The organism is Mesorhizobium shonense, from assembly GCF_040545255.1.
Lineage (GTDB): Bacteria > Pseudomonadota > Alphaproteobacteria > Rhizobiales > Rhizobiaceae > Mesorhizobium > Mesorhizobium shonense.
The window spans coordinates 1-108443 of sequence record NZ_JBEPLM010000015.1; the positions used below are offsets into that span (position 1 = coordinate 1).

Consider the following 108443-nt stretch of genomic DNA (forward strand, 5'->3'; position numbering starts at 1 on the left):
TCGACTTCGACGTAACGCAGCGCGCTTTCCACCATGGAAGGCACCAACGTGTCCTTCGGGTGCTGCACGATCGCGAGCCCGCCGACGGCCTTGATCGCCCTCAGGCCGGCTGTGCCGTCGGAAAGCGAGCCCGAAAGCAGCACGCCGATGACACTCGCGCCGTAGCTCAGCGCCGCCGAGCGGAACAGCGGGTCTATCGCCGGCCGGGCGAGGTTTTCGCGCGGTCCGCGCCGCAGCATCATGTGGTCGCCATGCAGGAGAAGATGGAAGCCGGGCGGCGCCACATAGATGTTGCCGGTTTTGAACTTCGCGCCGTTCTTGGCTACCGAGGTTTTGAGCGTGGCCACGCGGGCGAGGATTGCCGGCAGGTAGCTGACCTGGCCGACATGCAGCACGACGAACACGGCCGCCGGCAGGTCGGCGGGCAGGTCGCTCACGATCTGCTTCAGCGGCTCCACCCCGCCAGCCGATGCCCCGATGACGATGACGAAGCGGTTGCGTGCCTCTTGCCGCGCGCTTGTAGCGTTCTCGCTGCCAGGTGAGATTCGGTTTCGATCGTAGGCCATGGCACTCCGTCGGGTCGCGCCCCAGCCCTCAGTCATAAGTCGGCCAGGGGCGACTAGGTTCCATGGCGCGGCGCCGAAGCTGCCGATCTCCCCTTCGACATCATCGACTCGCATTACTGAAACCGCAGCCTAGATAGAGCGGGGCCAACCCACCGTGCAGAAGGAACCACACATGCCTGAACAGCTGACATTGAACGACGGCTCAAAAATCCCTCAGATCGGGCTCGGCGTGTGGCAGGTCGATCCGGATATCACGTCACAAGTCGTGCGCTGGGGGATCGAGGCCGGCTACCGCCTGATCGACACCGCCGAGGGCTACCGAAACGAGGAGGGCGTGGGCGAGGCGATCCGCGCCGCAGGCGTGCCGAGGGCTGAGCTGTTCATCACCTCGAAGCTGCGCAATGGCGGCCACCAGCGCGATGCGGCGCTTCGCTCCTTCGACGACACGATGCAAAAGCTCGGCATCGACCAGATCGACCTCTTCCTCATCCATTGGCCGGTGCCCAGCCAGAACAACTATGTCGAGGCGTGGAAGACGCTGGTCGAGCTCAAGCAGGCCGGCCGCATCAAGTCGGTCGGCGTGTCCAACTTCAACCAGGACCATCTGGAGCGCATCATCGGCGAAACCGGCGTCACGCCCGCCGTCAATCAGATCGAGCTGCATCCGCGCTTCCAGCAGCGCGACAAGCGCGAGTTCCATGCCAAGCACGGCATCAGGATCGAAAGCTGGAGCCCGTTGGGCAGCGGCCGGCTGCTCGCCGACCCGACGCTTGAGGGGATCGCGAAGAAGCATGGCAAGTCGGTGGCGCAGGTCATCATCCGCTGGCATCTGCAGCAAGGGCTGGTCGTGATCCCGAAGTCGATCCACCGGGACCGCATCGCCGCCAATTTCGACGTCTTCGATTTCGAGCTGGATGGGGGCGACATGGAGACCATCCGCGGCATGGACTCTGTCGACGGACGCACGGGGCCGAATCCGGTCACGGCGGCGTTCTTGTTCTGAAGGTTGAAGCTGCCGATCTCTCCTTGCGGGGAGATGCCCTGGACGGCAGAGGTGGGCGCTGTCCCGCCGATCCGTCCGTGCCAGGACGGTCACGCGCCAGCGCTTGTGGGCGTCGCTGTAACCGAAAAGAACTGAAGCGCCCCCGGCAGGCCACTCGCTTTCATCTCGCCATGTTCCTCGAATGTCAGGCCGGAGCCGGCGATCAGGTCGCGCACCGTCCGCGATGCGATGATATCGCCCGGCCGGGCAAGATCCAGCAGGCGCGACGAGACCTCGATGGCGATGCCGGAGAAATCCTCGCCGCGCGCCTCGCACTCGCCAATGTGAACCGCAGCGCGAAGATCGATGCCAGATGTCTTCAACCTGTCGCCGATCGCGATCCCGCACTGGATCGATCGCGTCGGCCTCTGGAAAACGGCAAGCAGCCTGCCGCCTGAACGCCTGATCTCCTTGCCGTCGAACAGCAGCAACTCGTCCCGGATCGCATCCGCGCATCGGTCGATTGCCCTTTCGTTGGCGGCTTCGATCCCGATTGCCAGAACCGTGAGCAGCAGGCGCTGACTTGGGACCGGGGGCAGGGCGGCGGTAACGAAGCTCCGGATCTCGTCGACCAGGCGGTCGCAGTCCTCGCCCCAGATTACGTGGTCTCTGCCTGCCAGCTCGAGATATTTGGCGCCCTCGATATGCGTTGCAAGATAGCGTCCTTCCTCTGGTTTTATCCAACGATCGCCTGTCCTGTGCACCACAAGCGTCGGAACATGGATGGCCGGCAGGATGTCGCGCACATCGATCTCAGTGGCCCAGCGCCAGAGGGCGACCGCGTCGGCCGGCGAGGCCGAATTTCTGAGATAGGCGGCGAACCACTCCCGCTCGACTACGTTCTCGGTCAGGCTGGGCGCTGCGTTGCTCATGTCGGCAGCCATCCCCCACTCTCTTTCGACGGTATCAACATCCTGCTGCACCTGCTCGACCGTTCTCGCCCAGGGATAATCCATGGCCCAGCCGCCCCTGGCATAGGTGCCGTTGAGAACCAGCGCGGCTGTTCGATCGGGATAGGTGGCGGCGAAAAGCATGCACATTGGGCCGCCCTCCGAACTGCCGAACAGCACCGTGCGTGTGGAGCCCACAGCGTCCAGCACAGCCCGGACGTCTTCCATGCGCATTTCCAGCGTCGGCAGGCCGACACCGCGGTCGGACAAACCGGTGCCGCGCTTGTCGATGCGGATCAGGCGCGAGAAGGTGCCGAGCCGGTTAAGCACATGCGCAAAGCGCGGTGATCCCCAAGCAAGATCGAGATTGGAGACCCAGCCCGGCACATAGACGAGGTCGATCGGCCCGTCGCCGGTGACCTGATAGGCGATGTTGATCCCGGCCGATTTGACATAATGGGTCGGCGGGCGCGCGGGCTCGGAACCGGAGGCCGATACCGGATGTGTAAGCCTGGAAGGCGATGCGCCGCGGCGCGCCCGCAGCTCGTCGTGCAAATTCCGTGTTCCCGGTTCAGGCATCAGCCGCAGATCGCGCTGCAGCGCGTCGCGGCAGAGCTCATATTGCTTCAGCGCGAGGTTGATCCGCCCCTGCGCGGCATAGCTTCGCATCAAGACGCGGTGGGCGTCCTCGCGCAGCGGTTCCATCGCCAGCAGGCGAGTGGCCGCGCGTATGGAAGAGGCGGGATCGTTCGCGGCCGTGTAATGGATGATGAGTCTGTCCAGCGCAGCGACGGCCATCGTCCTCAGGCGCTCGCGCTCGACCCGCAGCCAGTCCTCGAACGGCTCTTCCCTCAGGCCAAGCCCGTCAAGCAGGTCACCGCGGTAAACGGCCAAAGCCCGCTCCAGATCTTGGGGCGCGGAGCTTGTTGATAGCGCCTCGAACCGCGCGACGTCGAAGTCGAAATCGTCGAGATGGAGCGCAATGCTCGTGCCCTCGGTCACGAAGCGCCCGCCACCCGAGGCGCTCATCGCCTTCCTGATGGCCGACACGGCCTGCCGGAGGCTCATGCGGGCCTGCGCCTCGCCGGTCACGCCCCAGAGGAGCGCAGCGAGCTTCTCGCGGGACTGGGGATGCCCCGCCTGCAGCGCGAGATACGCTACCATTGCGCGCGCCTTGCGGCTGAACACGGGAGCTGCCGCCCCCACGCCCGCAAAGTCGAAACCACCCAGCAGATGAAGATGCGGCCCCGTCATCGGATTCCGCCCCAGCCACGCTTCCAGGCAATTCTTTCGCTTAGTCGGTGCCAATTCAACCGCGATCTGTCCGACGCAGTCTTTTTCACGATTTGATCACGCTGCCTTCTCGAGCCTCGTCACGGCCGTGGCGGACAGTTGCAGGGATGTAAAACGCGGGAGAACCCCATGCTGCCCCCAGGCCCGGCCGACTGGCCCTTCCGGCAAGACGACGACCCTTTCCGGCGCCAAGACACTGCACCTGCAACCCTTCGCCACGACATCTCCCTGGCGCAGTACCTAGAACGGCAGCGAGCATGCCGGGCGACCCCACCAATGCTCGACCCTATAGGAGGAATGCGCAGGCTCCTCGTGCTGGCCGTGTCGGCGCTGGCTGCGCTGTTTCGCCAGCGTGCTAGAAGATCGGCGTCGCCGCTCCGACCTTAAAAGCCTGGCCTTTCTGCTCTACGGCGCCCCCTCTGTCCTCCTAGACAGGGGGCGCGAAAGGACGCGAACCTCGCCTTGGAAATCGAATAGCCCCTGGCTACTTTGTCCTCGCCGACACACCCCAGGGAGCCATCCATTCCAAAGCCAACCTTCCTCGAAATAGCCCGCCGCGCCGGCGTCGGCACGGCGACGGTCGAGCGCGTGCTGAACGGCAGGGGCGGGGTGCGGCCCGAGACCGTCGAGAAAGTGGTGGCGGCGGCGCGCTCGCTCGATTATCCGCGCCGGCTGCCGGAGGCGCATCGCGGCGTCATCCGCATCGAGGTGGTCCTGGTCAGGCCTGACGCGACCTTCTTCGCCAGGCTGTCCCGCGCCTTCGAACGCATCGCGGCGACGCTGGACCGCACGATTGCCGTCCACCGCACCTTCCTCGACGAGGCCAATCCGGCCGCGATCGCCAAGCGCATCCTCGAACCGGAGATGCGCCGCGCGGCCCTCATCCTCGCCGTGCCCGACCATCCGCTGGTCAGCGCCGCGCTCCGAAAGCTCGAAGCGAAAAACATCCCGACGGTGCAGATCGTCACCCAGATCTCCGGCACCAAAAGCACCTATGTCGGCATCGACAACTATGCCGCCGGACGCATGGCCGGGCTCTTAATGGCGCGCATGCAGCGCCAACCGGGCAAGGTTGTCGCCATCTGCCACAGCCAGATCTACCGCGTCCACCGCGACCGCGTGCGCGGCTTCTTCGACTACCTGATCGAACAGGGGCGAGACTTCGAGCCCGTCGCCACACTCTTCGGTTTCGACGACGGCGACCGCAATGCCGAGCAGCTGCATGAGGCGTTTGTGCGCTGGCCGGACCTTGCCGGCCTCTACAATGCCGGCGGGGCCAACACCGCGCTGAACGAGGTGCTGCGCCGTCACCCGCGCGGTCGCGACATCTTCTTCGTCGGCCACGAGCTCACCGAACGCAGCACGCGCGGCTTGCGCGAAGGCACGATGGATGTCGCGCTCGACCAGGCGCCGGAAGCGCAGGCGCGCCGCGCCATCGACCTGGTGCTGGCCGCGCTCAACCTGCACGACCTGCCGGTCGACAATCCGCCGATCCGCTTCATCACTTTCACCGCCGAGAACCTTTGATCTGATTTGATCAAGGTAGCGCAAGCCTTCGCGGCAATCACGGTGCTAACTCGACCGCGAACGGGAGACGATCGGACTCTCCCCTCATCCGGCCGCTGCGCGGCCACCTTCTCCTGAGGGGAGAAGAGGGCGGGCACCGACGCAATGCGGCTCCTCTCCCTGTGGGGAAAGGTCGGATTGCCCGAATTGCCCTTCGCAATTCGGATTGGCAAATCCGGGTGAGGGGGCTTTTCCACCTGCGATCCGCCCGCGAACGGGAGGATTATCGGTGACAAGACGGCTGACAGCCTACGACCTGCAAAGCGCCAAGGGCAGCCGCAAATGGCTTCAGCTGCATGTCGACACGCCTGCGGAGGCTGCCGCCGCGGTCGCCTGCGACATCGTCATCCTCTCCTGCGAGCCCGACCATAATCTCGAAGCCATCCGCCAGGCGGCGCCGCATGCGTTCCTCTCCGTCGGCATGCCGCATGGCGCGGTCGCTTCGCCCGATGAGGCGGTGCGGCTGGGCTTCGCCATGATGAAGCGCGGCGCCGATGCGGTCTATTCATCGCATTCGCCGCGCTTCATCGAGGCCATGGCGGCCGAGGGGATCCCCGTCACCGGCCATGTCGGCCTGGTGCCGAACCGCGCCACCTGGACGAATTTTCGCGCCGTCGGCCGCACGGCGGAGGAAGCCTTCAAGGTGCTGCGCGCTGCGAAGGATCTCGAGAATGCGGGCGCCGCCTGCATCGAAGTGGAAGTCGTGCCGGTGCGCCTCGCCGAGCATATCACGCGCTCGACGCCGCTGATCACCATGGGCATGGGCTGCGGCAGCGCCTGCGACACGCAATATCTCTTCTCCTGCGATGTGTTGGGCACCCACACCGGGCACTATCCGCGCCACGCCAAGCGCTACGCCGACTTCGTCACGCTGGAGGCCGAGCTGCAGGAAAAGCGCGTCAGTGCCTTCCGCGCCTTCGGCCGCGACGTCGCCGCTGGCGCCTATCCGGAAGCGAAGCATCAGGTGGACATGGACGATGCCGCCTATGACCGCTTCCTCACCCTCGCACAATCCTTGTGAGACCAGCCATGGACGACCTCAAATACGGCACGCGCAACAAAAGGGGCGACTGGGCGCCCAACGAACCGGCCGGCACGGCACCGCTCCTCACCTTCCCGCCGCGGCCGCTGGCGCTGCTGAAATGGCTGCCGCATTACCTCCTGCCCTACAATCTGCTGTTCGCCCTCTCGGCGGTGGCGTGGTGGCATTTCGTGCTGCCTGACGTCGAGACGATGAAGACACTCTCTGTCGGCTGGATCCTGCGGCTCTTCCTCGTCAACTGTGCGGCGCTGCTGGTCTTCTTCGGCGCCTTCGAGCTTCGACTCTACATTTTGAGAGCCCAGGGCAGCCGCTTCAAATACAACGGCAAATGGCCCTCGGAGCAGAAGAGCAAGGCCTTCTTCTTCGAGAACCAGAACATCGACAACATGCTGCGCACCTTCGGCACCGGCATGCCGATCTGGACTGCGATCGAGGTGGCGATCCTTTACGCCTATGCCAATGGTCATGTGCCTTGGCTGACCTTCGCCCAGCATCCGGTCTACCTGTTCTGCCTGGCGCTGGCGGTGCCGATCATCCACGAGACGCATTTCTTCCTGCTGCACCGGGCGATCCACTGGGGTCCGCTCTACAAATGGGTGCATTCGGTGCACCACAATTCGGTGAACCCGTCGCCCTGGTCGTCGCTGTCGATGCATCCGGCGGAGCAGCTCGGCTATCTCGGCGTGGCGCTCTGGCACCTGATCATCCCATCGAACCCGCTGCTCGCGCTCTACCAGCTACACTATGCCGGCTTCGGCGCCATTCCCGGCCATGTCGGCTTCGACAAGGTGGAACTGACCGAGGACACGGGCGTCGATAGCCACGCCTACATCCACTACCTGCACCACAAATATTTCGAGGTGAACTACGGCGACGGCTTGATCCCGTTCGACCGCTGGTTCGGCACCTTCCACGACGGCAGCAAAGAGGGCGAGGCTCGCATGCAGGCCCGCTACGAGAAGAAGAAGGCGCGCGCCAACGCTGCTGCCGCGAAATGACGCCCGAACAGACAGCAAGGTGGATGGCCTTGGCCATCCGCCTAGCCATCCCGCAAGGGCCGGAGACAAAAGCGGGGTGAACCGGCACCCATCTGCAAAGGGAGGAAACCCGTGAAGAAACTTCTCATCTCGGCGGCTTTAGCCACTCTGTGGTCGACGGCGTTTGCCGCGACTCTGTCGATGCCGGCAACTGCATTCGCCGCCAAGCTCGGCGTCTCGATCGTCAATTTCGACAATAATTTCCAGACGCTTCTGATGCACGGCATGCAGGACCGCGCCAAGGAGAAGGGCGCCGACATCCAGGTCGAAGATGCCCAGAACGACGTCGCCAAACAGCTCGACCAGGTGAAGAATTTTATCGCCAGCGGCGTCGACGCCATCATCGTCACGCTGGTCGACACCAATGCCTCGAAAACCATCAGCGAGGAGGCGGCCAAGGCAGGCATTCCGCTGGTCTTCGTCAATCTCGAGCCGGTCGACATGGCGAAGCTGCCGGCAAGCCAAGTCTATGTCGGCTCCAATGAAGTCGAGTCCGGCACGCTGGAAGCCTTCGAGGTCTGCAAGATGCTGCGCGCCAAGGGCAAGTCGGCCGGCGCCACCGCCTACATCGTCATGGGCAGCCTCGTGCACCAGGCAGCACTCCAGCGCACCAAGGATGTCGAGCAGATCTTTGCCACCGACATGTGCAACTTCATCAAGGTCACCGACAAGCAGTCGTCGGAATGGTCGCGCGACAACGCGCAGAACCTGATGACCAACTGGCTGACCGCCGGCCCGGCCCCGGACGCCGTGATCGCCAACAACGACGAATCCGCCATCGGCGCCATCCTGGCGCTGAAGGCCAACGGCGTCGACATGAAGAACGTCGTGGTCGGCGGCATCGACGCCACCCAGGATGGCCTGCAGTCGATGAAAGCGGGTGATCTTTCCGTCACCGTCTTCCAAAACGCCAAGGGGCAGGGCGGCGGCGGTGTCGACGCGGCACTCGCGCTCGCCAAGGGCGAGAAGGTCGACCGCGTCGTCTACGTGCCGTTCGAGTTGGTGACGCCGGAAAACGCGGCGGAGTACCTGGGCAAGAACTAGAGCTTGGGATTACGGCGGGACTCCCCCTCATCCGGCCGCTTCGCGGCCACCTTCTCCCCGAGGGGAGAAGAGGTTGGCGCCGGCGCTGACATGCTCCTCTCCCCTCGGGGAGAGGTCGGATTGCCCCGAATTGCCTTTGCAATTCGGTTGGCAATCCGGGTGAGGGGACGTTCGCCATGCAAAAAGGAAAAGAAATGACCGGCTGGATCAGGGCCTGCGGCCTCGACGACATCGAACAGGAAGGCGCCCGCCGCTTCGATCACGGCGGCAAGACCTACGCGGTCTTCCGCTCGCCCGACGACGAAGTGTTCTGCACCGACGGGCTCTGCACGCATGAGGCGGTGCACATCGCCGACGGGCTGGTCATGGACTACGAGGTCGAATGCCCAAAGCATTCCGGCGCCTTCGATTATCGCACGGGAGCGGCCAAGCGCCTGCCGCCCTGCATCAACCTCAGGACATATCCTGCCAAGGTGGAGGCGGGGGAGGTGCTGGTGGCGGTGGGGTAGGGCGCTGCTAATCTCCCCCCTTGAGGAGGAGATGTCGCCGAAGGCGACAGAGGGGGTGCCGCGCGTAAAGCGCCAACCTCTTCCGCGACGGAAATCACGTCGGCGCTCCATGCGCGGGTACCCCTTCTGGCCTGTCGGCCATCTCCCCCTCAAGGGGGGAGATCAGCCGTCGCGCCGGCTTTCGCCAATTGCCAAAGCGCCTCGCTAAATCCCTTCCCCATCGACCAGCGGTACGTCATCGCCCTCCCATGGGCTCGGCATCGACGCGCGCCCGGCGGTGGGCAGCGGCATCCAGCATCTGAGCTCCGGCTCGGCATATTCGACCACGCGGCCCGGCGAGGAGTCGGACGCCCGCCAGCCTTCCTCGCCGAACTGGTCGGCGCGCGACCAGTAGGCCATGTCGACCTCCGCCGGTCCCTGTTCGGACGAGCGCACCGTGACCAGGATGCGGCTGCCGTCCCTCGGCGCGCTCGCCATGTTGCGCCAGTGGTCGGTCTCGTCCATGTGAATTCCTCCTCAGTCTATCGCCGCAATAGTCGCCGCCCGCCGGGGAGGGGTCAACCCGAACTTGGCGCAAGACAGAAATATCGTTCAGAGCTAATATGTTCCCGACCGCAATCGGATAGACGACGATGGGCGAAGGATTGCTGTCTCAAGCCACTCGCCTCGGGCCGGTCCACCTCAAGGTGACCGATATCCCGGCGGCTTTGACCGTCTGGCGCGACACGCTTGGACTCGAACCGATTGGCGAGAACGACGCGACCGCAGCGCTCGGCGCCGGCGGCAGGACGCTGATCGTGCTCCATGCCGGAGCGCAGACACCCCTGCCGCAGAAATCGCGCGATCTTTTCCACGTCGCCATCCATGTGACGACCCGCCGCGATCTCGCTCATGCCGCCGCCCGCCTCAAGGCGTCGGGCCTGAGATACAGCGCCCAGGACCATCTGGTTTCGGAATCGCTCTACGTCTCCGATCCATCCGGAAACGGCATCGAGATCTGTTTCGACACGCCGGAACGCTTCCTGCGCCGGGAAGTGTCGGCCGAGGGCCGCGTGGCGCTGATCGCCACCGACGGCAGCGCGCATTCCGGGCTCGAGCCGTTGGACGTCCCGGGCCTGCTGCGCGATCTCGGCAATTCCGGCCATGTCGAGCCGAGGATGGCTGCGGACGCCTTCATCGGCCACATCCACATGCGTGCCCGCACGCCGGAGGCGCTGATGCAATTCTATGTCGGCGTGCTCGGCTTCAAGCCGCATATCCAGTCCAGGACCTTCGGCATGTTCGACTGCGGCACCGAACGTCGCGCCCATATGATCGCCTTCAACATCTGGGCGCGCGACGAACTGCGCGAGCCGCCGCCGAATGCCGCCGGCCTCGATCATTTCACGGTCGAGCTTGCGTCGGCCGAGCAGCTTGATGCGGTGGGTTCCAGGCTCAATGTCGCCGACGTGTCGGTGAAAAAGATCGAGGGCGCCATCGAGGCCGCAGATCCAGAGGGCAATAGCTTGCGGCTCGTTGTCCAGGGAGAGTGATTTTCGCGGGCTGACTTGCTTCAGGGAGGAGGGGAAGAATGTCGATCGAGGTGATTGGAACCGGCTTTGGCCGGACCGGTACCGATTCGATGCGCGAGGCGCTGACGATGCTCGGCTTCGGGCCGTGCCACCACATGTTCGAGGTCATGACGCATGACGAGCAGAAGCGGCTCTGGCGCGCCTTGGCCAAGGGCGCCGCGCCGGGCTGGAACAGGCTCTTTGCCGGCTATAAATCATGCGTCGACTGGCCGTCGGCGCATTACTGGCGCGAACTGATCGAAGCCTATCCGCGGGCGCGCGTCATCCTCACCTGGCGCTCGCCCGAAAGCTGGTGGGAGAGTTTCCAAAAGACCATACTGCCGGCCATCGCCGACAGCCGGGACCAGGATTCGCTGGGCATTTCGCTCGTCTCGAAGCAGGTCTTCGGCGGCCGCCCGCAGGACCGGGCGCATGCGATCGCCGTCTACGAGGCCAATGTCGCGGCGGTGCTCAACACCGTGCCGGCCGGGCGCCTGCTGGTCCACAAACTCGGCGACGGCTGGGAGCCGCTCTGCGCCCATCTCGGCGTCCCGGTGCCGGCCGAGCCCTATCCCAACCGCAACACCACGAAGGAGTTCCGTGTGGCGCGTTCGTTGCAGTGAAGGAAGTAGTGAATAGTGAATAGTGAACAGGGCGCGTCCACGCAGGCTGATTTCCTGCTCACTATTCACTGCCGACTACTGACTCCCTCCCTCACACATGCACGTCGCCGAACGACAGCTCGCCGTCGTCGGCCCTGATCAGGAAAGCCGCGGCGAGCATGCCGATATAGAACACCACCACGCCGCACACCACCGCGATGCCGGGGATAGGACCGAGCGTCGCCACCCGGAAGGTGTCGAGCAGCGAGGCGCCGAAGCCGATCGGCGAGCCTTCGCGCGACAGGCTGGGCGTGGTGATCTTCAAGACCCAGGCGAGCATCAGGATCGTGTACATGAAGACGTAGTTGCGGCGCAGCCGCCTGATCAGCGCCGAACGCTGCGAGATCAGGAAACGCGGCGAGCGCAGGCCTTCGCCGAGGATGGCCAGCCAGTTGGAGGCGTAGTCCGGCTGCGGGGAAAAAATCTGTGCGAAATAATAGCGCTCGAACTGGCGGACCCTTGCGCGATAGACGTCGAAGAAGCGGTAGCGGCGCGCCTCGATCCACAAAAGCAGCGTGATCAAAAGCATGGCAAAGAGCAGCACGCCGTGATGCGCGCTCGGCGTCGACAGCGACACCGACAGCATCGCGGCAACGACCGTGATCGACCAGTTGCTGGTGCGGTCGAGCCGGTCGCGCCAGCCGGCCATGCGTGCGATCTCGGCGCGGTGAAAATGCGACATCGTGGTCGCGAATTCGGACGAGGTCAGCTTCAGCGCGAACGCGTCGGACCCTCGCGGCGCGGCGGCCGCCTCGGCTGGTTTTATGGTCTGGACCTGAGACATCCCCGTGCCACGTGCCTCCCGCCGTGGCCGGCCGAATAAGCCGGCCACACCCCATATAACACAATGTGCGGCCGGGCTGAAATGTTCCCGCCCTTTCAGGCGGATAGGTCAGGATGCGATGGGGGGCATCGCCCGCTTTGAAGCCGCCGGAAACGGCACCACCTCGGCCTCGGGCCGGGCATATTGGGCGGTAGCGACCGCCTCGATCACAAGGTCGAGCGCGGCGAGCGCCGTGCGGCTGGTTTCGTCGTCGCCGCGCAGATAGTGACAGGCCCTGTCGAGGTGCAGGTGGGCGGCGGCAAAGTCGCTTTTCATTAGCTTCTCCTTATTGCCCGCCGTGTCTCGACCATGCGCGAGTCGCTTTACCCAAACGCAAACATCCACAACCGCATTTGAATTGAATTGTAGACGTGGCAGCTGCCAGTCTCCCCTCTCGTGGGGAGATGCCCGGCAGGGCAGAGGGGGCGCTGTCCAATCTGCCTCTCAGCTGTTGCAGCCACGTCTATGGCCTTTAGAATGAGGCGTAGCCGGGGGGTTTAAACCGTGAGTCAGCGCTCTAGGGCGCCCCTCCCTGTCCTGCCGAACATCTCCCCCACCAGGGAGAGATTACGCACTCCACCGCCGTGCAACCGAAGCACGCGCGAAACCGTTATGGCGAAGCATAATTGAGGGGTGCATGATTTTGTCCTTCCTACCCAATCGGCGCTGGACGATCGGGCTTGGCGGCGCAGCATTTGCGCTGATGCCGGTTGTCGCCTTCGCCGCCGAGAAGAGCGGCATGTCCAGCGAAGGCATCTTCGTTCTCGAAGTCATCCTGCTGCTCGTCGTCGGCCGCGGCATCGGCGAATTGCTGGAGCGCCTCGGCCAGCCGGCGGTGATGGGGCAGCTGATCGGCGGTATTCTGCTCGGGCCTTCGCTGCTCGGCTGGCTGTGGCCGGCGGCCGAGCGCGTGGTCTTTGCCGGCGATGCCGCGCAAAAGTCGATGATCAACGCCATCGCCCAGCTCGGCGTCTTGATGCTTCTCCTGCTCACCGGCATGGAGACGGATCTGCGGCTGGTGCGCCGCGTCGGCCGCGCCTGCTTTTCCATCTCCGCCGCCGGGGTCGCCGTGCCTTTCGTGCTCGGCTTCGTGGCGGCGCAGTTCATGCCGGCCTCGCTGCTCGCCACCGGCAGCGAGCGTGTCGTCGCCGGCCTCTTCCTCGGCACCGCGCTGTCGATCTCCTCGGTCAAGATCGTCGCCATGGTGGTGCGCGAGATGAACTTCATGCGCCGCGACCTCGGCCAGATCATCGTCTCCTCGGCCATCATCGAAGACACGATCGGCTGGGTGATCATCGCCATTACCATCGGCATCGCCACTCATGGCCGCATCGAGGCCGGCAGCCTGGCCTTCACGCTGGCCGGCGTCGCTCTCTTCATGGCGTTTTCCTTCACGCTCGGCCGCCGCATCGTCTTCGACGCCATCCGCTGGACCAACGACACTTTCCGTAGCGAATATGCAGTCGTCACCGTCATCCTCGCCATCATGGGCGCCATGGCGCTGATCACCGAGCTGATCGGCGTCCATACCGTGCTCGGCGCCTTCGTGGCCGGCATACTCGTCGGCGAGTCGCCGATCCTGTCGCGCCACATCGAGGGCCAGCTGCGCGGCGTCATCACCGCGCTTTTTATGCCGGTGTTCTTCGGCGTCGCGGGCTTGTCCGCCGACCTCACCGTGCTCATGGACTCCGAGCTCGCGCTGCTCACCGTGGCGCTGGTGGCCATCGCCAGCATCGGCAAGTTCGGTGGCGCCTTCATCGGCGCTGAACTTTCCAGCATGAGCCGCAGCGAGGGCATCGCGGTCGGCTGTGGCATGAACGCGCGCGGCTCGACCGAGGTCATCGTCGCCTCGATAGGCCTGTCGATGGGCGTGCTTTCGCACAACCTCTTCACCATGATCCTGACTATGGCCGTTATCACCACTCTGGCCATGCCCCCGACGCTGCGCTGGGCTCTCGGCCGGCTGCCGGTCGGCGAGGCGGAGAAGAAGAGGCTGGAGCGCGAGGAGGTCGACCAGCGGGGCTTCATCGCCAATCTGGAGCGGCTGCTGGTGGTGGTCGACGAGGGCGTGGTCGGCCGCTTCGCCGCCTACCTTGCCGGCGTGATCGGCGCCGGCAAACCGATGACGGCGCTGCATGCCAGCGGCGAAAGCGACGCCGAGCCCGGCGAAGCGGCGCATCTTGACGAGATCGAGAAGGGCGCCGAGGAGGGCCGCGAGGCGGCGAAGGAAGCCGACGAGGAGCCGGCGCGTGAAGCGCCGCTCATGCGCCGCCGGCACGAGGCGCCGCTCTCGGCCGAGGCGGTCGCCAAGGAAGCGCGCAAGGGCTATGGCATGCTGCTCATCGGTCTCGGCCGCGCGTTGACCTCGAAGGGCAGCTTCTCGCGGCGCCTGAACGAGGTTGCCGGCGCCTTCGACGGACCGCTCTGCCTGGTGCTGAAGCCGACGAGCGCCGGCCGGCATATGCCGAGGCTCAGCCCCCAGTCTGGCCGGATCCTGGTGCCGGTCAACGGTACGTCGGTCGCCCGCCGAGGCGCCGAGCTGGCGCTTGCCATTGCCGCCGTCACCGGTGCGCCGGTCAAGATGCTTTATGTCGCGCGGGTCAGCCGCGACGAGCCGCGCGATACCGTCTCGCATCGCCGCAGGGAGGCTGTGCTGAAGGACATCGTCGCGCTTGCCGACCGCTATGGCGTCGAGATCGAGACCGCCATCCGCTCAAGGGCCGCCGCCGCCGATGCCATTGCCCGCCAGGCCGGCAGGAACGTGGCGTTGATCGTCATGGGCGTGGCGCGCCGGCCGGGCACCGAGCTCATCTTCGGCGAGACGACGAGCGGCGTGCTGCAGCGCTGCCCGTGCCCGGTGGTGCTGATCTCCGACGCGCGCCTGCGCCGCGACGACGAGGGCAGGGAGGCGCTGAGGTCGGGGACGGGCACGGGGTGAGCCAATCTCCCTCTTGTGGGGAGGCCAGAGGGGGCGATGTCCCGGCAGGGACCGTTGAAGCAGTACGGGTGGAGAGGAGCGCAGGCGTTGCCCGCCTGCGAAAAGGTCTGGCTATTGTCGGTCGTAAAGGGCAGTGGCCGCGATGAGGCGCACCAGCTCCGCCTGTCGCCGCGTCTCCGTCTTTTCGAATATGTGCTGCAGGTGGGTGCGCGCTGTGGTCAGGCTGATATCGAGCTCATCTGCGACCGCCTGCAGCCCTTCGCCGCGTGCGATCGCCATAGCCACGACTGCCTCGGCCGGGGTCAGCCGATAGAGATTGCGCAACTGGTCCTGCGCGGTCCGCGGCGTGCTGTCCGGATCGGCCACGAACACGATCGCGGCAGGGCGACCTGCCACGAACCACGTCGACTCGATAGTCAGCGGCGCCACCAGCACGCTCAGCGGCCTGCGCGGCTCGGTTCGTGTGAGCGCCATCACGCCGCCGGCGGCATCCGATCGCTCGGCGGCCGCGGTGATCAACCGCTGAAATTGCGTGGTATCCGCCGATCTACTTGCGCGAAGCACGGATCTCTCGGTCCTGATCCCATCGGCCTCGGCGAGCAGTGACGCAGCCGCCCGGTTGGCGAACAGGATCTCGCCGTTCGCCGCCACGATCAGTACGCCCTGGGCGACACGGTCGAGCGCCGCGGCATTGGCATCCCTGGCGAGCTCGGAGCGCGAGAGCCGCAGCCTCACGCTTGCCGCGCGGACCAGGTGCGGCCCGACGCGGCGCAGGCGGTCGAGATGCTCGGGCTCGAAATCGCCGGCCGTCTTGGCGCGTCCACAGGTGAACACGACGCGCATGTCCGGCTCGTTGGCGAGCACGACCCCGATCGGGTGGCACATGTCGCCGGGCCGGCAAAAGTCGTTATAGAACTCGGAGCGCTGGTAGCTCTCGCGCGGCAGCAGGTTCCAAACCGGAATCAACGTGCCGGCGGGCAGCCTGGCGATACGCGGCAGGAATACATTGGTCTTGTAGTAGTACCGCGCATAGGTGAGGTCCGCCTCCGGCGGCATGCGTACCGAACTCGCTTCGCTGCGCGATGTCCTCGCGTTCTGGAATGTCAGCTTGGTGGCGGCGCCCTCGAGGAAATCCGACAGCATCTCGAGAACTTGCGGCCAGCGGCCGGGCTCAACCGCCGCATCGTAAATCTGCCCGACCAGTCGATCGAAGTCGTGGACGCGCGCTTCTGACATCTGTCCTGGCCGGAATTTACCGCTCCTCACCCGACGGACCCGCAGTTTGCCGGAAGCCGGTTTCACTGACAACCATTTCCCCGCCGGTCCCGCGCCGCATCTCATATGTTCATATGAGGCGACCGCCCGACGTTACGTGTAACTATTTGCCGGTGCAAAACCATTTCTATCGCGGGAGACTCGGATGCAAACGCGGGTAGCAGCTGGTACTCAGACCGATTGGAATGGCACGCACTACGAAGCGCTTCTGACGCCGCGCGAGACCGGCGGAAAGTTTGGAGCATTTGCATCCCATGCTGGTCCGGGCGATGGACCGCCGCGCCACCGTCATCCCAAGTCCGACGAAGTCTTCGTCATTCTGCAAGGGCGGCTGCGCTTCTGGCGTGCCGGGGAAGCTTCCGAACGCACCGCCGGAGACATATTCTACATTCCCGCTGGCGTTGAGCACGCGTTCGTCGTCGTTGAGCGTGCACGATGGATCGCCATTCTGTCTCCAGGTGGTCTCGAAAGCTTTTTCCCGACGGTTGCCGCGCAGGGGCTGGAGATTCCGCGCGATCTTGCGGAAATCAAAGCGATCGCGGCTCAATTCGATATGGAGATTACCGGGCCGCCCTTGGCCGTCGCTGGACCGTAGGCGATCGCCGATCTCCCCCTCGAGGGCCTGCAAGGGGGGAGATTGGCGCTTAGCCGCCGGCTCCTCCTCAGCCACGGTTGACACCGTCGCCCCGCCCTCGGATTGTCCTTCCTCCACCGATCATCGAAGGGCAAATCACTATGACATTGTCGGGTTTTGCCGCCTATTCCGGCGCGCTGGCGATCGCCGCCATCATCCCAGGGCCGCAGATCGTCGCCATCGTGGCGCAGGCGCTGCGGAGCGGCTACCGGCAGGCGGCCTGGATGACCGCCGGCATGGTGCTGGGCGACGTGCTCTACCTCGCCGCGGTGCTCGCCGGCCTGGCCTTCATCGCCGAGACCTTCAGCTTTCTCCTGATCGCCATCAAATGGGCGGGCGTTGCCTATCTCTGTTTTCTTGCCGTCCAGTTCTGGAGGGCGGGCGAGAGCTTCGAAGCGTCTGAAAGTGGCGTGGCGCGCAACGGCGGCAACGCCTTCCTCTCCGGCGTGCTGGTCACGCTCGGCAATCCGAAATCGGTGCTGTTCTACATCTCGATCCTGCCGACAGTGGTCGACATCGGCGCGCTGTCCGCTTTCGACGTGCCGATCCTTCTGGCTATCACCGCTATCATTCTGGCCGCGGTGCAATTTCCCTTCGCGGTCGCCGGCGCGAAGACCCGCCGCACGTTGCAATCGCCGCGCGCCACACGCCTGTTCAACCGCGGCGCCGCGGTCTGCATGGGCGGGGCGGCGGCGACGATCGCGTTGAGGAACTGAACACGGCGATCCGACGCCCACGCGAGGAAATCTGGCGCCGCCACGGCGGGCTTTCTTCTGTATGAGGAAATTCTAATATAAAATCCGCGTCGGCAGAGTTTCGACGAGAGGGGGGCGCGCCGGATCCCGGTCCTGATGATTTACAACGGGAGGAGAAACGTGATGGCCGCCTACCTGATTGCAGATGTCGATGTCACCGACATGGCCATGTTCGACGAATACAGGCGCGAGGTGCCGGCAACCGAGGCCCGCTACGGCGGGCATTATCTGGCGCGGGGCGGCGCTACGCGGCTGCTTGAAGGCGACTGGGAGCCGCACCGCCTGGTCATAATCGAGTTTCCCGACATGGCCGCGCTCACCGCGTGGTACGACTCGCCGGAGTATGAGAGGCTGAAGCAACTCCGCTTCCGCTGCGCCCATACACGCATCATAGCCCTCGAAGGGGTGGCGCCGGCCTGACGGTTCAAGAACTGACGGGCGCCGTTCACTTGCCTTCGAAGAAACAATGGATCGCGGCGTCCAGCTTGCCGATGAGCTCGGCGTTGCGCGTGCTGCCGGCCCAGATCAGGGCGTTGAGCCGCATGTCCTTATTGAGGAAGTTCACCTTCCGGGTGGCCAGCAGATATTGCGCGACCTCGAGGTGGCGTCCCTTGATCGCCTCGATGAGCGCGCTGTTGCGTCCCGTCTTGTCGGCGAGGTTGACGTCGGCGCCATGCTCGACGAGCAGCTTGACGACGCCCAGATGCCCGTTTCTTGCGGCTTCGATCAGCGGGGTCCTGCCGTAGTAGTCGGCGCGGGCATCGATATCGATCGATGAATGCCTCACCAGCGCCTGGATACAGGCGAGATGACCCTTAGCCGCGGCCAGGCTCAAGGGCGTGCTCTTCCATTTGTTTCTGGAGTTCACGTCGATCGCCGGGTGGCCGATCAAGGTTTCGAGCACCGCGATGCGGCCGTTGTGGGCAGCGAGATGAAGCGCCGACCAGCCGTCTTCGTCGGCCTGGTTGATGTCCGCGCCCGCCTTGAGTTCCGAGCCAAGCGCATCGGCATCGCCACTCTCCGCCGCGCTCAGCAGGCGGGACCAATTCCTGGCTTCTGCGGCTTCCACGCCTGCGGCCACTGCAATATCCCCGGGATCATGGATCGCGCCGGCCTGGCCGGCATTTCAGATGCAGCGTCTTGGCGCAGAGTTTCACACTCGCCGTCGTCGGGCAAATGGATTTCTCGCCGTTTGAACGCGTAATCTCCCCTCGAGGGGGAGATGCCCGGCAGGTCAGAGGGGGTCCTAGCGCGTAGATCGCCGGCGCCCCATGCGAAAGAGAAGGGCGTCGGCGCTTCACGCGCGGCGATCCCCTCTGTCGCCTTCGGCGACATCTCCCCCTCGAGGGGGGAGATTACTCGCGCTACGCCATCTGCAGCCGCTGCCTACTCGGCTGCGGCGGGAAGGCAATCGCGATGCCGGCCGCGCCGAGCCCCACCAGCGCCGAGCCGATGAACAGCCAGGAATAGCTGGCATAGGCGTCGTAGATCATGCCGCCGGCTAACGGGCCGAACGACATGCCGAGGCTGGAGAGCATGGTGGCCGCGCCGAAGACGGTGCCGATGATGCGCGGCCCGAAATATTCGCGCGCCAAGACCGCATAGAGCGGCATGACGCCGCCATAGGTGGCGCCGAAAATGACGGCCAAAACATAGAACTGCTCGAGTTGGCCGACCGCCAGATAAGCGGCGATCACCGCGGCCTGGATGGCAAGGCCGGTGATCAGCACCGGCTTGACGCCAAGCCGGTCGCCGAGCACGCCATAGAGCAGGCGCCCGCCGAGGCCCGCGAGGCCCTCGACACTGTAGATCGAGACGGCGGCCATCGGCGCCACGCCGCAGGCCATTGCATAGCTGACCATGTGGAAGATCGGGCCTGAATGCGCGGCGCAGCAGGCGAAGAAGGTCATGCCCAGCACCAGGAATTGCGGCGAACGCAGTGCCTGGCCGACGCTCATGCCGGGATCGTCGGTTGCGGGCGAGGGCATGCTGCCGTCGGATGCCGCGACCGTCGCCGGCGGCTGGCGCACCAGCAAGACCACGGGCAGCAGAAGCACCCATGCCATGACGCCGATGTCGAACATGGCGGTGCGCCAGTCATAGGCCGAGATCAGCCAGCGCGCGAAGGGCGAGATCGTCATTGGCGCCACCCCCATGCCGGCCGAGACCAGCGACACGGCCAGGCTGCGGTTGGTGTCGAACCAGGCGGTGGTGAGCGCGATCATCGGCGCGAAGAAGGCGCTGGCCGCGAGACCGACGATCACGCCGTAGCTGAGCTGGAAGACCAGCAGCGAGTTAGCGCGGCTCGCCACGACCAATGCCAGGCCGAGCAGCACCGCGCCGGCCAGAACGACCGGTCGGGCGCCGAGGCGGTCATAGATCGAGCCCCAGGCAAAGCCGCCGACGCCCATCACGAGGAAGTTCAAGGTCATGGCGCTGGAAATGCCGGCGCGCGACCAGCCGGTGTCGATCGACATCGGCTCGAGAAAGATCGCCAGCGAGAACATCGCGCCGAGCGCCACACAGGTCATCAGCGCGCCAGCCGCGACGATGACCCAACGATAGGAATGGTTCATGGTTTTCTCCCATGCCGTAAGGCATCCTGTTTGATGCGGCACGGTTTTTCCAGGCTCATCGTGCCGCTTGCGTCCGAAGGACGCCGGGGGAGAAGCCGATCCTACAATCCGGTTGCATTTTTTATCCGGATTTTTTGGGGGCACCGGCGGTGCAACACAGGGATTCACGCACAGACGCTGGCGTTCCTTCACACCCCCTCTGTCCTGCCGGACATCTCCCCCGCAAGGGGGAGATTGGCTGTCGTGCCGGCTTTCGCCAATCTTCAACGTCGGAAAGGGGGCGCCGGCGCCGGAGCTGCTGATCTCCCCCCTTGCGGGGGAGATGCCCGGCAGGGCAGAGGGGGGCGCTTGTCCCGCCAGCGTCTCAAACTGTCAGCAGCCTCCCACCCCCTCATTGACCGCGCACTGGCCCCATCTAGATTGAGCCGTAACAATCAGGAGGAGGCACCACCCCATGCAACTCTACCGCGGCCGGCTCATCGACCACATCCAGTTGGTGGTGCGCGACCTGAAAGCCAGCCGGCGCTTCTACGGCGCGGTGTTCGGGGTGCTGGGCATCCCGGTCGGCGGTGAGGCCGAGGATTACTTCTGGGCCGACGAGCTGTTCGTCTCCAGCGCCGACAGTCGCGCGGCGCTCGGGGTGCTCACCGGCCGCCACCATCTCGCCTTCCAGGCCAAGGACCGCGCCATGGTCGACGCCTTTTACAAGGCAGGGCTCGCCACCGGCGGCAAGGACAATGGCGCGCCGGGCGAGCGCCGCTACCACCCCGGCTACTATGCCTGCTTCCTGCTCGACCCGGACGGCAACAACATCGAGGCCGTGTTCCACGGCGAGGCGAAGCGGAGCGCTGCGGCGGTGGAGATCAGCTTTTAGAGCATTTTCCGCTCTCATTCCTTCACCGCGCCCGTCATCGAGGACACGTAGTGCTCGACGAAGAAGGAATACAGCACGACGACCGGCAGCGAGCCGATCAGCGCGCCGGCCATCAGCGCTCCCCATTCATAGACGTCGGAGCGGACGAGTTCGGTGAGCACGCCGACCGGCACCGTCTTCTTCTCTGACGACTGGATGAAGGTGAGCGCGTAGATGAACTCGTTCCAGGACAGCGTGAAGGCGAAGATGCCGGCCGAGATCAGGCCGGGCACCGACAGCGGCAGCACGATCTTGGTGAGGATCTGCCAGCGGCTCGCGCCGTCGATGAGCGCGCATTCCTCCAGTTCGAACGGGATCGAACGGAAATAGCCCATCAACAGCCACGTGCAGAACGGGATGAGAAAGGTCGGGTAGGTGAGGATCAGCGCAAACGGCGTGTCGTAAAGGCCGAGGTTGAACACCATCACCGACAGCGGGATGAACAGGATCGAAGGCGGCACGAGATAGGCGAGGAAGACGGCGAGGCCGACCTGGCGCGCGCCCGAGAACCGCAGCCTTTCGATCGCGTAGGCCGCAAGCACCGCGGCCGCCAGCGACAGGAAAGTGGCGGCGGTCGAGATGATCACCGTGTTGAGCAGCCAGCCGGGATAGGACGTCTCGAAGAGCAGGTAGCGAATATGCTCCCACGTCGGATGCACGACCCAGAACGGATTGTAGTTCACATAGTCGGTCATCTCGACATTGGGTTTAACCGCCGTGATCGTCATCCAGTAGAACGGAAACAGCAGCACGATCAGAAACACCAGCAGCGGCAGATAGACCGTCACCACCTTCCGCGGCAGGCTCTGCAGATAGCCCATGCCGCCTTCGTCGGTTTCCATGCGTTCGGCTTCCTTGATCGCGGCCATGTTAGTCTCCGCCGCCTTGCTGCCACCTGCGCCGTTGCAGGCCGAAATAGCTGAACAGGATCGCCGCCAGCAGGAAGGGGATCATGGCGACGGCGATCGCCGCGCCTTCTCCGAGCTGGCCGCCGGCAATGCCGCGCTGGAACGACAATGTCGCCATCAGATGGGTGGCGTTCACCGGTCCGCCGCGGGTCAGCACGTAGATCAGCTGGAAGTCGGTGAAGGTGAACAACACCGAAAACGTCATGGTGATGGCGATGATCGGCGTCAAAAGCGGCAGCGTCACATGGCGGAACAACTGCCAGCGACTGGCCCCGTCGAGCGTAGCAGCTTCATAGAGCGACTGCGGGATGGTCTGCAGGCCGGCGAGCAGCGTGATGGCGACGAACGGAATGCCGCGCCAGACATTGGCCGCGATGACGGAAGCGCGCGCATTGGTCGGGTCACCGAGGAAATTGATGCGATGGTCGATCAGTCCCATCTGCTGCAGCGCCCAGGACAGGATCGAGAATTGCGAATCGTAGATCCACCAGAAGGCGATGGCCGACAGCACCGTCGGCACCACCCAGGGCAGCAGCACCACCGCGCGGAAGAACGACTTGAAGGGCAGCTTCTCGTTCAGGATGAGAGCCAGCCACAGGCCGAGCACGAACTTCAGGATCGAAGCGCTGACCGTGTAGAGCAGCGTGTTGAAGACCGAGAGCCAGAATACGCCGTCGCTCCAGAGATATTCGTAATTCTCGATGCCGATATAGATGCCGGGCCGGCCGATGCGGGTGTCGGTGAAGCCGAGCCAGACGCCGAGCCCCAGCGGATAGGTGAGAAAAACCAGGAGCAGCGCCGCCGCCGGCAGCATGAAGCCGAGACCAAGCGTGTTCCGGCTCTCGGCGAGGCGCGACAGGAGCGACGGACGCCGCTGAACGGCAACGGACGGCACGGCCATGGCGCGGGCTCCTTTGGAGGTCTGGTGGAACGGTGGGTGACCGCGCTGTCGCGGCCACCCGTCTTAAGCTGTCCGACGCGATCAGACGCGGTAGTAGCGGTTGGCTCGCTTTTCGGCCTCTTCCATCGCCTCCTGCGGCGTCGCTTGGCCGGTCACTGCCTTGGCGAACATATCCACCAGAACATAGTCGGCCATGGTCGCGGCCGATGCATAGCCGAGCGGCCCGGCATAGCCGTTGGGGCGCAGCGTCGCCGAGGCCTTCGCGTAAGCGGCATTGTTCGGGTCGGCCTTCCAGACCGGATTGTTGTCGAAGGCCTTCAGCGTCTGGCAGCAATAGCCGGCCGACGACGTGACCCAGTCCGTCATCTGCGGGTCCTCGAACATGAATTGCAGGTAGGCTTTGGCGGCGTTGGGGTAGGGCGTGTAGTTGAAGATGACGGCGGTGGTCACCTGGTACAGCTCGACGGACTTCCCGACCGGACCGATCGGCATGTTGGTCGTGCGCATGTCCTTGGCGATCTCGGTCAGTTTCGGATCCTTGTCCTTGTTGACCTTGGCTGTGTTGTAGACGGAAATGCCGTTGGCGATCACGCTCACTTCGCCGGCCAGGAAGGCACGGTTGTTGTTGACGTCGAGCCAGCTTTCGGTGCCGGGAATGAAGGTCTTGTAGAGCTCTTGGGCATACTCGATCGCCTTGAGCGTCTCGGGGCTGTTGATCGTCACCTTGCCTTTCTCGTCGACCATCTGGCCGCCATGGCTCCACAGCAGCCAATGCGCGTAATTGTTGCCGTCGCCGACGCCGTGGCCATGGGTAAAGCCGGCCGGATGGCCCTTCGCCTTGAGTGCCTTGCAGAGCTCGAGGAAGCCGGCGGTGTCCTTCGGGAATTCGGCGAAGCCAGCCTCCTTCATCCAGCTTTCGCGATAGACGATGGCGTTGCCGATGGTGGCGAGCGGCAGGCCGAGGAACTTGCCCTCGCGCGTCGCATACTGCTTCGGGCCGTCGTGCCAGCCGCCATATTTCTTGCCGAGATAGTCGCCGAGTTCCGTCACGTCGAGCAGCTTGTCGGGATATTGGTGCGGGTCGTCGAACCAGACGAACATCAGGTCGGGGCCGGAGCCGACATTGGCGGCGACCGCGGCCTTCGGACGGATGTCTTCCCAGCTCTCCTTGTCGACGCGGACCTCCACGCCCGTCGCTTCGGTGAACCGCTTCGTATTTTTGAGCCACTGGTCCTCGTCGCCCTGCACGAAAGGCGACCAGCGCAGCAGCCGGAGCTTGGCGCCTTCCTCCGGCTTGTAGGTCAGGCCCTCTTGCGCGAAGGCGCTCGAGCCGACGAAACGGCTGCCCAAGGCTCCTGCGGCCGCGCCGGCGGTCGTGCGGATCACGTCGCGTCTGGTGAATTTCATGCTCGTCTCCTCCTGTTGCTTCCTCGTTGCATGGTCTATCGCGCCGCTTCGATCCGCTGGCCTGTTTCGCCGCGGAACAGATGGATGGGACCAGGCTCGACCGACAGCCGAATGGTTTCTCCCGGCGCGAAGGAATGGCGCTCGCGGAAATTAGCGACGATATCCTCGCCGCCGGCCGTCCGGCCGATAATCTGCACCTCTGAACCGGTCGGCTCGATCACCGCCACCGTGACTGGAATGCCGTCGTCGGCCAGCCGCAGATGCTCGGGCCGCACGCCGAGCACGATGGCTTCGCCGTTGCCGATCGAAGGTGGTTTCGGCAAAGGCACGGAGACGCCTCCCGCGCCCCGGAAGGACGGCGCGCCATCGTTTGCGAATGTGCCCTTGAGCAGATTCATGGCGGGCGAGCCGATGAAGCTCGCGACGAAAAGGTTGTTCGGCCGGTCGTAGAGCTCGAGCGGCGGTCCGATCTGCTCGACGACGCCGTCATGCATGACCACGATCTTGTCGGCCATGGTCATGGCCTCGATCTGGTCGTGCGTGACATAGACCGTCGTGGTCTTCAGCCGCTGGTGCAGTTCCTTGATCTCGGCCCGCATCTGAACCCTGAGCTTGGCGTCGAGGTTACTGAGCGGCTCGTCGAACAGGAACACCTGCGGATTGCGCACGATCGCCCGGCCCATGGCGACGCGCTGGCGCTGGCCGCCCGAAAGCTGGCGCGGATAGCGCGACAAAAGCGGCACCAGCCCGAGGATCTCGGCCGCCCGCTTCACGCCGGCATCGCTCTCCGCCTTGGCCACTCCCTTGAGCATGAGCGAAAACGCCATGTTCTCGGCAACCGTCATGTGCGGGTAGAGCGCGTAGTTCTGGAAGACCATGGCCACGTCGCGCTCCTTTGGCGCAACGTCGTTAACGATCCGGCTGCCGATCGAGATATGGCCGCGCGAGATTTTTTCCAGGCCGGCGATCATCCTGAGAAGGGTCGATTTCCCGCAGCCCGAGGGCCCGACCAGCGTGACGAACTCGCCGTCTTCTATGTCGACGCTGACGCCATGCAGAATCTGGGTGGCTCCGAACGATTTGTAAACATCGCCAATCGCGACAGACGCCATCGAATTCCTCCCGATGGTCCCTGCGAGGTCTCGCGGGGAGCCGTTTCCAATCAAGGTGTGGCTGAAACGGATGCCGGCAAGCATCCACCACTGGCGTCGGCGACGTTTGCCCCAGCTCCCCCCGGGTCACGCGACAGTGAAACGGTAGCGCTACCAAATCCGCCTGTAAAGCGGCGGCGCGCGCCCTTATACTTTCGTCGTTGAGGGCTCACTTGCCAATCAGGAACGCCGCGATCAGCCTCTGCAGGTTCCCGCCCGCGCCGAACTCGACCTTGTCGAAGTCGCGGCTGGCTAGGCGCTGGGCCTTGGAAAGCTGATCGAGATATTGCGTCAGCTCGGCCCTGATCTTGGTGCAGCCGGGGTCATCGGCGACAGTGAGGCCGACGCTGAAGGCGACGATCTTGTCCACCATGTCGACGATGCCGGCGCCATGCACCTTCTCATGCGCGGCGAGCCCGGAGGCGAACGCGTCCCAGCGCGCCTGCACGGCGGGCGCAAGTTTTGCGGCGGGTTTTGGCAAAGTGTAGGTGATGATGAGTTTTGGCCGCGCCGTCTTCAGCACGCAAGCGCCGGCCTGCGGTTGATAATCCCGCTGCCAGGTCAGCTTGAAGTTGGTGTGCGCGATGGCCCGCCGCTCATTGCCGGCCGAGTCCTTGCCGATCACCGGACCCTTTTCGCCGATCGAGACATAGAGCGCCTCCACTGTCTGGCCCGAGATGGCATAGTTCGCAATTTTCTCGACCGGCTTCCAGTCGGCGAGAGCGGGCGTGGTGAGGAGCAGGGCGGTGAGGAAGGGAATGGTTCGCTGCATGGGGACTCGGTGGGATTCCGGGCGAGGGCCTTGTGCATAGCGGCTAACAGCGGTGGGAGCAAAGAGGGGGTGCTGTCCCGCCGGCGCCCGACTTTGGTGCCCGCCCGGAACCGCCCGGCCCGCTATCCGTTTCTATGCCATCGTCCCGACCCTGGGGGAGGACAAGATGACCCGCAACGAGATCATTTCCGTGCTTGGTCCTGTTGACGAGGCCGTGATCGCCGACATCGCGCTCACCGGCGCCAGCCTCGAGGAACTGCGCGAGGCCTTCGCCTGGATCGGCGCGGACGAGGCGCTGATGAACGAGGGTCGTGCGATGCCCGGCGCGCGCGTGGCGCGGCTGATCGAGATTTTGGAGCCGCCCGAAGACGAGCCGGAGGCGCCGACGGAGTAGCGCCGCCCCTATCTCCCCACAAGGAGGGCGATAGGCGCCGGCGCCGAAGGATAGGTGTTTCTCCCCACTTGCTGCTCCCATACCTCCCGGCATAGCCTGATATGGCCTTGCGGGAGGAGGGGAGCATGGACACCAATGTCGTCATTGTCGGCGCGGGACCGGCCGGTCTGGCCGTCGGCGCCTGCCTGAAACAGGCTGGGCAGGACTTCGTCATCCTCGAAAAGGCCAGCGAGGTGGCGCCGACATGGCGGCGGCATTATCGCCGGCTGCATCTGCACACGGTGAAGTCGTTTTCCTCGCTGCCTTTCATGCCGTTCCCCAAAAGCCACCCCCGCTATGTGCCGCGCGAGAAGGTCGTCGCCTATCTCGATGCCTATGCCGAGCGGTTCGGCCTCGAGCCCCGTTTCGGCGTGACAGTGAAATCGATCCACCGCGAGGGCGGAAAATTCCTGGTCGACACCGATGCCGGCGAGATCCGCGCCCGCAAGATCGTGATCGCCACCGGCAACAATGCCGAGCCGATCATGCCGGGCCTTCCAGGCATCGAGGCGTTCAAGGGAGAGGTGCTGCACAGCGCCGCTTACACCGAAGCGGCACCCTATGTCGGCAAGAGCGTGCTGGTCGTGGGCATGGGCAACACGGGAGCGGAGATCGCGCTCGATCTTGCCGAGAGCGGCGCCCATCCGACGATCTCGGTGCGCAAGGGCGTCCACATCGTGCCGCGCCAGCTCTTCGGCGTGCCGATCCAGATGGTGGGCATAGCCAGCCGGCCGATGCCGCAGGCGCTGAATGACTGGATGTTTCCAAAAATCCTGGATCTCGCGCTGGGCAGGCTGGAGAAATACGGCATCGTGCGGCCGAAGACCGGCATCCTCAAGCAGATCGACGCCGGGCGCATTCCGGTGATCGATGTCGGCACCGTGGCGGCGATCAAAGCGGGCAAGATCGGCATCGCGCCTGACATCGTGAGCTTCACGGAAGACGGCGCGAAATTCGCCGGCGGGCGGGAGAAAAACTTCGACGCGGTGCTTTTCGCCACCGGTTATCGGCCAGGCTATGACGGCTTTGTGCCTGCGGAGCTGCGGCCGGGCAAGAGCGGGGTGAATGCCCGCGCCACGGAGTTGGGCGTCTATCTCGTCGGCTTCTACAATCCGGTCACCGGCCTGCTGCGCGAGATCGGCATCGAGGCGCAGGCGGTCGCGAAGGATATTGCGGGGTGAGGCGTGGCGGAACTGCGATCTCCCCCTTGAGCAGGGCTGTCCGGGGAAAATCTTTGCACAACGCAGACGAGTCTTTGCTCGCGCTTTCGCAACCTTCGATGGGCGCGACGTCCATTGTTTTTGCCGGCCAGCCGCAGCAGGTGCGGAAGAAAGAGCACCGATTGGGGTCCAAAGCTCGAAAAATGCAATCGATGCGAGTCCTCCATGGCCCTGTTCGCAACCGAAAAACTTTCCCCGGACAGCCCTGCCCTTGAGGGGGGAGATGGCCGGCAGGCCAGAGGGGGTCGCTTCGCGTGAAGCGCCAACGCGCTCCGCGACGAGACGACGCTGGCGATTTACGTGAGACGACCCCCTCTGTCGCCTTCGGCGACATCTCCCCCCTCGAGGGGGAGATTAATGGCGCATAAATCGGGTGGCGCCTGTGCAACGCCCATGCGAAGCAAGCCACCTGCACGATAGAGGGACCCGCCATGCTCACGCTCTACGATTACCTGCCATCGCAAAACGCCTGGAAGGTGCGCGTCCTGTTCGGCTTGCTCGGCATCGCTTACGAAACCCACCAGGTGTCGATCTTCGAGGGCGAGAGCCACACCGAGGCTTTCCTGAAGCTCAATCCGGCCGGCGCCGTTCCGGCGCTTGGCCTGGAAAATGGCGAGGCGATCGCCGAGTCCAATGCGATCCTCGTCTACCTCGCCGAGGGCTCGCCTTATCTGCCGGCGGATCGTTACCTCCGCGCCAAGGTCATGCAGTGGCTGTTCTTCGAGCAGTATCATGTCGAGCCGGTCATCGGCTCGCTGCGCTTCTGGACGCTGACCGGGCGGCTGCAGCGCAACAAGGCGCTTGCTTCCGGCAAGCGCGAGGCGGGCACCCGTGCGCTCGGCGCCCTCGAGCGCGGCTTAAAAGACACGCCCTTCCTCGTCGGCGACTCGTTCACCATCGCCGACATCGCCGTCTATGCTTATAGCCACCGCGCCGAGGATTGTGGCTTCTCGCTCGCCGACTATCCGGCGGTCAGCGCCTGGATCGATCGGGTGAGCGAGGCGATCGGCCCCGGCTATCCCGTGCACCCCTACAGCATCGACCCGCATTCGGGCGGCTGAGCCGTGCAACCGGGATCCGGCACGGTCAATGCTTGCTCTTGCCGGAACTCGGGGCGGCGCCGCTGACCGGGATGCGCTTGGCTTTCGCTTGGGCCCGCTGGGTCTTCGGCAGGATCACCGTGAGCACGCCGTTGTGGAAGGCCGCGTTGACCCTGTCTTCCTCGACCTCCGTGCCGACCGGAATGCGCCGCTCGAAGCGCCCGTAGAAGCGCTCCGAGAATTGCCTGTCCTTGTCCTCGCTTTCCGATCGCTTCTCGCCGCGCAGCGTCAGCACGCCCTCGTCGAGCATCACTTCGATGTCCTTCTCCTCCATGCCGGGAACTTCCGCCATGACGCGGATTTCGCTGCCGGTGTCGGAGATTTCGAGGCTCGGCCATCCGGGACGCCCGCCAAAGGCGCCGCCGATCGAGGGCAGCCCGGCGCCGAAGCCGCGGAACGCATCGTCGAGCAGGCGATTCATCTCGCGGTGCAGCGCCATGAACGGATCGCGATCGGCGTCGCGATAGAAGCCCGGAACCTGATTGCCTTCCCTGTTCCAGGGAATGAGATCACGAATTGCCATTTCAATGTCCTCCTTCTGGCACGCGCGATGCGGGTGCGACAGTGCCGGGCAACCTTGGCTGTGCGCTTCGCCGGACCGGTCGTTCAGCGCGCCGGCGGCGGCCGGGATGCAGCCTTGCATGTCCTGCGCTCGCACGGGATCGGCAAGTGTCGATCTGGAGGCCGGTCGGCCGAAGTCAAGACTCGCCTAGCGGGCGCGCAGGCGTTTTTTCTTCGGTGCTTTCGGGACGGCCGCCGCTTTGGAAGCCGCCCGCTCCCCCGGCATGCCGGTTTCACCGCCGCCGGATGCCTGGAACGGAAGCGCGGGGAGGGCGTTTTCGTCGGAGCAATCGCAGGAAAGTGCGCTGCGGTCTTCCGTGGAATTGGGGTCAATGACTGGAGCACCGGCACCGCTCCGGCCTGCTTTCCAGCAACATGAAGCAAGGAGACCGGGAAATGGTTCGCGCTCTCGCTTTCGCAATCCTCCTCACCGCCGGCTTCATCGGCCCGCCCGCCATGGCGGCGGAGGAATACTGGGTCGCCAGGGATGCCGTCTCGAAGCAATGCGAGATCGTGCCGAAGAAGCCGGACGGGACGCTCGTCGTCGATCTCGGCAAGAAGAAATACGCTAGCGAGGGGGAGGCGAGGAAGGCGATGGAGGCGTTGCCGGATTGCAACAAGAAGTGAGGTGCTGGCTGATCGGCGGGTGAGGGCGCTAGCGTTTAGACTGTGAGGTCGAGTTCCTTCGCGCCCCCCTCTGTCCCGCCAGCGTTTCAGTATTGTCCCGACCGCGGCAGCCCCTACCGATCCACCATCGACATGGTCCGCTCGTTATATCTCGGCCCCGACACCTTGTCCGGCGTCAGCGCCATGTCGAGTCCCAGCATCTCGGTGGCGTCGAGCTTGATATCCGCCGCCGCGACATTTTCCTCGAGATAAGTCCGCCGCTTGGTGCCGGGGATCGGCACGACGTCGATGCCGAACTCGGAGCCCTTGGCGATGAGCCAGGCGATCGCCACCTGGCCGGGTTTCACGCCCTTGGCGGCGGCGATGTCACGCACCGTGGCGGCCGCGGCGACATTGGCATCGAAATTCTCGCCCTGGTAGCGCGGGTCGCCGCGCCTGAAATCGCCTTCCGGATACTCTTCGGCGCGTTTGACGTCGCCGGCTAGGAAACCGCGGCCGAGTGGCGCGAACGGGACCAGGCCGATGCCGAGGTCCTTGAGCGCAGGGATGATCTCGGCTTCGAGGTTGCGTTCCCACAGCGAATATTCGCTTTGCAGCGCCGAGACCGGATACACGGCGTGCGCGCGGCGGATATTGGCGATGCCCGCCTCCGACAGGCCGAAGAAGCGCACCTTGCCTTCCTCCACCAGCTCGCCAACCGTACCCGCGACATCCTCCATCGGCACTTCGGGGTCGACGCGGTGCTGGTAGAGCAGATCGATACGGTCGGTGGCGAGCCGCGCGAGCGAGGCGTCAACCACCTCGCGGATATGCTCCGGCCGGCTGTCGCGCCCCGTGCCGTCCTGCTTGCCGTCGACGATGCGGAAGCCGAATTTTGTCGCGATCGTCACCTCATCGCGCTGGCCCTTCAGCGCGCGGCCGAGCAGTTCCTCGTTGAGGAAGGGCCCGTAGACTTCGGCCGTGTCGAGGAAGGTGCAGCCGAGCTCGATCGCCCGGTGCAAGGTGGCGATCGATTCCGCCTCGTCGGCCGGCCCGTAGGACTGGCTCATGCCCATGCAGCCGAGGCCGATGGCCGAGACGACGAGCCCCTGGTTGCCGAGTTTCCGCTTGCCCAGGCTCATCTGTCTGTCTCCGGTGAGAAATTAGCGCTTGCGAAATTATAGGGCCGGGGCGGAACACGTCCAGCGCCGCGCTTCAGGCCATCGGCAGCAGCCGGCGCATGATCAGCGAGGCGTGGCCGCCGACGCCATGCGCGGCCGGCCGGCGCTCGACCACCTCGAAGCCGTGCTTGCGGTAGAAGGCAACCGCCCGGTCGTTGCCCTCGATCACCTCCAGCGCGATGCTGGGAATGCCGGCATGGGCGGCAAGCACTGCATGCAAAAGGTCGACGGCAAGGCCCCTGCCGAATTCCTGCGGCTCGATATGCAGCCGGTCGAGCATGACATCACCCTTCTCGTCCATCGCCGCCATCGCATAGCCGGCGATCGAGCCGTCGGTCCGCTCGGCGACGAACGACATCTTGTTGTCGTCGGCAAGTTCGGCCGCGAGCTTGTCGGGCGCGTGCTTCTCGTCGGAGAGCCTGGCCGTGGCGTCTTCGCCCATGATCGGCGAATAGGTACGCCGCCAGGACTGGCCGAGCAGCCGCGAGACGGCGGCCATGTCGTTCTTCGTCATCGCCCTGATCTGAACCATCGCTATCTCCCTTGCTCGCCAGCGGCGGCACAGCCTGTTGTGCCGCTTGCGCGAAGGTCTGGCAAGGCCGGCGGCCGGGTCTCCTTGAACGGGCTGACGAGGCGAAGTGTTCCGATGCTGCGGCGCACAAGTTGCGGCAGCAGTGAGGGAGACATAGTCTCCGATTCGCTATCCCGAATAACCTCATGATTACAGCGCGTTGAAATCAAGACGGGTGCCAAAAAATTCCGGACCGGCGCACTTGAAACCCCTTTGCGCCAGACTAGTTGCGATAGGCACGCGAGGTCCGGCTGCAGATCCTCGCGGAGGGAGGGATTCATGGCTGCCAAGGAAGTGAAATTCCACACCGAAGCTCGCGACAAGATGCTGCGTGGCGTCGATATACTGGCCGACGCGGTTAAGGTGACGCTCGGCCCCAAGGGTCGCAACGTCGTCATCGAGAAGTCGTTTGGCGCGCCGCGCATTACCAAGGACGGCGTGACCGTGGCGAAGGAAATCGAACTGGTCGACAAATTCGAGAATATGGGCGCGCAGATGGTGCGCGAAGTGGCCTCGAAGACCAGCGACATTGCCGGTGACGGCACCACCACCGCCACGGTGCTCGCCCAGACGATCGTCAGGGAAGGGGCGAAGGCCGTTGCCGCCGGCATGAACCCGATGGATTTGAAGCGCGGCATCGACAGGGCCGTGGAAGTGATCGTCGCCGAGCTCAAGGCCAATGCCCGCAAGGTGACCCGCAACGACGAGATCGCCCAGGTCGGCACCATCTCGGCCAATGGCGACGCCGAGATCGGCCGCTTCCTGGCCGAAGCGATGCAGAGGGTTGGCAATGAAGGCGTAATCACTGTCGAGGAGGCCAAGACCGCCGAGACCGAGCTCGAGGTGGTCGAGGGCATGCAGTTCGACCGCGGCTATCTCAGCCCTTACTTCATTACCAACCAGGACAAGATGCGCGCCGATCTCGATGAGCCCTATCTGCTGATCCATGAGAAGAAGCTGTCCAACCTGCAGGCGCTGCTGCCGATCCTGGAGGCGGTGGTGCAGTCGGCGAAGCCGCTTCTGATCATCGCCGAGGACGTCGAAGGCGAAGCGCTGGCGACGCTGGTCGTCAACAAGCTGCGTGGCGGCCTTAGGGTCGCCGCCGTCAAGGCGCCGGGCTTCGGCGATCGCCGCAAGTCGATGCTGGAGGACATCGCCATCCTCACCGGCGGCCAGGTCATCTCCGAGGATCTCGGCATCAAGCTGGAGAATGTCACGCTGGACATGCTCGGCCGCGCCCGGCGGATCACTGTCGAGAAGGAGAGCACTACCATCGTCGACGGCGCCGGGGCCAAGCCCGAGATCGAGGGCCGCGTCGCCCAGATCAGGCAGCAAATCGACGAAACCACTTCCGACTACGATCGCGAGAAACTGCAGGAAAGGCTGGCCAAGCTCGCGGGCGGCGTCGCTGTCATCCGCGTCGGCGGCTCGACCGAGGTCGAGGTCCGGGAGCGCAAGGATCGTGTCGACGATGCGCTGCACGCCACCCGCGCCGCGGTAGAGGAGGGCATCCTGCCCGGCGGCGGCGTGGCGCTGCTGAGAGCCGCAAAGGCGCTCGACGCGGCAGCCGTCGACAACCCTGACCAGAAAACCGGCGTCGAGATCGTGCGCCGTGCGCTGGAAACGCCGGTACGCCAGATCGCCGAGAACGCGGGCGCCGAAGGCTCGATCATCGTCGGCAGGCTGCGCGAGAACGGGCAATTCTCTTTCGGCTGGAACGCACAGACCGGCGGCTATGGCGACCTCTACAGCCAAGGTGTGATCGACCCGGCCAAGGTGGTGCGCACCGCCCTGCAGGACGCCGCCTCCATCGCCGGGCTGTTGGTCACCACCGAGGCGATGGTGGCGGAAAAGCCGAGGAAGGAGGCCGGTCCCGCAACGCCTCCGGGGGCGGGAATGGACTATTAGAGCAGCGGTGACAGCTAATCTCCCCCTTGTGGGGGAGATCAGCGCTCCAGCTGCGCCAAATTGACTCACTCGCCGCTCTCCGCCATCCTAATAAGCGCCGCCCTTGAGCGGCAGCCTGTACAGAGTGAGGCCATGGCCAGTCCCGTCGCCAGAGAAAATTCCCGCCGCGCCGCGGTGAAGAAGGCGCTCGACCGCCACAAGATCTATGTCTCCGCGCAGAGCTTTTCCGGCGGCACCTATCAGGCGCGCGTGCTGGTTGACGGCGAGGCCTATTGGGTCGACGAGTTCCGGCTGAGCCAGCTGAGGCAAGGGTTGACGCCGGCCGAGCTGGAATTGACGCCGGCTACCGACGATTGAGCGTGATTTTCGTTCTTCCGCATCGCTGCTCCTTAGGAAAATCCGAAATGCTGGCGGGACAGTCCCCCCCTCTGTCCTGCCGGACATCTCCCCCTCAAGGGGGGAGATCAGATGCTGCCGCTGCTTTCGCCAACCTCGGACGTTTTAAGGGGAGTGTCGGCGTTCGAACTGCCAATCTCCCCCCTAGAGGGGGAGATGTCCGGCAGGACAGAGGGGGGCGCGAAGGAACGCAGCCTCTGCGATTGTCTGCTTTGCGCTTTGGCATCTAACCCATGCCCTCGAAACTCAAACCCTACCGCGCCAAGCGCGAATTCAGCCGCACGCCCGAGCCAGCGGGCGGATCGGCAGGTGAGGGCGGCAACCGCTTCGTCGTGCACAAGCATCACGCCACTGCCGACCACTACGACTTGCGCCTCGAAGTCGGCGGCGTGCTGAAAAGCTGGGCTGTCCCCCGCGGCCCCTCGCTCAACCCCGCCGACAAGCGCCTCGCCGTCGAGACCGAGGACCACCCCATCGAATACATCGACTTCGAGGGCGTCATTCCCGAGGGCGAGTATGGCGGCGGGCCGATGATCGTCTGGGACACCGGCACGTGGGCGCCGATGGAGGATGTCGAAAAGAGTCTCAGGACGGGCGCCTTCAAGTTCCGGCTGGCCGGCCAGAAGCTTAACGGCGGCTGGATGCTGACCAGGCTGAAGCCGAAACCCGGCGAGGACGAGAACAAGAAGAACTGGCTGCTCTTCAAGGAGCGCGACCTCGCTTCCGACACCAAGCTCGACATCCTCGAAGCGCGGCCGGAAAGCGTGAAGTCGGGCCGCCGCATCGAGGAACTGGTAGCGCCGCCGAGCAGGCCGGAGCGCCTGCCGCCCAAGCCAGGCTCTTTGAAGCCCGGCGCGCTGCCGGGCGCGGTGAAGGGCGAGCCGCCAAGCCGGATAGAGCCGCAGCTTGCAACGCAGGTGACGGAGCCGCCCGGTGGGCCGATCGAGAACACCGGCACGCTCTGGCTGCACGAGATAAAATTCGACGGCTATCGCACCATGGCGCATGTGGTGGACGGTGAGGTGCGGCTGATCACCCGCGGCGGCATCGACTGGACCAAGCGCTATGGCGATCTTCCGCAAGCTTTCGCGCGCTTGCCGGTCAGCCAGGCGATCATCGACGGCGAGATCATGGTGCTCGACGACAAGGGCATCTCCCGCTTCGCGCTGCTGCAGGACGCGCTCGCCGAAGGCGCCGGCTCGAAGCTGCATTTCTATGCCTTCGATCTTCTGCACCTCGACGGCTGGGACCTGCGCAAGGCGCCGCTGCAAAAGCGTAAGGCGCTGCTTGCCGAGCTGCTCGCCGGTCAGGCGGCCAATGCCGCCATCCAGTACAGCGACCATGTCGAGGGCGATGGGCGCGGCCTCTACGACCAGGCGACGGAACTGGGGCTCGAAGGCGTCGTCTCGAAGCGCGCCGACGCCATCTACCAGAGCGGCCCCACCAAGAGCTGGACCAAGGCAAAGGCGCTCAAGACGGACGATTTCGTCATCGCCGGCTACACCGTTTCCGACAGGGCGGAAGGGCTGGCGGCGCTCGGCATGGCCGAGTTCGAGAACGGCGAACTGCACTATCGCGGCAAGGTCGGCACCGGCTTCGATGCCGGGATGGCGGCGGACCTGCTCGCGAGGCTGGAGCGGATGACGGCGGGCGCCACGCCGCCCGAAGGCGTGCCGCGCGAGATCATGCGTGAGATGCACTGGGTGAAGCCTCTGCTCTCGGCCCGCATCCATTACTCGAACCGCACCGCCGACAATGCGATCCGCCATGGCGTCTTCCGCGGCCTGCGCGATGTTGGCGGACTCACCACGCCGGTGCCGGTCAAGCGCAAGCGGCTGATCGCCGAATCCGACCTCGCCACCATCTGGGTCACCAATCCGGAGCGGCGCCTGTTCGGCAAGACCGGGCCGACCAAGCTCGACATCGCCGTCTATTACGCGCTGGTCGGCGATTTCATGCTGCCGCATATCATCGGCCGCCCGGTGTCGCTGGTGCGCTGCCCGACGGGCAAGCCGCAGGACTGTTTCTTCCAGCGCCACGCCTTCACAGGCATGCCGCCTTCGGTCGTCACGTTCGAGGCCACCAACTCCGAAGGCGAAACCAAATCCTACCTCTCGGTCGAGGGAGCAAAAGGCTATCTGGCGCTGGCGCAATTCGGCGTCGTGGAATTCCACACCTGGGGCACGCATCGCACGAAACTCGACAAGCCGGACCAGGTGGTCTTCGACCTCGACCCCGGCGAGGGGATTTCGTGGCGCGAGGTGGTGGAGGCGGCCGTCCACATCAAGGGCGGGCTCGAAGGCCTCGGGCTGGTGCCGTTCGCGAAAACCTCCGGCGGCAAGGGCATCCACATCACGGTTCCGGTGACGCGCAAGCAGAACTGGAAGAAACTGCACCAGGCGAGCAGCGCCATTTCGACTTTCCTCGCTTCGACCGCGCCCGACACCTTCACCACGACGATGGGCAAGGAGAACCGCAAGAAGCGCATCTTCATCGACTTCCACCGCAACGCCCGCGGCCACACCTCCGCCGCGCCTTATTCGCTGCGCGCCCGCACCAACCTGCCGGCCTCGACCCCGGTGAGCTGGACGGATCTGGAGACGATCGACGCGCCGGAGGATCTGAACTACGCCTCGCTGCCGGGATTGCTGGAGACGTCGGGGGATCCCTGGGCGGAGATCGACGAGGCGGCGAGGGATTTGCCGGTGTTTGAGGGGAGCGGTAGCCCCTCGGCGTCGTCATTCTAGGGCGGAGCAAGGAGCGAAGCGACGCGCGCAGACCCTAGAATCCATGCCGTCACGCCCGAGCGCCGCAACGGTGCAGAACGTTCACCAGCCAATCCCGCGAAAGAGCTCGAACCATTCCGGATTGGTCTTCTCGATCAATTCAATCTTCCATTGGCGTGGCCAGCGCTTCAATGACGTCTCACGCTGGATGGCGTCGGTGATGTCGAAATACTCCTCGTACCAGACCAAGCGCTGTACGCCGTAGCGGCTGGTGAAGCTGGAGCCTTGGCCGGTCTTGTGCTCGGGCATTCGACGGGCAAGGTCGCTGGTGACGCCGATGTATATCGTGCCGCCTTTCTGGCTTGCGGTCATGTAGACGTAGCCTGTCATGCTGCGATCTTAGCTGGCACTGTCGCCAGCCGCTATTCTGAACCGTTGCATTCTTCGGCCGAGGTAACGGCATGGATTCTAAGGTCTGCGCGCGTCGCTTCGCTCCTTGCTCCGCCCTAGAATGACGAAGTGTCGAGGCCTCCTGCCAATCGCCGGCGTCTCGACCCACCTCCATCGACGCTCGCTACAATTTGAACTATCCTCCGGTCTGCCCCGAAAACACTTCGCTAGGGTTTTGCTCGTAAGCTCAGGGGTCGGTGTAGGATTTCCACGGCGCCAACCGTCCTTCGGACGAAGCGCTGCAGAGAGCATGATCCCACAAAGTGGGAACCGGTTTTTGGAGGAGATCATGCTCAAGCTAGAATGTCAGTGCATGGCCGCGTAGGAGTTCATCATGGCGCCCAGGGCAAGTTGGAAAGGTTACCTCAAGCTCAGCCTCGTCAGCTGTCCGGTCCGGCTTTATCCGGCCACCAGCGCGAGCGAACGCATCTCGTTCAACCAGTTGCACAAGAAGACCCACAACCGCATCAACATGAAGCCGGTCGACCCTGAGCTCGGCCTTGTCGAGCGCTCGGACCTGGTCAAAGGCTACGAATACGAGGACAAGCAGTACATCATCATCGATGACAGCGACCTCGAAGCGGTCCGGATCGAATCCAACCACACGATGAACATCGAGGCTTTCGTTGATGAGAGCGAGGTCGATGTCATCTATCAGGACTCGCCCTATTATCTCGCGCCCGACGGGGCCATGGCGGAGGAGACCTTCGTGGTGCTGCGCGAGGCGATGCGCAAGTCCGGCAAGCTGGCGATCGCGCGCCTTGTGCTCTCCAGCCGCGAGCGCGTGGTGACGATCGGCGCGCGCGAGAACGGCATGTTCGTCTGTACCTTGAGGAATCCCAACGAAGTGCGCGGCACGGCTGAATATTTCGGCAACATCCCGGCCGGCAAGCCGGACCCTGAAATGCTCGACCTCGCCCAGGCGCTGATCAAGCAGAAGGAAACCCACTTCGATCCGAAGAATTACGAGGATCGCTACGAAGTGGCGCTGATGGCGATGATCCGCGAGAAGCTCAAGGGCCACAAGCCGATCATTGCGGCGGCACCGGAGCGCGGCAACGTCATCAACCTGATGGATGCGCTGAAGGCCAGCCTGTCGCAGCAGGCGAAGCCCCCGGCCAAGTCGAAGAGCAAGGCCGACGAGGCGCCGGCCAAGCCCGCCAAGAAGGCGGCCGCCGGCGGCGGCGCGCCTGAGAACCCGCTGAAGGCGAACCTGCTGAAGGCCGTCGGCAAGAGCAAGAAGCGACCGGAGGGCCGGTGATCCTCCCCGGCGCTGTCTTCGGCGTCGTCGGCGCGCTGGCCGCCTTCCCATTGCGACTCGCCGCGCGCGAGGTCGAGCGCCGCCATGCGGAGCTGAGGCGCGGCGTCACGCGCCGCACCACGCATGTCGTGTTCGGCCGAACGCTTCTTACCAAGACGGCGCTGGCGAAAGCCGGCGACGTCGAGATCGAGCGCCGTGTGAAAGCTGAGCGCGACGCCGGTCGCCGCCTCATCAGCGAGAATGGTTTTCTCCGCCTGCTCGGTTTGATGAAGGCGCCCGACGCCTCGTCGCTCTCCAGGCAATCGCTGATCGACCAGTCGCGGCTTGCCGGCGACGATCTCGACATGTTGTCGCTGTTCGACGCTTTCGAGCACGACTCCGAACCCTATTCTTTTCGCGACCTGATCCTGGCCAGGAAATATGCCGGGCTGATCGCCAGCGGCGCCTCCTGGGGCGCAATCGCGCGCTCGGTGCATCGCTCCGGCCCGGTCGCCTCGCTCACAGCCAAGTCGCTCAACCTCGGCTCGCAGCACGGCCGGCCGGACGCGATCTATCTCGACGAGGGAAGGAGCGAGCTCGACGGCCAATTGCTGTTCGACCTCGGCTCGCCAAATTCAGGAATGTTTGGAGACGACACGCTGGAGGAGCTGTTCGCCGAGGCGGAAGGCGCGGAAGAAGAGGGGCGCCACGACGACGCGGCCGCGCTCTACCAGCGCTGCCTGGCGATCGACCCGAAAGACGCGATCGCCGCCTTCAACCGCGCCAACTGCCTGCGCGGCGCCGGCCGCGTGGCGGAAGCCGCGCATGATTATGCCCGTGCGATAAAGCTCGATCCGGGCTTCGTCGAAGCCTGGTTCAACCTCGCCGGGCTGATGAGCGACGAGGGCAAGGTTGCTTCGGCGCGCAGGCATCTGCAGAAGGCGACGGCGCTGGACAAGACCTATGCCGACCCGGTGTTCAACCTTGCGCGGCTGGAATTCGATGCGGGCAACCTGATGGAAGCGCGCCGGCTGTGGGTGCGCTATCTGGAGCTCGATGCTGAGTCCGAATGGTCGCGGATTGCACAGAAGGGGGTACAATTCGTGGATCTGCACATGGCAAGAGAGCGAGATGTTCGCGCTTGAACATCCCCCTCTGTCCGGGAGGACAGAGGGGGGTGTGACGGGACTCGGCCTCTGCAAGAAGGCCACCCCATGACCCGCTTCCTCTTCGACGGCCCCGACACCGCCCCCGTCACCATCCTTCTCGCCCACGGCGCGGGCGCGCCGATGGACTCGGCCTCGATGGCCGCCACGGCAAAAGCACTCGCCGCGGCCGGCTTCCGCGTCGCGCGCTTCGAGTTCCACTACATGGCCGCGCGCCGCTACGGCCACCGCAAGCCGCCGCCTCGTGCCGAGTCGGTGAACCCGGAATACATCAAGGCGATCGCCGATCTCCGGGCCAAGGGCGTGACCGGCAAGCTGATCATCGGCGGCAAGTCGATGGGCGGGCGCGTCGCCTCCATGGTCGCCGACGAGATGTTTGCGAAAGGCGAGATCGCCGGGCTGGTCTGCCTCGGCTATCCGTTCCATCCGCCGGCCAAGCCCGAGCAGCTCCGGACAAAACATCTCGCCGACTTGAAGACGCCGACGCTGATCTTCCAGGGCACGCGCGACGAGTTCGGCACCAAGGACGAGGTCGCGACCTACGGGCTTTCCGCGGCAATAGAGGTGGTCTGGCTGGAGGACGGCGACCACGATCTGAAACCGCGCAAGGCGATTTCGGGGTTTTCGACGGCGGATCATTTGAAGATGGTGGCGGAGACGATAAAGGCCAGGCTGGCGCCATCGACTTCGTCATCCTAGGGCGGAGCAAGGAGCGAAGCGACGCGCGCAGACCCTAGGATCCATTCCGTGAGATTAAGGCGTTGCAACGGAGCAGAATTCTGCCCCGCCGTGTACCACGACAAGCGTCACGGCATGGATCCTCGGGTCAAGCCGAGGATGACGAAGAGAAAGGCGTCTCCCCGCACTCCAGATGAAACTAGCCACCTTCAACATCAACAACATCAACAGCCGGCTGGAAAACCTGCTCGCCTGGCTTGCGCGCGCCAAGCCCGACGTCGTCTGCCTGCAGGAACTGAAGGCGCGCGACACGCAGTTTCCGCTGACCCGGCTCGCCAAGGCCGGGTACGGCGCGGTGTGGAAGGGCGAGGCGACCTGGAACGGCGTCGCAATCCTCGCGCGCGGCGCCGAGCCGGTGCTGACCCGCGACGCGCTGCCCGGTGACGATGCCGACCGCCAGGCGCGCTACATCGAGGCAGCGGTCGATGGCATCGTCATTGCCTGTCTCTATGCGCCGAACGGCAATCCGCAGCCGGGGCCGAAATTTGCCTACAAGCTCGCCTGGCACGAGCGCTTCGCGGCGCATGCGGGCGAGTTGCTTGACACCGGGCTGCCGGTGGTGCTGGCCGGCGACTACAACATCGTGCCCGAGCCGCGCGACATCTACCCCACCCGCTCCTATGACGAAAACGCTCTGGTGCAGCCTGAAAGCCGCGCCGCCTTCGCCGCGCTGATCGAGCAGGGCTGGACCGACGCGCTGCGAAAAGTCTTCCCGAAAGAGGAGAAGCTTTACACCTTCTGGGATTATCGCCGGAACCGCTGGCCGCGCGACGCGGGGTTACGACTCGACCACATCCTGTTGTCGAAGAAACTGGCGCGCAAGCTGAACGGAGCGGGCATCGACCGCGAGGTGCGGGGAGGGGACAATCCCAGCGACCACGCGCCGGTGTGGGTGGAGCTGGGGTGAGGGGCCTCTGGAAAACTCCAGGCTTTGTGTTCCTTCGCCCCCCTCTGTCCTGCCGGACATCTCCCCCTCGAGGGGGGAGATCGGATGTCACGCCGGCTTTCGCCAATCGCCAGCGTTGCAGAAAGGGCGCCGTCGCCGAAGCTGCCAATCTCCCCCCCAAAGTGGGGGAGGTGTCCGGCAGGACAGAGGGGGCGCTGTCCGCCGGCGTCTCCACGTTTGATGTCAGCATCTCGCAAGTAATGGCTGTGCAGCAACGACGTCTCACGCTAGCTTTTGCAGGACTTGGAGGGGGCTCGGACTTTATGCTTTTCATCTTGGATATTTTTCTCAAGCCATCGCTCGCCCATCATCATGGCTGACAACGCCCTCGTTCTCTTCATTTCCGCCCTCGTTCTCGCCGGCGCCGTCGCCCTCATCGTTCTGGCATTGCGCTGGCGGCGCAAGCGCCGCAGGGCGCGCGGCAACCCCGACCCAAGCCGCGACTATGCGCCTCACAGTGCCTGGGGCCCGACATCCGGCAAGCTGAATTTCTCGTCCTTCGTCTTCATGGATGTCGATCGCGACGGGACCTATGGCCAGGCTGACCGCCCGATGGCCGGCATCGCGGTGCGGCTGTTCGACGGAGAGGGCCGCTTCCTAGCCCTGTCGCGGACCAATCCTGCCGGCTTTGCCAATTTTCCGATGTCGTCGAAGCGGCGCAGCGCGGCGATCCGCGCGCCCGGCACCTACCGCTTTTCTGTCTCGGTGCCGCCGGGCTGGCGCGCCAGCGGCGCCAACGAGAACCAGCTTGTGCGTCTGGCGGACGCGCCCGGCTCGCTCGTCGGGCTGGCCGGGGAGGGCCTGCCAAGGCCGGTCGGCCTCGCGCCGTTGCGCACGGTGAACGGCAGGATGCCCGTTGGGGCGGTAGCTACGCTGTCGGTGATGGGCAGGGGCAAGGTGCTCGAAAGCCACGCGCTCGGTCCGGCAGCCGCTTTCCGCTTCCCTGTTTCCGGCGAGGCCGATCAAGTTGCGATAGCCGGCGGCGGGCTCGACCGGCGCCTCGCGCTGTCGGCCTATCCGGCCGAACTTGGCCTGCTTGCGCCCGGCGCGCTCGGGGCCGATGCGGCGCTCATCACCATCGGCTTCGACGATGTCACCACGCGCGGCCTGTGCAAGATCCCGTCGGGCCATGCCGGGCTCGACTGGTACAATCTCAACGCCATGGCGCGCGATCACACCAAGAACAGCGAGGGCTATGTCAACGGCAACGTCTCGGGCGCCTACATTGCCTATACCAGCAGCGGCCATCCGGCGGAGTTCGCTCGCGCCGCGCCCTTCGGCTTCGATTCGGTGATGCTGACTGCGGCCTGGCTGGGTTCAGAAGGTGAGACCGCACTGGTCGAAAGCTGGCTGGGGGACGAACCGGTCGCGCGCGATGAGATCACGCTGTCGGCGCTGGCGCCGGTTCACTACGCGCCGATGTTGAAGGCGGTGACGCGTGTGCGCCTGTCGACGAAGCATCACTGGCAGATGGTGCTGGACGATCTGGTGCTGGCGCTCTGATGCGTGTGGGCCACGCGCGGCCTTGCCTGAATGCAACGCGCTTTCGTGCTAAGGCGTGTTGAGATTCAGGTGATGCCGACCTGCAAATGCCGGTTTCCTGCGCTTCCGGCCTTCGCCGGCCGAAGCGCTCATGAGTGGCGTGGCAGTTAAATTAAGGCTACGGCCGGCGTAGGCCGGTGCTCACGTACTTCAAGTACGCTCCGCGCCGGTTCTCCGAAACCACCATTTTCGGCTCGGCCTGACCTGAATCTCAACACGCCCTAGAGCGTAACGAGGGAGCCGCCGCCATTGGCCGTGACCGCCGAAAGCCTGCCCTTCTTTACCAGCGCGGGCTTCTCATAGATTTTCTTCATGGCGCGTCTCCCGGATTCCCCGAATCGAGACAAGCCAACAAGCAGCCTAGACAATATAGGCCGTGTCGCTTGTCATCAAAACTATGGACCAGCCTTGGCGGCACTGCCACCAGACGGTTCTAACTGTTCCGATCAGCCCGGCGGCGGGAGGATGATAACGGAGCCGCCGTTAACGACCGCCGTTACCGCCGAGAGCTTGTCCTTCTTGACCAAGGCCGGCTTTTCATAGGCTTTCTTCATGATTGAGATTCCCCCGATAGAATCCTCTATGAACAACGTTTTCAAAATCTCCGCGGTTCGGCTCAGCCCGGAATCACGGGGCCAGAGGCGGCGCCGTTGTCTGCCGTGACAGCCGAAAGCTTGCCTTTGCGGACAAAAGTAGGCTTCTCGTAAATCTTCTTCATGCTATAGCCCTCCTGAAAAATCCCGCCGGATAATGTCATATGGGCGTTTGCTGTCAACTAACGCGGGTGGTCGAGCGTTTTATTCTTGGGGAGTGTGGCTTTCTGCTCACGGGTCGTCGCTTAATGGAGCGAGAGACGTCTGCGCGTCCGGCTTAGGCGGCGGGATATTTGTCCACTGGCCGAGTAAACCCGAAATCCGGCAGCCGGCTGGAACGAAGAAGACATACGCATTTATCTTTCCTCGTGTGATGTCTTGCACTTAGCCTTGGAAAGAAGCTCGGCTAGGATGGCTGATGCGCCTTCCGCCATTGTGTGGGGAAGGCGCGGGGGGGCGCCGACGGCAAGCTTCTCACCGGCGGCATCGACCGCACCATCCGCGACTGGCCGGCGGCGGGCGGCGATGGGGTGGTGCTGTTCGCGGGGGCGCCGGAGTAGCGTTGGAGATTGGCGAAAGCCCGTGTGACAGCCGATCTCCGCCCTTGTGGGGGAGATGCCCGGCAGGGCAGAGGGGGGCGCGAAGGAATGCGGCCGGACAAGAAGACCTGTACAAGTCTTGTCCGAGCAGCCATCGTCGCCCTGTGCGCAACACTGCCGAATCCACCTATTTTGTCCTGCAGGAGATCGATGCGGTCACCGGGTCGGCGATTGCCGAGGCTCGAATTCACATCGCTGACCTGGAAAAGCTTGGCGCGGTTCTGGGTTGCAGCACCACACAGCTATCAGGCTCATGGGAATTGGATCCCGGAGACCTCGAAAGGCTAGGCGCGATATGCATTCCACCTTGCGAGCCGGACCTAAAGCTCAATCACATCGAGTCCTGGCATCCGATCCGCGAGACACCGTATCTCGTTCACACGAATTTCGAGTTGCCGCTGATGCTGGAAGGCCGCAAACCGCTGGCAGTCTTTCATGACGCTTATCCGGCGGCATGGCTGACGGAAACGCTGGCTCGCTTCGATCCGTTTGTGCACTCGGGCCGGTTGGTGCGCCGTATCATCGATACCCCATTCACCGAAGCCGAGCGCGCCCGTTTCCCCGACTTCCAAGGATGGCGACGCGCCTTCTTCTCACTCCCCGGGCAGGAGTGGCGGATAGACGCGTTTCTGCTCGTGTTAAAAGTCTCCGCCAAAACCGGCTGGAACGAAGTTCTCGAACGGATGGAGGGCTCGCTTCTCGGCTATGAAGATTGGCAGAACGACTGGTGGATCGAGCGCAAGGCGCGGCGGCTGGAGGCTGCGGGCGCTCATCAGGGAAAATGAGTCTGTTGGATCACCTGATACGCCGGCGGGACAGCGCCTCCCTCTGGCCTGCCGGCCATCTCCCCCACAAGGGGGGAGATTGGCAGCTTCTGCGCCCCGCTCGCCCTGCAACGCCGGCGATTGGCGAAAGCCTGCGCGCCAGCCAATCTCCCCCCTTGCGGGGGAGATGCCCGGCAGGGCAGAGGGGGGTGTGACGGAACGCAACCTTTGCAAAGGAATTCGCTCGCCATCATGCTCCACCTCGTCGAAGCCTCGATCGCAGACCTGCGCCGCGCGCTGGAGGACGGCACCGTCACCAGCGTCGAGCTGGTCGGCGCTTACTTGAGGCGCATCGGCCACTACGACCGCCACGGCATCGCGCTCAACGCGGTGCCCATCCTCAACCCGAAAATGTTCGAGGAGGCCGAAGCTTCCGATCGGCGCCGGCGCGAGGGCAAAACCTTCGGCCCGCTCGACGGCATCCCTTATACCGCCAAGGACAGCTACAAGGCGAAGGGCCTGACGGTGGCCGCCGGTTCGCCGGCCTTCGAGCATCTCGTCGCCACCGAGGACGCCTTCACCATCGAACGGCTCAAAGCCGCCGGCGCGGTGCTGATCGGCCTCACCAACATGCCGCCGATGGCCAATGGCGGCATGCAGCGCGGCGTCTATGGCCGGGCCGAGAGCCCCTATAACAGGGATTATCTCACCGCTGCCTTCGCCTCCGGCTCGTCCAACGGCTCGGGCACGGCAACTGCCGCGAGTTTCGCCGCCTTCGGGCTTGGCGAAGAAACCTGGTCGTCGGGCCGCGCGCCGGCCTCCAATAATGCGCTCGTCGCCTACACGCCCTCGCGCGGCGTGATCTCGGTGCGCGGCAACTGGCCGTTGGTGCCGACCATGGATGTGGTGGTGCCGCATACGCGCACCGTCCCCGACATGCTGGAACTGCTCGACGTGATCGTCGCCGACGATGAAGAGACGCGCGGCGATTTCTGGCGCGTGCAGCCTTGGGTGTCGATCCCGAAAGCGTCCGAAATCAGGCCGGCAAGCTATACCGAGCTGGCGTTGCAAGGCGCGCTCAAGGGCAGGCGGCTCGGCGTGCCGAAAATGTATATCGGCAAGAATGAAGGCGTCGACCGTCCGATCGAGACGCGCGCCTCGGTGCTCGACCTTTGGCGGCAGGCGGCGCGCGACCTTGAAGCGCTCGGCGCCGAGGTGATCGAGCTCGATTTTCCTGTCGTCTCGAATTACGAGCGCGACCGTCCAGGCGCGCGCTCCATGGTCGATCGCGGCCTGGTGCCGCAAGAGTTTGCCCAACGCGAGCTCTGGGACCTCTCCATCTGGTCGTGGGACGATTTTCTGCGCGCGAACGCCGATCCGGCGCTCCCCGATCTCGCCTCGACCGACGGCCCGAAGATTTTCCCGCGGCCGCCGGGCGCACTGCCCGACCGCTATGGCGAGGACGGCTTCGACCTTGCCGAATATGTCGAGCGGGCCAGGCAAGGCGTGGCGCCGCTCGAGGACATCCCCACCATCGAGGCCGGGCTGAAGGGGCTTGAGGCAACGCGCCGCGTCGATTTCGAGGAGTGGCTTCAGGCGAACGGCCTCGACGCCGTGGTGCTGCCGGCCGCCGCCGATGTCGGCCCGGCCGATGCCGACGTCAACGAGGCCTCCGCCGAACTCGCCTGGCGCAACGGCACCTGGGTCGCCAACGGCAATCTGGTCTGGCGCCATCTCGGCATCCCGACGGTGACGGTGCCGATGGGCACCATGGCCGATATCGGCATGCCGGTGGGCCTGACCTTCGCCGGCAAGGCCTATGATGACACGGCGCTGGTGCGCTTCGCCGGCGACTACGAGCGTGCCACCCAGCGTCGCACCGTCCCGCCGCGCACGCCGGCGCTGGCGGATGATGTGTTTGCGGAGGGCAGGGGCTCGGCGGGTGGTGCTGGCGATGCGCCGCTTGCGCTTTCGCTGGGTGCCGAGACGATCGACGCCGGCGACACCGACGAGATCGCGATCACGCTGCAGATCGATGCGGGCGAGATCGGACCGGTGGTCGTCAAAGTCCACGTCAACGGCGAGCCTGTCATCATGCAGGTGGACGGCAATCGCTACACAGGCCGCCTAGTCGTACCGGCCGCGATGCATCAAGGCTTCCACAGCGTCTGGCGCGGCTCCTATGGCTCGATCGCCACTGCCATCGTGCGCCTGCCGGATGGGCGTGCGGCGGGGGCGTATACCGTGACGGGCGGGATTGGCTAGCGCGACGCGAATCTCCCCCTCAAGGGGGGAGATTATGCGCGCTCCTGCGCCGCGCTACCCCACCCAATCCACCACCAGCGCCGCGATCCCAAACACCGCCCCCGCCGCGCAGACCGCATTCCATCCGCCCCACGCCCAGGCAATCCCCGCCAGCAGCGAGCCAACCGCGCCGCCGATGAAGAATATCCCGACGAACAGCCCATTGAGCCTCCCGCGCGCCTTCGGCCGCAAAAGGTTGACGGCGCGGCGGCCCAACGTCTGGTCGCCGATGACGCCGATGTCGAGCAGCACAGCGCTGGCGCCCATCAGCAGCAGCGGCAGCCATGCGCCGGCTGCGGCCGCACCCGCCCAGTCAGCGAGCCCGAGCGCCGCGATCAGGCCGAGATGGCAGAGAACCGTCGCCGGTCGGGTGAAGCCGCGGTCGCCGGCGCGGCCGAAGATCGGTGTCACCGCCGCTCCGCCGGCGCCGGCCAGCGCGAACGACGCGATGCCCCTCTGGCCAAGCTCGAAGGGAGGCGCCGCAAGCCTGAGCGCCACCGCCGTCCAGAACACGCTGAAGGCGGCCATCACCAAGCTAGCCGTCAGCGCGCGGCGACGCAGCACCGGCTCCTGGCGCAACAGATCGAACAGCGAGACGAGCAGCGCCGCATAGCTGGAATGCGCCAGCGGACGCCGCCTCGGCAGCGTGAGTCCGAGCAGGATGGCGAGCAGCGCCAGTGCCGCGGCGCTGATGCCATAGAAGGCGCGCCAGCCGAAGGCGTCAGCGACCAGGCTCGCCAGCGGTCGCGACAACAGGATGCCGATCATCAGCCCGCTCATCACGTCGCCGATGACGCGCCCGTCCTGTCTGGGCGGCGCCATCGAGGCCGCGACGGGCACCAGTACCTGGATGCAAGAACAGGCGGCGCCGAGCACGAACAGCACGACGAGCAGCGAGGCGGCCGAGGGCGCGAACGAAGCGACGGCGGCGGCAAGCGCCGCCGCGCTTAGCATGCGCAGCACCAGCGCCCGGTTCTCGACTAGGTCGGAGAGCGGCACCAGGAAGAACAGGCCGGCGGCATAGCCAAGCAGCGTCGCCATCGAGACGATGCCGCTTTCCGACGCCGCTGCACCCAGCGACGGGCCGATCAGCCCGACCAGCGTCTGCGGCGCGAACAGGTTGGTGACGATGATGCCGACCGCGGCGGCGAACAGCAGCGTCTGCGATCGGGTGATCGTGCCGGCGGTTTCACTTGGCCGCTCCGCCAGTTGCGTGTTGTGTGTGCCGTGCATGAGACTTCCTGTTGTTCGCATATCCAGCGAGGACTTTATTGCAAACGATCATAATGCTACAATTGAATTGACCTGATAATGATTATGCGAGATGCGCATGAACATTCACGACCTCGAAGCTTTCGTCGCCGTCGTCGAGACCGGCTCCATCGTCGGCGCCTCGGCGAGGCTGAACCTCACCCAGCCAGGTGTGACGCGCCGCATCCAGAATCTCGAGGAGCGGTTGGCCACACCTTTGCTCGACCGCCAGTCGAAGCCGCTGAAGCCGACCGCCTCGGGCCGCGAGGCCTATGAGCATGGCCGCCGCGTGCTGCGCTCGCTGGAGGATCTGAAGGCGGGCGTGTCGCCGGCCGGCGAGGTGAGGGGCGAATTCCGCCTCGGTATCATGCCCTATCTTTCGACCAGCGCGCTCTCCGAGCCGCTCGACAGCCTGCGCGCAGCTTTCCCGCAACTGACGCTGAAGATCACCTCCAGCCTGTCGCCGCGTCTGGTCGAGCAGGTGCTGCACAGCGAGATCGACGCCGTCGCGGTCTGCCTCGCCGATGGGGTGGCGCCGCCGCCGGAGCTCGTCGGCGACGATCTCGGCGTGCAGGCGGTGCTGCTGATCGCCTCGCCAAGCCTCGGCGTGTCGAAGCCGGCCGAGCACACCGACCTTGCGCGTTACCCCTGGGTGCTGAACGAGACCGGCTGCGGTTTTCGCGCCTTCATCCGCCACCGCTTCGAGGTGGCGCGGCTGCCTTTCCACGTCGGCGTCGAGGCGCAGGGCGCCGATCTCAGGATGTCGCTGGTGGCGCGCGGCCACGGCATCGGCGTCGTCACGCCCGGCGCGCTGTCCGGCAGCCCGTGGCGCGACGCGGTCGAGGTGGTCGACTGCCCCGGCTTCAAGCCGCAAGTGCGTTGCTGGCTGCTCCACCGCCCGCCGGCGGGAAGGCTCGCGCGGCCGATCGCGGTCTTCCGAGACGCGCTGGCGGAGGCGCTGAAAGGGCCAATGCCGCTGATGTCGTAGGGGCGGGGCGTTGAAGCTGCCAATCTCCCCCTTTGTGGGGGAGATGGCCGACAGGCCAGAGGGGGGCGCTGTCCCGCCAGCGTCTCAATCGATCTCGCTGCCTAGACGAGACCTCGCAAGAGGCAAGTGGGGAGAGGCCGCGTTCCTTCGCCCCCCTCTGCCCTGCCGGGCATCCCCCACAAGGGGGAGATCACGCGCTCCGTCGCCGGCACCTTAGCCCGTCTCCTGTTCCATCTCTGCCCTGTGCCAAGGTTGGCCCTTACCCTCGCGCCATGCAAACCAGCCATAGGGCAGATCCCAGAGCTCGCGAAGCGAGCTGTCGCGCTTTACCATCTCGGACAGGCCGACAAGCATGGCATTGGCAATGTCGAAATCGACAGCCCGGTTCAGAAACTGCCACGCGCCGTCGTCGTCATCATGGACGACATAGTCGATGATGTGTTCGCCCTTCATGACTTGACGTGTCGTGAAGACCGCAACATTGGGCGGATCGTCAAACGGCCAATCGGGATCCATTATCATTCCCTAAAAACAGTACAGACGATACTGGCCTCATGGCGGCAACGAAGCGAGCCAGGCGTCCCAGCATTCCTGTTGTATTCGAGCGAACGTGGGCGCCACATCATGGCCGTCGCCGAAAATGTTGACCAAGTCGGTCTTTTGCGGTGGCTGCCCCATCGTCACTTTGCAGGCGATCAGTCCGCGACTCATCTCGACTACTGTCCCCTCAGGAAAGACGTTGCCGCTGGCGCCGTAACAGAAGGGCAACAGCCCATCGACTTCAAGTTCTTGGCGAATCTGAAACAGCGCTTCGAAGTAGTCGTCCTCTTCAGCTTCGATCACCTTGTCCCGGTATTTGCAGGTGAGGCGGCATTTTGCGCCTGCATTGCGAAGCTCGAATATCGCTTGCTCGTCCCCGCCTGTGCCCCCCCGATCAGGAACGCGGTGTATTGTTCATTCATCGTCGCTCCCCCAATGGCTCGATCGATTGTAGTTGTAGCAACGTCATATTTCAACTATGGATTGTCTAATCTTGACTCGACGGTGGCACTTGCCAGCTCTTCTCCGTCCTTGACCCACCGCTCACCCACGCTATCCTCGCGCCATGCCAGACACCGCCCCCTCCGCCACCGCGCCGCTCATCGTCATCGACCTCCAAACCGGCATGTTCGACGGCCGTTTCGATCCGCCGATCCATGACGCCGACGCAATTGCCGAGCGCGCTCGAAAACTGATCGACTGGGCGCGGCACACCGGCCGCAAGGTGGCCTTCATCCGTCATGACGGGCCGGAGGGCGATCCGCTGGCGCCGGGCGCTTCCGGCTGGCCGGTATGGCCGTTGCTCGGCCAGGCCGCCGACGAGCCGACCTTCGGCAAGACAGTTGGCAACGCTTTCTCCAACGCCGAGCTTGGGCAGTGGGTCGCGGGGCAGGGCGCGAGCGATGTGATGCTCATCGGCGCCCAGACAGATTTCTGCGTTGCCGCAACGGTGAAAGGGGCCTTTGCCGAAGGGCTTGGCGTCACCGTGGTTTCGGATGCGCATTCGACGCTGGATTCTCAGGAGGAGAAGGCGCCTGACATCATCGCGCGGCACAACGAGGCTTTCGTGAAGCAGGGCGTGCGGCTGACGACGACGAAGGCGTTGGTTGAGGGTGAACACTGAGAGGCCGCGTTCCTTCGCGACCCCACTAAGGAGTCCCACCATGCCAACCCTTACCCTTCCCGCCGAAGGAGGCTGCCGCTGCGGCCGCGTGCGCCTGAAGATTTCGGCAAAGCCGCTGCTCACCATGGCCTGCCACTGCACCGGCTGCCAGCTTATGTCATCCAGCACCTATTCGCTGAGTGCCGCCATTCCTGCGGATGGCTTCGAGATCATCAAGGGCGAGCCGGTGATCGGCGGCCTGCATGGCGCCTCGAGACACTATTTCTGTGGCTACTGCATGACCTGGATGTTCACCCGGCCGGAAGGGCTCGACTGGTTCGTCAACCTGCGCCCGACCATGCTCGACGACCCCGCCTGGTTCAGGCCCTTCATCGAGACCTGGACCAGCGAGAAATTGCCCTGGGCGACGACGCCTGCCGTGCATAGCTACGCGGCCCCGCCGGCCATCGAGGAATATGATGGATTGGTCGCGGAATACGCCAAGACACAGGCCTGATCGGCGCAAAACAAAACGGCGACCCGGGTCAGATCGCCGTTCAGTTCATGGTCGACGCGGCCGTTGGGGGCGACATTGTTGGGGATGTGCTTGGGCGTCCGCGTCGACCACGGCGGCCTCGTACCGCAGATATAGCATTGCATATCTTCAAGGCGCGCGCACTTCCGCGATAGCGGAATAGGCAGGGCGTAATCTCCCCCTGAGGGGGAGATGGCCGCGAAGCGGCCAGAGGGGCCGTCTCACATCGAGCGCCGGCGCCTGGCGGAAGCAAGAAGCGGCCGGCGCTCCGCGCAACGACCCCTCTGTCGCCTCCGGCGACATCTCCCCCTCGAGGGGGGAGATCAGCTTGCGCGAAACACTTTCAACCTCTCGCCGCATTGACCGCGGCCTCCACAGCGGCGACGAATAATGCTTTCGCTCCCAATGGATTGCATCTTGCGCCAAACCCATTTCCTCAACGCCAGGCTCGCCGACGGCACGCTGGCCGACCTTGCCGTCACCGGCGGCCGCTTCAGTGCCATAGCGCCCGCCGCCAATGCCGCCGCTCCGCCGGCCGGCGCCGTCGACCTCGCCGGTCAGCTCGTGCTGCCGGCCTTCGTCGAGGGCCACATCCACCTCGACACCTCCTTCTATGGCGATGCCTGGCGTCCGCACATTCCCTGCACCGACGGTTTTGACGTGCGCGAGCGTGTCGCCTTCCAGATGCGGAGCCTTGAGCAGGCCGCGCCGATGGATGAGCGCGCGAAGAACCAGCTCGAGCTTTGCGTCGGCCATGGCAGTCTCGCCATGCGCAGCCATGTCATGGTCGATGCCGCTGTCGGGCTGAAGCATGTCGAGACGATCCTCGGCGTGCGTGAGAAATATCGCGAGCTGATCGACATCCAGCTCGTCGCCTTCCCGCAGAGCGGCATTCTGTCTTCCCCGGGCACGGCGGAGCTCCTGGACGAGGCCCTGAAACTCGGCTGCGACCTGATCGGCGGGCTCGACCCGGCGAGCTTCGACCGCGATGTGAACGGCCACCTCGACGTTGTCTTCGGCCTTGCCGAAAGGCGCGGCGTCGGCGTCGACATCCATCTGCATGACGGCGGCACACTTGGCCTGTTCGAGATCGAGGAGATATGCGCCCGGACCGCGGCGATGAGCATGCAAGGCAAGGTCGCCGTCAGCCACGCCTATGCACTGGGCGACATTTCCGCCGACACTCTGGCCAGGGCCGGCGAGATGCTTGCAGCCTCCGGCGTTGCCATCATGACCAATGCCCCCGGCAACCATCCTTTTCCGCCGGTGGCCGCGCTCCGCAAGGCGGGCGTCACGGTCTTTGCCGGTTCCGACAATATCCGCGATTCCTGGTGGCCCTATGGCGATGGCGACATGCTGAACCGCGCCAACATGATCGGCTACCGTTCCGCCTTCTACGAGGATCGGGAACTGGAAGCGGCCTGTGACTTGGTGAGCCATGCCGGCGCCAAGGCGCTGGGCCTCGAAGGCTATGGCATTGCGGTCGGCGCCAAGGCCGATTTCGTCGCGCTGAAGGCCGAGCACGTGCCGGAAGCGGTGGTGGCGGTGCCGAGGGAGCGCACGGTCTTTCGCCGAGGCATGCTGGTCGCGAGGGACAGCAGGATGACGAGCTGACCGCATCGCCGCGGTCCGGCCTGCGCCCGGTCTGTCGAGCCGCAGATTGCCAAGGATCGCGAAATGGTTGGTTGAGGGGGCCTGAGAAAATCGGCTGCCGCCAGGCCTTCGCATGGATCGTTTCGCTGGCGCCGACGTTCCTTCCGGTGAAACAGAGACCGGGAGGTTTTCATGGCTGACCAGACCAGGGAAGAACGCATCCGCCAGCGTGCCTATGAGCTTTGGGAAAAAGAAGGAAAGCCCGAGGGCGCCGACTTGCGCTTTTGGGAACAGGCGATGGACGAGATCGACCAAGAGGATCAACGGAAGAGTCCGTCGGACAAACGCCAACGCGCCGCCGGCGCATAGTCGCCCGAGCGCGTGAACGCGCGGCTTTGAATAGGCCCCGCAACGGCGGGTTTATTAGCCCGTCTATGATGGTCGTGTGGCAATGGATGTTCGCGACGCCATCAGCCGAGCGCTGGCCTGGTCCAGCGAATGGTTCAACTACGCCACCTCGCTGTGGCTCTTCTACCAGCTCGCCATCATCCTCACGCTGTTCCTCGCGGCCAGGTTTGCCGGACGGCGCGTCGAGCTTCTCGTTGAGGACCGGGCAAGACAGATCAAGGGTCATCCCGGACTGCTGAGGGTCGTCATCGCCCTGTTGCGACGCACGGACTGGATCCTCTTCACACTCTTCCTGCTTGCCGCGCTCAACCTCATGCGCCCTTTCGTGTGGCCGAGCCACCTCTACCTCATCCATGTCGCCCTTTCGCTGTCGCTCGCGTGGCTTTTCGCGTCTGTGCTGTCACGCATGGTTCACAACCGCCTCGTCGCCCGCCTTCTCGGCTGGCTGATCTGGACCTACGCGGCGCTTGTCATCCTGGGCGTCAGCGACGAGACCGCGACGTTGCTGGACAGCCTCGCAATCCCCATGGGCGCGGTCCGCCTTTCGGCCCTGCTGCTACTCAAGGCGGTGCTGCTGCTGGCCGCCACGGTCTGGTTCGCCGTGGTCATCGGCAATTATGTCGACGAGCGCGTCCGCATCTCCGAGGAGCTGACGCCCTCGATCCGCGTCCTCATCGGCAAGGTGGCGAAGATCGGCCTGGTCCTGGTTGCCGGCGCCTTCGCCCTTTCCGCCGTCGGCGTCGACCTGACGGCGCTGACGGTCTTTTCCGGCGCGATCGGCGTCGGTCTCGCCTTCGGGCTGCAGAAGGTCGTTTCGAATTTCGTCTCCGGCATGATCATCCTGCTCGACAAGTCTATCAAGCCGGGCGACACCATCTCGCTCGAAGGCACATTCGGCTGGATACGGGAATTGCGGGCGCGCTTCGTCTCGGTGGTGACGCGCGACGGCCGCGAATATCTGATCCCGAATGAAGACTTCATCACCCAAAGGGTCATCAATTGGTCGTTCAGCGACAACCTCGTGCGGCTCGATGTGGATTTTGGCGTCTCCTACGACGCCGATCCGCACAAGGTCAGCGAACTGGCGATCGAGGCCGCGATCAGCGTCGGGCGGGTCGAAGCCGATCGGCGGCCGGTCTGCTGGCTGACGGGGTTCGGCGACTCCTCGCTCAACTTCGTCCTGCGCTTCTGGATCCACGATCCGCAGCAGGGCCTGACCAATGTGCGTGGCAAGGTGCTGCTGGCGCTGTGGGATACGTTCAAAAAGAATGGCATAGGCATCCCCTATCCGCACCGCGAAATCATCGTGAGGGACGGGGCTGGGCAGAAAGGCAATTGGGCGGCACGCTGAACGGTGGCGAGCGCGACCATGCGCCTCCGTCGTTTAAATTAATTTGCATGCATATGTTTCAGGGCGCTCCGGCTTCGTGAAGCATTTCACCGTTCGCGCGCAATCGGCCGGTTACAGACGCACCTCAAAAGCGGCGCCCGGTGAGCGGGCAGACTTTCTGCCGCTGCTTGTGGAGGTCCCGATGTTCAAAAGCCTTAACCGCATCCGCGCCGCCTTTGCGCGGGCAAGCAAGCGCCGCAGGACGATGCGCGAGCTGAACGAACTGCCGCCGGAGATCCGTAAGGACATCGGCTGGCGGCAGACCGCTCATGACGATGAGATTCGGTTGCCGTTTTAAGCAATTCCAGGAAAGGCACGCGGCGGTTTCCGTCCGGAATTGCGTAAAACCAAAAACCTAATGCATGTCGCCCAGAAGTGTTTAGCGGTTCTGGGACAACGACATGCATCAAAACAAAGGCTTAAAGCGCGTCGCTCGAATCCGTTCGACGCCACGCGCTTTCGAGCATGTCTCCCGAAAGTGGGAAACCGGTTTCGGGACAAAGACATGCGTAAGATCAAAAACCTAAAGCGCACAGAGCGAATCTGAAAGATCGCGACGCGCTTTAGGTGGACGCCAGGCAGCACCGGCACGCTTGTCCGTCCTGGCTGGCCAAGACGGTCAGCCGGCGGGCTTGTAGACGCCGGCAGCCTTGTTGGCGGCTGCGAGCACCCCCTTCATGTCGAGCTCTTCGAGGACGACGAGGTCGCTCACCGAGCCACTTGCCCGCACCGCAAGCGCCATGCCCATCCCGGCGGTCTGGTCCGGCACCTCGCCATTGACGACGACGTCATACTTGCCGCGCGTGAACATCAGGCTGCTCATCTTGCCGCCGACGCTTTCAAAAAGCGCCTTGACCGCAGCTTCCCGGTCCGATCCCTGCATAAGCCCCTTGGCGGCCTGGGGTTCGTAATTCGCCAATATGGTGACCTTCATGGCTGTCTCCTCCAAATATCACGTCTCGGGCTGCCCGATGGTGTGAGCAGCACGGACTTTCCTGGTTTTCCCTGACATTTGACCTGGTCCGTGGACCACCTGGGCAAACATGGCCAATGGCGGTTCAGCCGGAGCATGGCTTCGGCTTGCGATAACATGCGCCTATTCTAATATATCGGCAATTCCGCCATTCGACGGAACCCCGGGCCGCGTCGCCGGCCCTACCGACCGCTGGGGATGGCTATAGCTACCCCAGCCACCACCAGAGCCCGCCGACCGCCAGTGCGATCGCCAGCGCCACGCCGGCCAGCATCACATAGGAGCCGACGATCATGTCGCGGATGATCTTCTTGATGCTGGCGCGGTCGTTGAGGTTGGGGAAGGGCTCGTTCGGAAGCGGAACGCCGAGGAAATCGCAAAGCGGGCCCCAACCGTCGGTCACCTTGAAGACCAGGAGCCTTTCCGGCGACACCGCCGCCTTCACTTCGTCGATATAGGCGTTGTAGCGCGCCACCGCCTTGTCGCGATCGTCCATGACGCCTTTCAGGGCGCGGCCCCAGACCAGCTTGTTCGACATGTCGCCGAATTTGCGGCCGAACGGAGTCAGCCATTCCAGCACCTTGAACTGCCAGACATTTTCGGTGAAGTAGATCGTGTCGATGGTGCTGTCATACCAGGCTTCGGCTCCGCGCGGATGCAGCGTCAAAAGCACCTTGGCGCGTGGGTAGGCGGCCATCAGTTCGCGCCACACGCAGCAGCCCGGATTGTCGACGGTGGCGCGATAATTGGCGAACACGCGGTTCCAGTCATGCTGGCTGCCGGGCGGGCTGTTGGCCACCTTGCGCCAGAAGTCGAGATGGCCCTTGTTGGCCTTGTTTAAGATGACTTCCTGCATGTGGTAGCTCGGAAAGCCGAGCCTGTTCAGCGCGGCGAAAGTGGACCACGTGCCGGTGCGGCCGAATCCGGCCCCGATAAGTTCGAGTGTCATTGCCCCCATCCCCGTTCGGCCGGATTGATTTTCCCGCTCTATCCGGCTCCTGGTATTTCATGCTGCGCCGAAGCCGTTCGGCCCGCAACATTTTTCCATTAGCATTTGTGAAAATATGTGGGCCAACGGAAAATATGTGGGCCAGCGCAGGGCGCCCAAAAGTGTTGCGGCGATTTTGACAAGTGTGAACAACAATGTCGCCTGGACGATGGGCTATGACCGTTTGGGCTATTCACGCCGGGCGCGGAGGCTGATAATAGGTCAGCCTGGTTGACCTAAAATACGAAACGCCCCGCGGGAGGTGCGCCTTGACCCTGTTGAACCTTCTGGCCTCGCGCTCGTCGCGCATGAAGGCCTCGGAAATCCGCGAGCTGTTGAAGCTGCTCGACCAGCCCGACATCATCTCCTTTGCCGGCGGCATTCCGGATCCCTCGCTGTTTCCGGCTGAAGCCATCGGCGACGCTTACCAGGCCGTGCTCGGCGGCGCGGAGGCGGGGACCGCGCTGCAGTACCAGGTCAGCGAGGGTTTTCTGCCGCTGCGCAAATGGCTGGCCGGCTACATGGGCAAGCTCGGCATCGAGTGCGACGAGGCAAACATCTTCATCTCCTCCGGCTCGCAGCAGGCGCTCGATTATCTCGGCAAGCTGTTCCTGTCGCCCGGCGACACCGCCCTGGTCACCTGGCCGACCTATCTCGGCGCGTTGCAGGCCTTCAATGCCTACGAGCCGCGCTATGACCGGCTGAACACGGCCGGCGGCAACATGACGCCGGAGGCTTACCGCGCGGCCGCGAATGGCGGCAAGGTGAAATTCGCCTATCTGGTGCCGGACTTCGCCAACCCGACCGGCAACACGCTCGATGCCGCGCAGCGCAAGGCGGTGCTCGACCTCGCCGGCGAGCTCGACATCGCCGTCATCGAGGACGCCGCCTACCGCGCGTTGCGCTATGACGGCGAGGCGGTGCCGCCGATCCTGGCGCTGGACTGCGCGCGCTCCGGCGGCATCGACAACGCCCGCACGCTCTATTGCGGTTCCTTCTCCAAGATACTGTCGCCCGGCATGCGTGTCGGCTGGGTCTGCGCGCCGCGCCATGTGGTGGAAAAGCTGGTGCTGATGAAGCAGGCCTCCGACCTGCATAGCCCTTCGATCAACCAGATGGTCATGCACCGCGTCGCCGAGGCCATTTTCGATGGCCAGGTGGACAGGCTGATCGGCGCCTACCGCAAGCGGCGTGACGCGCTGCTCGGCGCGCTCGAGGCCGAGATGCCCGACGGCATTTCGTGGAGCCGGCCGGATGGCGGCATGTTCGTCTGGCTGACGCTGCCGGAAGGCGCGGATGCCACCGAACTCCTGGCGCGTTCGGTGAAGGAGGCGCGTGTCGCCTTCGTGCCCGGCAACGCGTTCTACGCCGACGGCACCGGCCGCAACACGCTGCGCATGTCCTTTACGCTGGCCAACGACCGCGCGGTGAATGAGGGCGTGCCAAGGCTGGCGAAGTTGTTGAGGGGGTAATCTCCCCCCTCGAGGGGGAGATGTCGCCGAAGGCGACAGAGGGGGTCGTCGCGCGTGGAGCGCCAACCTCTTCTCGATCGCGCCGACGCGTCGGCGTTGTGAGACGACCCCCTCTGGCCTGCCGGCCATCTCCCCCTCGAGGGGGGAGATCAACCGTTTCTTCACCGGGTATCACCTCCTTCTCGCACAACCGTGATCGGTAGTGCGCAGGCGTGATTATCGGCGCGCCCGTTCTTCGGCTAGGGTCCCGGCCGATCCAACACCCCCTGGATCGACCGGCCGCGATGTCCCACCTTCACGGCCCGAACGAAAGAGCCCCGACGGCCTCCACCGGCGGGGCTTTTTCATTGACCTTCCCGCGTCGGGAACCGACGCCGCGAAGCGAACAGGTCAACCGGCGCTACTTGTTGCAGTTCTGCATGTCGGAGGTCATGGCGCCGCTTGGGGTGTTGTTGTCGGTATCGTAGCCGCCGCTGTCTTTACAGCGATCCTCCATGCCGTTCGACTGTGACTGCGTCGTGGAACTGGTCGTGGTGGAGTCCGTCGGATTTGGCGTGGTGCCTGTCACCGTTCCGCTACCGGTCGTGCCACCGGACATGTCGCCGCTCGTGCCGCCAGACACGCCACCGGAAACGCCGCCCGACGCACCAGTCGACTGCGCCATCGCGGCCGAGGTGGCAAGCGCGACGGATAGCACGGAAGCTGCAAAAATTTTCTTCATCATTGGAAGCCTCCAAACTGTTTCATCGTTGATTGCCTCAGATTTCCAACGGAGGATTGCGGGGGGATGTTCCGGCTGAAAGAATTCGTGAAGATCCGCATCGCCGCGCCTTTTCGAAGCCTGGCGGGCAGATCGCGCGACGGCCGGCACTTGTAGGGAGGGCCGGCAAAGTCAAATGCGTCGGGCCAATTTGCGAAAGAGGATTGCATGAATGCATCGCCCCGCGTGACGCTGCTGCTCGGCAGTGCGCCTGACGTCATGCGCTGCTCCGCGTGGCCGAAGGATGCCTTCGCCAGCATCGTTGCCATCAACAATGCCTGGCGCGTGCGCCCCGATTGGGACATCCTTGTCCATGCCGGCGATTTTCCACCCGAGCGAATGCCGCAGCCTGACCCGATGCGGCAAATCTTCAGCGCGGCCCATTATGTGCCGGCGCAGAACAGTTTTGGCGGTTTCGTCTATGCCGGCGCCACCATGTCGCTGACGGCGGCCTACTGGAGCATCCACAACCAGAGGCCCGACGCGCTAGCCTTCCTCGGCTGCGACATGGTCTACGACCATGCCGGCGACACCCATTTTTATGGCACCGGCAGCGCCGATCCGCTGCGCGACGACGTCACGCTGCAAAGCCTCGAGGCGAAGTCCGCGCGGCTGCTGATCCATGCGCTCAGGCGCGGCACGCTCTGCGTCAACCTGTCGGACCTGCCGCGCAGCCGGCTGGTTTTCCCAAAACTCTCCTTCGAGGCGGTGCGGGAGCTGTCGCCATCGCGTCTTGCCGCAATGCAGTCAGAATTGCGCGCCGGCATCGACCTCGAGATGGTGGAGGTGGCCGAGGCGATGGAGCGGGCACTCGGCTATTTCTACGAGGACGGCATGTACTGGAACCATCTCGACCAGATCGATGGGGCCAAGCTCGCCCGCATCGACAGGCTGTGGATTGCGGCTGTCGCGGATCTGGTGGCGCCGCCGCTGGAGGAATGCAACGCGGCGGAGTAGGGGCGCCAATCTCCCCCCTTGAGGGGGAGATGTCGCCGAAGGCGACAGAGGGGGTCGCCGCGCGTGAAGCGCCGGCGCGCCTTTTTCGCGACGAGAGACGAGGCTGGCGATCTACGTGAGGCGACCCCCTCTGGCCGCTTCGCGGCCATCTCCCCCTCAAGGGGGGAGATTAAACGCAAGTCGTCACGCAAAGTTGCTGGGTGTTGCGCGGCCTTTCGGCTAAACTCAAAGATCTTAGCCCAGGAGGACGGCCATGATCCCACGCCTCGGCCTCATCGCACTTGCCTTCGCTGCCTTCGCCACCCAGGCATCCGCCTTCGAGCTCTCCAGCCCGTCCGTCTCCAACGACAAATGGGACGCAAAATATCTCGGCGACAAGGCCGGCTGCGGGGGCAAGAGCGTCTCCATCGCGCTTGCCTGGAAAGATCCGCCGGCCGGCACCAGGAGCTACGCGCTCACCATGTTCGATCCCGATGCCAATGGCGGCAAGGGGTTCTGGCATTGGCTGGCCTGGAACATCCCGGCAAGCGCCAAGGGCCTCGCCGAAGGCGCCGGCTCTAAAAGCGGCAAGCGTCTGCCCAAAGGCACGGTGTCCGGCACAGGCGGCGTCGGCCGAGCCGGCTATTTCGGTCCGTGCCCGCCGCCCGGCAGCGGCAAGCACCACTATGTCTTCACGCTCTACGCGCTGGGCGAGGCCAAGCTGCGCACGCCGGAAAATCCGTCGCCGGAGATGGTGTCGGTGGCTGCCAAGAGCCAGGCGCTGGGCGAGGCGACGGCGACGTATACCTATGGGAGGTAGGTGATCTCCCCCTTGAGGCGGAGATGGCCGGCAGGCCAGAGGGGGTCGTCTCACATAGAGTGCCGACACTTGGCGAACACAACGAGGAGGTGGTGCTTCACGCGCGGCGACCCCTCTGTCGCCTTCGGCGACATCTCCCCCTCGAGGGGAGATCAGCAGCTCACTCCGCCGCTTGCAGCTTGTCCTGCGTCTTCGTCTCGAAGTCGCTGGCGTCGTGGCGCTCGTGCAGCTGGTAGGCGGGATCGCCAGAGAGGCGGTTGACCATACGGCCGCGCTTGACCGCCGGCCGGGCGTCGATCGCGTCTGCCCAGCGCTGCACGTGCTCGTATTCATGCACGGCGAGGAACTGAGCGGCATCGTTGTAGCTGCGGCCCTTGGCGAGCCCGCCATACCAGGGCCACACCGCCATGTCGGCGATGGTGTAGTCCGGGCCGGCAAGGTATTCGCTTTCCGCCAGCCTGCGGTCGAGCACGTCCATCTGCCGCTTGGTTTCCATGGCGAAGCGGTCGATGGCGTATTCGATCTTTTCCGGCGCATAGGCGTAGAAATGGCCGAAGCCGCCGCCGAGATAGGGGGCGGAGCCCATCTGCCAGAACAGCCACGAGAAGGTTTCCGCCCGCGCCGCACGCTCCGTCGGCAGGAACGCGCCGAATTTTTCGGCGAGATAGGTCAGGATCGAGCCGGATTCGAACACGCGCACCGGCTTCGGCTCGCTGCGGTCCATCAGCGCCGGGATCTTGGAATTCGGATTGACCTCGACGAAGCCCGAGCCGAACTGGTCGCCGTCATTGATGCGGATCAGCCAGGCGTCGTATTCGGCGCCCTTGTGGCCGCGCGCCAGAAGCTCCTCCAGCATGATCGTCACCTTTTGGCCGTTGGGCGTGGCCAGCGAATAGAGCTGCAGCGGATGCTTGCCGACAGGCAGTTCCTTCTCATGCGTCGGCCCGGCGATCGGGCGGTTGATCGAGGCGAAGGCGCCGCCATTCGGCTTGTTCCAGGTCCAGACTTTCGGCGGGGAGTATTGGTTCATCGGGGTGGCCTTGTTCCTGGGGCGGATTCGGGTTGGTTGGAGCAAGATTTAGGTGCGGTTGCGCGGGCGTCAAAGAAAAAAGTTCAAATTTCGTTGAACTAATGTTTGGGCCAGCAGCGCCCCGCCTTCTCCCCTTGTGGGAGAAGGTGTCGCCGAAGGCGACGGATGAGGGGTGTTGGACGGAGTGAGGCACTGGTGATTTGGCACGATGAGCGCTCGGTGACGAAAGTGCCGCCAAGCTGGAACACCCCTCATCCGTCTCGGCGCTGCGCGCCGATCCACCTTCTCCCACAAGGGGCCCACAAGGGGAGAAGGGAAAGACGTCAACCCTTGCACCGCGCCCCTTTGGCCATACGTATAGAAAAAGACCCGCAATTCAGGATCGACCGATGACAATCGAAAAAGTCTCGCGCTCCGTCGTGGCCGTGCGCGCCACGGTTCCGGACGACGCATTTACCGCCAATGCGCTGGGCACGCGCCGCGAGGGCAGCGGCGTGGTGATCCGCGACAACGGGCTGGTGCTCACCATCGGCTACCTCATCACCGAGGCCGAGGAGGTGTGGCTGACCGACCAGAACGGCCGCGTGGTAGCCGCGCATGCGCTGGCCTACGACCAGGAGACCGGCTTCGGCCTGGTGCAGGCGCTGTCTCCGCTCGGCCTGCCGGCGGTCAAGTTCGGCAATGCCAGGAAGGCCAATATCGGCGACGCCGTGACGCTCGCCGACGGCATCGGCCAGCAGGTCGACGCCCACATCGTCACCAAGCAGGAATTCGCCGGCTATTGGGAATATCTCATCGACGAGGCGATCTTCACCGCGCCGGCGCACCCGTCCTGGGGTGGTGCCGCACTGTTCGACGGCGACGGCAAGCTGCTCGGCGTCGGCTCGCTGCGCCTGCAGATGAGCCGCGCCGGCGAGGTCGCCGACATCAACATGATCGTGCCGATCGACCTTCTGACGCCGATCCTCGAAGACCTTGTGAAGCGCGGCCAGGTGGCCAAGCCCGCGCGCCCATGGCTCGGCGCCTTTTCGGCCGAGTCGAACGGCATGGTGGTGGTGATGAGCGTCGCCGAGGGCGGTCCGGCCGCCAAGGCGGGCCTCCGCCAGGGTGACATCATCTCCGACGTGCGCGACGGCGAGGTCGACGGTCTCGCCGACTTCTACCGCAAGCTCTGGCAGAATCCGGCCGGCGCGGAGATCCCGCTGCGCGTGGTGCGCGACGGCCGCGAGACCTGGCTCAGGGTAAAGTCCGCCGACCGCAACTCCTTCCTCAAGAAGCCGCAGCTGCAGTAACGCCGCCCGATGAATCCAAGGCTGCTGAAGACATTTCTCGCGGTCGCGCAGACGCGCAACGTCACGCGCGCGGCGGCCGAAGTGCATCTCGCGCAGTCGAGCGTCAGCGACCAGATCCAGGCGCTGGAGGCAGAGCTTGGCGCCAGTCTCTTCACGCGCTCGCGGCAGGGGCTGGAGCTGACGCCGGCCGGCGAGGCGCTGAAACCCTATGCCGAGCAATTGCTGGCGCTCGCCGACGACGCGCGGGCGGCAATCGATGTCGCTAAGGGTGAGGCGGCCGGCCGGCTTGCGATCGGCGCTCTTGAGACGATTGCTTCCGCAAAACTTCCCGGCTGGCTCGCCGATTTCCAGGCCGCCCACCCTGACATCGACATCAAGTTGAAGACCGCCGGCAGCGGCGAATTGCTGCGCAGGCTTGGCGACGGCGAGATCGACGTCGCCTTCTGCTTCGACCGATCCGGCGCGAGTGCGGCGGATGAACGCTTCGCCAGGCGCGTCGTCGGGGCCGAGCCGCTGGTGCTGATCGCGCCGCCCGGCGAGAACCGGACGCAGCTCGATCTGGCGGAGCTTGCCGAAAAACGCTTCGTCGCCACCGAGACCGGATGCGTTTACCGCGCCATGGTCGACAAGGCTTTTGCAGAGGCTGGTCTCGGCGGGCCGAAGCTGGCAGCGGAAGCCGGCAGCATCGACGCCATTGCCGGCCTGGTGGCGGCCGGCGCCGGCTTCGGCATCGTGCCGCGCCTGGCGGTCGCGGCGGCACTCGACCGCGGCGAGGTCGCCGAGATCACATGGCCGGGTCCGGTCCGGTCAGCGGACCTGGTCATGATCTGGCGGCGCCGGCGCGTCCAGCCGCCGCCGCTGAAGGCACTGCTTGCTGCTGCGGGCGAGGGCTTTTCATCCGTCACACCAGCCGATGCCCGCCCTCGACATGCAGTGTCGTTCCCGTCGTAAAGCCGTTGCCGATCAGGAAGCGGATTGCGTCGGCAATGTCTTCCGGCCGCCCGACCCGCCCCACAGGCAGCCGTTCGGCCATCGCGGCGAGCGTCTCATTCTTCGCGTCGCCGGCGACGAACTGCCAGATCGGCGTGTCGACCCAGCCGGGCGAGACGGCGTTGACGCGGATCGGCGCCAACTCGATGGCCAGAGCCCGCACCAGCCCTTCGAGCGCGGCGTTGACGGCGGCGACCACCGAGCCGCGCGCTGCCGGCCGGTAGGCGGCGATGCCGGAAACGAAGGTGAGCGAGCCGTTGGCCGAAAGCTTTGGTGTGCCATGCTTGGCCAAAAGCAGCGGCCCGTAGAACTTGCTCTCCACCACCCTTTGCGCTGCCTCCAGCTCGATCTCGGGCAGCAGCCGGTAGGCGCCTTCGATCGCAGCGGCTGTGCTGACGATATGGTCGAGCCCGCCGATGCGCGCGAACAGCGCCGCGACCTCATCCTCGCGGCTGATGTCGACCACCGCCGTTTCGAGCGCGGCCGGATGGCCGAGTTCCTCCCGCGCCGCGTTCAGCTTCGCTTCGCCGCGCCCGGCGATGGTGACGCCGGCGCCTTCCTCGAGGCAGCGCCTGGCGAGCGCCAACCCCATCCCGGAACTGCCGCCGACGATCAGGATTCTTGTCTGGTCCATGTCCATGCCTTTCCTTTGCATGGACGATGATGTGGCAGGCCGGAGTGTGGAGCGGAAACGGAAGAAACCGATAGTGTCATCGGAGAGTCCGATGGTGATTCAGCCGATCTCCCCCCTCGTGGGGGAGATGCCCGGCAGGGCAGAGGGGGGCGCGAAGGAACGTGGCCTTTCAGTTTGATCTCGATCGGTTATAGACGAACGCCTCGACAGGTTGGCGGGACAGCGCCCCTCTGGCCTGCCGGCCATCTCCCCCACAAGGGGGGAGATCAGCAGCTTTTGGCGCCGCGCAAAGGGAAATGATGATGGCCCCGATCAAGGTCGATCCGGACAAGGTCCACGAATTCCCCGATGCCGAAAGCTTCTACGCCTGGCTGGCGGACAACCACGCCAGCGAAGACGAGGTTTGGATCAAGATCCACAAGGCCGGCTCCGCCCTGGCATCGATCGCGCCGAAGGAAGCGATCGATGTGGTGCTCTGCTTCGGCTGGATCGACGCGGTGCGCAAGTCCCTCGACGAGAAGAGTTTCCTGCAGCGCTACACACCTCGCGGCAAGAAGAGCATCTGGAGCAGGATCAACATCGACAATGTCGCCCGCCTGATCGAGGAGGGCCGCATGACCAAGCATGGCCTCAGGCAGGTCGAGGCGGCGAAGGCCGACGGCCGCTGGGACCGCGCCTATGGCGGTTCGAAGGAGATGACGATCCCGCCCGACCTGCAGGCGGCGATCGATGCCGAGCCGAAAGCGAAGGCGATGCTGGCAAATCTCTCAGCCCAGAACCGCTTCGCGCTCGCCTTCCGCACCCACAACATGAAGACCGAGGCCGGCCGCAAGAAGAAGATAGAGAGCTTCGTCGAGATGCTGAAGCGCGGCGAGACGATCCACCCGCAGAAGAAGTAGCAAAAACGCCGCCCCGAGCGGGACGGCGTTTCAGGGAAGCGATGATCCCGAACCCTGTTGAAGCGGTTCGAGATCACCCGGTCATGAAGGTCGGGAGGCTAACCTTATGCGGCCTGCTTCTTGGCGGGCTTCTTGTGCACGCGCTTCTTGGTGTGGTGCTTCTTGACGTGATGCTTGTGGTGCTTGGCCACGTGATGCTTGCGCACATGAGGGCGGCGATGCTTCTTGTGATGCGCGACCTTGGCGGCCGGTTTGGCCGTCTCGGTGGCCGCAGCCGGAGCAGCGGTCGTGGTCGTCGTCGTGGTGGTTGCGGCGGTTGTCGCAGCGGCATTGGCCGCGGTGGTGCCAAGCGCCGGCACCGCGAAAGCGAGCGCGACGGCCAGGCCGAGAACGGAGAGAAGGGTCTTTTTCACAATCGGCATTCCTTGATTTAAAGATCGATGTCTTTTGTCGCGCGCCGCAATCGTTCGGCTGCTCCGGTGCCGCTTATGACAGCCGGTCTTTTCGCCAGTTTTTCCCGATTGTTGAATCTTGTTTCCGGAATGTGTCCGGCATTTCCTCGCCCCGCGGAACGGGGGCTGCCTAGTGGTCGAAATCTGACGCTTCATACCCGATGCGGAGCGCGGCTTTCGACCAACCCCCAGGCGACCGACCTCAACGGACTATCGGACACGACGATGGCATCCAAGCGATTGCTGGGCTAATGTCGCCCGAACGAGGCTAAAACGGTGTCCGGCTGATAGACCGTTATTAACTACCGGCGTCTGGCGCCACCCGCACTGGAAGATCAGGTCCGATGCCTACGTTGCTATCGCTGCCCGACGACATATCGATCAAATCGGCGCTCGGGGAATCTGTCCTTGAAGCCGCTCGCCGGGCGGATGTCCCGATCGCCTGCGCTTGCGGCGGCAAGGCCAAGTGCTCGACCTGCCGGATCTGGATTCTCGACGGTGCGGAGGGTTGCCCGGAGCGCACCGCGCTGGAGCGCACGCTCGTGGAGCGGTTGGGGCTTGGCAACAACGTACGCCTGGCATGCCAGCTCAGACCTGCCTCCGACATCACCTTCCGCAGGCTCGTGCTCGACGAGACCGACCTGCGAATGACCAGTCAGTTGCTGCCGCACAGGTCCACCAGTGCGGGCGAGCTGAAGTCGGTCGTCATTTTCTTCAGCGACGTGGCCGGGTTCACCCACTTCTCCGAAACGTTGACGCCTTACGACGTCATGTATCTGCTCAATCGCTATTTCACTCAGGTCGCCGAAGTCATCGAGCTCAACGACGGCTACATCGACAAGTTCGTCGGCGACGGGCTTATGGCGATATTTGGCGTGAAGGGCCAGGATGATGCACCGGTGCGCGCCGTCAATGCGGCCCTACAGACCCTTGCCACGGTCGATCGGCTAAAACCCTTTTTTGCCTCGATGTACGGCATCGACTTCGATATTCGCGTCGGTTTGCATCTGGGCGAAGCGGTGATCGGCTCGGTCGGATCACCCGGCAACGAGCGCCTGACGGCTATCGGCGATGCGGTCAATGTTGCGAGCCGCGTCGAAGCAGCCAACAAGGAGGCCGGAACCCGCCTCCTGATTACCGAGACGCTCCATGAACGGGTAAAGGATGAGGTTGAAGTATCCGATTTCATTCGGGTGCGTTTGCGCGGTACCTCCGACCGAATTTCGCTGTATGAGATAAAGAAACTGAAGGTTGAAGCCGAGCGCCGGCTGAACGAAAAAGGCGCGCGGGAGACTATACAGCTGGGCGGCAAGACGTGGCAGCGGACCGTCGCGACGAGCGAACTCAAGGATGGCGACCACAAAGTCATCGAGTTCCAAGCGCTCTATGTCGTGATTTTGCGCAGGGGCGGGCGCGTCTATGCCTTTAACAATGCCTGCCCGCATTTGAAGTTGCCATTCTTCGAGAGTACCTCGAGGGCCAACGGCCACGCCGGACAGGCCAGTACTTTCGACCAGGACGGCACGCTGGTGTGTCGCTGGCATCACAGCGGATTCGATCTGGATACAGGCGAAATCGTAAAGTGGTGCGAGGCGCTCAATGCAGACGGAACTTCGGCGGGCATGGAGATGCTCGGCGATATCTCAAAGAACCGGGCTCCGCTGCATCTCATTCCGTGCCGCGAGGAGGACGGCTACATCTGGGTCGGTTTCGATTGAACGTGCCGGCCGGATCGTCCAAAAACTCCCGCTAATCTGCTGTCGGTCCGACCAGCATTGGGTCCTCCAACCGCGTCAGGACCATTCCCGCGCTGAGCGGGCTTATGACTCCGGTACCAAGCGTCAGATTTGACCGCTAGCGCAGGAGAGGAGGGGCAGCGCTCCCGGATGCGCTTACGTCCTCTCGCGACGGCGAATCCGGTTTGCTCGAGGTCGCGCCCATTCATGAGCTGCATCGCGCAATGAGCGCCAATTCTGGGCTCTAATCGGTCGGCGCGATCGATGCCATTTTTGCTGTCGACAAGAGGAATTGAAGGAGCAGGAACAATGACCAAAAATCATTCCGGCAAGGTGGCGCTGATCACCGGCGGCAATCGCGGCATCGGCCTGGAGACGGCTCGGCAACTCGCCGGACTCGGCTTCACCGTGCTCATCGGCGTGCGCGATCTCGCCAAGGGCGAGGCGGCGGCAAGCAAGCTTGGCGGCACCGTCGTGGCCATCGCGCTGGACGTTGCCGCGCCCGAGGCGGCTGCCGGCGCCGCGGAAGAGGTGCAACGCCGCTTCGGCCGGCTCGATGTTCTGGTCAACAACGCCGCCATCCACTACGACCCGTCGGCGCGGGCGCTGCGGCCCGACTGGACAACGATCCGCGAGGCCTTCGAGACCAACGTCGTCGGCGCCTGGCGCGTCGCGGTCGCCTTCGCGCCGCTGCTTAGCGCATCCGGTCACGGCCGGCTGGTCAACGTCTCGTCCGAAGGCGGCTCGCTCGCCTCGATGGGCGCCGGCGCGCCGGCCTATTCGACCAGCAAGGCCACGCTCAACGCGCTGACCCGTATCCTCGCGGCCGAGCTGCGCGGCTCGGGCGTGCTGGTCAACTCGATCTGCCCCGGCTGGGTTGCGACTGACATGGGCGGCCCCGGCGGTCGTCCGGTCGCGCTAGGCGCGGCCGGCATCGTCTGGGCGGCGACCCTGCCGGACGACGGCCCGACCGGCGGCTTTTTTCGCGACGGCAAGCGGCTGCCCTGGTGAGCGCATTGTCTTGATTTTGATGAGGTTGGACTACTATCGCTCGGTTTGATGACGGGCGAAACTCTTCGGCACCCACGCCGAGTACGATAAGATAGACGCGGAGAAAGTGTGATGGACAACATCCGACCCATTAAGACCGAAGCCGATTACGATTGGGCGATTGCGGAGGTCACTCGCTATTTTGACAAGGAGCCCGTTCCCGGCACGCCTGACGCTGATCGTTTCGATGTTCTTGCTGAACTCATCGAAGCATACGAGGCAAAACACTACCCTATCGCGGAAACCGACCCGGTGGACGCGATCACTGCTCATATGGAGATGGCCAATCTCAGCAGGCGCGCGCTGGTAAAGCTGCTCGGGTCAGCGTCGCGCGCATCTGAGATTCTAGCCCGCAAGCGAGCGCTGACGATGGACATGGCTTTCAAGCTCAATCGTGAGTGGCATATCCCCGCAGAGGTCCTGCTCGTTCCTTACCACTTGGCCGACCAGGGCAACAAAAAGGATAAGGAAGCCGCCGCTCGCGCTTAACCTTCCCAGGGCGTTTCATCACCACATGACCGCCTCTTGATCGTCTCCGGCAACTGGTCATCTCATCCATCCGCCATGCTACGAAAATAGCATTCTCGGCCCGTGAAATGTGATGCTAGGCTCGCTTTCGCGCACCCAAGGCACGCGGTGGCGTGGTCTCGCGAGAAGAGGAGTTGCAGGCGGGATCGAGGCCCCAATCCAAAATCAGGACGAAACTGTTGAACCATTGCGAGGCCCGCCGCGTTTGACGTGGTTGGCCACAAGGGAGGAACCACCAGTGAAAGCATCCTATCTCGTCTCGGCCGCGCTCATTGCGGCATCCGCAATGCCGGCGGCGGCTGGCGAAATTTCCGACGGCAAGGTCAAGATCGGCATCTTGAACGACCAGTCCGGCGTCTATGCCGACTTCGGCGGCAAGTGGTCGGTCGAGGCTGCCAAGATGGCGGTCGAGGATTTCGGCGGCAAGGTGCAGGGCGCGCCGATCGAGATCGTCAGCGCCGACCACCAGAACAAGCCGGACATCGCCTCCAACATCGCGCGCCAATGGTATGATACCGAGCAGGTCGACGCGATCATGGAGCTTACGACGTCTTCCGTGGCGCTCGCCGTCCAGGGGCTTTCCAAGGAAAAGAAGAAGATCGACATCGTCACTGGCGCCGCCTCGACCGACCTCACCGGCAAGCAGTGCTCGCCCTATGGTTTCCACTGGGCTTACGACACCCACTCCCAGGCCGTCGGCACCGGCGGCGCGCTGGTCGAGCAGGGCGGCGACAGCTGGTATTTCATCACCGTCGACTACGCCTTCGGCTATTCGCTGAAGGACCAGACCGCCAAGCTGGTGGAAGCCAGCGGGGGCAAGGTGCTGGGCGAAGTGCGCTATCCGCTGGGCTCCACCGACTATTCCTCCTTCCTGCTCCAGGCGCAGTCCTCCGGCGCCAAGATCATCGGCCTGGCCAATGCCGGTCTCGACACCTCCAACTCGATCAAGCAGGCGGCGGAATTCGGCATCGTCGCCGGCGGCCAGCGGCTGGCCGCGCTCCTCTTCACGCTGGCCGAAGTGCACGGCCTCGGCCTGCAAGCGGCGCAGGGCGTCGTGCTCACCGAAGGCTATTACTGGGATCGCGATGACGTCAGCCGCGATTTTGCGCAAAAATTCTTCAAGCGCACCAACCGCATGCCGAACATGATCCAGGCCGGTACCTATTCGGCGGTGACGCAATATCTGAAGGCCATCGACAAGGCCGGCACCGACGAGACAGAGGCGGTTGCCAAGCAGCTGCACGAGATGCCGGTCAACGACGTGTTCACTGTCAACGGCAAGGTGCAGGCCGATGGCTCGATGGTGCACGACATGTATCTCTACCAGGTCAAGAAGCCGGAAGAGTCGAAGAAGGACTGGGACTACTACACCTATCTGGCGACGATTCCCGGCGACAAGGCCTTCATGAAGGCCGAGGACAGCGGCTGCCCGCTCGTCAGCAAGTGACGCTCGAAACCGCCACCGCCGTCCGGTCGGACGGCACGGAACAGATGCCGCGGGTGGTGCTTTCCGCCCGCGGCTTGCGGCGCGACTTCGCCGGTTTCGTCGCGGTGAAGGATGTCGATCTCGACGTCCATCACGGCAAGATCCATGCCTTGATCGGCCCGAACGGCGCCGGCAAGACCACTATCTTCAATCTCTTGACCAAGTTCCTGCAGCCGACCAGCGGCACGATCGAATTGCTCGGCATAGACATCACCCGCACGCCGCCGGCGAAGGTGGCGCGCATGGGGCTGGTCCGCTCCTTCCAGATCTCGGCGATCTTCCCGCATCTGAGCGTCCTCGACAACGTGCGCGTCGCACTGCAGCGACCAGGCGGGTTGGGCTACCAGTTCTGGCGCCCAGTCTCGGCGCTGGACCAGCTAACCCCAAGGGCGCGCGAGCTGCTCGCCATCGTCGGATTGGACGATGCTGCGCATCGGCTCGCCGGCGATCTCTCCTATGGCCGCAAGCGCGTTCTGGAGATCGCCACCACGCTGGCGCTCGACCCCAAGGTGCTTTTGCTCGACGAGCCGATGGCCGGCATGGGACATGAGGATGTCGGCACGATCTCCGGCATCATCCGATCGCTGGCAAAAGACCGCGCCGTGCTGATGGTCGAGCACAACCTCACCGTTGTCGCCGATCTCTGCGACTGGATCACCGTCATGCAGCGCGGCCAGGTGCTCGCCGCCGGCGACTACGCCACCGTCAGCCAGGACGAGCGCGTGCGCGTCGCTTACATGGGGACCGAGCATGAGTGAGCCGCTGCTTGCCGTGCGCGACCTCCACGCCTGGTATGGCGAGGGCCACGCGCTGCATGGCGTCAACCTCGAAGTCCTGCGCGGCGAGACCGTGACCCTGCTCGGCCGCAACGGCGTCGGCAAGACGACGACGCTGCGCGCCATCATGGGGCTGATCCGCAAGCGAACCGGCTCCGTCACCTTCAACGGCAAGGATCTTCTGCGCCTACCGCTGCACCGCGTCGCGCATCAGGGCATCGGCTTCGTGCCGGAGGAGCGCGGCATCTTCGCCACGCTCACCGTCGACGAGAACCTGATCCTGCCGCCGGTGGTGGCCAAGGGCGGCATGAGCGTGGAGGAGATCTTCGAGCTTTTTCCGAACCTCAAGGAGCGCCGCAACAGCCAGGGCACAAAACTGTCAGGCGGCGAACAGCAGATGCTGGCGATCGCGCGCATTCTTCGCACTGGCGTCGAGATGCTTTTGCTCGACGAGCCGACGGAAGGGCTGGCGCCCGTCATCGTCCAGCGCATCGGCGAGTTGCTGGCGACGCTGAAGAAGCGCGGCATGACGATCCTTCTGGTCGAGCAGAATTTCCGCTTCGCCGCCCGCATTGCCGACCGTTTTTACCTGATGGACCACGGCAAGGTGGTGGAAGGCTTCCCGGTCGGGCAGCTTTCCGCGCACACCGAGAAACTGCACGAGGTGCTGGGGGTATGATCACGCCATGACGATGATCTTCGGCATCCCCATCCAGGCCTTGCTCGGGCAGCTCCTGGTCGGCCTCATCAACGGCTCCTTCTACGCCATGCTCAGCCTCGGCCTTGCGGTCATCTTCGGCCTGCTGCGCATCATCAACTTCGCCCATGGTGCGCTCTATATGCTGGGCGCCTTCATCGGCTATCTGCTGCTTGTGCATCTCGGCATCGGCTACTGGCCGGCGCTGGTCATCGTGCCTTTGGCCGTCGGCCTGTTTGGCATCGTGGTCGAGCGTCTCGCGCTGTCGCGGCTCTACCGCCTCGACCCGCTTTACGGCCTGCTCTTCACCTTCGGGCTCGCCTTGGTCATCGAAGGCGTGTTCCGCTTCTACTACGGCGTTTCCGGCAACCCATACGCCGTGCCGGCGCTGCTCGCCGGCGGCACCAATCTCGGCTTCATGTTCCTGCCCAACTACCGCGGCTGGGTGGTGGTGGCCTCGCTCATCGTCTGCATCGGCACCTGGCTCTTGATCGAGAAGACCAGGCTCGGCTCGTATCTCCGCGCCGCCACCGAGAACCCGGAACTCGTCCAGGCTTTCGGCGTCAACGTGCCGCTGCTGTTGACGCTCAGTTACGGGCTGGGGGCGGCGCTTGCCGGGCTCGCCGGCATCCTCGCCGCGCCTGTCTACCAGGTCAGCCCGCTGATGGGCTCGGACCTGATCATCGTCGTCTTCGCCGTCGTCGTGGTCGGCGGCATGGGCTCGATCCTCGGCGCCATCGTCACCGGCTACATGCTCGGCCTCGCCGAGGGCCTGACCAAGGTGTTTTATCCGGAAGCCTCGAACCTCGTCGTCTTCGTCATTATGGCGATCGTGCTGCTGCTCAGGCCCGCCGGCCTGTTCGGAAGGGACGCCTGAGATGAGCGAGGCGACCCTTCACCATGAGCGCGCTGCAGCCTCGGTGCGGCTGGAAAGGGGCCTGGTAGTGCTGGGCATAGCGGCGCTGGTCGCAGCCCCTTTCCTCATCTACCCGATCTTCGTCATGAAGATGCTGTGCTTCGCGCTGTTCGCCTGCGCCTTCAACCTGCTGCTCGGCTATACCGGGCTGCTTTCCTTCGGCCACGCCGCCTTCTTCGGCGGCGCCGCCTATTTCTGTGCCTACGCGGTGAAGGCCTGGGGCTGGCCGCCGGAGGCCGGCATCCTGCTCGGCACCGCGGGCGCGGCGGCAATGGGCCTTGTCGTCGGCTTCCTCGCCATCCGCCGGCAGGGCATCTATTTTGCGATGATCACGCTCGCGATGGCGCAGATGTTCTATTTCTTCTGCGTGCAGGCGCCCTTCACCGAAGGCGAGGACGGCATCCAGGGCGTCGAGCGCGGCCATCTCTTCGGCGTCCTCGACCTCAACGTGCCGATGAACATGTACTTCTTCGTGCTGGCAATCTTCCTGATCGGCGTCTTCGCCATCTGGCGCATCGTCAACTCGCCCTTCGGCATGATCCTGCGCTCAATAAGAGAGAACGAGAACCGCGCCATTTCGCTCGGCTACTCGGTCGGCCGCTACAAGCTCGCCGCCTTCGTCATGTCGGCAGCCCTTGCCGGCCTCGCCGGCGCGCTGAAGGCGATCGTCTTCCAGTTCGCCACGCTCACCGACGTCACCTGGCAGATGTCGGGCGAGGTCATCCTGATGACGCTCCTCGGCGGCATCGGCACCATGGTCGGCCCGGTGGCCGGCGCCGGCCTTGTCGTCGGCCTGGAAAACACGCTTGCGACGTCCGGCTTCCCGGTGACGATCGCAACAGGGCTGATCTTCATGGTCTGCGTGCTGATCTTCCGGCGCGGCATTGTGGGGGAGGTTTATGCAAGGTGGCTGGGGCGGGGAGGTTGAGCGCCGGGACTCTCCCCCCTTGAGGGGGAAATGGCCGGCGGGCCAGAGGGGGTCGCCTCGCGTAGAGCGCCGACGCCCTTGCTCGACGTGCGACGACGTCGAGCTCTACGTGAGACGACCCCCTCTGTCGCCTTCGGCGACATCTCCCCCTTGCGGGACCCTCAAGGGGGGAGATCAGCAGCTCACCCCACCGGCACCTCCATCCCCACCTTCACCCGGTCCATCGCGACGAAGGTGCGGAACCTTTTGACGTTGTTGTTCTCGAAGAACAGTCGCCTGGTCAGCGCCTCGTAGTCGGCCATCGTCGCCACGGTGACGACGAGGATGAAATCGGCCTCGCCGGTCACGTAGTAGCACTGCTGCACTTCCGGCACCGCGGCGAAGCCGCGCTTGGCGGCGTCGATCAGTTCGGCCCGTTCGCTCTCGACCTCCACCTCGACGAAGATGGTGATCGGGTGGCCGACCTTGGCCGGATCGACCAGCGCCACATTGGCGCGGATGACGCCACGCTCCTCCATGCGCCTGATGCGCCGCTGCACGGCCGGCGCCGACAGGTTCACCGCTTCGCCGATCGCGCGCTGCGGCGTGGTGTTGTCCCTCTGCAGGATGGCAAGGATTGCGCGGTCGAAGGCGTCGAGGTCAGGAAATTTTGGCATGGCGGCATCCAAATGAAACAAACTTGCAATCAGATGGCCGAAACAGAGCGCAATTCTCGATCGCTCCGCAATAGAGTTCAGCGCCCTAGAGTTCAGCGCCCCCCAGAGTTCAGCGCTTCGGAGAGAAAAGCCATGATGCTGCTCAACCAACGTCCCGAACACAACCAGCCGCTGGTGGCGGCCGATACCGCCGCCCTCGGCATAGCCGGCGCCGACCAGGCCGAGCATTATCTCAAGGCGCGCGACAGCCATGCCGAGACGCCGCAGCATGCCCTGCCGGCGCTGGCGGGCGAGCTCGGTATCGGCTCGCTGCACATCAAGGACGAGGGCACGCGCCTCGGCCTCGGCAGCTTCAAGGCGCTGGGCGGCGCCTATGCCGTCATGCGGCTGGTGCTGGAAGAGGCCGGCAAGCGGCTCGGCCGCGCCGTCGATGTCGGCGAGATCGGCGACGCAAGCGTGCGCGCGATCGCGGCGCAAATGACCTTCTGCTGCGCCACCGACGGCAATCACGGCCGCTCGGTGGCGCAGGGTGCCGGCCTCGTCGGCGCGCGCTCGGTAGTCTTCGTCCACGCCGGTGTAAGCCGCGAGCGCGTGGCGGCGATAGCCAGCTTCGGCGCCGAGATGGTGCGCGTCGAGGGCGGCTACGATCATTCGGTGCGCGAGGCCGCCCGCATCGCCGCCGAGCGCGGCTGGACGGTCGTCTCCGACACCTCCTGGCCTGGCTATGAGCGCATCCCCGGCCTGGTCATGCAGGGCTATACGGTGATCGTGCGCGAGGCGTTGAAGCGCAGGCCCGAGCCGCCCACCCATGTCTTCCTGCAGGCCGGCGTCGGCGGCTTTGCCGCGGCGATTGCCGGCCATCTGGCGATCCTGTTCGGCGCGCAGCGGCCGAAGGTCATTGTGGTCGAGCCCGCGCGGGCGGCGTGCATCTACGCCACCGCCGAGGCCGGGCGTCCGGTAAAGATTCCGCATGAGCAACCGACCGTGATGGCGATGCTCGAATGCCATGAGCCATCGCTGATTGCCTGGCGCGTGCTGTCGCGCCTCGGCGATGCCTTCATGACGGTGGACGAGCAGGACGCGGTCGCGGTGATGAACCGGCTGGCGCGCCCTGCCGGCAACGATCCGGCGATCGTCTCCGGCGAGAGCGGCGGCGCAGGGCTTGCCGGATTGATCCGCGCCGCCGGAGACAAGGAGATGCGGGGAGCCCTTGGCCTCGGCTCCAGCTCCCGCGTGCTCATCATCAACTCCGAGGGCGCCACCGACCCCGGCCGCTATGCCGAGCTGGTCGGGATGGCGCCTGAAGACGTCGCGCGGGCACGGCAGCCGGCATGAGCAATCTGACGATCAACGCCGACCGCCTCATCGGCCACATCGAGGAACTCGGCCGCCTCGGCCGCGATGAACAAGGCCGCCTGGTCCGCGTCGCGGCTTCGGACATGGACAGGCTCGGCCGCGACCGTCTCGTCGCCTGGCTGCAGGAAGCAGGGCTCGACGTCGCCGTCGACCGCATCGGCAACATCTTCGGCATCTGGCAGGACGATACCAATGCCGGCCAGGCGCCGGTCATGCTCGGCTCGCATATCGACACGGTGATCGATGCCGGCATCTATGACGGCTGCTATGGCGTGCTTGCCGGTCTCGAGGCGATCGAGAGCCTGAAGGAGGCCGGCTTCGCTCCGGCCCGGCCGATCGTGGTCGCCGCCTTCACCAATGAGGAAGGGGTGCGCTATGCGCCCGACATGATGGGCTCGCTGGTCTATGCCGGCGGCTTGGACGTCGAGGAAGCGCTCGCCACCGTCGGCACCGACGGCTCGGTGCTGGGCAAGGAGCTGGAGCGCATCGGCTATGCCGGTCCTCACGAGCCGGGCTTCCTCGATCCGCATGCCTATGTCGAACTGCATGTCGAGCAGGGGCCGGTGCTCGAACGCGAGGGTATCGCCCTCGGCGCGGTCGAAAACCTGCAGGGCATTTCGTGGCAGCGCATCGTGATCGACGGCGTCGCCAACCATGCCGGCACCACGCCGATGGCGATGCGCAGCGATGCCGGCGTCGCCGCCGCCCGCGCCATCGTCTTCCTCGCGGACCGCGCCGCCGCCTCGCCGACACCGACGGTCGCGACCGTCGGCACGATCGCCTTCGAGCCGAACGCCATCAATGTCATCCCATCGCGGGCGACCTTCACCGTCGACCTGCGCGATTCCGACGAGGCGCGCTTGGGAGAAGAGGAGGCGGCGCTCGCCGCTTTCCTCGGCGGGCTCGCCACCAGCGCGAACGTCTCGATCCGCACCGAGCGCCTGGCGCGCTTCGCGCCGGTGACCTTCGATCCCCGCATCGTTTCGCTGATCGAGGATTGCGCCTTGGCCAACGGCTTCTCCTGCCGCCGCATGACCTCGGGCGCCGGGCATGATGCGCAGATGATTGCGCGCGTCGCGCCGTCCGCGATGATCTTCGTGCCGAGCCGCGGCGGCATCAGCCACAACCCGGCCGAGTTCACTGCCGCCGGCCACGTCGCCGCCGGCGCCAACATTCTGCTCGGTGTCGCCGCCAGGCTGGCGGCCGACTGATTGGAAGAGGGGGAATGCAGATGACCGACCTCGAAGAGCTTCATCGCGAGATGACGGCGTGGCGGCATGATCTCCACGCCCATCCCGAATTCGGCTTCGAGGAAAAGCGCACCGCCGCTTTCGTGGCGGAAAAACTGCGCGCCTTCGGGGTAGAGGTGGCGGATGGCATCGGCGGCACCGGCGTCGTCGGCACGCTGACCAGGGGCAGCGGCAACCGCGCGATCGCGTTGCGCGCCGACATGGATGCGCTGCGCATCGCCGAGCAGGGGACGGCTGCCTACCGCTCGCAAACGCCTGGCACCATGCATGCCTGCGGCCATGACGGCCACACCGCGATGCTGCTCGGCGCGGCCAAGCTGCTTGCCGATGAAGGCGGTTTCGACGGCACCGTGCGCTTCATCTTCCAGCCGGCCGAGGAATGGGGCAGGGGCGCGCTGGCGATGCTGGAAGACGGCCTCATCGAGCGCTTCCCCTTCGAGGAAATCTTCGGGCTGCACAACATGCCGGGCCTTCCCATCGGCCATTTCGAGACCCGGAGCGGTCCGGTCATGTCGGCCGAGGACAATTTCGAGATCGTGGTGAAAGGCCTTGGCGGCCACGCGGCGCGGCCGCATGCCGGGCGGGAGACGTTGGTTGCCGCCTGCGCGCTGGTCCTCAACCTGCAGACCATCGTCTCGCGGCGCTTGAGCCCGGCCGATATCGGCGTCGTGTCGGTCACCGAGCTCATCACCGACGGCACCCGCAACGCGCTGCCCGGGCTCGCCCGCATCCTCGGCGACTGCCGCAGCTTCCGGCCCGAGGTGAGCGCGGCGATCGAGAAGGAAATGCGCCGCATCGCCGAGGGCACGGCGCAGGCCTATAACGTAGCAGCCGAAGTCACTTACACGCGCGAGTTCGTGCCCTTGATCAACGACGCGGCGCTTGTCGACGAGGCGCTTGCGGCGGCCCGAGACCTGCTGGCCGACGACGCCGTTGGCGTCGCGGCGGAGCCGATGACGGCTTCGGAGGATTTCGCCCGCTTCCTGAACGAGGTGCCCGGCTGCTTCGTCTTCATGGGCAACGGCAACTCCGCGCCGCTGCACAACCCGTCCTATGACTTCAACGACGAAGGCCTGCTCCACGGCGCGCGCTTCCATGCGGCGATCGTGAGGCGGCGGCTGCCTTTGGGTTGAAGGCTGCCGCGATTGGCTAGAGCAATTCCAGGAAAAGTGTGTAACGGTTTTCCGTCCGGAATTGCTTAGAAACAAATAGTTAGAGCAGTTCGGCGTTTCCGTGAAACGGTGAACTGCTCTAAGGCCTCAGCGCGCGATCTCACCCGATACTCGGGATGCTAGGCAGGATCTCTGGCCCGCCGGCCATTCAGTTGTTCTGCAGTCATGGCCAAACCGGGCTGGCGACCAATGCCACACGAGGGCGGAGACTCCTCAACCTCGGCCATAGCCTGATTGGCACGAAAGGGATCAAGGCAAGGTTAGTCGCGGCCCGGCGCCGTTGCATTAGCATATACTAAATTGCCGCTTTGGGTTAAATTGAAACAATCTTGTCGAGTGTCCGGGACGAGGCTGCGGGCTGCCTCAGGGAGGATAGGATGATCGAGCGGGGATGCGCGTGGGCGAGACGGGCTACCTGGGCCTTTTGGCTTCTTGCCCTGCCCGCCCAGGCCAGCAGCTTGGGTGATCTGGTCAAGAAGGGCGACGTCGCGGCCGTGGCTTCCGCCTTGGACAAAGGCGCCGCTGTTAACGAAATTGACGGAGTTACGGCGCTCTACATCGCCTGCGAAGGCGGAAATGTCGAGCTGGCAGGACTTCTGATCAAGCATGGGGCGGACGTCAACCTGCCCGTCAGCTGGCAAAGAACGCCACTCTACGCAGCCAACAAGGGGGGGCACGCTGAAATCGTCAAGCTGCTGCTCGATAGTGGAGCCAATCCAAATCAGGTGGCGAAAGCGCAGACGCCGCTGCACGTGGCTGCCGAAAATGGCTGCCTTCAGTGCGTCATCCACCTTGTCGACGCCGGAGCGGACGTCAACGCGCTGACGTCGAATGGAAGTCCGCCCATACATCTGGCCAAGCTCAGTGGTCACAACGACGTCGCGGCCTACTTGCACGGTCATGGTGCCGGACGACCGGCCATTGCGCCGATTTCGGCACGCCTTGCATCGGCAAACGCCCAATCGGGCAAGGAAATTTACGACAGGACCTGCGGGGCCTGTCATCTTTCGCCGGGGGTCAGGGTTCCCAAAAAGGTCAGTCTGTGGGGCATCGTGGGGCGCCAGAAGGGTTCACAAAACGATGTCCAGTATTCGTCAGCCCTAAAGGACGCTGGTGGCAATTGGACCTTTGAGGAGCTCAATTTTTTCATCTCGAACCCCGCCATGACTTTGCCTGGAACAGATATGTCTTTCCCGGGTCTGAAGGACGAGAACCAGCGAGCAGACCTGATCGCTTACCTACGGACGTTGAGCGAGACACCGGTGCCGCTTCCCGACAATTGATTGCTCCTGTTGGCGGATACTGTGATACGCAAATTAGCTCGAAGCGCCGACGCACGCTGACTTGCGTTGCGATCCCTTCGCGCCCCCCTCTGTCCTGCCGGACATCTCCCGCACAAGGGGGAGATTGGCAGCTTCACCCTAGTAACCCTTTCTTCTCAGCTTTCGTGCAGAATTGCACGACGGGGCGAAAGAAAAACAGGGCATGGCGGACGGCAATAAACGCAACGGCAAGTTCTGGGCGCTGGCGCTCGATCGCGCCCAGCTCGGCCTTTGGGACTGGAACCTCGCGACCGGCGATTGCTATTATTCGCCGACCTGGTCGAGGATGCTTGGCTACGCCGAGGGCGAGCTCGCCAACACCTCCGATCTCTGGCTGAAGCTCACCCATCCCGACGACCGCGAAAGGGCGCAGCAAAGCGGCGACCGCCACATCGCCGGCCTGACCCCATCCATCGAGACGGAGCTGCGCCTGAAACACAAGGACGGCCACTGGGTCTGGGTGCTCGACCGCGGCGGCATCGTCGAGCGCGACGCCGAGGGCAGGCCGCTGCGCCTGATGGGCGTGCAGACCGACATTACCAGGCAGAAAGAGGCCGAGACCGCGCTGGATGAGGTCAATGTCCGCTTCCGGCTCGCGCTCGCCGCCAGCGGCACCGGCATCTGGCACTACGACATAGCTACCAATAAAAGCTTTTGGGATGCGCGCACCCGAGAAATCTTCGGCCTAGTGAGCGACACCGATGAGGTAACGGCCGATCTCTGGCACACCTATCTCCACCCGGACGACAAGGAGGCCACAGAGAGGGCGCACCTGCCGCCACCGGGCTCGCAGAGCGTCACGGCCACCCAATATCGCATCATCCGGCGTGACGGCGTGGTCCGCCACGTCGAGTCGCTGGTGCGCTTCATCGCCGCCGGTTCGGCCGGCCAGATCCTCGGTACCGTGCGCGACATCACCGACGAGAAGAAGCGCGCCGAGGAGCTCGCCCACGCCGCACACCACGATGCCTTGACCGGACTGTTGAATCGTTCCGCCTTCGACCGGCTGCTGGCCGAAAATATCGGCGCGGCCGCGCGGCTGCCGCTCGCCGTGTTCTATGTCGACCTCGACTACTTCAAGGCGCTGAACGACTATGCCGGCCATGCCGCGGGCGATGTCGCGTTAAGGAGCGTCGCCGCGGGCATTCGCGCCAGCCTGCCGTCCTCGGCGCATGCGGCGCGTCTCGGCGGCGACGAGTTCGCTCTGCTGGTGCCCAACTGCAACGACGCTTGCGCCCAGCGGCTCGCGCGCGCCGTGCTCGCCGCCGTGCGCGACGCCGATCTTGGTCCCGCCGTGACCTCCCGCAGGTTGGCGGCCAGCATCGGCATCGCCTTCGTGCGCGATCCCAAGATGACGGTGGCCGACGCGTTGGCCTGCGCCGACGATGCCTGCTACGCGGCCAAGGCCGGCGGACGCGACCGCTTCGCGGTGTTCGCGGCCGAAACGGCTTCCGGGGTCGGCGGCCTCAATGCCGCGCGGCTCGCCGCCAAGCTGGTCGACGCGATGGAGGATGGCAAGCTGAAGCTGTTCGGCCAGGAGATCCATCGCCTGGGCAGGCCCTGGGAAGAGAGCCGCCATGTCGAGGTGCTGGCGAGGCTCGAAGGCCGCGACGGCAAGCTGATCCCGCCAGGTGAGTTCATACCGGTGGCCGAACGCTTCGGCCTTGCCGCCCGGCTCGACCGCTGGATCATCCGCACGGCGCTGTCGCGCCATGGCCAGGCGATGCTTTCCGGCGCCATCTCGCTCGGCTTCAACCTGTCGGCACAGACGCTCTCCGATCCACAACTCTGGGATTTCGTCGATACGGCCATGGCCGAAAGCGGCGCGCCGCCGTCGGCCATCGGCTTCGAGATCACCGAGACCGCCGCCGTCACCAATTTCGACGCGGCGGAAGAATTCGTGCGCAAGGCCAGGCTGCGCCATTGCCGTGTCAGCCTCGACGATTTCGGCGCCGGCATGAGCTCCTTCGAATATCTCAGGCGCTTCCCCATCGACGCCATCAAGATCGACGGCTCCTTCGTCGAGCACATCGCCGACAGCCGCTTCGACCGCGAGATCGTCTCGGCGATCACCGGCATCGCCCGCTCGATGGGCTGCGCGGTCGTCGCCGAGAAGATCGAGGAAAAGAGCGCGCTGGAGATACTCATCGGCATGGGCGTCGCCTATGGCCAAGGTTATTTCCTGCACCGGCCGGAGCCGCTGGAGGCGATCGTGGCAAGGGCGGCCGGCCAGCCGGTGCCGCTTGAAAGGCCGCAGTTCCGGCTGAGCGGTATAAAATAAGCAACTGCTAAAATTGAATCCGCTGATTTAAGGGCGCCGTAATCCGGCAGGGCAATGGTGCTCCATCGACAATAGGATCGGGGCGACCATGAAGAAACTTCCCTTGCTGGCGGCAACGGCGATCGGCCTGTTCGGCATCCTGGCGACAGGGCAAAGCTTTGCGGGCTCGGACCATGGCGGCCAGGTGACGGCGGCCCTGCCGGACGACAATGACGACAAGGGCGCCGCCGCCGGCGATGACGGCGACCGCGATGTCGCCGAAAATGACGAGACCGGCCACAAGGGCGAGGGTGTCGGTTCCGGCCCGCATCAGGACGACCAGGGCGATGACGAGGACGGCGAGGGCGGCGATCACGATCACGACGGCGGGGACAGCGCAGGCCATGACGGTGGCGACAGCGGCAGCCATGATGGCGGAGACGGCGGCAGCCATGATGGCGGGGACGGCGGAGACGGCGGCAGCCACGACGGTGGCGACGACTGATCGGCGGCGCCTGAACAGCGATCTCTCTTCGGCGGGCTGGGCGCCGCCCACCGGCCCGTCGGTCGAGCGCATAGCGGCCGCGCTGCTGTCCTAGGGGATTCTTAAGATATAAGCGGCTATCACCTTGCCGAACCGATTTCGTTCCGCTCGAGACATGATGTCTTGGCTCGACTATCCGGCGCCCATCCGATGGTGGACGGGTTCCGTTGAGGCCAGCAATGTCTCCACTGTCCGCGCTGAACAACGCCGCCCTCCTGATCCTGCAGCCGCAGCGCTCGACGTCTGTGTCCGCATCGGTTGGAGACAGTCTTGTCGCGAGCATCAATCGCGCCCACGCCGGTACCGGCGCGGCCTCGCCGCTGACGCAGGCGCAGGCCAGGATCACCGAGTCCATGTTCAGCGTGAACAACCTCGACGCCACGCAAATGAAGGCTCGGCTGTTCGAACGCGTCGGCAAGGAATTCGGCATCGATCAGGACGATTACGATTCCCTGTTCTCCTACGGCTCGGCCATCAAGACCGCGCTCGACGACCTGAAGCAGAAATCTCCCTCCAGCATTGCCGAGATCGAGAAGAAGCTGGGACTGGATGAGCTCGGCATTTCGCTCGATACGCTGGTCAACGCGATCGTCGATCCAAATGGCAGCGATGGCGACAGGCTGGATGCCGCGCTGGAGAAGAAAGCCGGCGACCGCGGCAGGGGCGAGGGGAAGGCCGCTTCGCATACCCCGACGCAGCCGGACGAGATCGGTCTTTACGGCGGCTGAGTGAGACCGGCGATGTCTTCACCTCCCGTGCTGAACAACACCGCTTTGCTGATGCTGCAGCAGCACCCGCCGGCGACGGCCAGATCGGCCGCGGACAGCCCCGCCGGGTCCGGCGCCGGCTCGCCCCCGGTGCAGGCCGGGAACTCTCAATCCATGTTCAGCGTGAGCAACCTCAACGTCACGGCAACGAAAGTCCGGTTGATGGAGCGCGCGGGCAAGGAGTTTGGCATCGACCAGGCCGACTATGAATCCGTGTTTTCCTACGGTTCGGCGGTCAAGAACGCGGTCGAGGCGTTGAAACGGCAATCTCCCTCGGCGATCGCCGGGATCGAAAGGCAGCTTGGCCTGGACCAACTCGGCATTTCGCTCGATACGCTGGCCAATGCGATCATCGATCCGCAAGGCAGCGACGGCGACCGGCTCGACGCCGCGCTGGAGAAGCAGGTGGGCGATGATGGCAAGGATGAGGGGAATGCCGCCTCGATCCGGCCGGACGAGATCGGGCTTTACGGCCGATGAGAGCCAATCTCTCCCTTGTGGGCCCACAAGAGGGAAGAACAGCAGTTCCAACGCCTGTCAATGATGCGCGTGGCTGTCATTGCGCTTGCGGGTAGCCGCAGCCTTCTTCGCCGAGGCCGAACGCGCCGCCGCAGAGCGCTCGCCCGACGCATTGCCGCCCATCCGGCCGCCCTTGTGCGCCGCCGGATTGCCGGTGTGCTTGCCACGGCCGGAGCCGCCTTCCTTCTTGCCGCCGGCATCGTCCTTGTTGACGGTCGCCCAGGCGCGCCGCTCGGCTTCCTTCTCCGAGATGCCGCGCTTCTCGTAGCCTTCGGCGATGTGGTCGGCCTTGCGTTCCTGCTTGTCGGTGTATTTCGATTTGTCTCCGCGTGGCATTTTTCTTCTCCTTGTTGCACTGAGTGAAGTTCTACGACCGGCCTCAGTTACCCTTCTTCTTGCCGGCGTCGCCGAGGTTGGACCGCTCAGGGTCCTCGTTGGTCTCGCCGGCCGCATCGCGGTTCTTGTCGGGATCGTCCTTTGGCGGCAGATAACCGGGAGGGCGGTTCCCCTTCGGTCCCTCCCAGCGCGGCCATTGCTCGGTTGTTCCGGGGCGTCCCGGGCGTGGTGAGTTGCTCATTGTCTGCCTCGCTTTTCAGAGGGGCGCTCAGCCCTCGGCCTTCATGGTGCGTGCGATTTCGAGCAGCTTGTCGCGGTCGTGCCCGTGCTCGCGGATCAACTCGCGCGCCTGCTTCGGCGAGAGGTCGGTATTCTCGGCCAGGAACCGCACGTCCGGGTCGTCGCCACCCTTGGTCGGCAAGGTGTCCGAAGGCGGTGCGTGGGCGGCACCGGGGCGGTGCGGGATTTTGCTGTTCATCTCAGGTCTCCTTTGGTGAGCTGCCACTAGCCTGCCGTCTCCGATTGCTTGCGGCGTGCCGCCTTCTTGCGGCGCAGCACCTCATCGGTTCCGACGATGTTCTTCGAGCCGCCGGTGATGGCGGTCGAAACGACCGCCGGCGGATCGCTCGCCGGGAAACTGTCCTCCAGACCGGACTGCAGCTGCTCCTCCAGCGTCTCCGGAATCTCCGAGCGCCCTGCCGTGCGGCGGTCGTCGATCTCTTCCAGATCGTGCTTGGCATCGGGATGTTCGCGCACATTGCGCAGCGTCGACACAATGAGCTCGACCGCGAACTCCTTCATCGCCTCGCCATCCGGCGCGGCGATGACGGTTTCCTCGACAAGGCGCACGAGCGACGTCTCGAGCTTGTCCAGTTCCCGCATGCCCTGGCGGCCCGCCAGCCTTTGGATCAGCGAATGGATCAGCAGCGGAGCAAAGATCGAATAGGCATGCATGCGTGCCTCGTCGACGCGCTCGGGGTGAAGTGTGTGCACGGACATCGCTGCCTCCGTTGAACCTCCTGCTGGCGGCGGCCGGCCACCGCGTGCTTTTTGAGGAACCGGAAGAAGGGGAAGAAGTTCCAATTGCAGGAGGAGCAGCGCCGGAGCCGTTACGCAATTTCGGACAGAGATGACTGTTGCGCATTTTTCCAGGCATTGCTCCAGGGGCGACGCCCGCAAAGCTCTCGGGTGTGGCGCCGAACCGCTTGGGCGCCTCATGCCCGGGGCCACCGGTCCGAAAGGCCCCTGCGACTGAAGTCCGAGCGGCCCGCGCATTGGGCCGGCGGCGGCAACCAAAGCAGAAGCTTCGAGTTAGTGGGCGGTCGTCGGTGGAACCCCCCTCCGTCGTCGGCACATTTTGGGTGCCCGCTATTTCCGCGCAAAAGGCGGGCACCCAATACCGTCGGAACCCAAGAACCATCCGAATAGGAAGCCGCGTTGCCGGTTTCGGAAGCGAGACGACGTTTTGACCTTTATTTCTGCCAAGTCCAAATCGCGAGAAGCTGAAAGCCATCCCGCAAACGACAACCATCTCTCCGCTCTGGCCGATATCTCGATCCTCGAATTCATTGTCGACGATGACGACGTCGCCGACATTGCCAGGCGCGCCGAGCGCCTGGGCAATGCCGTGGTGATCGTGATGGCGCTCTGCCTGATCGTTGCGCCGGCGATCTATCTCACCCTGGCCTACGGCTTATAGCGGCCGGTCGCCCGTTCAGGCATCGCAACTATTTCGCCTGGAAAAAGGCGCGCAGCGCCGCTGCCGTCTCGGCCGACGCCTCCTCGGGGAAGAAATGCCCGCCGGGCATCGCTCCGCCGCTGACATTGCCGGCCCACTTCTGCCACAGCGCCAGCGGCCCGCCTTCTTGCGCGTACCATTCGGCCAGCGCGCCATGCCCGCTCCATAGCGCCAGCACCGGGCAGGCGATGCGCCGGCCCGCTGCCCGGTCCGCATGGTCATGCTCGCGGTCGAGCGTCGCTGCCGCACGATATTCCTCGCAGATGGCGTGCGCATGAGCCGGATCGCGCAAGGCATCGGCATAAGCCTGCCGGACCTCGGCGGGAAAGGCGGCAGGCGAGGAGCCCCAGCTTTCCAGCGCATTGTCGACGATCGCATCCGCGGCCGCCGCCATGATCGCCTCCGGCAGCGGCTCGGGCTGCGCCAGCAGCGACCATGGCCAGTAGCCCAGCGCCAGCCTGGCATCGGTTCGGTCCCAGGCATCGGCGGTGGCGATGATGTCGAGCACAGCAAGTTTCTCGACGCGGTCGGGATGGTCGAGCGCCAGCCGATAGGCAACGCGGCCACCACGATCGTGCCCGGCAACCATGAACCGGGAAAAGCCGAGCTTCGTCATTAGCGCCGCAAGGTCGGCAGCCATGGCGCGCTTTGCGTAGGGAGCATGATCCGGGCTGGACGGCGGACAGGAGCTTTTCCCGTAGCCGCGCAGGTCGGCACAGACGACGCTAAGGCGGTCGGCGAGCTTCGGCGCCACGTCGCGCCACATCAGATGCATTTCCGGAAAGCCATGCAGCAGGAGCAGCCCCGGACCGCTCCCGGCGCGGCGGATGAATAACCGTGCCTCGCCCGTATCGACCTCGGCGATTTCGAAATCGTCGAACATGTTTTTTGCCTCCGGCAGGCGGAACGGCGGAGGCCGAGTATGGTTGCTATGACCGCTCGCGGAAAGGGTTTCGCTCGGCCGACGCCTTGCGATGTTCGAACCGGGCGGAATCGAGTGTAGGGACGCCTCGAACATCTGGTCTCTTTTTTCGTTCCGCGCTTTGACGGCGATCTTGAGACGATCGCCCCGGTATTTCGTCGGGCGCGACATCCTGCAGGATCCGCAACCCTTCCACCCCGGCCCGCTCGGGGTGGGAAGAAGTTGTCCTTCGGCGTCGATCTGGGTGTTCGGTGTTGTACAAGTCGAAGCAGAAGCGTTCCATCGGTACTACGATCCCCGGCAGTTTTGACGTCCAGTTCACGGCCGCGATCATTGTCCAAGAGGCTGGTTCTGAAGGGAAATCCGCCTGCGTCGGCTCAGTTATGGCTACTGTCATGACCGGTCGTCTGCAACCGGCCCGACCCTCCAACGTTAGCTTTTGCGAATGGAGGACAGAAGAGCCAGAATGCTGGAATCCCTGTTTCTCAACCTTGGCCAGCACGATGCCCTTTCGGACGAAGAGAAGAGCTTGTTGAGCGGCGCAATGTCGGTCGAGAAATATTTCGTCACCGGCGAGGATATCGTCCAGGAAGGGTCGAGGCCCACCTCCAGCACGCTCATCGTGGACGGGCTCGCCGCACGCTACAAGGTACTCGAGGACGGCGGGCGGCAGTTCACCTCACTGCAAGTGGCAGGCGATTTCGTCGACCTCCATGCCTTTCTTCTGAAGACCATGGACCATGGCATCATCGCGCTCTCGCCCTGTCATGTGGTGGCAGCCGATCACGGCAAGCTGCGTGCAATAACCGAGCAGGCGCCGCATCTGACCAGGCTGTTGTGGCTGGACACGCTTGTCGACGGCGCCATCCACCGCGAGTGGATCGTGGCCATGGGGCGCCGCTCCAAGACCTCGCATCTGGCGCATCTCATCTGCGAGTTGTTCGTCAGGCTTCAGGTCGTGAAGAAAACCCATGGCATGAGCTTCCATCTGCCGCTGTCGCAGGCTGTGCTCGCCGATGTGCTCGGACTCTCGGTCGTGCACATGAACAGGGTCATCGGCACGCTGCGGCGCATGAACGTGATCAGCTGGGTCAACCACATGGTCGCGATCCTCGACTGGGAGCGTCTCGTCGCGATCGCGGAATTCGACCCGACCTATCTCAGCATGAACAACGAGCCGAGGTGAGGGCGCGCTTCAGAGCATTTCAGGAAAAGTGTGTAACGGTTGGGCTCGGTGACTTCGCCGTAGCCTCCGTCCGGAATTGCGTCAAAACAATCTAGCCTGGCGGCTTCTTGCGGTCGCGCGACGAAATCTGGTCGAGCATGGAGAGCGCGGCGCTGGGATCGACCGGTTTCAACAGGCCCTGTTGCGCGGCCGCCTTCTTGAAGGCGGCGAAAGCAACAGCCGGCCGGCAGATGCCCGCAATGGCGTCGTCCACCAGCCGCGACGCCGCGAGATAGTCCGGCGCCTCCTTGTTTTTCCAGCTTCCCTCCAGCGCCTTCCTTGCATCGGCAATCGATGAAACCACCATCGAGCCGCCGTTGACGAAGCGGATAGTGAGCGGCAGGAACCGGCTCATTTTTCGTCACCATCCAAGCCATTCATGAACACGCCAGGCGAGGCCGACGAAGGGCGCCGCGGTCAGCATCACCGCCGCCAGGATGAAAACGGGATTGGTCGTCCGAAAGGATTTCATGTTGCCACCACCAGAGTTGGGATCGCCATAAACGAAGATGCCGCCGGCCGGTTGCATCCGGTCGACCAAGGCAACTGCAGGGGCGCGAGCTACATATTGCTCGCCGGCCGGATGGGCGGCGCCGGAAGGTGGGGCGGGCGCGGACGCACCCTCAGCGGCACGTTGGCGAGCGAGGCCCGGATCGGCCGAAGAGGGGCGATTGTCACGGCGGCACGCTGGCGCACAAATGCCGTCGAGAGCTTGCCGATCAGATTTCGAAAGTCCATGGAACTCTCCTGCTGCAGAGTCCCCCCAAAACAACGATCGACTAGCAACTATGGCGATCGCCCGCATTTAACTTTGATGTAGTGCGCGTCTTGGCTGCGCGGCCAAGGCCGACCCGACGAAAGCCAACCTTTTCCACCGGCATGCGTTGTCTATCGAGAAGGAGATGGCGATGCCGACCGACACTCGAACGAAGTCCGACAGCGCGCAGACGGCGAGCCGGCAGCGCAGCGTGCAGCGCAAGGTCGATGCCACCGATCGCGCAAAGCTCAACGGCAAATCGCACGGCCCCATGCAGGCCGGCGCGCGCGAATATCCGGTGCCGCCGTTCCCGAAGCAGCACCATGCAAAGCCCGGCGAGGAATGGGCGATCGTGCCGGCGCCCCTCTACGATGCGCCGTTCTGGCAGGGTTCGGGCAAGCTCGCAGGCAAGGTCGCGCTGATCACCGGCGGCGATTCCGGCATCGGCCGCGCTGTCGCTGTGCTCTTCGCACGCGAAGGCGCCGATGTAGCCATCGTCTATCTCAGCGAGGATCGCGACGCCAAAGCGACGAAAGCAGCGGTAGAGGCCGAAGGCAGGCGCTGCGTCACGCTTCGCGGCGATGTTTCCAAACGGACCTTCTGCCGCAAGGCGGTGGAACAGACAGTGAAGGCGTTGGGCAAGCTGGACGTGCTTGTCAACAACGCCGCCTTCCAGGTGCATTCAGCCGATTTCGTCGACCTCACCGAGCAGCATTTCGATACCACGCTGAAGACCAACCTTTATGGCTATTTCCATATGGCGCAGGAAGCGGTGCCGCACATGAAGCCGGGCTCGGCGATCATCAACACGGGCTCCGTCACCGGCATAGAGGGCTCGAAGGACCTGGTCGATTATTCGATGACCAAAGGCGGCATCCACGCCTTCACCCGGGCGCTCTCCGGCAACCTGATCGGCAAGGGCATCCGCGTCAACGCGGTGGCGCCGGGTCCGGTATGGACGCCGCTCAACCCGTCGGAAAAGCAGGCCGAGGACGTCGCGCAGTTCGGCGCCAAGACGCCGATGAAGCGGCCCGCCCAGCCAGAGGAGATCGCGCCGGCCTATGTGTTTTTAGCCTCGCCGCAATGCTCCAGCTACATCACCGGCGAGATCCTGCCGATCATCGGGGGTTACTCATGAGGAGGATCCCATGCAGAAAATTCTTCTCGCACTTGCCGCCGTCCTGATGTCGGCGCTTCCGGCTGCGGCGCAGACGGCCGATCAGCCGATGGACCAGCAACTCATCCCCGACCTGCAACAACTAGGGGACTGCCAGGCCAAGCCCGACACCAAGGACCCGCAGCAGAAGCAGCAGGCCAACGCGAACGATCTGTCGGAAACGCTCGACAATTGCAACGGCGTGCTGAAACCGCCGCCCACCGGCGACAAGAACGCCACCGTTCCGCCGGCTGACAACAGCCAGATGCCGATAATCAAGCCGGGCGAGTTGCCACCGCAGACGCCAAAATAGAACGCCGGGTCGGGCCTGGCTCGAAACTTTTCAAGGCCAGGCGAGTTACTGTCTGGTAGTCCCGGACACCCGAACTACCTTCCACAATTGCCGCCCCGGTTTCTCCCATCCGGGGCGGTTTTTCGTGCCTGGACACGGGGGTCGGCATGCTCTGCCGTATCGCCCGATCTCCCGGTCCCGAAGTGCGGAACCATCAGGCCGTTGCCGAATTGACCTCGGCGGGCCGCGTCAGCCGGACCTGGTGGCAAAGAGAACAGGGTGGTTTTTCCGGCTTCATACCCTGGCCAACGAAAAGGCAGTCGAGCTCTTGTCCCATCCGGCCCGCTTCAATTCGGACGTGGGCAACGCATGGCAGAACGTCCAGTATCCGAACTTGCATCTCCCGTCCGGGGTAGACGGTGATAGATATGCGGCGCTGGTTCCACGAAGCCTGGGTCCTGCTGAAGGAGGGCGTCGCCGGCTACCTCAACGACAATGCGCTGAGCCATGGCGCGGCGATGGCCTTCTATGCCACGACCTCGCTGGCGCCGATCCTTCTGATCGTCGTGGCGATCGCGGGTATCGTCATCGGCAACGACGCCGCCCAGCTCGCGCTCTCGGCGGAATTCTCAGGCGTGATGGGACCGCAGAGCGCCGATCTCCTCAAGGCGACGATCGAGACCGCCTCGCATCGCGGGTCCAGCACGCTTGCCACCATCATCGGGTTGATCGCGCTGCTTGTCACCGCCTCCGGCGTCTTCGGCGAGATGCAGCAGTCGCTGAACCAAATCTGGAAGGTCAAACCCGATGGCGTTTCGCTTTCGCGCCTGGTGCGGGCGAGGGCGGCGAGCCTCGGCCTGGTGGCGGCCCTTGGTTTCATGCTTCTGGTGTCGCTCGCCGCAAGCACGGCGATCTCGGCGTTGAGCGAGTATATCAACGAACGCCTGCCGTTTGGCGAGCTGATCGTCAGTGCCGTCAACACCATCGTCTCCTTCGTGCTGATCGCGCTGCTCTTCGCGGCAATCTACAAGGTTCTGCCGGACCGCAGGCTCAAATGGCGCGACGTCGCGGTCGGCTCGGTCGTCACCGCGCTGCTGTTCACCATCGGCAAATCGCTCATCGGCTGGTATATCGGCACCAGCGCCATCGCCACCTCCTATGGCGCTGCCGGCGCGCTGATGGTGGTGCTGGTCTGGGTCTACTACTCGGCCCAGATTTTTTTCTTCGGCGCCGAGATCACCCGAGCTTATTCGGTACGGAGCGGCAGCCGGCAGGACCTCACGCCGCTAGTGGCGCCGTCTCGGAATCGATCAGCCCAGCAGGTTCAGCGCGGGTCCACGGTCGGCTCGCGGTCCGCGGTCTCCGACAGCGAGGTTCGCGGTTGGATCGTCTTCAGCAGTCTGATCGCGCTGCTGGTCTCGCAGGTTTGGCGGCGGAGGGGTTGAGTTGCCCAAGGCGTTTCAGCCGTGATGCCTGGTCCACACTTCTTCGAGGCAGAACCAACCCGTTTTGAAGTTTGCCTTGCAGCGGCACCGGTTCCCGGCGCGCAGGATCGGCCGCACTCCTACCCAGGGGCGGATGGGGCAAGAGCCTTTCAATAAATAAATTAGCTACGGCTAATAAAAAAGGATTATAATACCGTGCCAGCCGGTGGCTCTACCCCAGCTGTCGGTTAGGCTCAGCGGCGCCCCCGAGTCCCCCTCCAAAGAGCCGCTGGGCCGCCGGCTTTCAAGGCCGACCACCCACTTTCCTGTATTAGTTTCAGCTAATTCTTGACGAAGCCTCTTGCCGCGCCAGACTCGTGATATGGCGAAGGGCATCAACATTGGCGACGAGGTCGCCATCGCAGCAACCGTGCGTCGGCGCGTCACGGAAGACCGTGTCAGCGTCTCGATCCCATCCTATGGCTTCCCGCATTCGATCGTCGACCGCACGTCACAGGCAAAGAAAGGCCAGCCGATGGAACTCATCGGCGACGTCACTCACATTGACGGCGATCTGGTGACGGTGAATCTGGGTGTGCCGGTGACGGTGAACATGGACACCTTACGGCTGGTAACGCCCTACGTTTTGCCGAAGCGGAAAACTCCGCTGGTCGACAAGCCGACATAACCGAGCCGCCGCAGCGCCCTGGGGGATTCGCACAACGGCCAAGCAACCCGGTCTTCGCTTTGTCAGGCCGGTTCCTCCCATCCTCCGCCGCGGCGAGCCGAGTGACATGCTGAGGCTCGCACTTGGATGCCTCCTGAGGCTTGGCTCGGAAGCCCTAGACGTTGGCCATCCGCCTTCTCTTGGCTTCGGCGCAGCGAGCCCGGAACTCCTCGACCTCGGCCTCCGTGAGGTGCTCGATACCGATGAAGTCATTCTCGGCGTGGCCCGAACGGATCAGCTCGTCAAGTTTTGCCTGGATGGCCGCCCCGTCGCGGTTCTGCGTGTTCTGGATCAGGAACACCATAAGGAAGGTGATGATCGTGGTGCCGGTGTTGATGACGAGCTGCCAGGCCTCCGAGTAGTGGAACACCGGCCCGCTTCCTCCCCAGATTACAACCGATGCCAGGCACAGAGCGAAGGCCCAAGGCCTGCCGGTGGCGCGCGCGACGGCCTCCGCCATCCGGTTGAATGCTTTTTCCATGCGACGATCCCAATTGCAGGCATGAGCCCCAAGGATGTGAATCCCCAGGGCTCGGGGAAGACAGAATTGAGGGAGGACCCTGCCTTCCGCCCTAAGCCGCTTCAGCCGCTATGTTGACGGCCGACTCGGCAAGCTCGGTGAGTGCTGCGTCCGTCTCTTTCTCTTCGCCCAGCGTCTTGTCGAGGAGGTTGACAGCCTCGGTCAGGCCAAGTTCGGACGCCCATGTCCGAAGCGTGCCGTAGCGCGAGATTTCATAATGCTCGACCGCCTGCGCGGCCGCCAGCAAGCCGGCGTCGAGCGAGGGCGAGCCCTTGTATTCCTCCATGATCTCGGCGCCTTCCTCGGTGATGCCCATGATGGCGGCGCAGGTCTTGCCGACGGGTTTCTTGTCGATCACCTCGAACACTTCCTCCAGGCGCGCGACATGCTCCTCGGTCTGGGCGCGATGCTTTTCGAAGGCAGCCTTCAGGTCATCGCTTTGCGCCGCCTTGGCCATCTTGGGAAGCGTCGCCAGAATCTTCTTCTCGGCGAAGTAGATGTCCTTCAGCGTGTCGTGGAAAAGTTCGTTCAGGCCCTTCTTCGAGGCCGCCTTCGTCGTCGCCATGTGTTGATCTCCTGTTGGTTTGGATCATCCAACAACAGCGGCGGCAGCGAGTTGTTCCGGAAAGAATTTTTACACACGATCCGCCCGAGACGATCAATTGTTATTGACACCTTTGCCGTGTCTTGCAGTTGCCAAAAAGGGCCGAAGACGGGCTTGTGGGGGAACAGCGAGCGAGCCGTTTGAGGCTTGACCCTGACGGCCAGCGGCCGCACCGGCCAAGCACTTTCACCACGGCTAGCGCTTCCGCTTTCCGCTGTCCGGAGCCTTATGCTCCGCCTCATGCGCTTCGCGCATCATCCGCAGCGCTTCTTCAGGGGTGAGGCCGCACTTGCGGGCAAAATAAATTGCCTCGGTAGCCTCGGCTCGAGAGGCCGCGGCAATGGCGGACAAGGCCTGTCTCGATTTCTTCTTGGCCATCGGTTCACCGCGCCATGAATCATTTAGTCAACTAATATAGCGTCATTGTTCTGAAATCAAAAATTCCTTGCTTTCGGCGCCGCAGCCCGGCCTGAGGCTGCGGCTCAGGGCGGACGCTACCAGCCTTGGCGGCTCGCCCATTCGTCGATGTCGCGGCGGACGCGGTCCTTCTCGATGCCGTAGCGTTCCTGGATCATGCCTTCCAGCTGGTCGCGCTTGCCGGCAATCCGGTCGAGGTCGTCGTCGGTGAGCTTGCCCCACTGTTCCTTGACCTTGCCTTTGACCTGCTTCCAGTTTCCTTCGACGCGGTTCCAATCCATGGTGCCACCTCCTTCATTTGCTTGGAAGCTAACGGCGGCACTGCCCCGAGGTTCCTGACATGGCGAGGGAACATTTAGACGTCGCTAATGTTGTTGCTGCAGTATGGCGCGCAGTCCCCGCATTCTTCTGTGAAGCGCGCGCCGAAGGACGGGTAGCCAGAACCCGATCCGGCCCGCCTCGGATTTCTCCCCCCCCCCGGGGCGGGCTTCTAAATTGATGGATCGAGAGAGATCAGGCGGCGGAAAGCGCTGTAGCCGCCTGGGCACTCGGCCGGTTGGAATCCGCCGCTCAGGCTTTCGAGTCCAAATGAAGCAGGTCGACCTGAACCTCCGGCGGCGTCCGCTCGTTAAGCGCCTTTTCCAGGTCGTTGCGGCTGTCAGCCGGACAGGCGTCGGGCAGGTCGAGGGCAGTCCGCGCCTGCTCGTCGAATTCGATCGCCGCGCCATAAAGCTGGGTCACCTGCATCACCAGGCTTTCGATGTCCTCGCGGGCGACGTTCTCGTCGAGGTTCATGAGCCTGATTTCTTCCGACAATTGGATGATGTTGACGATCCCGTCTTCCCACAGGGCATGCCGGACCTTGCAGTGGGCGTCCTCGCGCAGTCGATCCGAAAATCCTCGTGACATTGGAAAACCCTCCTTTCGTGGGGGTTTGTCCCTCTGCGCCCACTATGCGCTCGATCAGCGAAAACGGCAAACCGAAAAGCAAAAATAATTAAGAAAATCAGTAAGTTAGTATGATATGTCAAATGAGGTTTTGCAGCATCATGGGTTTCGTTAGCATGGGTCTCCCTTCACACATCGCCCTACCTTGACGCTTCATGCAGCCGACCCTACTTTTACTCAAAGTGAGACACTTACTCATTCCCGTATTTTGGTAAGGAGGCAAAGTGGCTGAGCTTGAGCGCCCGCAGCGGCTGCAGATCATGCTGACCGACGAAGAGCTGGCAGCGCTGGAAAACTGGCGTTTTGAAAAGCGTATGCCCAGCCGTTCGGCCGCGGTGCGTGAATTGCTGCGCCGAGGTCTTGCGTCGGACGGCTTCCTGACCGCCGAGGCGGGGGTGAAGTCACAGGATTTCGGCGTGCTGGCTCCCGAAATAGGTAACGGCGAAAATCCCGACCGTTCCAAGGCTTAGGCGCTTGCCTTGGTCCCCGGCCGCGCTAGCTAATGCCGATGGCGATATCCGGGGCGAATCAGTGAAATCCGGGGGCGGGAAATCAGCAGATACCATTGCCAATGCGCGGCTGGCGGCCATCGTCGACTCCTCCTACGACGCCATCATCAGCAAGGATCTCAACAGCATCATTACCAGTTGGAACCATGCGGCTGAGCGCATGCTAGGCTACAGCGCCGAGGAGGCTGTCGGCCTATCCATGCTGCACCTTATCCCAGAGCATCTGCACGACGAGGAGAGCGACATCATCGGCCGAATCCGCAAAGGCGAGGGAGTGGCAAGTTTCGACACGACGCGAAAGCGAAAGGATGGCTCGCTGGTCGCGGTTTCAGTTACGGTTTCGCCGATCAGGAACAGTTCCGGCGAGATTGTCGGTGCGTCCACAATCGCCCGCGACATCAGCGCCGCCAAAGAGAGCGAGCGTCGCATCCGGCTCCTGATGCGCGAGGTAAACCACCGCGTGAAGAACCAGTTCGCGGTGATCCTGTCGATGGTGAGGGAAACCAACAAGCGCTCCGCCAACCCCGGCGAATTCGAGGACATGATCCGCGCGCGCATCATGGCGCTGTCGCGCTCGCACGATCTCCTGGTCACTTCGGAATGGGCCGGCGCCAGCCTGTTCGACCTCATCCAGGAACATCTGAAACCGTTCGGCCATGAGGAGCGCATCTCGCTCTCCGGTCCCTTGCTGACGCTGCAGTCGAATGCCGTGCAGAATCTCGGCATGGCCTTCCACGAACTCGGCACCAACTCGTCAAAATATGGCGCGCTGGCGGGCGAGGGCGGCCGCGTCGAGATCACTTGGACGGTCGAGACCGGGCCGCAGGCCCAGCGCCGGTTTCACCTGGTCTGGCAGGAGGCGTCGAATGGCGATACCGGCACTGGCGAGCCGGATGAGACCGCGCGCAAGGGCTTCGGCACGGTGGTGCTCGAGCGGGTGGCGCCGCAATCGCTCAGCGGCTCCTCCAGCCTCGAACGCTCGCCCGGTGCGTTGAAATGGTCGCTGACGGCGCCGCTCGAGGCCATCGTCGTGCCGCAGCTCGGAACGGACACCGAAAGCGATTTCAGCCTCTGAAGGCCGTTTTCAGCCCTCCAGGCATCTTCAATCCGGAAACGACGCCTGGCCGCGGCCTCCTTGCAGGTCCGTAAAAGAGTATTACATCAATTAATTAAGCGTGCGCTGTGCACGCTTGTGCAGTTGCTTCTGTCAAGCTCCATGGAGGTTGTCATGCCAAGCAAACTGATGGAAGGAAGAAAGAGCCAGGACTGGATCAATCTCGTCCTCGCGATCTGCCTGTTCATCTCACCCTGGGTCATCGGATTCACCGCGGCAATGGTGCCCGCGTGGAACGCCTGGATTGTCGGCGTTGCACTCGGCGCGCTGGCGCTCGCGACGCTTTCGGTGTTCGCCGAATGGGAAGAATGGGTAAATATGGTCCTCGGGCTCTGGCTGATCGTGTCGCCCTGGCTGCTGGGATTTGCAGCAGACAGGAACGTGATGCTCACGCACGTCGTCCTCGGCGTGCTTGTGCTCGCGGCATCGGCCTGGGCCGTCTGGGACTTCCGTCACCCCCACGCGCATGCGTGAGCGGTGATTGAACGGGGGCCCGCCGCGCGAGCGGCGAGCTCCTGGAACTGCGCGAAGACATATCGGGGCATGGGGCTGAACGGCGGTTGCGGTTTCACGCAATTGCTGCAAGCGGACACCTTTTCGTGCATTCTTGGGAATGGCCTCGATGCTCCACCCCGACAAGCCTGCCAAATGCTGCTCCTATTGCGGCGGCCGCGACCATGATTTCGAGGAATGCCCGAAGCGCAAGGCCGACGCGGAGAAGGAAGAGGCGGCGCGGGAACCCGGGCCGGCTGCCCGTGCGGAGCCTGGCCTGAACTGACGTCCGAATACCGGCCGCGGCGTTCTTCGCGCCTCCCTTCTGTTTGCCCCGTCCTCCGCGGCAACTGCGGGAACCCAGGTATCTCCCACAGGCACGGCGTCGAGCCCTGACTTTTTCTGGGATGATCGAAGAACGGGCGTCGGACCGGCTTATAGTCGGGACGGGGGTGCGCGGGTGGCGGATGTCGTCTCAGCCAGAATCGGTGCGGAGCCTGCCGGGCGGGTGTCGGCAGGGCGCTTACGGTTTTTCGCATTCATGGCGATCGCCGCGTTCATGATCGCCGGTCCAGCCGCAGAGCAGGTCTTCGGGGTACGAACGGCGCTGCTGCGCTCCTGGACCATGTTTAGTGCGATTGGGCTCGACGTGATCGACGCTTCCTTCGAGATCCGCCGCCCCGACGGCGCGCTTGTCCCGCTCGACCGGTTCGAGATGCTCGGCGCTCCTCGCAACGGCAGGCTGAAGCGGATCGAAAGCCGCGACGAACTGGCTTCCGTCATCAAGCGGCTCTGTACGGCCGCAGGGCAGGGCGCCGACATCCGTGTCCGCGCGCGGCAGGCCGCGCGCAGTGGCTGGCAGACCGTCCACACCGATGCCGAAAATGCCTGTGCCGACTGACGCGATCAGTGACCGGCCCGGCTGGCGTCCGATGCGCGCCATGGCGGCACGCTTCGTTGACTGGGCGGTTGGTACGGAGGGCTCGTCGCGTTCGTCCGCGTTGGTCCGCATCGGCCTGGCAATGCTGTTCTGGTCGCGTTGGGCGGGCGAGTTGCTGCTCTATAGGGACCAATCGCCGATCGGTCTGTTTCTGGCAGTCAACTTCTTCGTCGCCACAGCGCTGCTCTTCGTCGGCTATCATAGCCGCATCGCCGCTCTCTGGACGGGCTCGGTCGGGCTGGCGATGTACTACTATTTCGGCCACCAGCTTGGTCGCGAGCCCTGGACCCACCATCATGCCTATTTGCTTGCCATCGCCGCGCTGCTCATCGCGCTCACCCCCTGCGGCCGCTCGTATTCGCTGGATCGCTACCTGGCGGTGATCCGCGCAGAACGCTCGGGTCATCCGCCGCCAGCGGAACGCGGCAATCTTTGGGGGCTGCGACTGATCGTAATGCAGCTCTCGGTGCTCTATTTCTTCGCCGCCTTCGACAAGACGACCTACGCCTTTCTCAGCGGCGCGCGGATCGAGCAGATATTCCTCTGGTATTACGCGGGCTCTGACCATCCAGCCGGCCTTGCCTGGCTCGCCACGATCGTGTCTCCCGCCGTGGTCGCGCTCGAATATTGTCTTGCCTTCGGCCTGCCGTTTCGTCGGACAAGGCGCTATCTCGTCCTGCCGGGCCTGGTCTTTCACGCCATCATCTATGTGACGCTGCCGGTCTATACGTTCAGCGCCACCATGGCGTTGCTCTATCTTGCCTATTTCGATGCGGATGCAGTCGACAAGGTCATCGCGCGACTCCAGGGGATCGGGTTGGCCGCCAGAGAGGGAATTTCGTGACGCGCGGTTTGTTCTTTTTGGGCGCCCTCGTCGTCGCGCCGGCAATCGGCTTGGCCATGTTCTGCGACGCGGCGCGTGCCGGCGGTGCGAAGGACTATTATCCCAAGCGCGCATGGGGCTCCTTCAACGGTGGCCAGATGAACACGTCGATCCTCGTGTTCCGCGACCTCAACAGGAACGGGGTCTACGACCTCGGCGACCGGCCGATGCCGCATGTGGCGGTCGAACTCGGCAAGCCGAATGGCGACACCGCGATGAGGTGGACCAATGCCGGCGGCTTTGCCAATTTCCGGATGTCGGTTACCCAGCGCGATCTCGAGGTCGTCGATCCCGGACATTACTCGTTCCGGGTCGTGCCTCCGCCAGGCTGGTCCATCACCACCGGGAACGCGTCGCAGGAAAGCGACTATGTCGTTTCACCTGGTTCGCCAGGCGACATGATCGCACGCGCTACGACGCGCCCGGTCGGGCTTGCGCCAGATCTGACGATCAGCGGCGCGGTCGCCGCCGGGTCGCGCATTTCCCTCACCGGGCCGGACGGAGTCACCGCCGCTGCCAGCGTTGAGCCGGATGGATGGTTCAGCGCACCCGCGACGCCCGGCGAATGGCTGGTCGACGTTTCGGCCGACGGGGCGACACAGCGGCGGAAAATTGTGGTCGGCGATGCGCCGGTCGTTCTCTCCGCGTTTTCGGGCAATGGCGGACCTGCCGAGGAGCCGCTGCCCGAACAGCATGTCGTCGGCTTCGACGACCTGCTGACGACGTCGGGCGTGTTCGAAATTCCATCCGGCTATGGCGGGCTCGACTGGTACAATCTCGTTGCCATGCACCAGCGCTTCACCGACGGCCCGGGCTACGTCAACACGACCATGTCGGGCGAATTCATCGCCTACAACAGCTCGGGGCACCCTGCGCAGGCGTTCAGCGACAAGCCGTTCGATTTCACCGGCGCCTACTTCGGCGCCGGCTGGAACGACGCGGAGGGCGAGACGCTTGTCCTCAAGGCCTGGCGGGGCGACCAGCCCGCATATGAGGATCAGGTTGTGCTGTCCGCGAGCGGTCCGGTCTACTTCGCGGCCAACTACATGCGCATCACGCGGCTCGAGATCCGGACACAGCATCACTGGCAGGCCGCGATCGACGATTTCGCTTACCGCACCGGTCCGTAGCGCGACGCGCTTTACGGTCAGGCCGCGTCAGCAAGACGATCTCTGGGAGATTCCGCAGGAACGGGCGCCGTCCGAATGGGTGGTGTTGTGATGGCTGGAGCCGCCGCCATTGCCGCTGGAACCGCCGTTCCCACCTGAGCCTCCGTTCCCGCCGTCCCCGCCATTTCCACCGGCACCGCCGTTGCCGCCATTGCCGCCGGAGCCACCGTTACCACCGGATCCTCCGTTCCCGCCGTTTCCATTGGCACCGCCATTGCCGCCGTTTCCACCGGCGCCATTGCCGCCATTACCGCCGGCGCCGCCGTTGCCGCCATTTCCACCGGCGCCGCCGTTGCCGCCGTTCCCACCGTTACCACCGGAACCGCCGTTCCCACCGTTTCCATCGGCACCGCCATTGCCGCCATTTCCACCGGCGCCACCATTGCCGCCGTTCCCCCCGTTGCCGCCATTCCCTCCGTTGCCGCCATTTCCACCGTTGCCGCCGTTTCCCCCGGCGCCGCCATTGCCGCCGTTTCCATCGGCACCACCATTGCCACCATTGCCGCCATTGCCGCCGTTTCCCCCGTTGCCGCCATTTCCGCCTGCGGCTTGGACCAGAAGAATGCGCTTGCCCTTTTGCATTTGGGCTACGGGATCTATTGACCGGTCGAATCCGTCTCGCAGCTCCGGCAAGACCGACGCCGCGCGAGTTGCGGTGGCCGTCGGCACCAGCATGGTCGACGCGAGCAGCGCTGCCGCCAGAATACTCCCGAGCTGTGGCAAGGAACGGCGCGCGATACCGGCATCCGCCATCAATGCGAAAAACCGCAAGCGTCCTGCCGACCCCGCAGGCTCCGCACTGATCCTGGTTGAGACGATATCTGCCACCCGCGTACCCCCGCCTCGACTATAGACCGGTTCAACGCCTGATCTTCGACCATCCCAGAAAAAGTCAGGGCCCGACGCCGCGCCTGTGTGGCCGGCCTCCGCGGCTCGATCGGGGGATCGGGCCTCCTGCTGCTCCGCCAACGTCTCACATCGTTTGGTGCGCGCGCCTCATCCCCTCAACGCATGCGACGCCGCGTCGGCAAACGAAATGTCGCCCTTGATCTCGCGCATCGCCATGGAGGTTACGGTGCGGCGCACGCCGGGCAGCCGGCTGAGCTCGACGCGCAGCATCCGGTCCAGCGCCCGCATGTCGACGGTAACGATCTGCAACAGATAGTCGGCCTCGCCGGTGGTTGCATAGCAGCGGCGGATCAGCGGGTGCTTCTTCACCGCCGCCTCGAAAGCGTCCGAGACCTCGAAGTCGATCGACACCTGGATGAAGGCCTCGATGCCGAAGCCGATCGCGGCAGGATCGATGCGGGTGGAGTAGCCGCGGATGACGCCGGCGTCTTCCAGCGCCTTGACCCGCTTCCAGCAGGGCGTCTTGCTCAGGCCCACCTCCTCGGCGAGTTCGCCGAAGGAGACGCGCGCGTCGCGTTCCAATGCGGCAACGATCTTGCGGTCGTGGACGTCCAGCATAGTCCGTTCTCCAAAATTACTGAAATTGACGGGATCGTACTCCATTTTTCGCAATTCGGATAACAGAAAGGAACAATGTTCAAGCCGGAAGCGCTATCCTTGGGGCATCTGTCGAACCATGCCCGCGCGAGGAGACGAGCCATGGACAAATCGGATTATCATGCACGCATCGAGGCGCCCGAGATGCGCGACTATGGCGTCTACCTGAAAGTCGACCAGTTGCTTGCCTGCCAGAAGCCGCTCGCCGAGATGGTCAATGCCGATGAGCTGCAGTTCCAGATCGTGCACCAGGTAGAGGAGCTATGGATGAAGCTCATCGCCTACACGCTGGTCGACGTGCTCGACTATCTGGAAGAACAGGATACCCACCGCATCGTGACGCTGATGGGGCGGGTGCACCGGCTGGTGCGCATGATGACGGTGCAGCTCGACCTTCTGGAAACCATGTCGCCCAAGGAATACCAGCAGATCCGCCTCGAGCTCGGCAATGGCAGCGGCCAGGAATCGCCGGGCTTCAAGCTGATCCTGCGCCTGCCGCCGGACCTCTGGCGGGCCTTCAGGCACGCCTATCTCGACGGCCGCGGGCTCTCCGTCGAGGACATCTACGACGCCCATTACGACCATGGCGACGCTTACGTCGTGGCCGAGGCGCTGATCGAGTTCGACGAGCTGTTCCAGAAATTCCGCGCCAACCACCTCTATCTGATCCACCGCTCGATCGGGCTCGGCGCGAAGTCGCTGAAGGGCCGGCCGGTGGAGATCCTCGAAGGCGGCGCCCGCCACCGCTTCTTCCCCGAGCTCTGGGACATACGCTGCGACATGACCGACCGCTGGGGCGCCGCCTACGGCACCGTGCGGGATTCGATCAGCCATCCGCCGCAGGCGAAGGCGGGGTAGGGGCGGGCTCCCCTTGTGGGAGAAGGTGTCGCCGAAGGCGACGGATGAGGGGTGTTCCAGCGGAGTGAGACGTTGGCGTTCCCTGGAACACCCCTCATCCGTCTCGGCGCTGCGCGCCGATCCACCTTCTCCCACAAGGGGAGAAGGAGAAAAATTTCCCACTCCTGTCGGAACCATCGCCCGTCATCCGTCCTTGGAGCACATCAACCGCTTCAACCGGAGGACATCGTGGAAACGCAATCGACCTGGCAGACCGCCGCCATTCTCATCGCTCGCCTGATCTTCGCCGCCATGTTCGCGATGGGGGTGGCGTTCAAGTTCATGGATATGGGCGCCACCGCCGGCTACATCGCCGCCGCCGGCTTCCCGTTCCCGCTGTTTCTGGCCTGGTGCGCCGCAATCCTCGAAACGCTGCTGGTGATCGCCTTTCTCACCGGCGCCCTCCTGACCCCGGCGGCGCTGATCGGCGCGGTCTATGTCGTCTTCCTCGGCTTTGCCTTCCACGGCCCGTCGCACTGGGCCTCGAACCAGGCCGAGTTCGGCGCCTTCATGTCGCATTTCCCGTTCGCCGCCGGCCTGCTCTTCGCCGCCGTCCACGGACCCGGTAGCGTGCTGGCGGTCCGGCAAGGCGGGCCGGGCGGGGCATGAACTGTTCCTTCTACCCGTTTACGCGGAGAAGGTGCCCGAAGAGCGGATGAGGGGCAGCGCAGGCATCACCGGCGGAACAGCCCGCCTCACATCTGATCGTTATACGGCTCCTTCATCTGGCCGACCATGCGCGCCAGCTTGGAGAAGGACGGCATGTCCACTTCCGGCTGGCACTGGTTGGCGAGCTCGAGCAGGCGGATCGGGAAGTTGACGGCGTCGCGGCTCGACGCCGACATGCCTTCGGACCGGTCCTCTCCGGTCTCGACGGCCTCGGCCTTGCGCAGCGCGATGTCGATCTCCTCGACCGTCAGCACCCCTTTGCGCACCAGCACATGGTTGATTGCCGCGACGGCCATCAGCAGGCCTTCGAGTTGCAGATTGGCGACGTTCATGGCGCTTCCTCCCATTGACCTCGCCTGAAAAACGCGCGAGCGGCGTTTCCGATCCGGCGCGATGCTTGGTGCCGCTGCGTGATCGCTCCCCGAGTAGCTAATCGGGCCGTTTCGGCATGACAGCGTCGAGGATAAGCAGCGCCGCGTCGATCCTTGCGCGGCGGCGGGTAGGAAGCAAACGCCGCGTAACAATCATCGATGAGGCGCTGAAGCTCGGGCTGCATGGTAGCGACCAGGCGGTCCCGCTATTTCCTGCCCTGCAGGATACGCACGAAGCGACTATTGTCGGCCGTCTGGGAATGAATACCCTGGAAATCACGATAGGTGAGGCGGCCGCTTGCCCATGCATTGAAGAACCGGCTGCAGAACGCGCTAGGAACGCGCGCGACGCTGACATTCATGAGCTTTGCCACGGCCTGCCTGTCCTTCGACTGCCTCGACCCCACCTGCTTGACGCAGTCGGCCATCACTTCTCGCTTGAAGGCAGGGTTGCCTTGCATCGCCGCTTGCGCAGTGTTCCATTGGCCTTCATTGGCGCTGGTGCAGCCAGCCAGAAGTGCGGCGCCGACAAGCACCGCGGCAAAACGCATTTCGAAACGCATCTACACCCCTGAAATCAAATCGCGCCCAACCCAAGCAAAATTCCATGGCACGGACAAGACGGCTTAGAATAACCCCGAGTAGATTGCTTGGTCCACTGCGGCGATTTCTCACGGTGCGGAAGCCGCCGCGAGCCGGCCGCCGGCGAGGACTAGGCTTCCATCAGGCGCTCGCCATATTCGCTCCAGAGCTGCTTGACCTCGCGGCTGCCTAGCGGCGGCGTCGTGCGGTCGCCATAGGAGATCGCGACGGCGCTCAAGTCGTACTGGCCGTCGGCCTCGGCGATGAAGCGGATGGCCTCGCCGAGCGGCCTCGAGTGGAAAACGGGATCGGCCTGGCCCCGGCCCAGGCTGCGAACGCCCGAAATGCTTGCTGGCACATGCCGCATCCGAAAGACGGATGCCATGGCAGGTTTGTCCATGCCCGCTCTCCGCGATTCTATGGACGAATGATTCCATAAGGTCATGCTAATGACCAGCCTGTGCAAAAAGGCCAGGCTGGAACCTGGCCTTTTCTGTCAGGTCCGTGAGCAGCGGCGAGACGGCGAGCCGTCTCGCGCCTGCCCGGCTTCTGCCAAGTCTTTGAGGCAGCGGCGAGACGGCAAGCCGTCTCGCGCCTTAGCGTTGCCAGCGGCGGAACCAGTCGGGGTCCGGCTGCGAGCTTCTGGCGATAGTGAGGCCCATCAGCACGCCGAACAGCCCGCCGATCGCAACCGCGGTTGAGATCGTGCCGGGGTTCTGCTGCACCGTTTCGGACACGCTATGCGCCTGGGTACGCAGTTGCTTGGCCGCGCGCGAGGCGCGGTGGGATGCCCCGCTGTATAGGCTGGAGGCGCGGTCGGCGGCGCTTTGATACCAGCCATGAGCCGCTTCCTCGGCCTGGTCGGAGAGCATCCGGTTGAGCCGGCTCACCTCGCGCTTCAGTTCCGCGATCTGCTTCTTCATCTCCGCCTCGGAGGCGTTGGAAGACCGCGCGCTGCGGCGCGACGCGCTTCTGCTGCGCGCGGCGCTCGTCGTGCCCTTGCCGTTGCCACTCGCCCGAGTTGCGGTGCCTATGTCATTGTCTGCCATTGGTTTTCTCCTTTTTCTTCCTGCAACGGTCTGGGCGGCTCCTGGTTCCCGCAAGCCGCCAAAGGCAAGGGCCGCGGAGCGGACTCCACGGCCCTTTTTGGTGCAACGAAACTCAAATGCTACTTGCCGCAGTTCTTGTCGTTGACGGTCGGCGCGGTGGTTCCGGGCGACAGGTTGCTGGCATCGGGCTGAGCGCCCTGCGGACCCGGCGCGCAATTGCGGTCGGCATTCGAGTTCATGCCGTCGTCATAGGCCGGGCCGCCATAAATGCTGCCGGTCGTGCCCGGATCGACATTGTCGGCATTGGGAACGACCGTCTGGCCGCTGCCGCCGGTCGTACCATTGGTGGTGCCGGAACCCATATGGCCGGATGTATCGCCCGAACCCATATGGCCGGCGTCCTGGGCCATCGCTCCCGTGGCAAGACCGATCGTGAGCGCCGAGGCCGCAAGGATAGTTTTAAACATGGTTTTCTCCTTTTCTTGGCGAAAGGTCGTCGCGTCGCGACATGGGCCAACCGCTCGGCCCGCCCATGGTTCCGACAAAAATGCCCACCTGCGGCGACCTGTCCCGGTTGCGCCGTTTTTAGGCGACCGGCGTTTGCGGTGGGATTCAAAAAATAGGAAAATTTGCCTAGAAGCCATTGCCCGGTGTGGGCAGCAATGCTATGATTTTGTCCATGGTGCTGATTTGCGCCAACGACCCGCCGCCCGGCGGGTTTTTCTGTCCCACGGGGGTGGGCGGGAACTCGACCTTCCAGTTGAATCCAATCCGCGGAAGTCTTCCATGCCACGCTATGCCACCATCATCACCGGCGACGACGGCGCCGAGATCGTCAGCGCCATCGGCGAATTCGAATCCTTCGGCCTGCCGCGCCGCGCCGGTCGCGTTGAGGAGGTGGCTCCAGGCGTGCGCATCGGTATGGTGCGTGGCGGCGCGGTCGATGCGGTCGCCGGCTTCGGCTTTCCGCGCCAGGGTCTGGATCATTGGTCGATCGCAGCCGTGACGGCCACGCTGAAGGCAGCCGCGCCGGCGCCGAAGCTGCCGATTTCCCCCCTTGTGGGGGAGATGGCCGGTCCACCCTCCGCAGCTGCTGCGCAGCTGCTGCGAAGGACGGGCAGGCCAGAGGGGGGCGCTGTCCTGCCGGCCTCGGCAATTGTCACGGCTGCGTTCGAACAGGCCGCGCCGCCAAGGCGAGTTCGCGCAAAGCCACGCAAGAAACCGGCGCGCAAGGTCGCCAAGGCGCGAACGGCCAAGGCACCAGCCTCCGATGCGCCGGCCCATGGCTGACGGGGCGAGCAAGGCGCGACGCAGGACGACCGGCGCCCGAACCGCAAGAGCGAAACCCGCAAGGGCGAAGCCTGAATTGGCTGCCACGCCGGCCACCCGCCCCAAGCGCTCCAAAAAGACCCTGGGCGACGATTTCACCGCCGCACTGCGCGCGGATTTCCGTGCCCACGGCGCCGGCGTCATCGCCGCGGTGCGGGCGGAAAAGCCTGAGCAGTATCTGAAGGTCGTGCTGACGCTGCTGCCCAAGGATTTTTCGCAAAACCTCGATGCCGATAAAAACAATCTCGACCGGATGAGCGATGAGGAAATCCGCAACCGCATCCGCGGTCTCGAGGCGAGGCTGCGGCCGTTCCTCGATGATGCAGACCTATTTGGCGCTGCTCGAGGAGCTGGACCGACGCCGGCGCCGTAACCTATTGGCCCGCTACCGGCCCTACGACCGCCAAGCCGAATTCCACGCGGCAGGGGCGACGAACCGGGAGCGCCTGTTCATGGCCGGCAACCAGCTCGGCAAGACCAGGGCAGGGGGCGCCGAATGGGCCATGCACCTCACCGGCCGCTATCCCGACTGGTGGACGGGCAAGGTGTTCGACACGCCGGTCCGGCTCTGGGCGGCCGGCGTCACCGGCGAAGGCACGCGCGACAATCCGCAGCGAGTGCTGATCGGCCCGCCGCAACAGCAGGCCGAATGGGGCACGGGCATGATCCCGGCCGATGCGATTGCCGACACGGTGATGGGCCGCAATGTTCCCGGCGCGATTGACAGCGTCGTCGTGCGCTGGGGCGGTGGCGGCGACGTGCAGGCGGGCGAAAGCGTGCTGTCCTTCAAGAGTTACGAAAAAGGCCGCGAGAAATGGCAGGGCGAGACGCTGCACGGCGTCTGGTTCGACGAGGAACCGCCGCTCGATATCTATTCCGAGGGTCTCACCCGCACCAACGCGACCGGCGGCATCGCGATCGTGACGTTCACGCCGCTGCTCGGCATGAGCGATGTGGTGCTGAGGTTTTTGAGCGCTGCGGAGGTGGAGAGGATTGGGAAGGGGTGAGTGGTCGGTGAAGTCCAATCTCCCCCACAAGGGGGAGGGCAATCGCATATGGCTGCGCCAGCCCCCACTCCGGCCGCTGCGCGGCCACCTCTCCCCCATGTTCATGGGGAGAGGTGGCCAAGCTTTTCAAGGCCGCGACCTTCGCGGTTTGCGTTTCCTCTCCCTCCACGAATGTGGGGGGAGAGGTGGCTCGGCGAAGCCGAGACGGAGTGGGGGAGCGCCACATGCGATTGCCCTGCCCCTAAGGGGGGAGATTGGCAGCTTCGCCCACGACGCCCTTTACGTCCCGCTTTCAAAACAATCCCGAGCCCTTATGGTGCGCAATCGCGTGATTTGCATGCCATGAGGATTTCAGAACACCGATGTATGTAGGCCGTTCCTATAAATTGTTGGACTTCGCGCTGTGGACGCGGCGCAGCGTCATCTACATGGTCGTGGTGAGCGGATTGGCGATCGCCGCCTACCGCCTTCCTGCCACCGTGGGTTTCTCGGTGCCGTGGTCCATCGTGCTTGTGCTCGGCACCACGGTGTCGCTCGTTACCGGCT

Annotated in this window: 126 protein-coding genes (1 of these 126 running past the window's edge); 76 read left to right on the forward strand and 50 right to left on the reverse strand. The window is 64.4% G+C overall.

Annotated features, from left to right (window positions below; translation table 11 throughout):
• Nucleotides 1-566: chemotaxis protein CheB (locus tag ABID26_RS28700; protein ID WP_354417220.1), on the reverse strand; the 566-nt coding region annotated here is incomplete at its 3' end.
• A 172-nt stretch (nt 567-738) separates the two neighbouring features.
• Between ABID26_RS28700 and ABID26_RS28705 the strand changes: the two genes are divergently transcribed.
• Nucleotides 739-1569: an aldo/keto reductase gene (locus ABID26_RS28705; protein WP_189521243.1), complete on the forward strand. Its 831-nt coding sequence runs from the start codon at nt 739-741 to the stop codon at nt 1567-1569.
• An 89-nt stretch (nt 1570-1658) separates the two neighbouring features.
• Here ABID26_RS28705 and ABID26_RS28710 read toward each other — a convergent pair whose 3' ends face one another.
• A complete protein-coding gene (locus tag ABID26_RS28710) occupies nt 1659-3752 on the reverse strand; it encodes a bifunctional AfsR/SARP family transcriptional regulator/alpha/beta hydrolase (protein WP_292304687.1) in 2094 nt (697 codons plus the stop codon).
• 561 nt (nt 3753-4313) lie between these two features.
• Between ABID26_RS28710 and ABID26_RS28715 the strand changes: the two genes are divergently transcribed.
• From ABID26_RS28715 to ABID26_RS28735, 5 genes are all read left to right on the forward strand, one after another.
• Nucleotides 4314-5318 carry a LacI family DNA-binding transcriptional regulator gene (locus ABID26_RS28715; RefSeq protein ID WP_292304691.1) on the forward strand — a complete coding sequence of 335 codons (1005 nt, stop codon included), beginning with the start codon at nt 4314-4316 and terminating at the stop codon, nt 5316-5318.
• Nucleotides 5319-5586: 268 nt separating this feature from the next.
• The gene (locus ABID26_RS28720) at nt 5587-6378 is read left to right on the forward strand and encodes a 3-methyl-2-oxobutanoate hydroxymethyltransferase (RefSeq protein ID WP_126100819.1); all 792 of its coding nucleotides are present in this window, start codon (nt 5587-5589) and stop codon (nt 6376-6378) included.
• 8 nt (nt 6379-6386) lie between these two features.
• Nucleotides 6387-7397: a sterol desaturase family protein gene (locus ABID26_RS28725; protein WP_292304688.1), complete on the forward strand. Its 1011-nt coding sequence runs from the start codon at nt 6387-6389 to the stop codon at nt 7395-7397.
• A gap of 111 nt (nt 7398-7508) precedes the next feature.
• Nucleotides 7509-8480, forward strand: coding sequence for a substrate-binding domain-containing protein (locus tag ABID26_RS28730; RefSeq protein WP_292304689.1), 972 nt, complete (start codon nt 7509-7511; stop codon nt 8478-8480).
• A 194-nt stretch (nt 8481-8674) separates the two neighbouring features.
• Nucleotides 8675-8989, forward strand: coding sequence for a MocE family 2Fe-2S type ferredoxin (locus ABID26_RS28735; RefSeq protein ID WP_126100817.1), 315 nt, complete (start codon nt 8675-8677; stop codon nt 8987-8989).
• 204 nt (nt 8990-9193) lie between these two features.
• Here the strand turns inward: ABID26_RS28735 and ABID26_RS28740 are convergent, their stop codons facing one another.
• Entirely contained in the window at nt 9194-9493 is a 300-nt protein-coding gene (locus ABID26_RS28740; RefSeq protein WP_292303844.1) for a hypothetical protein, read from the reverse strand.
• Nucleotides 9494-9621: 128 nt separating this feature from the next.
• Between ABID26_RS28740 and ABID26_RS28745 the strand changes: the two genes are divergently transcribed.
• Together ABID26_RS28745 and ABID26_RS28750 are read left to right on the forward strand one after the other, a co-directional pair.
• Entirely contained in the window at nt 9622-10521 is a 900-nt protein-coding gene (locus ABID26_RS28745; RefSeq protein ID WP_292303846.1) for a VOC family protein, read from the forward strand.
• Nucleotides 10522-10559: 38 nt separating this feature from the next.
• Nucleotides 10560-11162 (forward strand): sulfotransferase family protein, encoded by a 603-nt coding sequence (locus ABID26_RS28750; protein WP_292303848.1) that lies wholly within the window; start codon nt 10560-10562, stop codon nt 11160-11162.
• A gap of 91 nt (nt 11163-11253) precedes the next feature.
• Here the strand turns inward: ABID26_RS28750 and ABID26_RS28755 are convergent, their stop codons facing one another.
• Together ABID26_RS28755 and ABID26_RS28760 are read right to left on the reverse strand one after the other, a co-directional pair.
• Nucleotides 11254-11985, reverse strand: a complete 732-nt coding sequence (locus ABID26_RS28755) for a DUF2270 domain-containing protein (protein WP_126100813.1) — start codon at nt 11983-11985, stop codon at nt 11254-11256.
• A 108-nt stretch (nt 11986-12093) separates the two neighbouring features.
• On the reverse strand, nt 12094-12300 hold the full coding sequence (locus ABID26_RS28760; protein ID WP_126100812.1) for a hypothetical protein: 207 nt from the start codon (nt 12298-12300) through the stop codon (nt 12094-12096).
• A 361-nt stretch (nt 12301-12661) separates the two neighbouring features.
• On the opposite strand from ABID26_RS28760, the gene ABID26_RS28765 reads away from it, so the two are divergent.
• The gene (locus ABID26_RS28765; RefSeq protein ID WP_126100811.1) at nt 12662-14962 is read left to right on the forward strand and encodes a cation:proton antiporter domain-containing protein; all 2301 of its coding nucleotides are present in this window, start codon (nt 12662-12664) and stop codon (nt 14960-14962) included.
• A 111-nt stretch (nt 14963-15073) separates the two neighbouring features.
• Here the strand turns inward: ABID26_RS28765 and ABID26_RS28770 are convergent, their stop codons facing one another.
• Nucleotides 15074-16198 carry a helix-turn-helix transcriptional regulator gene (locus tag ABID26_RS28770; protein WP_354417225.1) on the reverse strand — a complete coding sequence of 375 codons (1125 nt, stop codon included), beginning with the start codon at nt 16196-16198 and terminating at the stop codon, nt 15074-15076.
• 184 nt (nt 16199-16382) lie between these two features.
• Between ABID26_RS28770 and ABID26_RS28775 the strand changes: the two genes are divergently transcribed.
• The 3 genes from ABID26_RS28775 (at nt 16383) to ABID26_RS28785 (ending at nt 18046) form a co-directional block, all read left to right on the forward strand.
• Nucleotides 16383-16832, forward strand: a complete 450-nt coding sequence (locus tag ABID26_RS28775) for a cupin domain-containing protein (RefSeq protein ID WP_126100809.1) — start codon at nt 16383-16385, stop codon at nt 16830-16832.
• Nucleotides 16833-16972: 140 nt separating this feature from the next.
• The gene (locus ABID26_RS28780; RefSeq protein ID WP_126100808.1) at nt 16973-17587 is read left to right on the forward strand and encodes a LysE family translocator; all 615 of its coding nucleotides are present in this window, start codon (nt 16973-16975) and stop codon (nt 17585-17587) included.
• Between the two features lie 162 nt (nt 17588-17749).
• Nucleotides 17750-18046 (forward strand): DUF1330 domain-containing protein, encoded by a 297-nt coding sequence (locus tag ABID26_RS28785; protein WP_126100807.1) that lies wholly within the window; start codon nt 17750-17752, stop codon nt 18044-18046.
• Between the two features lie 25 nt (nt 18047-18071).
• On the opposite strand, the gene ABID26_RS28790 is transcribed toward ABID26_RS28785, so the two are convergent.
• Both ABID26_RS28790 and ABID26_RS28795 read right to left on the reverse strand, forming a co-directional pair.
• Nucleotides 18072-18707 carry an ankyrin repeat domain-containing protein gene (locus ABID26_RS28790; protein WP_126100806.1) on the reverse strand — a complete coding sequence of 212 codons (636 nt, stop codon included), beginning with the start codon at nt 18705-18707 and terminating at the stop codon, nt 18072-18074.
• Nucleotides 18708-18990: 283 nt separating this feature from the next.
• Nucleotides 18991-20202 (reverse strand): MFS transporter, encoded by a 1212-nt coding sequence (locus ABID26_RS28795; RefSeq protein ID WP_292345645.1) that lies wholly within the window; start codon nt 20200-20202, stop codon nt 18991-18993.
• Nucleotides 20203-20656: 454 nt separating this feature from the next.
• Between ABID26_RS28795 and ABID26_RS28800 the strand changes: the two genes are divergently transcribed.
• Nucleotides 20657-21076 carry a VOC family protein gene (locus ABID26_RS28800; protein ID WP_292303855.1) on the forward strand — a complete coding sequence of 140 codons (420 nt, stop codon included), beginning with the start codon at nt 20657-20659 and terminating at the stop codon, nt 21074-21076.
• A gap of 14 nt (nt 21077-21090) precedes the next feature.
• Here the strand turns inward: ABID26_RS28800 and ABID26_RS28805 are convergent, their stop codons facing one another.
• The 5 genes from ABID26_RS28805 to ABID26_RS28825 all read right to left on the reverse strand — a co-directional run bounded on the left by ABID26_RS28805 (nt 21091) and on the right by ABID26_RS28825 (nt 26254).
• Nucleotides 21091-21984 (reverse strand): carbohydrate ABC transporter permease, encoded by an 894-nt coding sequence (locus ABID26_RS28805; protein WP_292303856.1) that lies wholly within the window; start codon nt 21982-21984, stop codon nt 21091-21093.
• A gap of 1 nt (nt 21985) precedes the next feature.
• Nucleotides 21986-22837: a carbohydrate ABC transporter permease gene (locus ABID26_RS28810; protein WP_435528621.1), complete on the reverse strand. Its 852-nt coding sequence runs from the start codon at nt 22835-22837 to the stop codon at nt 21986-21988.
• Between the two features lie 168 nt (nt 22838-23005).
• Nucleotides 23006-24331: an ABC transporter substrate-binding protein gene (locus ABID26_RS28815; RefSeq protein WP_126100801.1), complete on the reverse strand. Its 1326-nt coding sequence runs from the start codon at nt 24329-24331 to the stop codon at nt 23006-23008.
• Between the two features lie 35 nt (nt 24332-24366).
• Nucleotides 24367-25443: an ABC transporter ATP-binding protein gene (locus ABID26_RS28820; RefSeq protein WP_126100800.1), complete on the reverse strand. Its 1077-nt coding sequence runs from the start codon at nt 25441-25443 to the stop codon at nt 24367-24369.
• A gap of 208 nt (nt 25444-25651) precedes the next feature.
• Nucleotides 25652-26254, reverse strand: coding sequence for a DUF922 domain-containing Zn-dependent protease (locus ABID26_RS28825; protein ID WP_292303858.1), 603 nt, complete (start codon nt 26252-26254; stop codon nt 25652-25654).
• A 166-nt stretch (nt 26255-26420) separates the two neighbouring features.
• On the opposite strand from ABID26_RS28825, the gene ABID26_RS28830 reads away from it, so the two are divergent.
• The 3 genes from ABID26_RS28830 (at nt 26421) to ABID26_RS28840 (ending at nt 28968) form a co-directional block, all read left to right on the forward strand.
• Nucleotides 26421-26648 (forward strand): hypothetical protein, encoded by a 228-nt coding sequence (locus tag ABID26_RS28830; RefSeq protein WP_126100798.1) that lies wholly within the window; start codon nt 26421-26423, stop codon nt 26646-26648.
• Between the two features lie 125 nt (nt 26649-26773).
• Nucleotides 26774-27868 carry a flavin-containing monooxygenase gene (locus ABID26_RS28835; protein WP_292303859.1) on the forward strand — a complete coding sequence of 365 codons (1095 nt, stop codon included), beginning with the start codon at nt 26774-26776 and terminating at the stop codon, nt 27866-27868.
• A gap of 470 nt (nt 27869-28338) precedes the next feature.
• Nucleotides 28339-28968, forward strand: coding sequence for a glutathione S-transferase family protein (locus ABID26_RS28840; protein ID WP_292304826.1), 630 nt, complete (start codon nt 28339-28341; stop codon nt 28966-28968).
• A gap of 25 nt (nt 28969-28993) precedes the next feature.
• Here ABID26_RS28840 and ABID26_RS28845 read toward each other — a convergent pair whose 3' ends face one another.
• Entirely contained in the window at nt 28994-29530 is a 537-nt protein-coding gene (locus tag ABID26_RS28845; protein WP_292304827.1) for an Hsp20/alpha crystallin family protein, read from the reverse strand.
• A gap of 434 nt (nt 29531-29964) precedes the next feature.
• On the opposite strand from ABID26_RS28845, the gene ABID26_RS28850 reads away from it, so the two are divergent.
• Nucleotides 29965-30195, forward strand: a complete 231-nt coding sequence (locus tag ABID26_RS28850) for a hypothetical protein (RefSeq protein ID WP_292304828.1) — start codon at nt 29965-29967, stop codon at nt 30193-30195.
• 113 nt (nt 30196-30308) lie between these two features.
• On the opposite strand, the gene ABID26_RS28855 is transcribed toward ABID26_RS28850, so the two are convergent.
• A complete protein-coding gene (locus ABID26_RS28855) occupies nt 30309-31316 on the reverse strand; it encodes an aldo/keto reductase (protein WP_292304829.1) in 1008 nt (335 codons plus the stop codon).
• A gap of 73 nt (nt 31317-31389) precedes the next feature.
• Nucleotides 31390-31887, reverse strand: a complete 498-nt coding sequence (locus tag ABID26_RS28860) for a GNAT family N-acetyltransferase (RefSeq protein WP_292304830.1) — start codon at nt 31885-31887, stop codon at nt 31390-31392.
• 318 nt (nt 31888-32205) lie between these two features.
• Here ABID26_RS28860 and groL point away from each other — a divergent pair, with 318 nt between their 5' ends.
• The 3 genes from groL to ligD all read left to right on the forward strand — a co-directional run bounded on the left by groL (nt 32206) and on the right by ligD (nt 36977).
• Complete coding sequence (groL, locus tag ABID26_RS28865; RefSeq protein ID WP_292304831.1) at nt 32206-33834, forward strand: chaperonin GroEL; 1629 nt, start codon at nt 32206-32208, stop codon at nt 33832-33834.
• Nucleotides 33835-33966: 132 nt separating this feature from the next.
• Nucleotides 33967-34191, forward strand: a complete 225-nt coding sequence (locus tag ABID26_RS28870) for a hypothetical protein (RefSeq protein ID WP_126100791.1) — start codon at nt 33967-33969, stop codon at nt 34189-34191.
• 272 nt (nt 34192-34463) lie between these two features.
• On the forward strand, nt 34464-36977 hold the full coding sequence (ligD, locus tag ABID26_RS28875; RefSeq protein WP_292304984.1) for a DNA ligase D: 2514 nt from the start codon (nt 34464-34466) through the stop codon (nt 36975-36977).
• 81 nt (nt 36978-37058) lie between these two features.
• On the opposite strand, the gene ABID26_RS28880 is transcribed toward ligD, so the two are convergent.
• The gene (locus ABID26_RS28880) at nt 37059-37346 is read right to left on the reverse strand and encodes a GIY-YIG nuclease family protein (RefSeq protein WP_126097029.1); all 288 of its coding nucleotides are present in this window, start codon (nt 37344-37346) and stop codon (nt 37059-37061) included.
• A 394-nt stretch (nt 37347-37740) separates the two neighbouring features.
• On the opposite strand from ABID26_RS28880, the gene ku reads away from it, so the two are divergent.
• The 5 genes from ku to ABID26_RS28905 all read left to right on the forward strand — a co-directional run bounded on the left by ku (nt 37741) and on the right by ABID26_RS28905 (nt 42999).
• The gene (ku, locus tag ABID26_RS28885) at nt 37741-38667 is read left to right on the forward strand and encodes a non-homologous end joining protein Ku (protein WP_354417230.1); all 927 of its coding nucleotides are present in this window, start codon (nt 37741-37743) and stop codon (nt 38665-38667) included.
• The gene (locus ABID26_RS28890) at nt 38664-39791 is read left to right on the forward strand and encodes a tetratricopeptide repeat protein (RefSeq protein WP_292368747.1); all 1128 of its coding nucleotides are present in this window, start codon (nt 38664-38666) and stop codon (nt 39789-39791) included. The genes ku and ABID26_RS28890 overlap by 4 nt, the downstream gene beginning before the upstream one ends.
• Nucleotides 39792-39860: 69 nt before the next feature.
• Nucleotides 39861-40511, forward strand: a complete 651-nt coding sequence (locus ABID26_RS28895) for an alpha/beta hydrolase family protein (protein WP_126100789.1) — start codon at nt 39861-39863, stop codon at nt 40509-40511.
• A gap of 172 nt (nt 40512-40683) precedes the next feature.
• Nucleotides 40684-41457 (forward strand): exodeoxyribonuclease III, encoded by a 774-nt coding sequence (locus ABID26_RS28900; protein ID WP_126100788.1) that lies wholly within the window; start codon nt 40684-40686, stop codon nt 41455-41457.
• A gap of 351 nt (nt 41458-41808) precedes the next feature.
• Nucleotides 41809-42999, forward strand: a complete 1191-nt coding sequence (locus ABID26_RS28905) for a hypothetical protein (protein WP_126100787.1) — start codon at nt 41809-41811, stop codon at nt 42997-42999.
• Nucleotides 43000-43259: 260 nt separating this feature from the next.
• Here ABID26_RS28905 and ABID26_RS28910 read toward each other — a convergent pair whose 3' ends face one another.
• The 3 genes from ABID26_RS28910 to ABID26_RS28920 form a co-directional block, all read right to left on the reverse strand.
• Nucleotides 43260-43352: a lasso RiPP family leader peptide-containing protein gene (locus tag ABID26_RS28910; RefSeq protein WP_126100786.1), complete on the reverse strand. Its 93-nt coding sequence runs from the start codon at nt 43350-43352 to the stop codon at nt 43260-43262.
• A 132-nt stretch (nt 43353-43484) separates the two neighbouring features.
• Nucleotides 43485-43592 (reverse strand): putative RiPP precursor, encoded by a 108-nt coding sequence (locus ABID26_RS28915; protein WP_126100785.1) that lies wholly within the window; start codon nt 43590-43592, stop codon nt 43485-43487.
• 62 nt (nt 43593-43654) lie between these two features.
• A complete protein-coding gene (locus ABID26_RS28920; RefSeq protein WP_126100784.1) occupies nt 43655-43756 on the reverse strand; it encodes a putative RiPP precursor in 102 nt (33 codons plus the stop codon).
• A 312-nt stretch (nt 43757-44068) separates the two neighbouring features.
• Between ABID26_RS28920 and ABID26_RS28925 the strand changes: the two genes are divergently transcribed.
• The 3 genes from ABID26_RS28925 to ABID26_RS28935 all read left to right on the forward strand — a co-directional run bounded on the left by ABID26_RS28925 (nt 44069) and on the right by ABID26_RS28935 (nt 47259).
• Nucleotides 44069-44191 (forward strand): hypothetical protein, encoded by a 123-nt coding sequence (locus tag ABID26_RS28925; RefSeq protein ID WP_292304730.1) that lies wholly within the window; start codon nt 44069-44071, stop codon nt 44189-44191.
• Nucleotides 44192-44334: 143 nt separating this feature from the next.
• Entirely contained in the window at nt 44335-45015 is a 681-nt protein-coding gene (locus ABID26_RS28930) for a hypothetical protein (protein ID WP_292304729.1), read from the forward strand.
• A gap of 231 nt (nt 45016-45246) precedes the next feature.
• Complete coding sequence (locus tag ABID26_RS28935) at nt 45247-47259, forward strand: amidase (protein WP_292304999.1); 2013 nt, start codon at nt 45247-45249, stop codon at nt 47257-47259.
• A gap of 54 nt (nt 47260-47313) precedes the next feature.
• On the opposite strand, the gene ABID26_RS28940 is transcribed toward ABID26_RS28935, so the two are convergent.
• The gene (locus ABID26_RS28940) at nt 47314-48531 is read right to left on the reverse strand and encodes an MFS transporter (protein WP_354417234.1); all 1218 of its coding nucleotides are present in this window, start codon (nt 48529-48531) and stop codon (nt 47314-47316) included.
• 97 nt (nt 48532-48628) lie between these two features.
• On the opposite strand from ABID26_RS28940, the gene ABID26_RS28945 reads away from it, so the two are divergent.
• Complete coding sequence (locus ABID26_RS28945; RefSeq protein WP_354417235.1) at nt 48629-49537, forward strand: LysR family transcriptional regulator; 909 nt, start codon at nt 48629-48631, stop codon at nt 49535-49537.
• A gap of 213 nt (nt 49538-49750) precedes the next feature.
• Here the strand turns inward: ABID26_RS28945 and ABID26_RS28950 are convergent, their stop codons facing one another.
• Nucleotides 49751-50053: a hypothetical protein gene (locus tag ABID26_RS28950; RefSeq protein ID WP_292304673.1), complete on the reverse strand. Its 303-nt coding sequence runs from the start codon at nt 50051-50053 to the stop codon at nt 49751-49753.
• A gap of 36 nt (nt 50054-50089) precedes the next feature.
• Complete coding sequence (locus ABID26_RS28955) at nt 50090-50380, reverse strand: hypothetical protein (protein WP_292304672.1); 291 nt, start codon at nt 50378-50380, stop codon at nt 50090-50092.
• A 262-nt stretch (nt 50381-50642) separates the two neighbouring features.
• Here ABID26_RS28955 and ABID26_RS28960 point away from each other — a divergent pair, with 262 nt between their 5' ends.
• The 6 genes from ABID26_RS28960 to ABID26_RS28985 all read left to right on the forward strand — a co-directional run bounded on the left by ABID26_RS28960 (nt 50643) and on the right by ABID26_RS28985 (nt 55403).
• Nucleotides 50643-51200, forward strand: coding sequence for an isochorismatase family protein (locus ABID26_RS28960; RefSeq protein ID WP_292304671.1), 558 nt, complete (start codon nt 50643-50645; stop codon nt 51198-51200).
• Nucleotides 51201-51240: 40 nt separating this feature from the next.
• The gene (locus tag ABID26_RS28965; RefSeq protein WP_292304670.1) at nt 51241-51696 is read left to right on the forward strand and encodes a GFA family protein; all 456 of its coding nucleotides are present in this window, start codon (nt 51241-51243) and stop codon (nt 51694-51696) included.
• 423 nt (nt 51697-52119) lie between these two features.
• The gene (locus tag ABID26_RS28970; RefSeq protein WP_292304675.1) at nt 52120-53328 is read left to right on the forward strand and encodes an amidohydrolase family protein; all 1209 of its coding nucleotides are present in this window, start codon (nt 52120-52122) and stop codon (nt 53326-53328) included.
• A 171-nt stretch (nt 53329-53499) separates the two neighbouring features.
• Nucleotides 53500-53676: a DUF2934 domain-containing protein gene (locus ABID26_RS28975; RefSeq protein ID WP_126100776.1), complete on the forward strand. Its 177-nt coding sequence runs from the start codon at nt 53500-53502 to the stop codon at nt 53674-53676.
• Between the two features lie 82 nt (nt 53677-53758).
• The gene (locus tag ABID26_RS28980) at nt 53759-55066 is read left to right on the forward strand and encodes a mechanosensitive ion channel family protein (protein WP_126102750.1); all 1308 of its coding nucleotides are present in this window, start codon (nt 53759-53761) and stop codon (nt 55064-55066) included.
• Between the two features lie 76 nt (nt 55067-55142).
• The gene (locus tag ABID26_RS28985) at nt 55143-55403 is read left to right on the forward strand and encodes a DUF1127 domain-containing protein (RefSeq protein WP_245459997.1); all 261 of its coding nucleotides are present in this window, start codon (nt 55143-55145) and stop codon (nt 55401-55403) included.
• Between the two features lie 321 nt (nt 55404-55724).
• Here ABID26_RS28985 and ABID26_RS28990 read toward each other — a convergent pair whose 3' ends face one another.
• Both ABID26_RS28990 and ABID26_RS28995 read right to left on the reverse strand, forming a co-directional pair.
• Nucleotides 55725-56039: a GYD domain-containing protein gene (locus ABID26_RS28990; protein ID WP_292304669.1), complete on the reverse strand. Its 315-nt coding sequence runs from the start codon at nt 56037-56039 to the stop codon at nt 55725-55727.
• A gap of 247 nt (nt 56040-56286) precedes the next feature.
• Nucleotides 56287-57027, reverse strand: coding sequence for a sulfotransferase family protein (locus ABID26_RS28995; RefSeq protein WP_126100775.1), 741 nt, complete (start codon nt 57025-57027; stop codon nt 56287-56289).
• 347 nt (nt 57028-57374) lie between these two features.
• Here ABID26_RS28995 and ABID26_RS29000 point away from each other — a divergent pair, with 347 nt between their 5' ends.
• Nucleotides 57375-58538 (forward strand): aminotransferase-like domain-containing protein, encoded by a 1164-nt coding sequence (locus ABID26_RS29000; RefSeq protein WP_292339561.1) that lies wholly within the window; start codon nt 57375-57377, stop codon nt 58536-58538.
• 400 nt (nt 58539-58938) lie between these two features.
• On the opposite strand, the gene ABID26_RS29005 is transcribed toward ABID26_RS29000, so the two are convergent.
• The gene (locus tag ABID26_RS29005; protein WP_292304957.1) at nt 58939-59262 is read right to left on the reverse strand and encodes a hypothetical protein; all 324 of its coding nucleotides are present in this window, start codon (nt 59260-59262) and stop codon (nt 58939-58941) included.
• Nucleotides 59263-59466: 204 nt separating this feature from the next.
• Between ABID26_RS29005 and ABID26_RS29010 the strand changes: the two genes are divergently transcribed.
• Nucleotides 59467-60255, forward strand: coding sequence for a hypothetical protein (locus tag ABID26_RS29010; protein WP_292304956.1), 789 nt, complete (start codon nt 59467-59469; stop codon nt 60253-60255).
• A gap of 253 nt (nt 60256-60508) precedes the next feature.
• On the forward strand, nt 60509-61054 hold the full coding sequence (locus tag ABID26_RS29015) for a YbhB/YbcL family Raf kinase inhibitor-like protein (RefSeq protein ID WP_292304955.1): 546 nt from the start codon (nt 60509-60511) through the stop codon (nt 61052-61054).
• 160 nt (nt 61055-61214) lie between these two features.
• On the opposite strand, the gene yghU is transcribed toward ABID26_RS29015, so the two are convergent.
• Nucleotides 61215-62084 (reverse strand): glutathione-dependent disulfide-bond oxidoreductase, encoded by an 870-nt coding sequence (yghU, locus tag ABID26_RS29020; RefSeq protein WP_292304954.1) that lies wholly within the window; start codon nt 62082-62084, stop codon nt 61215-61217.
• 389 nt (nt 62085-62473) lie between these two features.
• On the opposite strand from yghU, the gene ABID26_RS29025 reads away from it, so the two are divergent.
• Together ABID26_RS29025 and ABID26_RS29030 are read left to right on the forward strand one after the other, a co-directional pair.
• Nucleotides 62474-63376 carry a S1C family serine protease gene (locus tag ABID26_RS29025; protein ID WP_126100769.1) on the forward strand — a complete coding sequence of 301 codons (903 nt, stop codon included), beginning with the start codon at nt 62474-62476 and terminating at the stop codon, nt 63374-63376.
• Between the two features lie 9 nt (nt 63377-63385).
• Entirely contained in the window at nt 63386-64327 is a 942-nt protein-coding gene (locus ABID26_RS29030) for a LysR family transcriptional regulator (RefSeq protein WP_292374745.1), read from the forward strand.
• On the opposite strand, the gene ABID26_RS29035 is transcribed toward ABID26_RS29030, so the two are convergent.
• Complete coding sequence (locus ABID26_RS29035; protein WP_126100767.1) at nt 64278-65006, reverse strand: SDR family oxidoreductase; 729 nt, start codon at nt 65004-65006, stop codon at nt 64278-64280. The genes ABID26_RS29030 and ABID26_RS29035 overlap by 50 nt on opposite strands.
• Before the next feature lie 296 nt (nt 65007-65302).
• On the opposite strand from ABID26_RS29035, the gene ABID26_RS29040 reads away from it, so the two are divergent.
• On the forward strand, nt 65303-65899 hold the full coding sequence (locus ABID26_RS29040; RefSeq protein WP_292304926.1) for a YdeI/OmpD-associated family protein: 597 nt from the start codon (nt 65303-65305) through the stop codon (nt 65897-65899).
• A gap of 104 nt (nt 65900-66003) precedes the next feature.
• On the opposite strand, the gene ABID26_RS29045 is transcribed toward ABID26_RS29040, so the two are convergent.
• Nucleotides 66004-66312, reverse strand: a complete 309-nt coding sequence (locus ABID26_RS29045; RefSeq protein WP_126100766.1) for a hypothetical protein — start codon at nt 66310-66312, stop codon at nt 66004-66006.
• Nucleotides 66313-66695: 383 nt separating this feature from the next.
• Here ABID26_RS29045 and ABID26_RS29050 point away from each other — a divergent pair, with 383 nt between their 5' ends.
• The 8 genes from ABID26_RS29050 (at nt 66696) to ABID26_RS29085 (ending at nt 74468) form a co-directional block, all read left to right on the forward strand.
• The gene (locus tag ABID26_RS29050) at nt 66696-68069 is read left to right on the forward strand and encodes an adenylate/guanylate cyclase domain-containing protein (RefSeq protein ID WP_292304927.1); all 1374 of its coding nucleotides are present in this window, start codon (nt 66696-66698) and stop codon (nt 68067-68069) included.
• A 327-nt stretch (nt 68070-68396) separates the two neighbouring features.
• Nucleotides 68397-69098, forward strand: a complete 702-nt coding sequence (locus tag ABID26_RS29055; RefSeq protein WP_292345606.1) for an SDR family NAD(P)-dependent oxidoreductase — start codon at nt 68397-68399, stop codon at nt 69096-69098.
• Between the two features lie 111 nt (nt 69099-69209).
• Entirely contained in the window at nt 69210-69626 is a 417-nt protein-coding gene (locus ABID26_RS29060) for a helix-turn-helix domain-containing protein (RefSeq protein WP_292302763.1), read from the forward strand.
• Nucleotides 69627-69903: 277 nt separating this feature from the next.
• Nucleotides 69904-71112 (forward strand): ABC transporter substrate-binding protein, encoded by a 1209-nt coding sequence (locus ABID26_RS29065; protein WP_292302762.1) that lies wholly within the window; start codon nt 69904-69906, stop codon nt 71110-71112.
• 44 nt (nt 71113-71156) lie between these two features.
• Nucleotides 71157-71909: an ABC transporter ATP-binding protein gene (locus tag ABID26_RS29070; protein ID WP_292302766.1), complete on the forward strand. Its 753-nt coding sequence runs from the start codon at nt 71157-71159 to the stop codon at nt 71907-71909.
• On the forward strand, nt 71902-72606 hold the full coding sequence (locus ABID26_RS29075; RefSeq protein WP_292302761.1) for an ABC transporter ATP-binding protein: 705 nt from the start codon (nt 71902-71904) through the stop codon (nt 72604-72606). Before ABID26_RS29070 ends, ABID26_RS29075 begins: the two co-directional genes overlap by 8 nt.
• 7 nt (nt 72607-72613) lie before the next feature.
• Nucleotides 72614-73501 carry a branched-chain amino acid ABC transporter permease gene (locus ABID26_RS29080; protein ID WP_292302760.1) on the forward strand — a complete coding sequence of 296 codons (888 nt, stop codon included), beginning with the start codon at nt 72614-72616 and terminating at the stop codon, nt 73499-73501.
• Between the two features lies 1 nt (nt 73502).
• Nucleotides 73503-74468 carry a branched-chain amino acid ABC transporter permease gene (locus tag ABID26_RS29085; RefSeq protein WP_292302759.1) on the forward strand — a complete coding sequence of 322 codons (966 nt, stop codon included), beginning with the start codon at nt 73503-73505 and terminating at the stop codon, nt 74466-74468.
• A gap of 182 nt (nt 74469-74650) precedes the next feature.
• On the opposite strand, the gene ABID26_RS29090 is transcribed toward ABID26_RS29085, so the two are convergent.
• Nucleotides 74651-75124: an Lrp/AsnC family transcriptional regulator gene (locus ABID26_RS29090; protein WP_292302758.1), complete on the reverse strand. Its 474-nt coding sequence runs from the start codon at nt 75122-75124 to the stop codon at nt 74651-74653.
• Between the two features lie 132 nt (nt 75125-75256).
• Between ABID26_RS29090 and ABID26_RS29095 the strand changes: the two genes are divergently transcribed.
• From ABID26_RS29095 to ABID26_RS29130, 8 genes are all read left to right on the forward strand, one after another.
• Complete coding sequence (locus ABID26_RS29095) at nt 75257-76459, forward strand: diaminopropionate ammonia-lyase (protein WP_292302757.1); 1203 nt, start codon at nt 75257-75259, stop codon at nt 76457-76459.
• A complete protein-coding gene (locus ABID26_RS29100; protein ID WP_126100756.1) occupies nt 76456-77691 on the forward strand; it encodes a Zn-dependent hydrolase in 1236 nt (411 codons plus the stop codon). Before ABID26_RS29095 ends, ABID26_RS29100 begins: the two co-directional genes overlap by 4 nt.
• Before the next feature lie 20 nt (nt 77692-77711).
• Nucleotides 77712-78863, forward strand: coding sequence for a M20 aminoacylase family protein (locus ABID26_RS29105; RefSeq protein WP_292302756.1), 1152 nt, complete (start codon nt 77712-77714; stop codon nt 78861-78863).
• A gap of 416 nt (nt 78864-79279) precedes the next feature.
• Nucleotides 79280-80185: an ankyrin repeat domain-containing protein gene (locus ABID26_RS29110; RefSeq protein WP_292302755.1), complete on the forward strand. Its 906-nt coding sequence runs from the start codon at nt 79280-79282 to the stop codon at nt 80183-80185.
• Nucleotides 80186-80387: 202 nt separating this feature from the next.
• Complete coding sequence (locus tag ABID26_RS29115; protein WP_292302754.1) at nt 80388-82505, forward strand: EAL domain-containing protein; 2118 nt, start codon at nt 80388-80390, stop codon at nt 82503-82505.
• An 88-nt stretch (nt 82506-82593) separates the two neighbouring features.
• Nucleotides 82594-82989, forward strand: a complete 396-nt coding sequence (locus ABID26_RS29120) for a hypothetical protein (protein WP_292302753.1) — start codon at nt 82594-82596, stop codon at nt 82987-82989.
• Nucleotides 82990-83207: 218 nt separating this feature from the next.
• Nucleotides 83208-83756, forward strand: a complete 549-nt coding sequence (locus ABID26_RS29125; protein WP_292302752.1) for a hypothetical protein — start codon at nt 83208-83210, stop codon at nt 83754-83756.
• A 12-nt stretch (nt 83757-83768) separates the two neighbouring features.
• Nucleotides 83769-84275 (forward strand): hypothetical protein, encoded by a 507-nt coding sequence (locus ABID26_RS29130; RefSeq protein ID WP_292302751.1) that lies wholly within the window; start codon nt 83769-83771, stop codon nt 84273-84275.
• A 57-nt stretch (nt 84276-84332) separates the two neighbouring features.
• On the opposite strand, the gene ABID26_RS29135 is transcribed toward ABID26_RS29130, so the two are convergent.
• The 4 genes from ABID26_RS29135 to ABID26_RS29150 are packed head-to-tail and all read right to left on the reverse strand — an operon-like array spanning nt 84333 to nt 85649.
• A complete protein-coding gene (locus ABID26_RS29135; RefSeq protein WP_126100750.1) occupies nt 84333-84650 on the reverse strand; it encodes a plasmid stabilization protein in 318 nt (105 codons plus the stop codon).
• 43 nt (nt 84651-84693) lie between these two features.
• Entirely contained in the window at nt 84694-84891 is a 198-nt protein-coding gene (locus tag ABID26_RS29140) for a hypothetical protein (RefSeq protein WP_292302750.1), read from the reverse strand.
• 27 nt (nt 84892-84918) lie between these two features.
• Nucleotides 84919-85128 carry a hypothetical protein gene (locus tag ABID26_RS29145; RefSeq protein ID WP_126100748.1) on the reverse strand — a complete coding sequence of 70 codons (210 nt, stop codon included), beginning with the start codon at nt 85126-85128 and terminating at the stop codon, nt 84919-84921.
• A 26-nt stretch (nt 85129-85154) separates the two neighbouring features.
• On the reverse strand, nt 85155-85649 hold the full coding sequence (locus tag ABID26_RS29150; RefSeq protein WP_126100747.1) for a hypothetical protein: 495 nt from the start codon (nt 85647-85649) through the stop codon (nt 85155-85157).
• A gap of 466 nt (nt 85650-86115) precedes the next feature.
• On the opposite strand from ABID26_RS29150, the gene ABID26_RS29155 reads away from it, so the two are divergent.
• On the forward strand, nt 86116-86349 hold the full coding sequence (locus ABID26_RS29155; protein WP_126100746.1) for a hypothetical protein: 234 nt from the start codon (nt 86116-86118) through the stop codon (nt 86347-86349).
• Nucleotides 86350-86377: 28 nt separating this feature from the next.
• On the opposite strand, the gene ABID26_RS29160 is transcribed toward ABID26_RS29155, so the two are convergent.
• A complete protein-coding gene (locus ABID26_RS29160; RefSeq protein WP_126100745.1) occupies nt 86378-87271 on the reverse strand; it encodes an alpha/beta hydrolase in 894 nt (297 codons plus the stop codon).
• A gap of 505 nt (nt 87272-87776) precedes the next feature.
• Here ABID26_RS29160 and ABID26_RS29165 point away from each other — a divergent pair.
• Complete coding sequence (locus ABID26_RS29165) at nt 87777-88496, forward strand: Crp/Fnr family transcriptional regulator (RefSeq protein ID WP_292304990.1); 720 nt, start codon at nt 87777-87779, stop codon at nt 88494-88496.
• A 91-nt stretch (nt 88497-88587) separates the two neighbouring features.
• Here the strand turns inward: ABID26_RS29165 and ABID26_RS29170 are convergent, their stop codons facing one another.
• The 3 genes from ABID26_RS29170 to ABID26_RS29180 are packed head-to-tail and all read right to left on the reverse strand — an operon-like array spanning nt 88588 to nt 89273.
• Nucleotides 88588-88890, reverse strand: a complete 303-nt coding sequence (locus tag ABID26_RS29170; RefSeq protein WP_126100743.1) for a DUF982 domain-containing protein — start codon at nt 88888-88890, stop codon at nt 88588-88590.
• A 6-nt stretch (nt 88891-88896) separates the two neighbouring features.
• Entirely contained in the window at nt 88897-89076 is a 180-nt protein-coding gene (locus ABID26_RS29175) for a hypothetical protein (RefSeq protein ID WP_354417246.1), read from the reverse strand.
• A 20-nt stretch (nt 89077-89096) separates the two neighbouring features.
• Entirely contained in the window at nt 89097-89273 is a 177-nt protein-coding gene (locus ABID26_RS29180; protein WP_189521235.1) for a hypothetical protein, read from the reverse strand.
• A 170-nt stretch (nt 89274-89443) separates the two neighbouring features.
• Between ABID26_RS29180 and ABID26_RS29185 the strand changes: the two genes are divergently transcribed.
• From ABID26_RS29185 to ABID26_RS29200, 4 genes are all read left to right on the forward strand, one after another.
• On the forward strand, nt 89444-90430 hold the full coding sequence (locus tag ABID26_RS29185) for an SDR family oxidoreductase (RefSeq protein WP_354417248.1): 987 nt from the start codon (nt 89444-89446) through the stop codon (nt 90428-90430).
• 10 nt (nt 90431-90440) lie between these two features.
• A complete protein-coding gene (locus ABID26_RS29190; RefSeq protein WP_292305048.1) occupies nt 90441-90761 on the forward strand; it encodes a hypothetical protein in 321 nt (106 codons plus the stop codon).
• A 407-nt stretch (nt 90762-91168) separates the two neighbouring features.
• Nucleotides 91169-92185, forward strand: a complete 1017-nt coding sequence (locus ABID26_RS29195) for a YihY/virulence factor BrkB family protein (protein ID WP_292345442.1) — start codon at nt 91169-91171, stop codon at nt 92183-92185.
• A 361-nt stretch (nt 92186-92546) separates the two neighbouring features.
• Entirely contained in the window at nt 92547-92852 is a 306-nt protein-coding gene (locus ABID26_RS29200) for a hypothetical protein (RefSeq protein ID WP_292304915.1), read from the forward strand.
• A gap of 154 nt (nt 92853-93006) precedes the next feature.
• Here ABID26_RS29200 and ABID26_RS29205 read toward each other — a convergent pair whose 3' ends face one another.
• The 5 genes from ABID26_RS29205 to ABID26_RS29225 all read right to left on the reverse strand — a co-directional run bounded on the left by ABID26_RS29205 (nt 93007) and on the right by ABID26_RS29225 (nt 95341).
• Entirely contained in the window at nt 93007-93372 is a 366-nt protein-coding gene (locus ABID26_RS29205; RefSeq protein WP_292304914.1) for a low affinity iron permease family protein, read from the reverse strand.
• 91 nt (nt 93373-93463) lie between these two features.
• Nucleotides 93464-93976 carry a YciE/YciF ferroxidase family protein gene (locus ABID26_RS29210; protein ID WP_126100737.1) on the reverse strand — a complete coding sequence of 171 codons (513 nt, stop codon included), beginning with the start codon at nt 93974-93976 and terminating at the stop codon, nt 93464-93466.
• Nucleotides 93977-94210: 234 nt separating this feature from the next.
• The gene (locus ABID26_RS29215) at nt 94211-94393 is read right to left on the reverse strand and encodes a hypothetical protein (RefSeq protein WP_292304913.1); all 183 of its coding nucleotides are present in this window, start codon (nt 94391-94393) and stop codon (nt 94211-94213) included.
• A gap of 116 nt (nt 94394-94509) precedes the next feature.
• Nucleotides 94510-94713, reverse strand: coding sequence for a CsbD family protein (locus ABID26_RS29220; protein ID WP_126100735.1), 204 nt, complete (start codon nt 94711-94713; stop codon nt 94510-94512).
• 289 nt (nt 94714-95002) lie between these two features.
• Nucleotides 95003-95341 (reverse strand): hypothetical protein, encoded by a 339-nt coding sequence (locus tag ABID26_RS29225; protein ID WP_126100734.1) that lies wholly within the window; start codon nt 95339-95341, stop codon nt 95003-95005.
• A gap of 263 nt (nt 95342-95604) precedes the next feature.
• On the opposite strand from ABID26_RS29225, the gene ABID26_RS29230 reads away from it, so the two are divergent.
• From ABID26_RS29230 to ABID26_RS29260, 7 genes are all read left to right on the forward strand, one after another.
• Complete coding sequence (locus ABID26_RS29230; protein ID WP_126100733.1) at nt 95605-95850, forward strand: hypothetical protein; 246 nt, start codon at nt 95605-95607, stop codon at nt 95848-95850.
• 61 nt (nt 95851-95911) lie between these two features.
• The gene (locus tag ABID26_RS29235; protein WP_126100732.1) at nt 95912-96964 is read left to right on the forward strand and encodes a sensor histidine kinase; all 1053 of its coding nucleotides are present in this window, start codon (nt 95912-95914) and stop codon (nt 96962-96964) included.
• 153 nt (nt 96965-97117) lie between these two features.
• Nucleotides 97118-97477 carry an SPW repeat protein gene (locus tag ABID26_RS29240; protein ID WP_126100731.1) on the forward strand — a complete coding sequence of 120 codons (360 nt, stop codon included), beginning with the start codon at nt 97118-97120 and terminating at the stop codon, nt 97475-97477.
• A gap of 148 nt (nt 97478-97625) precedes the next feature.
• Nucleotides 97626-97781: a hypothetical protein gene (locus ABID26_RS29245; RefSeq protein WP_189521234.1), complete on the forward strand. Its 156-nt coding sequence runs from the start codon at nt 97626-97628 to the stop codon at nt 97779-97781.
• Nucleotides 97782-97955: 174 nt separating this feature from the next.
• A complete protein-coding gene (locus ABID26_RS29250; RefSeq protein ID WP_292374792.1) occupies nt 97956-98396 on the forward strand; it encodes a hypothetical protein in 441 nt (146 codons plus the stop codon).
• Nucleotides 98380-99279 (forward strand): HTTM domain-containing protein, encoded by a 900-nt coding sequence (locus tag ABID26_RS29255; RefSeq protein ID WP_292345436.1) that lies wholly within the window; start codon nt 98380-98382, stop codon nt 99277-99279. Before ABID26_RS29250 ends, ABID26_RS29255 begins: the two co-directional genes overlap by 17 nt.
• Nucleotides 99276-100448, forward strand: coding sequence for a hypothetical protein (locus tag ABID26_RS29260; protein WP_292374794.1), 1173 nt, complete (start codon nt 99276-99278; stop codon nt 100446-100448). The genes ABID26_RS29255 and ABID26_RS29260 overlap by 4 nt, the downstream gene beginning before the upstream one ends.
• 17 nt (nt 100449-100465) lie before the next feature.
• Here ABID26_RS29260 and ABID26_RS29265 read toward each other — a convergent pair whose 3' ends face one another.
• Entirely contained in the window at nt 100466-101023 is a 558-nt protein-coding gene (locus tag ABID26_RS29265; protein ID WP_292374796.1) for a hypothetical protein, read from the reverse strand.
• A gap of 460 nt (nt 101024-101483) precedes the next feature.
• Nucleotides 101484-101954: an Lrp/AsnC family transcriptional regulator gene (locus ABID26_RS29270; protein WP_126100730.1), complete on the reverse strand. Its 471-nt coding sequence runs from the start codon at nt 101952-101954 to the stop codon at nt 101484-101486.
• 141 nt (nt 101955-102095) lie between these two features.
• On the opposite strand from ABID26_RS29270, the gene ABID26_RS29275 reads away from it, so the two are divergent.
• Entirely contained in the window at nt 102096-102851 is a 756-nt protein-coding gene (locus ABID26_RS29275) for a tryptophan 2,3-dioxygenase family protein (RefSeq protein WP_354417255.1), read from the forward strand.
• 225 nt (nt 102852-103076) lie between these two features.
• Entirely contained in the window at nt 103077-103499 is a 423-nt protein-coding gene (locus ABID26_RS29280; RefSeq protein ID WP_126102746.1) for a DoxX family protein, read from the forward strand.
• 86 nt (nt 103500-103585) lie between these two features.
• On the opposite strand, the gene ABID26_RS29285 is transcribed toward ABID26_RS29280, so the two are convergent.
• From ABID26_RS29285 to ABID26_RS29305, 5 genes are all read right to left on the reverse strand, one after another.
• The gene (locus ABID26_RS29285; protein WP_126100728.1) at nt 103586-103891 is read right to left on the reverse strand and encodes a hypothetical protein; all 306 of its coding nucleotides are present in this window, start codon (nt 103889-103891) and stop codon (nt 103586-103588) included.
• A 245-nt stretch (nt 103892-104136) separates the two neighbouring features.
• Nucleotides 104137-104493: a hypothetical protein gene (locus tag ABID26_RS29290; protein WP_354417258.1), complete on the reverse strand. Its 357-nt coding sequence runs from the start codon at nt 104491-104493 to the stop codon at nt 104137-104139.
• A 149-nt stretch (nt 104494-104642) separates the two neighbouring features.
• The gene (locus ABID26_RS29295; RefSeq protein ID WP_126100725.1) at nt 104643-104912 is read right to left on the reverse strand and encodes a hypothetical protein; all 270 of its coding nucleotides are present in this window, start codon (nt 104910-104912) and stop codon (nt 104643-104645) included.
• A gap of 196 nt (nt 104913-105108) precedes the next feature.
• Nucleotides 105109-105561: a hypothetical protein gene (locus tag ABID26_RS29300; protein ID WP_126100724.1), complete on the reverse strand. Its 453-nt coding sequence runs from the start codon at nt 105559-105561 to the stop codon at nt 105109-105111.
• Nucleotides 105562-105680: 119 nt separating this feature from the next.
• A complete protein-coding gene (locus ABID26_RS29305; RefSeq protein WP_354417261.1) occupies nt 105681-106028 on the reverse strand; it encodes a hypothetical protein in 348 nt (115 codons plus the stop codon).
• 319 nt (nt 106029-106347) lie between these two features.
• On the opposite strand from ABID26_RS29305, the gene ABID26_RS29310 reads away from it, so the two are divergent.
• From ABID26_RS29310 to ABID26_RS29325, 4 genes are all read left to right on the forward strand, one after another.
• Complete coding sequence (locus ABID26_RS29310) at nt 106348-106851, forward strand: hypothetical protein (protein WP_354417263.1); 504 nt, start codon at nt 106348-106350, stop codon at nt 106849-106851.
• Between the two features lie 76 nt (nt 106852-106927).
• Nucleotides 106928-107263, forward strand: coding sequence for a hypothetical protein (locus ABID26_RS29315; protein WP_354417265.1), 336 nt, complete (start codon nt 106928-106930; stop codon nt 107261-107263).
• Nucleotides 107208-107897: a terminase large subunit domain-containing protein gene (locus ABID26_RS29320; RefSeq protein ID WP_354417267.1), complete on the forward strand. Its 690-nt coding sequence runs from the start codon at nt 107208-107210 to the stop codon at nt 107895-107897. Before ABID26_RS29315 ends, ABID26_RS29320 begins: the two co-directional genes overlap by 56 nt.
• A 362-nt stretch (nt 107898-108259) precedes the next feature.
• On the forward strand, nt 108260-108443 hold the start of the coding sequence (locus ABID26_RS29325; RefSeq protein WP_354417269.1) for a bestrophin family protein. The gene runs 818 nt beyond the window's last position; 184 of the gene's 1002 nt are visible here — the first part of the coding sequence; its start codon is at nt 108260-108262; its stop codon lies beyond the right edge, outside the window.

Bases quoted from the DNA above. Each gene is read 5' to 3' on its own strand.
- ABID26_RS28705 (WP_189521243.1), top strand. From the start codon at position 739: ATGCCTGAACAGCTGACATTGAACGACGGCTCAAAAATCCCTCAGATC.
- ABID26_RS28710 (WP_292304687.1), bottom strand. From the start codon at position 3,752: ATGACGGGGCCGCATCTTCATCTGCTGGGTGGTTTCGACTTTGCGGGC.
- ABID26_RS28725 (WP_292304688.1), top strand. From the start codon at position 6,387: ATGGACGACCTCAAATACGGCACGCGCAACAAAAGGGGCGACTGGGCG.
- ABID26_RS28735 (WP_126100817.1), top strand. From the start codon at position 8,675: ATGACCGGCTGGATCAGGGCCTGCGGCCTCGACGACATCGAACAGGAA.
- ABID26_RS28740 (WP_292303844.1), bottom strand. From the start codon at position 9,493: ATGGACGAGACCGACCACTGGCGCAACATGGCGAGCGCGCCGAGGGAC.
- ABID26_RS28745 (WP_292303846.1), top strand. From the start codon at position 9,622: ATGGGCGAAGGATTGCTGTCTCAAGCCACTCGCCTCGGGCCGGTCCAC.
- ABID26_RS28750 (WP_292303848.1), top strand. From the start codon at position 10,560: ATGTCGATCGAGGTGATTGGAACCGGCTTTGGCCGGACCGGTACCGAT.
- ABID26_RS28755 (WP_126100813.1), bottom strand. From the start codon at position 11,985: ATGTCTCAGGTCCAGACCATAAAACCAGCCGAGGCGGCCGCCGCGCCG.
- ABID26_RS28760 (WP_126100812.1), bottom strand. From the start codon at position 12,300: ATGAAAAGCGACTTTGCCGCCGCCCACCTGCACCTCGACAGGGCCTGT.
- ABID26_RS28765 (WP_126100811.1), top strand. From the start codon at position 12,662: ATGATTTTGTCCTTCCTACCCAATCGGCGCTGGACGATCGGGCTTGGC.
- ABID26_RS28770 (WP_354417225.1), bottom strand. From the start codon at position 16,198: ATGTCAGAAGCGCGCGTCCACGACTTCGATCGACTGGTCGGGCAGATT.
- ABID26_RS28775 (WP_126100809.1), top strand. From the start codon at position 16,383: ATGCAAACGCGGGTAGCAGCTGGTACTCAGACCGATTGGAATGGCACG.
- ABID26_RS28780 (WP_126100808.1), top strand. From the start codon at position 16,973: ATGACATTGTCGGGTTTTGCCGCCTATTCCGGCGCGCTGGCGATCGCC.
- ABID26_RS28785 (WP_126100807.1), top strand. From the start codon at position 17,750: ATGGCCGCCTACCTGATTGCAGATGTCGATGTCACCGACATGGCCATG.
- ABID26_RS28795 (WP_292345645.1), bottom strand. From the start codon at position 20,202: ATGAACCATTCCTATCGTTGGGTCATCGTCGCGGCTGGCGCGCTGATG.
- ABID26_RS28800 (WP_292303855.1), top strand. From the start codon at position 20,657: ATGCAACTCTACCGCGGCCGGCTCATCGACCACATCCAGTTGGTGGTG.
- ABID26_RS28805 (WP_292303856.1), bottom strand. From the start codon at position 21,984: ATGGCCGCGATCAAGGAAGCCGAACGCATGGAAACCGACGAAGGCGGC.
- ABID26_RS28810 (WP_435528621.1), bottom strand. From the start codon at position 22,837: ATGCTGCCGGCGGCGGCGCTGCTCCTGGTTTTTCTCACCTATCCGCTG.
- ABID26_RS28815 (WP_126100801.1), bottom strand. From the start codon at position 24,331: ATGAAATTCACCAGACGCGACGTGATCCGCACGACCGCCGGCGCGGCC.
- ABID26_RS28820 (WP_126100800.1), bottom strand. From the start codon at position 25,443: ATGGCGTCTGTCGCGATTGGCGATGTTTACAAATCGTTCGGAGCCACC.
- ABID26_RS28825 (WP_292303858.1), bottom strand. From the start codon at position 26,254: ATGCAGCGAACCATTCCCTTCCTCACCGCCCTGCTCCTCACCACGCCC.
- ABID26_RS28830 (WP_126100798.1), top strand. From the start codon at position 26,421: ATGACCCGCAACGAGATCATTTCCGTGCTTGGTCCTGTTGACGAGGCC.
- ABID26_RS28835 (WP_292303859.1), top strand. From the start codon at position 26,774: ATGGACACCAATGTCGTCATTGTCGGCGCGGGACCGGCCGGTCTGGCC.
- ABID26_RS28840 (WP_292304826.1), top strand. From the start codon at position 28,339: ATGCTCACGCTCTACGATTACCTGCCATCGCAAAACGCCTGGAAGGTG.
- ABID26_RS28845 (WP_292304827.1), bottom strand. From the start codon at position 29,530: ATGGCAATTCGTGATCTCATTCCCTGGAACAGGGAAGGCAATCAGGTT.
- ABID26_RS28850 (WP_292304828.1), top strand. From the start codon at position 29,965: ATGGTTCGCGCTCTCGCTTTCGCAATCCTCCTCACCGCCGGCTTCATC.
- ABID26_RS28855 (WP_292304829.1), bottom strand. From the start codon at position 31,316: ATGAGCCTGGGCAAGCGGAAACTCGGCAACCAGGGGCTCGTCGTCTCG.
- ABID26_RS28860 (WP_292304830.1), bottom strand. From the start codon at position 31,887: ATGGTTCAGATCAGGGCGATGACGAAGAACGACATGGCCGCCGTCTCG.
- groL (WP_292304831.1), top strand. From the start codon at position 32,206: ATGGCTGCCAAGGAAGTGAAATTCCACACCGAAGCTCGCGACAAGATG.
- ABID26_RS28870 (WP_126100791.1), top strand. From the start codon at position 33,967: ATGGCCAGTCCCGTCGCCAGAGAAAATTCCCGCCGCGCCGCGGTGAAG.
- ligD (WP_292304984.1), top strand. From the start codon at position 34,464: ATGCCCTCGAAACTCAAACCCTACCGCGCCAAGCGCGAATTCAGCCGC.
- ABID26_RS28880 (WP_126097029.1), bottom strand. From the start codon at position 37,346: ATGACAGGCTACGTCTACATGACCGCAAGCCAGAAAGGCGGCACGATA.
- ku (WP_354417230.1), top strand. From the start codon at position 37,741: ATGGCGCCCAGGGCAAGTTGGAAAGGTTACCTCAAGCTCAGCCTCGTC.
- ABID26_RS28895 (WP_126100789.1), top strand. From the start codon at position 39,861: ATGACCCGCTTCCTCTTCGACGGCCCCGACACCGCCCCCGTCACCATC.
- ABID26_RS28900 (WP_126100788.1), top strand. From the start codon at position 40,684: ATGAAACTAGCCACCTTCAACATCAACAACATCAACAGCCGGCTGGAA.
- ABID26_RS28905 (WP_126100787.1), top strand. From the start codon at position 41,809: ATGGCTGACAACGCCCTCGTTCTCTTCATTTCCGCCCTCGTTCTCGCC.
- ABID26_RS28910 (WP_126100786.1), bottom strand. From the start codon at position 43,352: ATGAAGAAAATCTATGAGAAGCCCGCGCTGGTAAAGAAGGGCAGGCTT.
- ABID26_RS28915 (WP_126100785.1), bottom strand. From the start codon at position 43,592: ATGAAGAAAGCCTATGAAAAGCCGGCCTTGGTCAAGAAGGACAAGCTC.
- ABID26_RS28920 (WP_126100784.1), bottom strand. From the start codon at position 43,756: ATGAAGAAGATTTACGAGAAGCCTACTTTTGTCCGCAAAGGCAAGCTT.
- ABID26_RS28935 (WP_292304999.1), top strand. From the start codon at position 45,247: ATGCTCCACCTCGTCGAAGCCTCGATCGCAGACCTGCGCCGCGCGCTG.
- ABID26_RS28940 (WP_354417234.1), bottom strand. From the start codon at position 48,531: ATGCACGGCACACACAACACGCAACTGGCGGAGCGGCCAAGTGAAACC.
- ABID26_RS28945 (WP_354417235.1), top strand. From the start codon at position 48,629: ATGAACATTCACGACCTCGAAGCTTTCGTCGCCGTCGTCGAGACCGGC.
- ABID26_RS28950 (WP_292304673.1), bottom strand. From the start codon at position 50,053: ATGGATCCCGATTGGCCGTTTGACGATCCGCCCAATGTTGCGGTCTTC.
- ABID26_RS28960 (WP_292304671.1), top strand. From the start codon at position 50,643: ATGCCAGACACCGCCCCCTCCGCCACCGCGCCGCTCATCGTCATCGAC.
- ABID26_RS28965 (WP_292304670.1), top strand. From the start codon at position 51,241: ATGCCAACCCTTACCCTTCCCGCCGAAGGAGGCTGCCGCTGCGGCCGC.
- ABID26_RS28970 (WP_292304675.1), top strand. From the start codon at position 52,120: ATGGATTGCATCTTGCGCCAAACCCATTTCCTCAACGCCAGGCTCGCC.
- ABID26_RS28975 (WP_126100776.1), top strand. From the start codon at position 53,500: ATGGCTGACCAGACCAGGGAAGAACGCATCCGCCAGCGTGCCTATGAG.
- ABID26_RS28980 (WP_126102750.1), top strand. From the start codon at position 53,759: ATGGATGTTCGCGACGCCATCAGCCGAGCGCTGGCCTGGTCCAGCGAA.
- ABID26_RS28990 (WP_292304669.1), bottom strand. From the start codon at position 56,039: ATGAAGGTCACCATATTGGCGAATTACGAACCCCAGGCCGCCAAGGGG.
- ABID26_RS28995 (WP_126100775.1), bottom strand. From the start codon at position 57,027: ATGACACTCGAACTTATCGGGGCCGGATTCGGCCGCACCGGCACGTGG.
- ABID26_RS29000 (WP_292339561.1), top strand. From the start codon at position 57,375: ATGAAGGCCTCGGAAATCCGCGAGCTGTTGAAGCTGCTCGACCAGCCC.
- ABID26_RS29005 (WP_292304957.1), bottom strand. From the start codon at position 59,262: ATGATGAAGAAAATTTTTGCAGCTTCCGTGCTATCCGTCGCGCTTGCC.
- ABID26_RS29010 (WP_292304956.1), top strand. From the start codon at position 59,467: ATGAATGCATCGCCCCGCGTGACGCTGCTGCTCGGCAGTGCGCCTGAC.
- ABID26_RS29015 (WP_292304955.1), top strand. From the start codon at position 60,509: ATGATCCCACGCCTCGGCCTCATCGCACTTGCCTTCGCTGCCTTCGCC.
- yghU (WP_292304954.1), bottom strand. From the start codon at position 62,084: ATGAACCAATACTCCCCGCCGAAAGTCTGGACCTGGAACAAGCCGAAT.
- ABID26_RS29025 (WP_126100769.1), top strand. From the start codon at position 62,474: ATGACAATCGAAAAAGTCTCGCGCTCCGTCGTGGCCGTGCGCGCCACG.
- ABID26_RS29030 (WP_292374745.1), top strand. From the start codon at position 63,386: ATGAATCCAAGGCTGCTGAAGACATTTCTCGCGGTCGCGCAGACGCGC.
- ABID26_RS29035 (WP_126100767.1), bottom strand. From the start codon at position 65,006: ATGGACATGGACCAGACAAGAATCCTGATCGTCGGCGGCAGTTCCGGG.
- ABID26_RS29040 (WP_292304926.1), top strand. From the start codon at position 65,303: ATGGCCCCGATCAAGGTCGATCCGGACAAGGTCCACGAATTCCCCGAT.
- ABID26_RS29050 (WP_292304927.1), top strand. From the start codon at position 66,696: ATGCCTACGTTGCTATCGCTGCCCGACGACATATCGATCAAATCGGCG.
- ABID26_RS29055 (WP_292345606.1), top strand. From the start codon at position 68,397: ATGACCAAAAATCATTCCGGCAAGGTGGCGCTGATCACCGGCGGCAAT.
- ABID26_RS29060 (WP_292302763.1), top strand. From the start codon at position 69,210: ATGGACAACATCCGACCCATTAAGACCGAAGCCGATTACGATTGGGCG.
- ABID26_RS29070 (WP_292302766.1), top strand. From the start codon at position 71,157: ATGCCGCGGGTGGTGCTTTCCGCCCGCGGCTTGCGGCGCGACTTCGCC.
- ABID26_RS29075 (WP_292302761.1), top strand. From the start codon at position 71,902: ATGAGTGAGCCGCTGCTTGCCGTGCGCGACCTCCACGCCTGGTATGGC.
- ABID26_RS29080 (WP_292302760.1), top strand. From the start codon at position 72,614: ATGACGATGATCTTCGGCATCCCCATCCAGGCCTTGCTCGGGCAGCTC.
- ABID26_RS29085 (WP_292302759.1), top strand. From the start codon at position 73,503: ATGAGCGAGGCGACCCTTCACCATGAGCGCGCTGCAGCCTCGGTGCGG.
- ABID26_RS29090 (WP_292302758.1), bottom strand. From the start codon at position 75,124: ATGCCAAAATTTCCTGACCTCGACGCCTTCGACCGCGCAATCCTTGCC.
- ABID26_RS29095 (WP_292302757.1), top strand. From the start codon at position 75,257: ATGATGCTGCTCAACCAACGTCCCGAACACAACCAGCCGCTGGTGGCG.
- ABID26_RS29100 (WP_126100756.1), top strand. From the start codon at position 76,456: ATGAGCAATCTGACGATCAACGCCGACCGCCTCATCGGCCACATCGAG.
- ABID26_RS29105 (WP_292302756.1), top strand. From the start codon at position 77,712: ATGACCGACCTCGAAGAGCTTCATCGCGAGATGACGGCGTGGCGGCAT.
- ABID26_RS29110 (WP_292302755.1), top strand. From the start codon at position 79,280: ATGATCGAGCGGGGATGCGCGTGGGCGAGACGGGCTACCTGGGCCTTT.
- ABID26_RS29115 (WP_292302754.1), top strand. From the start codon at position 80,388: ATGGCGGACGGCAATAAACGCAACGGCAAGTTCTGGGCGCTGGCGCTC.
- ABID26_RS29120 (WP_292302753.1), top strand. From the start codon at position 82,594: ATGAAGAAACTTCCCTTGCTGGCGGCAACGGCGATCGGCCTGTTCGGC.
- ABID26_RS29125 (WP_292302752.1), top strand. From the start codon at position 83,208: ATGTCTCCACTGTCCGCGCTGAACAACGCCGCCCTCCTGATCCTGCAG.
- ABID26_RS29130 (WP_292302751.1), top strand. From the start codon at position 83,769: ATGTCTTCACCTCCCGTGCTGAACAACACCGCTTTGCTGATGCTGCAG.
- ABID26_RS29135 (WP_126100750.1), bottom strand. From the start codon at position 84,650: ATGCCACGCGGAGACAAATCGAAATACACCGACAAGCAGGAACGCAAG.
- ABID26_RS29140 (WP_292302750.1), bottom strand. From the start codon at position 84,891: ATGAGCAACTCACCACGCCCGGGACGCCCCGGAACAACCGAGCAATGG.
- ABID26_RS29145 (WP_126100748.1), bottom strand. From the start codon at position 85,128: ATGAACAGCAAAATCCCGCACCGCCCCGGTGCCGCCCACGCACCGCCT.
- ABID26_RS29150 (WP_126100747.1), bottom strand. From the start codon at position 85,649: ATGTCCGTGCACACACTTCACCCCGAGCGCGTCGACGAGGCACGCATG.
- ABID26_RS29160 (WP_126100745.1), bottom strand. From the start codon at position 87,271: ATGTTCGACGATTTCGAAATCGCCGAGGTCGATACGGGCGAGGCACGG.
- ABID26_RS29165 (WP_292304990.1), top strand. From the start codon at position 87,777: ATGCTGGAATCCCTGTTTCTCAACCTTGGCCAGCACGATGCCCTTTCG.
- ABID26_RS29170 (WP_126100743.1), bottom strand. From the start codon at position 88,890: ATGAGCCGGTTCCTGCCGCTCACTATCCGCTTCGTCAACGGCGGCTCG.
- ABID26_RS29180 (WP_189521235.1), bottom strand. From the start codon at position 89,273: ATGGACTTTCGAAATCTGATCGGCAAGCTCTCGACGGCATTTGTGCGC.
- ABID26_RS29185 (WP_354417248.1), top strand. From the start codon at position 89,444: ATGCCGACCGACACTCGAACGAAGTCCGACAGCGCGCAGACGGCGAGC.
- ABID26_RS29190 (WP_292305048.1), top strand. From the start codon at position 90,441: ATGCAGAAAATTCTTCTCGCACTTGCCGCCGTCCTGATGTCGGCGCTT.
- ABID26_RS29195 (WP_292345442.1), top strand. From the start codon at position 91,169: ATGCGGCGCTGGTTCCACGAAGCCTGGGTCCTGCTGAAGGAGGGCGTC.
- ABID26_RS29200 (WP_292304915.1), top strand. From the start codon at position 92,547: ATGGCGAAGGGCATCAACATTGGCGACGAGGTCGCCATCGCAGCAACC.
- ABID26_RS29205 (WP_292304914.1), bottom strand. From the start codon at position 93,372: ATGGAAAAAGCATTCAACCGGATGGCGGAGGCCGTCGCGCGCGCCACC.
- ABID26_RS29210 (WP_126100737.1), bottom strand. From the start codon at position 93,976: ATGGCGACGACGAAGGCGGCCTCGAAGAAGGGCCTGAACGAACTTTTC.
- ABID26_RS29215 (WP_292304913.1), bottom strand. From the start codon at position 94,393: ATGGCCAAGAAGAAATCGAGACAGGCCTTGTCCGCCATTGCCGCGGCC.
- ABID26_RS29220 (WP_126100735.1), bottom strand. From the start codon at position 94,713: ATGGATTGGAACCGCGTCGAAGGAAACTGGAAGCAGGTCAAAGGCAAG.
- ABID26_RS29225 (WP_126100734.1), bottom strand. From the start codon at position 95,341: ATGTCACGAGGATTTTCGGATCGACTGCGCGAGGACGCCCACTGCAAG.
- ABID26_RS29240 (WP_126100731.1), top strand. From the start codon at position 97,118: ATGCCAAGCAAACTGATGGAAGGAAGAAAGAGCCAGGACTGGATCAAT.
- ABID26_RS29245 (WP_189521234.1), top strand. From the start codon at position 97,626: ATGCTCCACCCCGACAAGCCTGCCAAATGCTGCTCCTATTGCGGCGGC.
- ABID26_RS29255 (WP_292345436.1), top strand. From the start codon at position 98,380: ATGCCTGTGCCGACTGACGCGATCAGTGACCGGCCCGGCTGGCGTCCG.
- ABID26_RS29265 (WP_292374796.1), bottom strand. From the start codon at position 101,023: ATGGCGGCAACGGGGGAAACGGCGGCAATGGCGGCAATGGTGGCAATG.
- ABID26_RS29270 (WP_126100730.1), bottom strand. From the start codon at position 101,954: ATGCTGGACGTCCACGACCGCAAGATCGTTGCCGCATTGGAACGCGAC.
- ABID26_RS29275 (WP_354417255.1), top strand. From the start codon at position 102,096: ATGGACAAATCGGATTATCATGCACGCATCGAGGCGCCCGAGATGCGC.
- ABID26_RS29285 (WP_126100728.1), bottom strand. From the start codon at position 103,891: ATGAACGTCGCCAATCTGCAACTCGAAGGCCTGCTGATGGCCGTCGCG.
- ABID26_RS29290 (WP_354417258.1), bottom strand. From the start codon at position 104,493: ATGCGTTTCGAAATGCGTTTTGCCGCGGTGCTTGTCGGCGCCGCACTT.
- ABID26_RS29295 (WP_126100725.1), bottom strand. From the start codon at position 104,912: ATGGACAAACCTGCCATGGCATCCGTCTTTCGGATGCGGCATGTGCCA.
- ABID26_RS29300 (WP_126100724.1), bottom strand. From the start codon at position 105,561: ATGGCAGACAATGACATAGGCACCGCAACTCGGGCGAGTGGCAACGGC.
- ABID26_RS29305 (WP_354417261.1), bottom strand. From the start codon at position 106,028: ATGTTTAAAACTATCCTTGCGGCCTCGGCGCTCACGATCGGTCTTGCC.
- ABID26_RS29310 (WP_354417263.1), top strand. From the start codon at position 106,348: ATGCCACGCTATGCCACCATCATCACCGGCGACGACGGCGCCGAGATC.
- ABID26_RS29320 (WP_354417267.1), top strand. From the start codon at position 107,208: ATGATGCAGACCTATTTGGCGCTGCTCGAGGAGCTGGACCGACGCCGG.